Origin of the sequence: Erythrobacter sp. SDW2 (assembly GCF_021431965.1) — a bacterium.
In the GTDB taxonomy this organism is placed as follows: domain Bacteria; phylum Pseudomonadota; class Alphaproteobacteria; order Sphingomonadales; family Sphingomonadaceae; genus Parerythrobacter.
Genome location: NZ_CP090370.1, coordinates 1,522,661 through 1,637,657 on the forward strand (window position 1 = coordinate 1,522,661; position 114,997 = coordinate 1,637,657).

A 114,997-nucleotide genomic window follows, 5' to 3' on the forward strand; every position below is an offset into this window, starting at 1 on the left:
CTGCGGCCTCACCCGATTGGCGCGCTGCGCTTTGGGTGTTAGGTCGTGCACAAAGGGAGATCGGCATGACCAACCAAGTCCACGTCAAGAAAGACGAACTGACCACCACGCAGATCGTCCATGCATCCGACGCGCCACTCGCTGACAGCGCTGTTCGCCTTGCCATCGAGAGCTTCTCGGTCACCGCGAACAATGTCACTTACGCGGTGATTGGCGACATGTTCGGGTACTGGAACTTCTTCCCCGCACCCGATGGCATGGGCATCGTCCCGATGTGGGGCCATGCGCGGGTGGTGGAGAGCAATTGCCCTGACATTGCCGTGGGCGAGCGGGTCTATGGCTACCTGCCGATGGCCGACACGCTCGACGTGATCCCGGGGAACATCTCGAAGAGCGGTTTCATCGACACGGCGGCGCATCGCCAGCCGATGAGCCCGATCTACAACCAGTATGCGCGCCTCGCCGCCGATCCGGAGCATGATCCCGCGCGCGAGGCCGAGCGGATGATCTATGGCCCGCTGTTCAAGACCGGCTTCCTGATCGAATACTTCATGCGCGGCGAGGGCTGGTTCGGGGCGGAGCAGGTGGTGCTGACCAGCGCTTCGTCCAAGACCGCGATGGGGCTGGCTGCCGTGGCGAAGCAGAACTCGCCGCAGGTGAAGCGGATCGGGCTGACCTCGGCCGGCAACGTCGCCTTCGTCGAGGGGACCGGGCTCTACGACGCGGTGCTCGCCTATGACGATATCGGCTCGCTGGAAGTGGTGACGACGGTGTCCGTCGATTTTGCCGGCAGCGCGCAGATTTTGGCGCGGCTTCACCACCACTTCTCCGACCAGCTCAAATACTCCTGCATGGTCGGCGTAACCCATGTCGGCGAGCGCGGTGGGATGGGCGATCCGGGACTGCCTGGCACCAAGCCGACGCTGTTCTTCGCGCCCGACCACGCGCAGGCGTTGTTCAAGGAACTCGGCCCGCAAGGAGCGGGCGCGGCGATCGGCGCGAGCTGGGGCTATTTCCTCGGCGCGGTCGACGGCGCGATCGCCATCGACCGCCGAAAGGGGCTGGAAGCAGCGCGCGAGGCCTACCTTGCTACACTGGCGGGTAAGGCCGACCCCGCGGTCGGGATCGTTATCGAGCCCTAGATATCGACGCAGATCTTGCCGAAGTGCTTGTTCGCCGCCTGATGGCGGAAGGCATCGGCCAGGTCGGCGAGCGCGAAGTGGTCGGAGATTTCCGGCACGATGCCATTGGCCTCGATCGCGGCGATCATGTCGAGCTGCTGCTTGCGGCTGCCGACCGTAAGCCCCTGCACCCGCAGGTTCTTGGCCATCAGCAGCGCGGTCTGGACCGGTCCGGCAAAGCCCGTCAGCACGCCGATCAGTGCCACATGCCCGCCAACGCGGGTGGCGATCATCGACTGGTCGAGCGTGCCCGCGCCGCCTATCTCGACCACGCAATCGACACCCTTGCCGCCGGTGATGCCGAGCGCCGCAGCGCCCCAGGCCTGGACTTCCTTGTAATTGATCAGATGATCCGCGCCGAGCGCCTTCAATCGCTCCAGCTTCTCGCCGCTCGAACTGGTGGCAATGACCTGCGCGCCTGCCATCTTGGCGAATTGCAGCGCGAAGATCGACACACCGCCGCTGCCTTGCACCAGCACGGTGTCGCCCGGCTTGATGGCGTTGTCGACGAACAGCGCGCGCCACGCGGTGAGGCCGGCGCAGGTCAGCGTTGCCGCCTGTGCCGCGCTGTAACCCTTGGGCACGCGGGTAAACCAGTGGGTCGGTGCGGTCACGCTTTCGCGGGCGTAGCCGTCGATCCCGTCGCCCGGCACGCGGGTGAAGGCGCTCTGCGGCGGTGTGCCGTCGAGCCAGTCGGGGAAGAAGGTCGAGACGACCAGGTCGCCAACGACATACTCGGTCACGCCTTCGCCAATGGCAATGACTTCGCCCGCGCCGTCCGACATCGGGATGCGCCCCGCCGCCGCCGGGATCATCCCGGCGACCACGGCGAAGTCGTGGTAGTTGAGCGAGCTCGCCCGCACCCGCACTGTGATTTCGCCCGGACCAGGGGCGGGGGCCTCGTCGATGTCGACATATTCAAGTGTGTCGAGGGTGGACGGCTGGCCTCCCGTACGGATCGCCTTCATTCGGCTGCCTCCAGCATCTCGACCCGCTGCGGGCCACGGATCAGGCCGCCGGGGGCTTCACCGGTCCATTGCCCTTCGCGGAAAGTGACCACGCCGGTCTTGACGGTGCAGACATAGCCCTCGGCCTTCTGCAGCAGGCGTTTGCCGCCTGCCGGCAGATCGAACGCCAGCCACGGCTTGCCGAGCTTGAGCCGTTCCATGTCGATTACGTTGAGGTCGGCCAGATAGCCTGGCGCGAGGATACCGCGATCTTCCAGCCCATAGAGCCGCGCGGTGTCGTTGCACTGGCGCTTTATCGCGTTCTCCAGTGTGATGGTCCCGCGCGCGCGGTCACGCACCCAATGCTGCAGCATGAAGGTGGGCGAGGCAGCATCGCAGATGGTGCCGCAATGCGCGCCGCCATCGCTGAGCGAGTTCACCGTGTCGTCCGACTGCTGCAGGTCCATCAGGAAGTCGAGGTTGCCGTCGGCATAGTTGAGGATCGGCAGGTAGATGAAGCCCTTGCCGTTATCGCGGCACAGCAGGTCATACGCGTATTCGTCGCCCGAGACGCCCGCAGCCTTTGCCCGTTCGAGGATGCTTTCCGCCGCGGTCGGTTCGTAGTTGAAGTCCGGGTCCATCTCGAACTGCATGTTCCAGCCGCCGCACACCACCATGATGAGGCCGATGATGTCCTGGTTGACCTCGGAAAAATCGTGCTGCTCGGCCAGCATCCGGGCCTTGAATGCGGGATCGAGCAGTTTTGCCCGCTGTTCCTCCCACGGCAGCCCTTCGACTTCCTGCCAGCTCGGCTTGAGGCGGAAGGGATGGACGGTGCCCTGCCATGCCATGACGATGCCATTGCCGCGCAGCGCAATCTGGGCGACGATATTGGCGCCGTTGTCGTTCTCGGCCCGCATCGAGGCAATCTGCTCCTCCAGCGGCAGTTCCTTGGCAATGGACTGGAGCGCGGCAAAGGTGACGGGCAGGCCGGTCTCGCGGCTCATCTTGCCCATCCAGCCGAATTCGTCCCATTCGCGCATCATGTCGCTGGCCATCTCGAAAACGCCGTGGCCGACGCGCCCCATAGCGCGGCCGATCTCGACCAGCTCCTCCGCCGTGGCGGTAGTGCCGGGGACGACTTCGCCGTCGATATCGCGGTGCAGAACGGTGCGGCTGGTCGAGAAGCCAAGCGCGCCGGCGCGGACGCCTTCCTCGACGATGGCGGCCATCTTGGCGATATCCTCCTCTGTCGGGATCGCGCCCGGGCGCTCGCGGTCACCCAGCACATAGGCGCGCACCGCGCCGTGGGGCACATGGGTGCCGACATCGACAGTGCGCGGCAGTTCCTCGAGTGCGTCGAGATATTCGGGGAAGGTCTCCCAGTTCCACTTCAGCCCTTCGGAGAGCGCGGTGCCGGGAATGTCCTCGACGCCTTCCATCAGGCCGATCAGCCATTCGTGCTTGTCGGGCGCGGCCGGGGCGAAGCCGACGCCGCAATTGCCCATGACCACCGTGGTGACGCCATGCCAGCTCGACGGGGCCATTTCCCGGTCCCAGGTTGCCTGCCCGTCGTAATGGGTGTGGACGTCGACGAAGCCGGGAGTGACGATCTTGCCGCTGGCGTCGATTTCCTCCGCGCCGGTGCCGGTGACTTCGCCGACCTTGGCGATCAGCCCGTCCTTGATGGCAACATCGCCTGTGAAGCGCGCTGCCCCGGTGCCGTCGACGATGGTTCCGCCCCGGATGACGAGATCGTATTGCGCCCCAGAACTCGGCATGGTCCTCTCCTCCCATTTCACTTTGCAACCGACGTAGCACAGAGTCTCGCTCGGTGATAAGCCCTCAATTATGACACGACAGGCAAGCTGGACGCCCGACGCGGCGAGCGGGATTTCGATCGACTGGGTCGAGGCCAACGGACTGACTTTCGAGGTGGCGCAAGCCGGTGAAGGGGACCATCTCGCGCTTTGCGTGCACGGCTTTCCGGAACTGCATTTCAGCTGGCGCGCCCAGATGCAGCACCTTGCCGGCATGGGCTACCGCGTCTGGGCACCGAACCTGCGCGGCTATGGCGGGACCACCCGGCCCGAAGGCGTGCGGAACTATGCACTCGACCATCTGACGCAGGATATCGCAGCGCTGATCGATGCCAGCGGCTGTTCCAAGGTCACGCTGATCGCGCATGACTGGGGCGCAGTGATCGCCTGGACCTTCGCCATCCTCAAGCTCCGTGCGCTCGAGCGGCTCGTGATCATGAACGTGCCGCACCCTATGGTCGGACGACGCGAGATCCGCCATTGGCGGCAGCTGAAGAAGAGCTGGTACATCTTCTTCTTCCAGCTGCCGTGGCTGCCGGAGAAGCTACTGGGGCGCGGTGGCGGCAAGGCCATCGGCAAGATCTTCGAGCGGACCAGTAGCAATCCGCAGAACTTCGGGCCCGATGTGCAGGCGGTCTATAACGCCGCCTCAAGCCGCCCCGGGGCCTATACCGCCATGGTCAATTACTATCGCGCATTGCTGCGCCATGGCGATAGTGTCGATCTGGGCGACCACCGCATCGATGTGCCAACGCTGCTGGTGTGGGGCGAGGAGGATGTCGCGCTCAATATCCACTGCACCGAGGGGACCGAGGAGTGGGTGCCCGACATCACCGTGCGCCGCCTGCCGGGGGTATCGCACTGGGTGCAGCAGGACGCGCCGGACCAGGTCAACGCAATCCTCGGCGACTGGCTGCCTAACTACGCTCCGGCATCCTGACCGAGAACAGCACAGCGAGGCCGATCAGGAATAACACCGAGATCGACGCCATGCCGATCCGCTGGCTGGTGAACCACAGCGTGAAATACTCGACCAGCAGCGGGCCCATCCACACGGTGATGGTTCCGGCGATGGCATAGAGCCCGAAGAACTCGCCGCTCCGGCCAGCTGGCGCGAGCGTAACCAGCATCGAGCGGCTAGACGAAATGCTAGCCGTGGCAGTGACCGCGACGACGCTTATGAGCGCAAGATACACCAGGTCCGAAAGCGACTGGAATACCAGGCCATTCCACACCTCATAGTTCTGCACCAGGCCGAAGCCGAGACTTTCCTGCGTGATCGAAAGCTGCGCCACGAGCGTCAGGACCATTGCGGTGATCTCGATGATCAGAGCATTCTTCACACCGACCTTGCCATCCAGCCAGCCGCCGAACAGGCCCCCAAGGAAGGCCCAGGCCGAGGCGAAAATGGCGTAGCACAGCATCTCGAGGAAGCCCCATTCGAGCAGCAACGCGACATAGACCGCGCCCAGCGCCAGCAGCGCCGCCATGGCATCGGCATAGAACATGCGGGCGACGAGGTATTTGAGCAATTCCCGGTATTTGGTCGCCTCGCGCAGCGTCTGCAGCACGCTCTGCGCCCCGCTGACCACCGCCTTGCGCCAGCTCGCGCCGCGCACTCCAGGGTCTTTGGAATTGAGAAAGAATGGTATCGAGAAAGCTGCCAGCCAAACCGCGCAGATCGGTCCGGCGAGCCGCGCATGTTCGAAGCGGGCGAGGTCCACACCGAATTGCGGCGCGGCGAAGGGCCATTGGATGGTTCCGGGCAGGATGAACAGGAAAACCATGGCGACGAAGATCAGCACTGCGGCCAGATTGCCGAGCCCTAGCCCGAGGCCGGAAATCATCGACAGCTTGCTCGGCTCGCCGGCGACGCTCAGCATCGCGTTGTGAGTGACTTCGGAATAGGTGTAGCTGACATAGGCAATGACCAGCAGCGCCATGATGGCCCAAACCGGCAAGCCCTCTCCGCCCGGCATGGCAAACCATAGCAGCGCAGAGCAGACCGTGATCGAGCCGAGGAACACCGCCAGGATCGGCTTGAGCCTCCCGCCCCGATCGAGCGCGGCACCGAGGAAGGGTGCGGTGAGCGCCGCGATCAAACCGGCCCATTTGGTGACCGAGGCGATAGTCGCCTGCCCCTGGGCATTGGCGGCGGCGCGGGCCGCTTCCGGCTCCATACCGCTCAGCGTTCGGCCCGCCAGCAGGTCCGCTCCGATGATATCGCGCGCGAAATAGGGCGCGAAAATGTAGATGACGATCAGGATGTAGTAGGGGTTGCGGGCCCATTCGAAGACCGCCCAGGCGAAGCCGGTTTTGTCCATCGCCCCGCCGGTGCCATGCGTTGGGCGGGCCAGTTGTTCGGGATGATGGGTGTCGACGTAGCTGTCGTCATGATGCGCAGGGGTGGTGACCGTCACAGGCGTCGCGTGCTCCCGTATGCGAGCGCGCGGCGGCGGCTTTGTGCCGTCCGTTTCGCTGCTCCTCTCCGGAAACAGGGGTGTCACATGCGTAGAAAGCTGTCCAGCAAATAGGTTTCAACGCACTACCGAGCCCGACGTGCGTTGATGTCTCAGGCGGCCTCTGCTTCCTCGCCTGCGTCCTCATCCAGGAACGAACGCAGCTGCGCGATGCTCTCGTCCGGGTGCGTCAGCAGGAACAGGTGGCCGCCGCCCTTCACAGTGTAGAGGCGGCTGTTGGGGATCAGCGTGGCGAGGAACTTGCCGTTGATGGGGAGCACGATCTGGTCATCGTCGCCCATCATGATCAGCGTTTCCTTCTTCAGGAACGGCAGCGCCGGGGCGCTGGTCCAGCCCAGCATGCACAGCAGCTGATAGACATAGCCGCGCGGGCTTGGCGGCTTGAGGCGGCCGATATGGCTGTCCTTCCGGTGCGCCGCGCCATCGGCATCGAGTCCGCCATAAAGGGTGGCGAAATGCTCGTTCATGAACTCCGGGTCGATATAGCGGCGCGGATCGGCCATCTTGGTGAAGGAGGCCGGATTGCCAGGCACCATCAGCATCCCCGCAGTTGTAGCGATCAGGACCAGCTTGCGGACCCGGTTCGCATGCTGCAGCGTGAAGTGCTGCGCCATAGCGCCGCCCCAGCTGATGCCGACGCAATCGACCTCTTCCAGGCCGTAGCGATCGAGCAGCTTGGCCGTCGTCCAGCTCATGGTGAAGGGGTTGTACGGCACCACCGGGTCGGGCGATTCCCCGACACCGGGCATGTCGAACATGATGAAGCCGCGGTCGCTCAGCGCTTCGGCCAGCGGCGCGACCGCTTCGATATTGGCGCCGATGCCGTTGAAGAACAGGATCGGCGGGTGTTCCGAAGGCTGGTCAAGCCGCCAGGTGGCCACCCGCAGAGTGCGCCCGCCAACCTCTTCCATCGAGATATCGGCGGTCAGTTCCTGTTTCTTTTTCAAATTCGATCCCTCCGAAGGCGTCGTCCGAAGGGAGCGACGGCTCAGACTTCCTCCACTACGTAGAGACCGGGGGCCGGGTCCAGCGGTTTGTAGTCGGCATTCCCCAATTCCTTGGGCGCTGCATGCTGCTTGCCGCTGCGGGCCTGGACCCATTCCATCCAGTAAGGCCACCAGCTGCCGACCACTTCCTCGGCGCCCGCCTGCCATTCGTCGGCGGTCTCGGGCAGCTTCTTGGCGCTATTGAGATAGTACTTCGCCTTGGGATTGCCCGGCGGGTTGAGGATCGCCTGCATATGGCCCGAATGGCTCAGCACATAGGTCACGTCCTTGGAGCCGAACAGCCGGGTCGACCGGTAGGTCGCTTTCCACGGGGTGATGTGGTCGGTGACCCCGCCGAGGATGAACAGGTCGCTGGTCACCTTGCCGAGATCGATCTTGTGATCGACCATCTCGACCTCGCCCTTCTTCGTGAAGGCGAGCGTTTCGAAGATCGTCAGGAAGTCGCCCATCAGCGCCGCCGACAGGTTGGTCGCATCGGCGTTCCAGAACAGCACGTCGAAGGCAGGCGGGTCATCGCCCAGCAGGTAGTTGTTGATGACGTAGTTCCAGATCAGATCATTGGGTCGCAGCCAGGCGAAGCCGCGCGACAAATCGTCGCCCTTGATGATACCTTTCTTCGCCGCGCGCTGGCGGGCGAGGGCGAGGCCGTTCTGGCTGATCAGCGAACCGGCCTCGATATCGTTCTGCTTGGGGTGGAGCACGCAGACCATCAAAGTCAACGCGCCGAGCAGTTCGTCCTTGTCGCTCGCCAGCTTGCTCGCGAGCATGGCGGCCGTTTGCCCGCCAGAGCATCCCGCGGAGACATTGACCTTCTTCGAGCCCGTGATTGCGCTGACCGCCTCCATCGCATCGCGGCAGGAGCGGACGTAGTCGGCCATGTCCCAGTGGCCCTGCTCTTTCGACGGGTTGCGCCAGCTGATGACGAAGGTCTGGATGCCGTTGTCGAGCTGGTACTTCACCACCGACTTCTCCGGCGAGAGGTCGTTGATGTACATCTTGTTGATCTGCGGCGGGATCGTCAGCTGCGGGATCTCGTACACTTCGTCCGTGGTCGGGGCGTAGTGGATCAGCTCCATCATCTCGGTCCGCAGCACGACGGAGCCCTTCGAGGTCGCGACATTCTCGCCCAGCTTGAACGGGCGCTTGTCCACCTGGCTGACCATGCCCTTGTTCTGGGTCATGTCGATATAGGCATTCTTGAGCCCCTTTATGAGGCTGAGGCCGCCGCTGTCGATCAGCCGCTTCTGCGCGGTCGGATTGCCGATCAGCGTGTTGGTGGGGGCGAGGCCGTCGATGATGATGTTGGAGATGAAGCGGGCGCGATCTTTCTCCAGATCATCCAGCTCGAGCTCTTCCAGCCAGCTTGCCATGCCCTTCTGTACCGCGAGGTAATACTGCATCCCGGCGCGCATGAAGGGGTTGTAGCGCCAGGCCGGGTCCATGAAGCGCTTGTCCTTGGGACTGGGCGCCAGCTCGCTCTTGCCGGTCATGATCTTGATCATGTCGTTGCCCATCTCTTGCGAATGGCGCATCAGCCGCTGCGGATCGGAAGCCGTTTCGCGCAGCAGCACTGCCACTGCGCCGAAGATATCCTCGCGCGTCAGGCCGACCAGCGGGCCGAGGGCGGTGGTGTACTGGGCGGCTTCGTCTTCGAATTCTACGGCCATTGGTGTGGCTCTCCCTGTTTGTGCAGGCGTGCACTAGGCGCGCCAAGTTACGCTATTGTTCCTTTGCCGCAATCATCGCGGCAATATCGACAAACTTTTCGCGCGGGGCACCTGCGCGGCCGGCGGCTTCTTCGGCTTCCTCGATCTTTTTCCAGTCGCGGAAAGTGACGATGTCGAGGCCTTTGGCGGCGGCAAACTCGTCGAACGCCTTGCGCCCCCGCTTGCCGCCGTTGCCGAGCGCGCCGCTCTCGATGTCCTCGGCGATTTTCTCGACTACGGAGTAGCCATCGGGGCGGTTGGTGCCGATGGTGCCCGAGGGTCCGCGCCGGGCCCAGCCGACGGCGTAGAGCCCGTTGAGGATGCGCCCTTCGTCATTGGCGAAACGCCCGGCCCGCTCGTCGAACGGGACATCGGGAATGGGTGATGTGCGATAGCCGATACAGCTGACGACCATATCGGCCTTGATGCGATAGGTCCGGCCCGTGCCGATCGCGCGTCCGGCTTCGACCCGGGTTTCCTCAAGCTCGATTTCCCGAACCACGCCGTCGCCATGGAAAACGATGGGGGAGGCGAACATGTCGAACTCGATCGTCACGGGTGTCTCGCCATGGATGCTGGCCGGAATGGCCGCGAAATCGCGCAGATGGCGGACCGATTTTCGCAGCCCCGGCTCCAGCAGCGCGTCCTCGGCCTCGTCCGGCAGGTCGGCCGGATCGACCATCGGGCTGGCACGCTCCAGATGCATCAGTTCGCCCAGTTCCTTGGGCGTCATCATGATCTGGTGCGGTCCGCGCCGGCCGACGATTGTGATGGTTTGGATATTGCTCGCGTCGAGCGCGTGCAGCGCATGCTGGACGATATCCGCCCCGTCGAACTCGCGCGGGGTCTTGGCCAGGATGCGCGCGACGTCGAGCGCGACATTGCCCATACCGATCACCACGGCGTGTCGACCGCTAAGGTCGGGAGCGAGCTTTGCAAAATGGGGATGGCCGTTGTACCAGCCGACGAAGGCAGCACTGCCGAAGATGTTGCCCAGTTCCTCGCCGGGCAGGCCCAGCTCGCGGTCACGCGGGGCGCCTGTGGCGAGCACGACCGCGTCGTACATTTCCTGTAGCTCGCTGACCGAGATGTCTTCGCCCACGGTTACATTGCCGACAAAGCGGACATTCTCCGTCAGATTGGTCTTCTCGAACCGCCTGGACACGCTCTTGATCGACTGGTGATCCGGCGCGACGCCGGTGCGGATCAGGCCGAAGGGTACCGGCAGCATGTCGAATATGTCGATCCGGGCATCGTCGCCCCAATGCTTCTGGGCTGCCTCGGCGGTGTAATATCCTGCCGGGCCGGACCCGATTATGGCGATGTGACGCAAGTCCGCATTCCTCCCCGATCGAAAGCAGGATGCACCCTTGTCCGGCAACTGGCAAGAGCCGCGAAAAGCGCGCAAATCCATGATCTTTTCATGGCTCGGTGAACGGCAATTAAGCCTGTTCGGTCAGCACGACCTTTAGCCTTTATAAACCGCTTCGGAGGCATAGCCCGCCCATGGGCGGACAGCGTGCGAGTCAACGGCATCCTGATGGAGGCGCACAAGCGGCGTCCCTTACGCCCCCCCGCGCGTCTGCCCAGACCCGCCACAACGGCCTCAGGGGCTCCAACCGCAACAGCGAAGACCGTCGCGACCCCGATTCCGCCCGGGGTTCTGGACGAGCAGCAAAATCCGTATCCCTGGCAGATACTTACTTCATTCCCGACAAATGGCACGTGGTGGCTATCGCACCCGTAGTCGGCCTGATCGGGGGGGCGCTTCTCAGTGGCGGAATGCCGACCGTCCTCTCGATATTCCTGTTTGCGCTTGCCAGCATGATGTTTTCTGCGGGCTTGATGGTGTCCAATTGGGAGCGCGCCTTTGCACGGGATACCAGGACCGCATTGGTCGCTGCGCTGGTGGTAACCGTCGTGCCTTCGATGCTGTTCGGGACCGGCTTCGCCCGTTGGGTGACGATAACCCATCTGCCGATTGCTTTCGGCATCGCCGGCCTTGTCAGCTTCAATGCTCTCGTCGCCACCATGATGAGCGGGCGTCCGCAATTGATGTACGCCTGTCTGGTCGCTTCGTGGGCACCGATCGCCTTGATGTCGGGCGACATGCGCAACCTCGGGGTGCTTGGCGTATTCACCGTGGCAATGGTGGTTCTGGCGCAATACCAGGCCAGGAAAGACCGTGAGCGGGACGAGCGCCGCCAAGCCGACGAGCGGATCCTCAATCGAGCGATCGACATCCTCAACGACTACGAGGAAACCGGCAACGGCTGGTTCTGGGAAACCGATCGCCGCGGGCTGCTGACCTATGTCTCCGCGCCGATCGCCAAGCGCCTCGGGACCCGCCCAGACCGCCTGATCGGTCGCCCGATCACGGAACTTTTCGACCTGTCGCATGAAAATCGCGAAGGCGAACGCACTATTGCCTTCCACCTATCGGCCCGTTCCGCTTTCCACGAGCTTGCGGTGAAGGCTGCTGGCAACAAGGAGGATCGCTGGTGGTCGATCACCGGCCGGCCTATTTTCGACAGTTTCCAGAATTTCTGCGGCTTCCGCGGTTCGGGGACAGACCTGACCGAGAAGAAACGCAGTCAGGAGCACGCCTCGCGCCTGGCACATTTCGACTCGCTGACCGGCCTCGCCAACCGGCACCAGATGTCGCAGACGCTGGAAAAGATCCTCACCGCGCCCAACCAGACTCACCGCGAATGCGCGGTGTTCCTGCTCGATCTCGACCGGTTCAAGCATGTCAACGATACGCTCGGCCACCCGGCAGGTGATGCGTTGCTCAAACAGGTTGCCCAGCGCATCGAAGTAGCCGTCGGCGAGATCGGCCGGGTCGGCCGTCTGGGCGGGGACGAGTTCGAGGTCATCCTGCCCGGCCGCGTGCCGCGCGACCGGCTGGCGCTGGTCGCAAGCGAGATCATTCGCTCGCTGTCACAGCCCTATTCGATCGAAGGCCAGCGGGTCATCATCGGAGCCTCTGTCGGGATCGCGATTTCGCCCGAACATGGCGAGACCAGCGAAGACGTGATCCGCAATGCCGACCTTGCACTCTATGCCGCTAAGGATGGCGGGCGCGGGCGCTATCACTTTTACTCGAGCGACTTGCATTCCGCCGCCGAAGCGCGCGCGCAGATGGAACAGGATCTGCGCGATGCAATCACCGAAGGCGCACTGGAACTGCACTACCAGCCAGTAGTCCACACCGCGACCGAACGGATCGCCGGCTTCGAGGCCCTGATGCGCTGGAACCACCCGGAGCATGGCTACATCAGCCCGGACAGGTTCATTCCCATTGCCGAAGACGCCGGCCTGATCCAGCCGATGGGGGAATGGGCGCTGCGCACCGCCTGCGCCGACCTCGCCAAGTGGCCCGAGGAAGTGCGCTGCGCGGTCAATGTCTCGCCGCTGCAGTTCGCCAACAGGCAACTGCCAGAGATCATTATCAGCGCGATTGGCGAAGCAGGCATCGCACCATCGCGGCTCGAGCTGGAGATCACCGAAAGCGTTTTCCTGAACGACGATGAGGGAACCGACGCCATGTTCGCCGCGCTAAGCAATATCGGTGTACGGCTGGCGCTGGACGATTTCGGGACCGGCTATTCGTCGCTCGGCTATCTCAAGACCGCCCCTTTCAACAAGATCAAGATCGACCAGAGTTTCGTGCGCGGCGCGACCCTGCCGGGCAGCCGCAATGGCGCCATTATCGCCTCGATCACCAGCCTGGCGCAGGAATTGGGAATGGACACCACTGCCGAGGGTGTCGAAACACTCGACGAACTCGACCTGGTGCGGATGCACGGATGCAGCCATGTGCAGGGTTACATCTACGAGAAGCCGCTGACGCGCGAGGATGCGACCGAGCGTCTTCGCACCGGCCTGACCGCCATCGCGCGCGGTCCGCAATCGGCCCGCGCACCTCGCCAGAGCATGCTGCGAAAGATCGTGCTGGAGCACAACAACCAGCATTATCACGGCACAATCCGCAACATATCGTCGAGCGGTGCCCTGATCGAAGGGCTGTGGAATGTCCCGCCCGGCACGATATTCCGCATCGCCGTGACGGAAAAGCTTATCGTTACCGGGACCACGCGCTGGAGCAAGGAAGACCGCATGGGGATCGAATTCGCGACCCCCTTGCCGCAGTCCGATGCGGGCAAGATCGATCTCCACGTGAGCGATACGACCTTTGCCCTGCGCAAGGCGAGCTAGGTTAACTGGATGGTAGTCATAAGCGGATAAGTGTGGACGCTACACAAAATAGCGCGTGTTACCGGGTCGCAACGAAGGGAATACGGGCAGCGAAGACTGGGCAGGATGGCAATAGGAAATTTCTTTTCCAAGCGCTCCGACAAGCGCGGCACCGAGGCCAACGCACTCGGTCGGGACGTGATTGGCAAGGCCGATCCGCGTCGCCTTGTCCTGCTCGATGACTTTGAGGCCGCAGACCTCGGATGGTTCTGGGCGACCGATAGCCAAGCCCGGCTGATTTATCTCTCGGACAACGCCGCAGCCCAGTTCGGCCATGACGCCGAGCAAATCATCGGCCGCCAGCTGTCAGAGCTCTTCATCCTCGATCGCAATGAGGACGAACAAGAGGGGCGCGTCCAGCGACCGCTGCCCTTCCTGCTCAGGGCCCGCAACTCGATCTCCGACCTCGAAGTGCGCATCGCCAATGGCGAACGGTACGACGACAGGGAAGTCTGGTGGTCGATTTCCGGCAAGCCCCAGTTCGATGATGAGGGGAATTTCTTCGGATATCGTGGCAGCGCCAAAGATATTACCGCCGTTCGCGAATCCCAGCGCGAAACAGGACGCCTCGCGCAGTATGATTCGCTCACGGGCCTGGCCAATCGCCACCGCATGACCAAGCGGCTGACATCGATCCTGACCGCGTACAAGGCGGCAAAACGTTCCTGTGCGCTGATGATGCTCGATCTGGATCGCTTCAAGCAGGTCAACGACACGCTCGGCCACCCGGCTGGCGACGAACTGCTCAAGCAGGTTGCGCAAAGGCTCCAGCGGATCATAGGCGGCACCGGCGAAATCGGTCGCCTTGGCGGCGATGAATTCCAGGTTATCCTTCCTGACATCGAGGACCGCGGTAGGCTGGGCGATCTGGCTGCACGCGTGATCCAGATGGTCTCGCAGCCTTACTCCATTGACGGGGCGCGTGCGATCATCGGGACTTCCGTCGGCGTTGCAGTGGCTCCTTTTGACGGGATCGAGACCGAAGAGTTGGTCAGCGCCGCCGACCTCGCGCTCTATGCTGCGAAGGGCGGCGGGCGCGGGCAGTATCGCTTCTATTCGAGCGAGCTGAAGGATGGTGCCAAGCTGCGTCGCCAGATCGAGGAAGACCTCCGCGATGCACTGTCGCAGGACCAGCTGGAACTCCATTACCAGCCCCTCATCGATGCTCGTTCCCATGAAGTGAAAAGCTTCGAATGTCTGGTGCGCTGGAACCATCCCGAACGCGGTTGGGTCAGTCCCGGCGACTTCATTCCCATCGCGGAAGAGGCCAACCTGATCAGCGCTCTGGGCGAATGGGTGCTGAAACAGGCGTGCAAGGAAGCGGCGAGCTGGCCGGTTGACCTTGGGGTTGCCGTCAATGTTTCCGCTGTGCAGTTCGGCAATGCGGACCTGCCGCTGGTGGTCAAGAACGCGTTGCAGGCTTCGGGGCTTGCGCCGTATCGGCTCGAACTCGAGCTGACCGAAAGCGTCTTTATCGGTGACCCGGCGACAACGAAGGACATGTTCCAAAGCCTCAAACGGCTGGGAATCAAGCTGGCGCTGGATGATTTCGGGACCGGCTATTCTTCGCTCGGCTACCTGAAGACCGCTCCGTTCGACAAGATCAAGATCGACCAGAGTTTCGTGCGCGGAGCGACCGAGCCGGACAACAATAACGCCGCCATCATCACCGCCATCGTCAGTCTCGCCAACGCGCTGGGCATGACCACCGTGGCCGAAGGTGTCGAGGCAGTGGATGAGCTTGAACTGGTGACCGGGCTGGGTGCCAAGCTTATCCAGGGCTGGATATTCTCCAAGGCAATGCCACAAGCCGAGGTCCTGGAGCGGCTCGACAGCGGGCAGCTCAAATACGAAGCCCATGGCCCGGCCAAGCACCGTGCTGATCGCATTTCCATGTTCCGACGCATCGGCGTGATCCATGAGGATCATCGTTACGAGGCGGTTATGCGTAACCTTTCCAAGACCGGCGCGCGCATCGAGGGCATCCTCGACGTGCCGCTTGGCACCGACCTCGTGCTCGATCTTGGCGGAGGGCAGCTCGCCGTTTGCAAGGTTCGCCGTTCTGAGGGACCTGAGCAGGGCGTGGAGTTCGAAGTGCCGTTGATCAGCGATGGTGCCGATGGCCTGTGTACCCGCCATCGCATATCGCCCTATATGCTTGCTGCGGCCGGCATGCCGCTCGCAGCCTTGCCGCCTGGCCACTACCAGATGCCGCATAGCGACCGGTCCAAGTCGCCACCGAGATTCCTCCAGATCGACCTGACCAGCGACAAGGCGCGCAAGGAGCGGTGACAAGCGGGCAGGGCGGGCGATAGTCCCTGCTGACAAGCCTCAATGGTGCGGCTAATGGGGCGGCGATGACCGACCTCTCCAAGATCCGCAATTTTTCGATCATAGCCCACATCGACCATGGCAAGTCGACGCTCGCCGACCGGCTGATCCAGGCCACGGGCGGGTTGACCGAGCGCGAGATGTCCGAGCAAGTGCTTGATAACATGGACATCGAGAGGGAGCGCGGGATCACGATCAAGGCCCAGACCGTGCGCCTCAGCTATACCGCGAAGGATGGCGAGACCTACGAGCTCAACCTGATGGACACCCCCGGCCACGTCGACTTCGCCTATGAGGTGTCGCGCTCGCTGGCCGCCTGCGAAGGCGCGCTGCTGGTGGTCGACGCGGCGCAGGGGGTCGAGGCGCAGACGCTCGCCAATGTCTACCAGTCGATCGAGCACGACCACGAGATCGTCCCCGTCATCAACAAGATCGACCTGCCCGCCGCCGAGCCCGAGATGGTCCGCAAGGAGATCGAGGACATCATCGGCATCGACGCCTCCGAAGCCGTCCTCACCAGCGCCAAATCGGGCATCGGCATCGAGGACGTGCTCGAGGCCGTCGTCGCCAAGATCCCCCCTCCGAAGGGCGACCGCGACGCCCCGCTCACCGCCAGCCTGGTCGACAGCTGGTACGATCCCTACCTCGGCGTGGTTATCCTCGTCCGGGTGATCGACGGGGTCCTGAAGAAGGGCCTCAACGTCAGGTTCATGCAGGGCGGCACGCAGCATCTGGTCGACCGCGTCGGCTGCTTCACCCCGAAACGCACCGACCTGCCCGAAATCGGCCCGGGCGAGATCGGCTTCATCACCGCGCAGATCAAGGAGGTCGAGCAGGCCCGCGTCGGTGACACCATCACCACGGTCAAGAACGGCGCCACCCAGGCGCTGCCCGGCTACAAGGAAGTGCAGCCGGTGGTGTTCTGCGGCCTGTTCCCGGTCGACGCCGCGGACTTCGAGAAGCTGCGCGAGAGCATCGGCAAGCTGCGGCTCAACGACGCCTCCTTCTCCTACGAGATGGAAAGCTCCGCCGCGCTGGGCTTCGGCTTCCGCTGCGGCTTCCTCGGCCTGCTGCACCTGGAGATCATCCAGGAACGGCTCAGCCGCGAATACGACCTCGACCTCATCACCACCGCGCCCAGCGTGGTTTACCGCGTGCACCTCGGCCATACCAAGAACGAGGATGCCAAGGTGATCGATATCCACAACCCGGCCGACTGGCCCGACGTCAACCGGATCGACACGATCGAGGAACCGTGGATCAAGGCCACGATCTACACGCCGGACGAATATCTCGGCAGCATCCTCAAGCTGTGCCAGGACCGGCGCGGCATCCAGACCAACCTCACCTATGTCGGCGGGCGCGCGCAGGTGACCTACGAGCTGCCGCTGAACGAGGTGGTGTTCGACTTCTATGACCGGCTGAAGAGCATCTCCCGCGGCTATGCCAGCTTCGACTACGAACAGATCGGCACGCGCGAGGGCGACCTCGTCAAGATGAACATCATGGTCAATGCCGAGCCGGTCGACGCGCTGAGCCTGATCGTCCACCGCAGCGTGGCGGAGGAGCGCGGCCGCGGCATGTGCGAGCGGCTGAAAGACCTCATCCCGCGCCACCTGTTCAAGATCCCGATCCAGGCGGCCATTGGAGGCAAGATCATCGCCCGCGAAACCATCGCCGCGCTGCGCAAGGACGTGACGGCGAAGTGTTACGGCGGGGATATTTCGCGCAAGAAGAAGCTGCTGGAGAAGCAGAAGAAGGGCAAGGCGCGGATGCGGGAGTATGGCAATGTGAGCATTCCGCAAGAAGCGTTTATTGCCGCGCTGCGGATGGGCGAGGAGTAGGCAGTTCGGGCAAAAGGCCAAGGGGGGACTCGAACCCCCGACCTATGGATTATGAATCCATTGCTCTATCCAGCTGAGCTACAAGGGCATAGGCCTTTCGGCCCGAACGTCACAACTGTAACTGTCAGATCGAGAATTGCAAAGGCGTATCGCTCAAGACCAATGAGAGACATCATAAAAATTATTCTCGCCTTTAGGGCACTCGTCGCGCAGCATGATGGCACCTCGTTTCGCAGATACTTCTTCGATTCCATATACTTGGACGGAATGACCACATCGCGTGCATTCTAAATCGAGGCAAGATACGTCTCCATAGTCGCTCTCAGTTGTGCTTTCAACAATTTCAACCGTGATCTTCACTTTTGCCTCCATCACTTCAAATTGACGACATCTGATGCATCGCGCCGAGCTTTGCGTTGTAGTGCGCGTTCAATTTCCTGATCCACTCTATGTCTGGCACGTCTCCTTAAGCGCCTAACTTGGCTGTGAATCTTTTTTCCTTTCGTTCCAAACTCTTCGACAGACCGCGCTACGTAGGTCCAAAAAGTCCATCTCTTGTTTGAAGAGGTTGGCTCGAACTTCTCAACCCGGCCGAATCGCTTTGTGAATTCCTCAAAATTGAACAGATCACAGAGTTCATCGTAAGTCTTTGTGGGGTAGCGCTTTATTGTCGCCTCCGCTTGATTGCGGGCTACCGATGCAACCTTGCGATAGAGGTTTGACATCGTTGAATCTCGGAGGAAAACGCTCTGCCCATCATAGCGGAAGCCAAGGTACTCGAGTCCATTTCTGCCCTTTCCAGCTATTAACGCTGGTTCTTGAGCATCACCATTTTGCGTGTAGCGCACTAGTGACGACTTCTCCGGCTTGATGACAAGCTGTTCGCCATGCTCTCGGATGCGGGTGGGCAGTTCATCCATGATCTCTTGGGCCTTTTCGACCGAGACCGGCAAGATTAAGAGAATATCGTCCGAATACCGGACATAGCTTCCGCCCAAGCCGACAGCGAGCTCGTTCATCTCAACATCGAAGTCTATTAGATATAGGTTGGCTAGTAGGTCTGAAATCGGCGCGCCCTGTGGGATGCCGAAGGGCTTCATGTTGGGTTCGACAAGGGAATCGTATTCGCCGTTTTCACCGAGAATCTTCTGCCGAAATTCGTGTGGCGAGCAAAGCTGGGTCGGAATTTCGTCATAGGGCGTGAGATAACCGTGGATCGGATCTCCGCGCGTCGTGGTGCTTTTCACGCCGTAGAAACCGAGCCGCTCATAAGCTTTTACCCTGTCCACAACACGATATTTAGTGATGTTCTTAAAAACGGCGAAGTGGTCCGCAGAAAGGCGCTCTTCGCCCAGCAAGCGACACCAAAGTGCCTTCAATCGTTCGTGATCTATGGATTCAAAATAGCTGCTGATGTCGACGGCAATTGCGCAGCAGTTGCCAAGCTCGTGGATTCGATCAAATGCCTCACGGGCAAACTGGATATTGCACTTACCTCGCCGTCTGCCAGCAGTTGTGGGGATACGCCTGTACGCGATTGGACAGTGGCTGATACCAAGGCGGCTAAGTTCAGCCTCGTATGGCCCACTAAGCAAATGCCGATAATATGCGAATATGTATGAGTCTCGACGCGATGCATAGCGAATAGGACGGTCCTTCGCCTTGGGTTTGGGAGCTTTGCTCCCCTTTTCCCGGCGGAAAGGCTGCCATTTTTTGGTGTAGCGCAGAAGGGGAAAGAAGCTGTTAGCAGCGACTCTCTTAGGATCAGTGACCAATGCAACGATTTCGTCTGGCTTTAATACTTGATCAAAATGTGGATAGCGTTTGAGATCGCTTTTCTTCAGAATCCATTCCGGCATCGGCCTCTCCTCAACGAGAGGGGGCGGCAGTAACCGGTCCCATCCGGTTAACACTACCGCCCCGCACCGTTGGCAACGAGCTGGGCGAACCCTGCTCTGTCTGGAATGTATTCGACGAAGTCGAGTATGCTGTCGCCGTCACGGCTATCGCGTGTATCGCGATGGTCGATTGGCGGAATTCGCTCTTCTCGGCATTCAACGGAGTTGCCTCTATGACTATCCGCTTTGCGCTTCGGTTCGCGTTCATCCTTTACAGTCACAACTACGTACTCTGCCCCCCAAGTGAGCAGATGTGACTAAGATGGCTGCACCAGCCTAACTTTTCAATAGCCGACGCAAGAGATCTTGCGTTTATCAACGGAATCCTGGCGCTTTTGGGCAGAAGCGTGCATTAGGTAAGGCTCACGCCGCTCGAACAAAGCGAACCTGAACGAATGACCTTCGGTGTTTTCATGCACAAAGATGGGTCGATCTACGACGACATCCCTGAGGCGCATTACCAGTTTCCGAAGATCTATCTCAGCCGCGCCCAGCAGATGGTCGGCGACTGGGTTGTCTATCGCGAGCCGGTGAAGCTGCCGCAATCGAAGGGTTTCTTCGCAGTAGCGAAGGTCGAGAAGATCATTCCCGATCCCGTCGAGCCAGACCGCTATCGTGCCTTGATCGAAGAGGGCAGCTTTCTGCCGTTCGAGCCGACCGTTCCGCACATGGTCGATGGCCAGCCGGTCGAACGCGATCTAGCCAATGCGCAAGCGGCGGTCCGTCCGCTTTCCAACTCCGATTTCCGCCGCATCATCTCGCTCGGGCTTCCCGAGGACGACACGCTGCCGCGCATTGGCGAACTCGAAACGCCGAACCGCGTGCAGGATAATCCGCAAATGCCGTTCGAGATCGAGCGGCCCATCGTGCAGACGCTGCTCAATCGTCCCTTCCGCGACCGCGCATTTCGCCGCGCGGTTCTGTACGCCTATGACGGGCGCTGTGCGGTGACAGGGTGGAAGCTGGTCAACGGTGGTGGCCGTCTGGAGGCGGAGGCGGCGCATATCCGCCCGGTCGAGCACGGCGGACCGGACAGTCTGCGCAACGGCTTGGCCCTGTCAGGCACCGCGCACTGGATGTTTGACCGCGGGCTGATCGGCCTGACCGATAGCCTCGACATCATGGTCTCTCGGCAGGTCAACGACCCATCCAGCGTGGAGGCGATCATCAACCCCACGCGCAAGGCCATCGTGCCCACAAGAGAATCCGAACGCCCGCACCCGCAATTTCTCGCATGGCACCGCGAGCATTGTTTCAAGCATTAGCTTCTCCCATCTTCGTCATCCCGGGCTTGACCCGGGATCCCGCTTTTCTTTGGTTCAGGGGCTGGGCTGCTTGGCGGGGAGGAAGGTAGCGGGACCCCGGATCAAGTCCGGGGTGACGGATAAAGGTTGATGGGAACGACGCTGGCGCGTCCGCACCACCCCCAACCCCCTCCTCTGAAGAAGAGGGGGCTTTGTGCTCCATCACCAAGAGCGATCCTTGAACGCTCTTCCCGCGGACACGCCTACTCCTCATCCAGCCACCGCCAGTCCTCTTCCGCGCCCTCGGGCAGGAAGGGCTCCAGCTCGTCCTCTTCCGACACGATCCCCTCCAGTTCGCCGCATTCCTTCCAGTCGCCGTCGCGGACCATGGCGAAGGCGGGGCCTTGGGCGCCTTCGGGCGGGCCATCCTCCTCGCGGCGGTGCATGGCGGCGAGTTCGGCCAGCTTGGCCTGCCAAAAGCGACTCTGGGCCTCGATCTCGGGCAGGGTCATCGTTACCGGGTCGAAATGTTCGATCATCGCGGCGTTGATGTCGTCCTTCTCGGCGCGGGTGGCGACGGGGACGGTGAGGGACATGCCCAGCCGTTCGAAGCGGCCCCCACCCCCAACCCCCTCCCCTGAAGGGGAGGGGGCTATGTCGCCGTCGCTGCCCGACAGTCGGAAGGCCCCCGGATCGAAATAGCTCGCGGAGAGGCGGCGGCCGTCTTCGGCGCGCATGTTCATCCTGAGGCAGAACATCAGCAGCCGGTCGTTCTTGACCCGGCGGAAGCCCTTGAGCTTGCCGCCGACGAACACGGGGGAGAGCTGGCCGTTGAGCGCGCGTTCGAACGCCTCGTCCTTCAGCCGCTGCACGCCGAAGTCGAGTGCGGCCTCCCATGCGCGGCGGAAGCCTTCCGCGCCGGGGCGGCGGCGCAGGTAATAGGCGCCTTCGGGGCTCATGTTGACATGCATCGCGGCGCGCTTGACGCTGCCGGTGTCGGCGAGCGCGCCGATGAAGGCGCGCTGGCGCTCGGGCGTCCAGCCGTCGTGGCGCGGCTTGACGGGGACGGGCGGGAAGGCGGGCAGGTGGTGGCCGGCGGCCTCCATCTCGGCCAGCGGGGTGCGCGTCTCGCGCGGGTCCTTGCGGCGGGTCATCGGGGGGAGTGTCTCCTGGTCGGTGGGCAACCGGCCAGGGTGAAGCAGAAAACGCGCGTGTAGGAAAATTGAGAGTCTTTGTGTGCGCACGGCCTCCGCCGTGCGATATCCTCGCTCAAGGGGCCTGCGGCCCAATCGCTGCGGGCGCCCGGTCGGGCTTGCGGTCGGCTAGTCGCCGACCGTGCTCCGCAGCCAGGCCGCGTACTTAGCTCCTTACCTGACCCGAGCCGTGCACCAGGTACTTGAAGCTGCACAGTTGCTCGAGCCCGACAGGGCCGCGGGCGTGCATCTTGCCCGTCGCAATGCCGATCTCCGCGCCCATGCCGAACTCGCCGCCGTCGGCGAACTGGGTGGAGGCGTTGTGCATCACGATGGCGCTGTCGATCGCGGCCATGAAGCGGCGGGCGGCCTCGGCGTCCTCGGTGATGATCGCGTCGGTGTGATGGCTGCTGTGCGTTTCGACCCAGTCGATCGCCTGGTCGAGCCCGTCGACCAGCTTCACGCTGGCGATGGGGCCGAGGTATTCGGTGCTCCAGTCCTCCTCGCTGGCCAAGGCGATGCGCCCGTCGAGCGCGACCGCCTCGGCATCGCCGCGCAGCTCGCAGTCGGCGCCCATGGCTTCGGCGAGGGCGGGGACGAAGGCGGGCGCGATGGCGCGGTCCACCACCACGCTCTCGGTCGCGCCGCAGATGCCGGTCCGGCGCAGCTTGGCGTTGCGTATGATCGCGACCGCCTTGGCGACATCGGCCGCTTCGTGGACGTAGGAATGGCAGTTGCCGTCGAGATGCAGGAGCGTGGGCACGCTGGCCTGGTCGCGCACCAGCGCGACCAGGCCGCGCCCGCCGCGCGGGATGACGAGGTCGACGAATTCGTCGGCCTTGAGCAGTTCGGCCACCGCCTCGCGGCTGGTGGTCTGGACGGTCTGCACCGCGTCCTCGGGCAGGCCCGCCGCGCGGAGCCCGGCCTGCATGGCGCGGACGATCTCGCGGGTCGAATGGCGGCTCTCGCTCCCCCCGCGCAGGATCACCGCATTGCCGCTCTTGAGGCACAGCGCGCTGGCATCGGCGCCGACATTGGGCCGGCTTTCGTAGATCATGCCGATCACGCCGATGGGCACCGCGACCCGCTCGATGACGAGGCCGTTGGGCCGCTCGAAGGTCGCCAGCACCCGGCCGACGGGATCGGGCAGGGCGGCGATGTCCTCCAGCGCGGTGGCCATGCCCTCGACGCGGTCTTCGGTCAGGCGCAGGCGGTCGATAAAGGCGGCGTCCTTGCTCCCTTCGACGCCGGCAACATCCCTGGCATTGGCCTCGAGCAGCGCCGGCGCCGCCGCCCGCAGCGCCTTGGCGGCTTCGAGCAGGGCGGCGTTCTTGGCCTCGGTCGAGGCGCTGGCGAGCACCCGCGCGGCCTTGCGCGCGGCGGTGCCCAGCTGGCGGACGTGGATAGACGGATCAAGGCTCTGGTCAGTCATGATGCGGTTCCCCTATCGGAAATTTCTCCGCGCGGCGAGTGCCATGCAGAGGCGCGGTGCGCGCAATCCGGCGCGCAGGCAGCAGGCGCGCGGAACCTTTCTCGGAACCCCGGCCTGTCTCGTTCCTTGATGCAACGAGCACGCGGCGCAAAGTTTCCGCGAAATTACTGAAGTTTTAAAAAGGAAGGCCAACTTGCCCGCTCCCCAAACCGCCAACCAGGCTTCAACACCAGCCCCCGGCCGCCCGGGGCGCATCGTCGTCAAGATCGGCTCGGCTCTGCTCGCCAACACATCGCGGCTGACCCCGCGCTATGGCTTCATCCAGCGCCTGCTGGAGGATATCGCGCGCCTGCGTTCGCAGGGGCATGACGTGATCCTGTGCTCCAGCGGGGCGGTGGCGCTGGGCATGCGCGTGGTCGGTGCCGAACCGGGCAGTGCCGGCCTCAGCGACAAGCAGGCCGCCGCCGCCTGCGGGATGCCGCAGCTGCTCAACGCCTACAAACAGGTCGGTTACGAATTCGACCTGGAGATCGCGCAGATCCTGCTGACGCTGGGCGATTTCGAGGATCACCGCCGCTTCCTCAACACCCGCAACACCGTGCACCGTTTGCTCGAATCGCGCATCATCCCGATCGTGAACGAGAACGACACCGTCACCACCGAGGAAATCCGCGTCGGCGACAATGACCGGCTGGCTGCCAAGATCGCGCAGATGGTGGAGGCGGACCATTTCGTCATCCTCACCACGGTCGATGGCCTGTACGATCGCAACCCGTCGGAGCCGGGGGCGCAGCTGGTCGAGGAAGTGAGCGACGTCAGCGCCTACCTGCAGGCGGCATCGGGCAAGACCACGCTCGGCACCGGTGGCATGCTGACCAAGCTGCAGGCCGCCAACATGGCACAGAACGCCGGTGTCACCGCCTGGATCGCGCACGGCGATGTCGACCGCCCGGTGTCCTCTGTTCTCAGCGGCGAGCGGCGCTGCACCAAGTGCCTGCCCAATCCGCAGCCGGCCTCGATGTGGAACAGCTGGCTGGCCGACCGGCTGCAGATGGCCGGGCACCTGGTCATCACCGACGAGGCGGTGGCGCGGCTATCGGGCAACCACCCGATCCATCGCGACGATGTGCTGTCGATGGACGGCGACTATTCGCGCGGCGACGTGCTGCACATCTACGACCGCGAAGGCGTGGAGCGCGCCCGCGGCCTGACCGACTTCACCAGCGAGGAAACGCGGGTGATGATCGCCAATCCGGACCTGCCGGCCGACCAGCTGCTGGGCTACCAGACCCATGCGGAGATCATCCGGGCGAACAATCTGGTGCGGCTGGAAGGGCATCACTTGCCGTGGGATGCGCCGGACGACGAAGCGCCGCAGCGGCGGGTGGTGCCAAGGGGTGGGGGGACGGCAGGCTGACGGGAAAACTTGGCCCTTGCGGCCTACCTTCTGCAGGCATGCAGAAGGTAGTTCGTCTTCGGCTGTTGCGCGCTCTTCAACCCGAAGCCCTCGCGCTAGCTTCATCCATCACTCGCCTTTCGGGCAATCGGGCTGCATGCGAAAACCGCGCTCGTCCGTCTCCATCTCGAATGGTTTGCCCACCGGGAAACAGACCCCGTATTGCTCGACAAGGAGCTTCTTGACCTCGCCCGCAGCAGCCGCGTGTTCCTTCTTCGCCCAATTCATCTCGCCGCTAAAATAGAATTCAAGGTCGCTAGCCAGTTCGACCGGGTCGCTCTCGAACTCGTCCCAGTGCCGGAGGATCAGGTCCCACCGTGTTTCATGCAGGCTCCATTGGTACCACATCGAGTCCCGGAATGTCGGGAAACTCAGCGTCGCCCCGCGTGCGCGCAGCAGGTTGAAAGCAGCCCTGGTGTCACCACGGAAGTTGATCGCATCGAGATCATCATTGGCCTCCACCAGGGCGGATTTCGTCCGTCCCATGGTGTCCGGGCTCACGCCTTCGTCAAGCAGCCGGCTGAGGAACCACAGCCGCTTTTCGCTGGCGGTCCTCACCAGCGGCGGGTCTTCATACAGCCCCGTCGCATCGAGATCGAACCCTGCCGCGATCAGCGCATCGAACGCGACGCGATCATTGCACTCGATCGCCCAATCGAGCAGCGACATACCCTCCTCGCCGCGCTGGTCAAGCGGAGCGCCCGTAAAGTCCGGCGCGGACTCTTCGCGGCACATAGCCTTGGCAAAGCGGACCAACCCGGTTCCCGCAAAAACCTTGGCGTAGGTGGCACCGCGATAGCGAAAGCCGGTCATGGTCTCGATATACTCGGGCGGCGGATCGCCGCTGACCCGGTCAATGCCCATATCGTCGAGCCTCTGGCCACACCGGATGGCGAGATTGGTCACCCAGCCGAACATGAGATCGTCGTCGGCTTGCACTGCGCCCGACTGGAGATCCTGTTCCAGCTGCGGGTCTCCCAACATGGAGAGCAGGACCATGGCCTGATTGCCCGTCGAGAGCGCACTCGCATAGCCGTCCTCGCCCAGCGCTTCGCGTGCCCGCGCCAGCGGCTCGGTCAGTCGTTGCTCGAAACGCCAGACATCGGCGAACTTGCCGATGCGCCGGTCATGATCGGTGTCTTCGGCGGCAACGGACGCATAGCCTTCGGCGATGGTCTGGCACAGGACGACAATCTCGTGCTGGTTCAGCCGCATCGTCACGACGCCGAAAGGACCGTGCTTTTCGAACGCCTCCTGCTGCGCGGCCTCGTAGACGGCCATCGCCTTGGGATCGGCGGGCATGGCGTACACCTGGACAGATGGACCGGGCGCGGGCCCGGGTTCGGACTCGGCCGGGTGCTGTGCCAGCGCGCCCGGTGGGAGCGCAAGGCTTGCGACCAGTAGTCCCAGCGTCAAAAGCCTCATCCTGCATCCTCTGTCCAATCCTGCCTGATCTGACATTCGAGGTAGTTGTCGGCAAGAACTGAAGTGCGGCGCATGGAGAAAAAGGATGGACACAGCGCCAGCAGGCGGATCCCGATGTTGTCACCTATCCCCCATCACACCCCCACACTTCACTTGGCGTTCAGCAGGGGCGGGGTTATAGCGCCTGCCATGTTCGCCAAGATCCCTGCCGCGCCGCGCCTGTCGCTGGTCCGCACTTTCGCCGTTTCCGTCCTTGCTGCCACTGCGCTGGCAGGTTGTGCCACCGGCGGCGGCGGGGCGAAGGACACCGCCTATGTCGCGCGTGACGTGGAAACGCTGTACGCCTCGGCCAAGACCCGGCTCGACCAGGGCAATGCCAAGCTGGCCGCCGCCCTGTTCGACGAGGTCGAGCGCCAGCATCCTTATTCGCCCTGGGCCCGCCGCGCGCAGTTGATGAGCGCCTTCAGCTATTACGTCGCGCGGGACTATACCAAGTCGATCCAGGCGGCGCAGCGCTTCCTGCAAATCCACCCGGGCAACAAGGACGCGCCCTATGCCTATTACCTGATCGCGCTGAGCTATTACGAGCAGATCAGCGACGTCACCCGCGACCAGAAGGTGACCGAGCAGGCACTGGTCGCGCTGCGCGAAGTCGATCGCCGTTTCCCGACCACCGAGTATGCCGCCGACGCGCGGCTCAAGATGGACCTGGTCAATGATCACCTCGCCGGCAAGGAGATGGAGATCGGGCGCTATTACCAGAAGGCCGCCAAGTGGTCGTCGGCGCTGATCCGGTTCCAGAACGTGGTCGATAGCTACCAGACCACCAGCCATACGCCCGAGGCGCTCTATCGCCTGGTCGAATGCTCGCTGGCGCTAGGGATCCCGGTCGAGGCCAAGAAATACGCCGCCGTGCTGGGGGCCAACTATCCCGGCAACGAGTGGTACGAGAAGGCCTATGAGCTGATCGAGGACAAGGCCCCCGCGCTCGCCGCGCGATAATCGCCGGAAGCCCGCAGCCAACGGGCGTAAACAGGGTTAACCAAATGTTCTAACTGCCATGCGAGAGACCTCTTATGAACGGGGGTATTCTCGGATGGCTGCTGGGCCTCGTGGCGGGGCTCGTCTGCGCGCTTGCCGCGGCGATCTGGCTCGACCCCTGGGGCGGTGCGGGCGACCGGGCGATGGCCGAAGCGCTCAAGGTCGAACTGGCCGGCGCACTCGACGGTGCGCGGGACGGCATCGCCTTCGACAGCGTCACCGTCACCGTCAACGGCAAACCCGCGAAGCTCGCCGCCGATGGCTCGTTCTCGGCACTGGTCCCGCTCGCGCCCTACTACCGCGTCGATATCGGCGGGAATGGGGTGTTCCCCATGGTCCAGACCTTCGGCAAGGCGGAATTGCGCGATCCGGCCTGCGATTGCCTGCGTATCCCGGCAATCGAGCTGGTGGCGAAGAAGCCGGGCCGGATCGAGCTGTTCTTCGGCGGCGACAGCATGGCCGCACGGCGCTATTTCCACATGGGACTGCGCGACGAGCCGGTGCTCGACCATGACACGCTCGATGCCGATCTCGACCGGCTGTTCGACCATATGGAACCCTATTTCGGGCCAAGCGACTTTGCCTCGGTCAACCTCGAATCGGTGGTGGCCGCCGTCACCCCCGGCGAGCCTGCGCCCAAACGCTACAAGTTCTTCTCGCCGCCCGAACTGCCGAAGGCGATGATGCGGGCCGGGATCGACCATGTTTCGCTCGGCAACAACCACACCGCCGACTATCGCGACATCGGCCTGGAAATGACGCTCGATGCCATTGCCAGGGCCGGCCTGCTGACCTCCGGCGCGGGGATGAACGTCACCGAGGCGGAGAAGGCGACCCGCGTTACTGTCGGCAGTACGAAGCTGGCGTTGTTCGGCCTCGTCGGCTGGCGCGGGGACTGGACGCCGAACCAGACCGCGACCGCGACCAAGGCCGGCGCCGCCTGGGGCACCAGGGAAGTGATCGACAGGGTCACCCTGCGCGAGCTGGCCGCGGGCTATGTCCCGATCATGGAATACCACGGCAACATGGAATACATGGACCGCCCGTCGCCCATGTCGCTGCCGCGCTTCCGCCGGGCGATCGATCTCGGCAGCCCGCTGGTGATCGGCCACCACCCGCATGTGACGCAAGGGCTGGAGATCTACAAGGGATCGCTGATCGCCCATTCGCTGGGCAATTTCCTGTTCGACCAGGACCACCCGCACACCCATTCGACCTTCGCCATCAAGGTGTGGCTGGAGAACGGCAGGTTTCTGCGTGCCGAGGTGCTGCCGATCAACATGCTCGATTATCGCCCGGTGCCCGCCGTCGGCGGGATGCGCGAAAGCGTGCTGCGCCGCGTGTTCTGGCTGTCGGCGGAGATGGGCACCAATCTGGCGCTGACCGGCGGCCATGCGGCGGTGTGGCGCGAGAACCGGCCGCAGGGGAACGGGCGATGCCGCCAGCCCGAAGGTTTCACGCTGGCGAACTTCGGTCCTTCCTGCGGTGACGGAGCAAGCGAATATGGCCGCAACCTGATCCCGCGCGGGGACTTTTCCAACGCCCAGACGGGCCCGGCGCAGGACCGCTTCTGGAAAGCGCTCAACGGCAAGCTGGCGTTGAAGCGCACGCCCATGGCCGAGGGCTATCTCGAGCTCTCGCCGCGCGCCGCGCACAAGAGCTTCTACCTCCATTCGGCGTCCTACATCCGCGATGTCTATGCCACGCGCTTTACGCTCAAGAGCCGGATCCGCCTGCCGCATGATGCGGAGATCGAGCTGATCATCCGCGACAAGCCGCCCGAAGGCGCCAAGCCGACGCCGTCCGTGCTGGGCGAATCGATGCAGACCAGGCGTTTGCGGGGCAGCGGCGAATGGCAGGATATCGCCTTCGACTTCTGGCTCCCACCGGGGCCGGTGCCGCGCTTGCCTCCGGGCCCCGATGGCGCAGCGCATCCGTTCCGCCCGATCCTGCGGATCAAGTACCTGGGCGAGCGCGAAGGCGACGATGACCGCGTGCTGCTCGACGATATCCGCCTGATCGAATGGCCGCCGGAGTATGCGCAGCGGGACGCGCCGCGGGCATGGTGGTTCACGGACCGGCGGCCGAAGCCGAAGGGCACCATGGCCGCGCGGTAGGCCCGGCGGAATTCCACACAGAGGTGCCGCACAGGCGGTGACGCGGCCTGCGCCTTGGGTTAGGGAAAGCGCGATGCTGACCCGCCTTGCCATCCGCAACATCGTGCTGATCGAAGCGCTCGACCTCGATTTCGGGCGCGGGCTCGGCGTGCTGACGGGCGAGACGGGCGCGGGCAAGTCGATCCTGCTCGATGCGCTGGGGCTGGTGCTGGGCAACCGCGCCGACAGCGGACTGGTCCGCGCCGGAGAGGACAAGGCCAGTGTCACCGCCAGCTTCGAATTCGCCCGCCTGCCCGCCACGATTGCCGAGGCGCTGGACGAGGCCGAGATCGAGATCGAACCGGGCGAGCCGCTGCTGATCCGCCGCCAGCTCAAGGCCGACGGGGGCAGCAAGGCTTTCATCAACGACCAGCCGGTCGGCGTCGCACTGCTGCGCGAGATCGGCGGGGCGCTGGTCGAACTGCACGGGCAGCATGACGATCGCGGGCTGGTCAATCCCAAGGGGCATCGCGCGCTGCTCGACCGCTATGCCGGGAGCGAGGGCGATGCGGTGGCTAATGCCTGGGCCGAGTGGCAGCGCACCCGCAATGCGCTCGCCCGCGCCCGCGTGGACATCGAGACCGCCAAGGCCGAGCAGGACCTGCTGCTCGCGCATCTGGCCGAACTCACCGCGCTCGAGCCGGTCGCGGGCGAGGAAGAGCGCCTCGCCAATGCCCGCGCCGACATGCAGAAGGGCGAGCGGCTTTCGGGCGATCTCGAGGAATTGCGCCACGTGTGGGACGGCAGCGACGCCCCGCTGGCGCAACTGCGCAGTGCCGCACGGCGGCTGGACCGGATCGCGGGCGAGCATCCGCTGCTCAGGGAAGCGCTCGAAGCGCTCGACCGCGCGGTGATCGAAGCGGGCGAGGCGGAGGAGAAGCTTGAGAAAGCCGCCGAGGCGCTGGTGCATGATCCAGCGGCGCTCGAAGCCGCGGAAACCCGGCTGTTCGACCTGCGCGCCATCGCCCGCAAGCATCGCTGCGAAGTCGACGAACTGCCGGAAAAAATGCGCGCCTTCCGCGCCGCGCTCGATGCCATCGAAGGCGGGGAGGCGCAGCTCGATGCGCTGGAGGCGGCAGAACGCGAGACGGGCGAGACCTACCGCCGCGCAGCCCGGGCACTGCACGAGGCGCGCGTCGCCGGCGCAGCAAGGCTCGATGCGGCGGTGGCGGCGGAACTCGCGCCGCTCAAGCTTGATGCCGCCCGCTTCCAGACCAGCGTCACCGAACTGCCGGAGGAGAGATGGGGCCCGGCCGGGATCGACGCGGTCGAATTCCTGATCGAGACCAACCCCGGTGCAGGCTTTGCCCCGCTGATGAAAATCGCCAGCGGCGGCGAATTGTCGCGCTTCATTCTCGCGCTCAAGGTCGCGCTGGCCGAGCAGGGCGGGGCGGCGACGGTGATCTTCGACGAGATCGACCGCGGCGTCGGTGGCGCGGTGGCGAGCGCCATCGGCGAGCGGCTCGCCCGGCTGGCCCGCGACGGCCAATTGCTGGCGGTCACCCACTCGCCGCAAGTCGCCGCGCGCGGCGGCACCCACTACCGCATTGCCAAGACCAGCGAAGGCACGGTGACGCGCACCTCGGTCGAACGGCTGGATGAGGCCGGGAGGCAGGAGGAAATCGCGCGGATGCTGAGCGGCGCGGAGATCACCGACGAGGCGCGGGCGCAGGCGGACCGGCTGCTGGAGGGGGTGTGAGCGACCAAGGCTCGCAGCACCACCCCCCGGCCCCCTCCTCTCAAGAGGAGGGGGAGAAAAGCGTGCGGCGAGGGAAAGCCCCCTCCTCTTCAGAGGAGGGGGTTGGGGGTGGTGGCGTCTCGCCAGAGACACTCCACAAGCGCGCCCGCCAGATGCGCAACAATATGACCGAGCCGGAACGCCGATTGTGGATGGCCCTCCGCTCCAGCCGGTTGTCGGGCCACAAGTTTCGCCGTCAGGATGTCATCGGTCAGCGCATCGTCGATTTCTTCTGTCCGGCAAAGGGATTGGTGATCGAAGTTGATGGCGATACGCATGACCCTGAGCTCGATCACAGGCGGGACTGGCGCATGCTGGAGCAATTCGGCTTCAAGACCCGGCGGTTTACCAATGCTCAAATCATGACCAACCCTGAGGGGGTGGTCGATGATTTGGCGGCCTTGCTCGAACAACTGACAGACCGCTGGCCGGGAGGGCGCACGCACCACCCCCCGGCCCCCTACTCTGAAGAGGAGGGGGCTTAAGTGCGTGGCGGTCGCCAGTTTCTGAGCCTTTGCCTCGGTGTTTTCGCGCTGACGCTGGCAAGTTGCGTCCACGGAGGCGAACCTATGAGCGACCATGTGCTGAGCGCAGGCGGGGCGGCTTGGGGCACTGATGCCAATCTTGCGGCCTCTCGCCCCGATGCCATCCTGCGCTTTGGCGACAAGCCCCGCGACTATGCCGAGCTGCGCCTGCCAGAAGGCAAGGGCCCGTTCCCACTGGCAGTGATCTGGCACGGCGGTTGCTGGAAGCAGGGGGTGGCCGACACCGCCTATATGGCCGCGCTGGCGACGAGGTGGCAGCAGCAGGGCGTCGCCACGCTCAATGTCGATTATCGCGAGGTGGGTGATGGCGGCGGCTGGCCGGGCAGTTTCGAGGACTGGCAAGCCGCCAGCGCGCTGATCGACCATGTGGCCAAGGACTATCGGACAGACCGCGAGCGGGTGACGCTGGTCGGCCATTCGGCTGGGGCCCTGCCGGCGCTGTGGCTGGCCCAAGAGCGCGGTGCCGACAGCCCCATCGGCGTGCTGCCCCCGGTCAAGGCGCGCGCGGCGATTGTGCTCGACGGGCCGGGCGATGTCGGGGCCGAACGCGAGGCGTTCGATGCGCTGTGCCAGTTCTCCTCGGTCGATCCGTTCATGGGCGGCACTCCGGAAGAGGCTGCGGCGCGTTATGCCGCTATTTCGCCGCGTATCAACGCGCCGCAGCTGGCCGAGGTGCTGTTTGTGCAGGCCAAGTTGCCGGTCCCGTCCGATGATGTGCTCGCGGCTATAGGCGAGGCGGGGGCGAAGGTGCAGACCATCGCCAACCCCGACGCCAGCCATTTCGACATCATCACACCGGGCCACCCCGCTTACGTGCGCAACGAGGCCGCGATGCTGGCGGTGCTCAAGGGGCTTTAGGGCGTGGATATCGACTCCGTCCTCGACCGGCAGGTGTGGAACATGCTCCACGGCCGGCTGGCGCACCTCGCACAGGGGACCGACGGGGCCAAGCGGATCGATCCGCGCTATGGCCCCTTCGCGGCGTCACGGGATCGTGGCGAGGAAGCGCAGGCGGCGCTCGCGGCTCTGTTCGATGGTCCGGATGACCGGCTGTGGCTGGTCGAACCCGAGGCTGCGCCCTGTCCCCCCGGTGCGCAGATCATGCGCACGGCAGAGCTGGTGCAGATGGTCGCCGACGGTGAACCCCCCGAAGATGATGTGATAGACCCTGCGGTCGTGGCGCTGGGCGAAGCGGACGCTGCCGAGATGGCCGAAATCGCCCTTGCGACCGAGCCGGGGCCATGGGGCACGCTGGCCCACCGCTACGGCCAGTTCTACGGTATCCGCATGGAAGGACGCCTGGCGGCCATGGCGGGAGAGCGGATGCTGCCCGCGCCGGGGCTTGCCGAAGTCAGCGGCGTGTGCACCTGGCCCGAGTATCGCGGGCAAGGGCTGGCCCGGCGGCTGATCCGGCGCGTCATGGCCGGACAAAGGGCGCGCGGCGATGTGCCCTACCTCCATTCCTACGCCCACAATGCCGGGGCAATCGAGCTCTACCAATCGCTCGGTTTCAGGCCTCGCCGAACGATGTGGGTGACGGTATTGGCACGAGCGTAATGAACGACCTCTCGATCCTCACCGAAGCCGAAGCGGCCAACGAACTGATGCGGTTGGCGAAGCAGATCGCCCATCACAACCGGCGCTATCATGCCGAGGACGATCCGGAGATCACCGATCAGGAATTCGACGCACTGGTGCGGCGCAATGAGGCGCTGGAAGCGGCATTCCCGCATCTGGTGCGCGAGGATTCGCCGTCCAAGGGTGTGGGCCATGCGGTGGCCTCCTCGCCGCTTGGCAAGGTGACGCACGAGGTTCGCATGATGAGCCTCGACAATGCTTTCTCGGACGAGGAAGTGGCCGAGTTCATCGCCCGCGTGCGGCGCTACCTCAACCTGGGCGAGGATGAACCGCTGGCCTTCACGGCCGAGGACAAGATCGACGGTCTGTCCTGCTCGCTGCGCTATGAAAACGGCGTGCTGGACCGCGCCGCGACGCGGGGTGACGGGCAGGTGGGCGAGGATGTGACGGCGAATGTCGCGCATATCGCCGACATCCCGCAGAAGCTTACTCCGCTCCCGCTTGCGGGAGGGGCCGGGGGTGGGCCAGTCGGCGGTGGTGGCTCCGCGCCCACCCCTGACCCCTCCCGCAAGCGGGAGGGCGAGGTCCCCGAAGTGTTCGAAGTGCGCGGCGAAGTTTATATGGCAAAACAGGACTTTGCCGCACTCAATGCGGCGCAGCATGAAGCCGGCGGAAAGCTGTTCGCCAACCCCCGCAATGCCGCCGCCGGATCGCTGCGGCAGAAGGATGCGAGCGTCACGGCGAAACGCCCGTTACGGTTCTGGGCGCATGGCTGGGGCGCGGCGAGCGAGGTGCCTGGCACGACCCAGTCCGACGTGGTGCGGCAACTGGCGGCGTGGGGCTTCCCGGTCTCGCCGCATTTCCGCCGCTGCGACACGCTGGAGGAAATGCTCGCCGCCTATGCCGCCATCGGCGCGTCACGGCCCGATCTGCCCTATGAAATCGACGGCGTGGTCTACAAGGTCGACCGGCTGGATTACCAGCAGCGGCTCGGCTTCGTCGCCAAGGCGCCGCGCTGGGCCATCGCGCGCAAGTTCCCGGCCGAGCAGGCAGAGACCACGTTGGAAAGCATCGACATCCAGGTCGGCCGGACCGGCAAGCTGACGCCTGTGGGTCGGCTCGCCCCGGTGCTGGTCGGCGGGGTGACGGTGACCAATGTCACGCTCCACAACCGCGACGAGATCGCCCGGCTGAGGGTTCGCCCGGGCGACCGCGTACTGGTCCAGCGCGCCGGGGACGTGATCCCGCAGGTGGTGAAGAATCTGACTCCGGAAGTTGAACGCGCGCCGTTCGTCTTCCCCGACCATTGCCCCGAATGCGGCAGCGAGGCGGTCAATGAAGAGGGCGAAGTCGATGTCCGCTGCACCGGCGGGCTGATCTGCCCGGCCCAGCGGACCGAACGGCTCAAGCATTTCGTCAGCCGCGCCGCGCTCGATATCGAGGGGCTGGGCGAGAAGACCATCGACCAGTTCTTCGCGCTCGGCTGGCTGGAAAGCCCGGCCGATATCTTCCGCCTGCGTAAGCGACGCGATCAGATCCTTGCGCTCGAAGGGTGGAAGGACAAGTCTGTCGATAACCTGTTGGCTTCTGTGGAAAACAAGCGCCAGCCCGACGCTGCGCGGCTGCTGTTCGGGCTCGGCATCCGCCACGTCGGCGCGGTCACAGCGCGCGACCTGATGAAGAATTTCCACGAACTTCCGGCGCTGCGTAACGCTGCAGAGAAGGCCCATGCGGGTGACCAAGACGCGCTGGCCGCGCTCACCGGCATCGATGGCATCGGCGGCGCGGTGGTCGAGGCGCTGGGTGATTTCTTCCACGAGGAACACAACCGCGCGGTGTGGGACGATATCCTCTCCGAAGTCAGCCCGCCGCCCTACATCGTCGAAACGCTCGACAGCCCCGTCGCGGGCAAGACGGTGGTCTTCACAGGCAAGCTCGAAACCATGAGCCGCGACGAAGCCAAGGCACAGGCCGAACGGCTGGGGGCCAAGGCCGCCGGCTCGGTCAGCGCCAAGACCGACCTGCTGGTCGCGGGGCCGGGGGCGGGTAGCAAGCTCAAGAAGGCCGCCGAACTCGGCATAGAAGTGATAGACGAGGCGGGCTGGGCTGCCATCGTTGCCGCTGCGGGCTAGTTTTCGGCTTGACCGCGAAATGGCCAAGTTTAGTTCTTGCGTGAACTCACCGATCCTATGGATTCTGCACATGCGCCGTTTCGCAGTCATCGCCGCCTTGGTGTCCATCCATCTCGCTGGTCTACCCGTCCGGGCACTGGAAGCGAAGAGCACCGATCGCGACCAGTGTCATAACCCTCTAACTCCAGCGCAAACTCAGATAGATGTTTGCACGCGCTATCTGGCATCAAATCCTGATCCCATGGATTATGCCCGGGCCTTGTACATGCGCGCCAGGGCTCGTACCGTGATCACGGATGATCCTCAGTCCGACCAATTGTCGCTTGACGACTATACCCTGGCGTTGCGTGTGTTAGACCGTCATTATGACAGAACTGAGCGGGACAAGTTTAAGGGCAAGATTTTGCTTTATCGCTCTAGGATGCACCAGCGACTGGGCGATGTCGAAGCGGCCGAACGCGACCGTGCAGATGGCCTCGCACTGTTGCGAAAGTAACACTTGAACGAGACGCATTTGCTAGAGTTCTGAGGACGTCCCGAACGAGACTAGCGGTAAGGGCTGCCATCGTTGCCGCTGCGGGCTAGTGCGGCGGGGATAAGTCCGCCTGCTAAGCCAAGGCTAACCCACTTCGCGCTATACTCCTCTCATGTTCCTGCGCCCGCTCCTTGCGATTCTTGTCGCCTGCCTGCTCGTCGCCTGTGGCGAAGCGGAAGGCGGAACGCCCGAGGCAGCTGCTTACCAGCAGCGGATCGAGGAAGGATCGGGCGTCAAGTTGACCGGTGGCCCCTCAGCGGAGGAAAAGGCGCTCGAAGCCGAGTTGTTCGCTAACCTCAACGAGTTCGACGGTTACGTTGGCGTGGCGGTGCACGATATCGACCGCCGCCGCACGGTCGATTTCAACGGCAAGGAGCTGTTCCCGCAGCAGAGCGTCAGCAAGCTGTGGGTCACGCTCACCGCGCTGCGCATGGTCGATGAGGGTGAACTGGACCTGCTGGAGCCTGCGCAGATCGGCTTTCGCGACCTGACCCTGTTCCACCAGCCCGTCCTCCAATTCGTGCTGGCGCAGGGCATGTGGCGCACGACCTATGCCGACCTTATGACCCGCGCGATCACCCAGAGCGACAACACCGCCAACGACATGCTGCTCAAGCGTGTCGGCGGGCCGGATGCCGTGCGGGCGATGATCGACAAGGCCGGGCTGGGCGCGATCCGCTTCGGCCCCGGCGAGCGCGAGATGCAGAGCGAGATTGCGGGCGTCCAATGGCACCAGTCCTATGCCGTGGGGCAAAGCTTCTTCAAGGCGCGGGCGCAGGTGCCCGACCTGCAGCGGCGGATCGCCTTCGATGCCTATGTCCAGGATCCCGTCGACGGGGCCAGCCCGCGCGCTATTGCCCTGGCACTGGGCCGGGTGGTGCGCGGGGAATTGCTGGAGAAGCCGACGGCGGAGCACTTGCTGGCGCTGCTCGGCCAGGTGAAGAGCGGGCCCAACCGCCTCAAGGGCGGGGTGCCGGAAGGCTGGAGCATCGGCCACAAGACCGGCACCGGGCAAGTGCTGCGCTATGAACAGGCCGGCTACAACGACGTCGGCATCCTCACCGCGCCGGACGGACGCCGCTATTCCATTGCGGTTATGATCGGGCGGACAGCGTTGCCGATCCCTCAGCGAATGGAGATGATGCACGCCATCGTGCGCGCTGTGGTGAGCTATCACTATGCTGCCTTGGGCCAGCCGGTCCCGGCCGGAACCTTCCCGGAACCGGAAGTACCGGAGGAGTCCGGGGGCCAAGGCCCGGTGGAGGCAGGCTGATGCTGGCGGAACTCCACCCGCAAGCATTGCGCATCGCCGGCCTGCTTCGCCTGCGGGGCGAGAAGGTCGCCGTGGCCGATGGCGCGACCGGCGGATTGATCGCGGCGAGCCTGCTGACCGTGCCGGGCGCCCTCGATTTCTTCGTCGGCGGCGGGGTGGTCTATTCCTTCCGCGCCCGCGACGTGCTGTTCGCCCTGCCGCGCGATGCCTATGAAGGGATGCGCGGGGCAAGCGAGGATTATGCCCTGCTCCAGGCCCGCGCCATCCGCGACAACTTCGGCGCCGATTGGGGCATTGCGGAAAGCGGCTCGGTCGGCGGATCGCGCCACCCGAGCGGCGCGCCGGCCGGGCGCAGTTGCGTCGCGGTCGTCGGCCCGGGGGGAGAATTCGTGGAGGTCACCGAGACCGGCAGCGGCCAGCGGATCGCCAACATGGAAGCCTTCACCCGCGCGGCGCTGACGCACCTCGAACGGGTGCTCGACGCTTATTCGGGCTTGTAGTTGGGCCGCCGCTTGTCGAGGAACGCCGCCATGCCTTCGCGGAAGTTCGAACTGCCGCTCGTCATGATCTGGTTGCGGTTCTCGATCGCCATGGCGGCCTCGAGGCTGCCCGCATCGGTGGCGATCTGCAGGCCCTCCTTGGTCATGCGCAGGCCCATGGGGGAGGCGGCGAGGAGTTCGTCTGCCCAGCGGATTCCCGCCGCTTCCAGATCGTCGTCGGGCACGATCTCGCTCACCAGGTTTGCCGTCAGAGCGCGTTCTGCGTGGATGAAACGCCCGGTCAGCATCAGCTCGCTCGCCAGCGAATGGCCGACGAGGCGGGGGAGGAAATAGCTCACCCCCATGTCGCAGGATGACAGCCCCAGCCGGATGAAAGCCGCATTCATGCGCGCGCTTTCCCCGGCCACGCGGATATCGCTGGCGAGCGCGAAGGCGAACCCGCCGCCGCAGGCCGGGCCGTGGACCAGCGAGACGATCACCTGCGGGCAGCGGCGCATCTTGATGTAGACATCGGCCAGATAGCCCTGGAAGCCGAACCCGCCGCCGAAGGGGATTTCGCTGCCGTTGTCCCCGGCGCGTTCCTTGATGTCGAGTCCGGCGCAGAAAGCCGTGCCCGCTCCGCGCATCACCACCACGCGGACGCTGCCGTCGTTGTAGAGCCCGCCGAAGTAGTCGTTGAGTTCGGCCACCATTTGCAGCGTGATGGCGTTCATCGCCTCCGGACGGTTGAGCGTCAGCCAGTCGACCTCGCCGCGCTTCTCGACCGTGATGGTGGTGTAGGTCATCGCTCTCTCCCCCGATGAGATGTGTCTAAGGCATCCTCCGCTTGCGCAGCCACAGGATCGACCAGTCGCCATTGACCAGCCGCCGCGCGAGCCGGAAGCCCGCCTTGCGGCAGGCGCGCCTCACATCCGCTTCCTGCGTTTCCAGCAGCCCCGCAAGCAGCATGTGCCCGCCCGGCGGGACATGCTCGGCAAAGTCGCTGGCAAGCCCGATCAGCGGCCCGGCGAGGATATTGGCGATCAGCAGGTCATAGGGCCCGCGCGCGTGGATCAGCGGATCATCCATCCCGTCGGCCACGATCATGGTCAATGTGCCAGCGCCGCTGCCCATGGAAATCCCGTTGCCGGCGGCATTGTCCTCGATCACCGGCACGCAGACCGCGTCGATATCGGTCGCGGTGGCGAAAGCGCGCGGCCACAGCGCCAATGCGGCAAAGGCGAGCAGGCCGGTGCCGGTGCCGATATCGGCGATGTTGCGCGCCACCACGCCCTCGCGCTTCATCAGGTCGAGCATGGCAAGGCAACCGGCGGTAGTGGCGTGCTGGCCGGTGCCGAACGCCTGGCTGGCGGGGATGGCGAAGTTGACGATTCCGGGCGTGGGGTCCGGTGGGAAGTCCGGCGTATGGACATGGAACCGCGCCGCTCGGATCGGCTGCGCGCCTTGCTGGCTCAGCGTGACCCAGTCCTCGTCGGGCAGTTCCTCGACCGTCAGGTCGGGTGCGCCGTCCACGAACAGCGCGGCGAGCGCCGCCTTGTCGGCCTTGCCCGGCCTACGCGGGTACCAGCCTTCCAGCACCCACTCCTCGGGCTGGTCCTTGTCGACCTCACGGCCCGAAACGATGACTTCCCAGTCCCAGTCGTCGATCTCGTCATGCGCCAGCAGGGCAGCCTGCACTTTCGGTTTGGGCGCGTGGGCGGCGATTTTCCAGCTGGTCACTTGGCTTCGGCTTCCTTGGCCAGCCGATCAGCAAGACGCATGCTCCCGCTCGCCGAATAGGCAACACAGGCATTCGGTGCCGCGAGAGGCGCGGTTCCGGACAGTCGCTCGAGTAAGTCGCTTTGCCCCGGATGCGGCGTCAACATAAGGTCGCATGGCAGTCGTTCCATAACCCGCAAGCCTTCGCGCGCGGCCTCGACCCGTTCGGGGTGATCGCTGAAATGGTAGTCGCCGGTCGAAATCGTGCTGTTGGAATCGGCCAGTGCAATCGTCAGGCACCGGCCCGCCTCGCAACTCCGCCAGCTCCAGCTCGTCGAACCCGGCGAGTGTGTGGCGTTCTGGTAGATCGTGAAGCGCGTGTCGCCCACAGAGAGCTTTCCGCGATGCGGGAGGATACGGCTGACCTTGACCGGTTCCATCGGGCTGTCAGCCAGCCAGCTGCCTTGCGGATCGTCGGCAGCGGGCTTGCCGGTGCGCATAACCTCGGCTGCTCCGGCGCCAGTCAGGAGTTTTGCGCCTGTCGCCCGCAGTACTTCCGCCATGCCCCCGACGTGGTCGAAATGCTCGTGCGTCATCAGAACCCACTTGACCTGCCGGGGATCGAACCCGAGCGCCTTGATGTTCGCAAGCACATGCGGCGCGGCCTCCACCGGTCCGGTGTCGATCAACACCAGCCCGTCCGAGGTTTCGACCAGCACGACCGTAATACCGCAGGTGCCGACATACCAGCTGCGCCCGTGGATGAAGGCGGGAGGGGCGGGGTCCGACCATCCGTCACGCTCGCCGCAGGCCGCGGCGATGTCCTTGCTTGCGGCAGCACGCTCCGCCGGTGCGGGCGGCGCTGCACCCAGGAGCGAAAGGGCAAGGAGGGCAGGGAGGGAATTACCGAACATAGCTGGCTCCATTGGCATCGAGGGTCGCGCCGGTCAGGCTGGGCGGGGCCTCGAGCGCCAACCACGCCGCGATATTGGCGATCTCCTCCGGCTCGGCGACGCGGCCCAGCGGGATGTCGGCGAGGAGGCCCGGCCCGCCCCGGCTGGCGAGATAGTCGCCCGCCATCGCCGTGTCGGTGAAGCCGGGGGTGACCGCGAAGCTGAGGATGCCGTGGGCGGCATATTGCCGGGCGATGGTCTTGTGCATTGCCAGCATCCCGCCCTTGGCCGCCGCATAGTGCCAGTGTGCCGGGGAATCGCCGCGGTGCCCGGCGCGGCTGGCAATGTGGACGATACGGCCTTCAACTCCCCGTTCAAGCCAGTGCTGTACCGCGAAACGGCTCAGCTGCGCGGCGCTGGTCAGGTTGATCCGCAGCGTATCTTCCCAATTGTCGAGCCAGGTGATGTCCGACCCGTCGAGTGGATTGGCGGCGAACAGCCCGGCGTTGTTGATCAGCACGTCGATGGCACCGCCGGCCAGTTCCAGCGCCTCTTCCCACAACTCGGCGGGAGCCCCGGGATCCGCGAAGTCGGCCGCAACTTCCGACTCGCCGTCGCCGCGGGTCGAATGGCCGATCACGGTCGCCCCGCGTGCTTCCAGCAATTCGCGGGTGGCCGCGCCGATTCCCCGGCTCGAACCGGTCAGGAGGATGGTTGTCATGGCCGGACTATTTGCACCGCCTGCCGGTGTTGTCGAGCGTTGACCTCACCCCCTGCAATGGTGCACGGCCCTTAGCCCGTCCTTGCACCAGCGGCGCGTTTCGCTAAGTGGGGCGCAAGAATTCGACCCTGACCTTCGGGAAAGCAAATCCATGGCGAACCGCCCACTCTCACCGCACCTTTCGATCTGGAAATGGGGACCGCACATGGCGGTCTCGATCCTCCACCGCATCACCGGCGACGGAATGGCGCTGGTCGGCCTTGCGGTCGGGATATGGTGGCTGGGCGCGCTGGCGAGCGGGCCGGATGCTTACGGCCTGTTCTATGCGGTGGCCTCGTCATGGGTGGGGCAGATCGTTCTGGTCGGCCTCAGCTGGGCCTTCTTCAGCCATTTGCTGAGCGGCCTCAGGCACTTCGTGCTCGATATCGGTGCGGGCTACGAACTCCGCACGAACAAGATGTGGTCAATCGCCGTGCCGGCGATCGCCATCGTCCTTACCGTGGCCTTCTGGGCCTTCATCTATCTCAAGTGAGGCAATGACCCATGGGTAACGGAACTTCCATCGGCCGCGTACGCGGTCTCGGCTCGGCCCACGAAGGTGCGCATCACTGGCTCGTGCAGCGCTTCACCGCGATCGGCAATCTGATCCTGCTGCTGTGGCTGATCACCAGCTTCGCGCTGTTGCCGGGCTTCGAATACGAGACGATCAAGAGCTGGTTGTCGCAGCCGGTTCCTGCGGCGGCGATGGTCCTGCTGATCGTCAGCACCTTCTGGCACGCCCGCCTGGGCCTGCAGGTGCTGGTCGAGGACTATGTCCACGAGGCCGGGACCAAGTTCGGGGTGCTCGCCCTGCTCAATCTCGCCACCATCGGCGGCGGCGTGTTCGGCGTCTTCTGCGTCGTCCGCCTGGCGCTTGCCACTGCCGCCCCTGATGCCGCCGCTGCCCTTCCTGCTGGAGCACCGATGTAATGGCCACCGAAGCCAAAGCCACCCCCGCTTACACCATCATCGACCACACTTACGACGTCGTCGTCGTCGGCGCGGGCGGATCGGGCCTGCGCGCCACCATGGGCGCGGCCGAGGCAGGGCTGAAGACCGCCAACATAACCAAGGTCTTCCCGACGCGTTCGCACACCGTCGCGGCGCAGGGCGGGATTGCTGCCTCGCTCGGCAACAACAGCCCGGACCACTGGACCTGGCACATGTATGACACCGTCAAGGGTTCGGACTGGCTGGGTGACCAGGACGCAATCGAATATCTTGCACGCGAAGCCCCGGCAGCCGTTTACGAGCTGGAGCATGCGGGCGTGCCCTTCAGCCGCAACGAGGACGGCACGATCTACCAGCGCCCGTTCGGCGGCCACATGCAGAATATGGGCGAAGGCCCCCCCGTGCAGCGTACCTGCGCCGCTGCCGACCGCACGGGCCACGCGATGCTCCACGCGCTCTACCAGCAGAGCCTGAAGTACGACGCGGACTTCTTCATCGAGTATTTCGCGCTCGACCTGATCATGAAGGACGGCAAGTGCGTCGGCGTGATGGCCATGTGCCTCGACGATGGCACGATCCACCGCTTCAAGGCGCATGCCGTGGTGCTGGCGACGGGCGGCTATGGCCGCTGCTACTACACCGCGACTTCGGCCCACACCTGCACCGGTGACGGCGGCGGCATGGTGCTGCGCGCAGGCCTGCCGCTGCAGGACATGGAGTTCGTCCAGTTCCACCCGACCGGCATCTACGGCGCGGGCGTGCTCATCACTGAAGGCGCGCGCGGGGAGGGGGGCTACCTGACCAATTCCGAAGGCGAGCGCTTCATGGAACGCTATGCCCCGAGCGCCAAGGACCTCGCCAGCCGCGATGTCGTGTCGCGCTCGATGGCGCTGGAAATGCGCGAAGGGCGCGGGGTCGGGCCGGAAGGCGACCACATCTACCTGCATCTCGACCACATCCCCGCCGAAACGCTGGCCCAGCGCCTGCCGGGCATTACCGAGAGCGGCAAGATCTTCGCCGGCGTCGACCTGACCCGCCAGCCGCTGCCTGTCACCCCGACGGTGCACTACAACATGGGCGGCATCCCCTGTAACTATCACGGCCAGGTGGTGACCATCGGCGCGGATGGGAACCCGGATACGGTGGTGCCCGGGCTCTATGCTGTGGGCGAGGCGGCCTGCGTCTCGGTCCACGGCGCGAACCGCCTCGGCTCGAACTCGCTGATCGACCTGGTGGTGTTCGGCCGCGCGACCGGCCTGCACCTCAAGGAAAATCTCAAGCCCGGCACCGCGCACAATCCGCTGCCCGCCGACAGCGCCGAGCTGGCGCTGGCCCGCGTCGACCATTTCCGCCATGCCAAGGGCGGCTCGCCCACCGCGCGTATCCGCGAGGAAATGCAGAAGGGCATGCAGAAGCACGCCGCCGTGTTCCGCGACAGCAAGCTGCTGGCCGACGGGGTCGAACTGCTCAAGAACGTCAACAAGCGGATGGAGGACATCCATGTCTCCGACCGCTCACTGATCTGGAACAGCGACCTCATCGAAACGCTCGAGCTCGACAACCTGATGAGCCAGGCCAATGTCACCATCGCCAGCGCCGAAAACCGCAAGGAATCGCGCGGCGCCCACGCCCACGAGGACTTCCCCGAGCGCGACGACAAGGAGTGGATGAAGCACACCGTCACCTGGTTCGATGGCTGGGGCGGCAAGGGCGGCGCGATGAAGATCGACTACCGCCCGGTGCATGAGTACACGCTGACGGATGACATCGAGTACATCAAGCCGAAGAAGCGGGTGTATTGAGGGAGCTATTCGAACTTTGGGGCGGCATCGTCGTTTCAGACTCTGAGGACGATGTTCGACGCAAGTATCCGGCGGCTACTGGGTAGAAACCCTCGAGCTTGGCGTTTTCGACTTTGCTGGCCTAGAAGTCTCAGCTTTCTGGTACCGTTGGCGAGATGCTGATCCCAAGGTTAAAATTCTTCATCGATGCTCTTGCTCAAGCGCCAACGAGCACAGTCGTACGCTCAGGCAGCAGATCTCAAAGGATTTTGGCTTAGGCAAAGCCATTGTCAGATTTGAGGGCTCAGAGCGAAAGGTTTGGGATGCGCGCTTCGTCAGGTGCCAGTTGAGAACCACTACTGGAAGTCGGCCTTGCCTCATTGAGGTCGACTACTTCCGACCACTCTATCTTGGCGAAAACTGGTGGGCTGACGACAGTCGTACGATACTGCGGTAACGTCTTGCAGCATCGAGTTACGATCGCGATTTCTCATGATGAACCGCACTCTTGTCGCGTCCCCAAACAATTTTCATACATCTCCCCACCCTGCTAACCCCGCGACGATCTTTCTCATCGTCCGTCCCGGCTGTCCGCAGCCGCAAAAGCGCACAGTGCTTTTTCGGCCCTTTCCGCCACGGGCGGTGTTGGGTTTTGTTGTAACTTTTGTGTGACTTTGTAAAATCTGCGGGTCGATTTTAGGCAACGCCAATAGCGTTCCAAAACCAAAACGTTATGCCAGTGCTTCCTCGACATCCATTCGGTTGTGCAGCGCCCGGACCACCACAACCGTGGTCTCATTCACGAGCAAAAAGACAAGATGCTCTCCGCTCGACATCTTGCGGAAACTCCCGTGGCGACTTTCATAGGCTGGATGCATCCGCGGAAAGCGTGCCAGGCCGGTTATGTCGGATCGCATCGTCGCCAAGTAGCGTCGTGCCTGGTCCCGACCCCATTGTTCCTTGGTGTAGATGGCGATGTCATCGAGGTCGGCCTGTGCTGACGGCAGCACCAGGACATCATGCATCTTCGCCGGGTCCGAAATGCCGGCCCATGAAGGCATCCCAGTCGAACGGACGCGCCGGGCCGCTGTCGAGCCCTTCCTTCAGTGCCCGGTCCAAGGCCTCGCGCTTCGCGTCCTGCGCGATGTACTGCCGCATCGCTTCGCGCACGACTTCGCTGGTGGTGGCGAATTCGCCGCTTTCGACCTTGCGGCGGGCAAAATCGGTATAGGGTTTGCCGAGGGCGATAGAGGTATTCTTGGCTGTCATATCGGTATCGATACCAAAATTTGGTAACACCCGCAATCGCATTGACTCGGCGCCTGCGCCAGCCCCACATCGCTCCATGCGTTTTCTTATTTCCCTTGCGGCCCTGACCGCCGCTTTCGCCACGCCCGCAGCCGCTCAGCTTTCCGAGCCCGAGCAGGTCATCATGGACACTGTCGTGGCGGGATACGAGGATGACGCAGTGCTGCTCGAGCGGCTGGTCATGCAGAACTCCGGCACCCACAACCACGCAGGCGTGAAGGCAGTGGCCGACATGCTGGTGCCGGAATTCGAAGCGCTCGGCTTCACGGTCGAATGGATCGACCAGTCGGCGGCGGGCCGGGCGGGGCACCTGTTTGCGCGCAAGACCGGCAAGCCGGGCACCACGCGGATGCTGCTGATCGCGCATCTCGATACCGTGTTCGAGGCCAACTCGCCGTTCCAGGGCTTCACCCGCGAGGGTGATACCGCCACCGGTCCCGGCGTCGGCGACGACAAGGGCGGGATCGTGGTGATCCTTGCTGCGCTCAAGGCAATGCAGGCGGCGGGCACGCTGGAAGATGCCAATATCGTTGTCGCGCTCACCGGCGATGAAGAGGACGCCGGCGATCCGCTCGATGTGTCGCGCAAGGATCTGCGCGAGGCCGCCGGATGGGCCGATGTCGCGCTCGATTTCGAAGGGCTGTCGGTGATGGACGGCAAGGACATGGGTGTCGTCGCCCGACGTTCGTCGAACGACTGGACGCTGACCGTTACCGCGAAGAGCGGGCACAGCTCGGGCATCTTCGGCGAAGGCGTGTCCTACGGCGCGATCTACGAGCTGGCGCGGATCCTCGACCGGTTCCGCCAGGAATTGCCCGAGGAGAACCTGACCTTCAATGTCGGCGTGATGGCAGGCGGCACCCCGGCGAGCATCACTGCGGACGGGCTGGCGACCGAGGCGGTCGGCAAGGGCAACATCATCCCCACCACCGCCATCGCCCGGGGCGACCTGCGGACGATCTCGCAGGAGCAGAGCGACCGCACGGTGGCCGCCATGCAGGCGATCGTGGCGGAAAGCCTGCCGGGGACGTCGGCGAAGATCGAATTCCAGTTCCGCTATCCGCCGATGGCGCCGACCGAAGGCAATTACGCGCTGCTGGCGCGGCTCAACGGGGTCAACGCCGATATGGGGCTGGAAGAGATGGGTGTTTACCCGCCCTCCATGCGCGGCGCGGGCGATATCAACTTCGTGGCCGATCTGGTCGATGGTATCGCCGGCATGGGAACCGATGGCAGCGGGTCGCATGCCCCGGGCGAAAGCGTCGACCTCAAGAGCATCACGCGGCAAGCCCAGCGCGCGGCGATCCTTATCTCCCGCCTGTCGCAAGAGGCCTGGCCGGCGCAATAGGCCCGCGCCCGGACGTCGTTCGTCCGACCCGGGACGCTGTTAAACGAACATAGCCCTTTCTGAATGCTTGTTCATACGGGCTTCAGGTTTACAAACGTAGTCGGTTTGCCTACAGGTGTAATCGAAGCCCAGCGAGGGAGGTTGGTGTCGTGTCGGAAAGCCCGCAAATCAGCGAAGCCGAACATGCCGTGATGGAGGCGTTGTGGGCGCAGAGCCCGCTCACCGCCACCGAGGTGTGCGAGGCCGTGTGCGAGACCCGCGACTGGAGCCTGCCCACGGTCAAGACCCTGCTCTCGCGCCTTGTTGCCAAGGATGCCGTGCTGACCGAGCCCGATGGCCGCCGATTTCTTTATTCGCCCGCCATCGCCCGCGATGACTATGTCGGGGGCGAGAGCCGCCGTCTGGTCGATCGCCTGTTCGGGGGACGCGCCGCATCGCTGGTGGCGCATCTGGCCGAGCAGGAAGCGCTGAGCGAAGCCGACATCAGCGAAATCGAGGCGCTGTTGAAGGAGCTCAAGCCATGAGCGACTGGCTCCTCGACACGCTCCTGTGGACCGGCGTGCTGCTCGCCGCGGTCCTGCTCTTGCGCCGCCCGGTCGCGCGGCACTTCGGGCCGCAGGCGGCCTATGCACTATGGGCACTGCCGTTCCTGCGGCTTCTCACCCCGGCAATCACGTTGCCGGCATGGATGAACCCTGCGCCTGAATCCGCGACGGCACCGTTGACTGCCCCGGTGGCCGATCCGGTTGCTCTGTGGCTGCCGCTTGAGGGGCAGCCGCTGGGCGCGACGGTCGCCGAACCCGGCTCGAACCTGCCGCTCGATCTCGCCGCGCTTGGCCTCGCCGCCTGGCTGGTCGGCGCGCTGGTGTTCCTTGTGTTCAGGTTCCGGGCTTACTTCGACATGCGGCGCGAGTTGCTCGCCGATGCGCGCGAAGTGGGCCAAGCCCCCGGCGGACTGCTCGGACCCATCCGGCTGGTCGAGACGCCTGCGACCAATACCCCGCTGGCATTCGGTGTGCTCGACCGCGTTATCGCCCTGCCGCCGCGCTTCCTGGCGCTGGCCGAGCGGCCGATGCGCGATCTGGCGCTGGCGCACGAGCTGGCGCACCATCGCGGGGGAGACCTGATTGCGAATTTCGCCGTGCAGCCGCTGTTCGCGCTGCACTGGTTCAACCCGCTCGGCTGGGTTGGCTGGCGTGCCATGCGGCGCGACCAGGAGGCGGCGTGCGATGCGCGCGTCGTGCGGACTGCGGACGCCGGGCTGCGCGCGACCTACGCGCAGACCATCGCCAGCTTTGCGGCGGGACCAAAGGTGGCGCTGGCCGCTCCGATGGCCTGCCCGGTGCTTGGTGACAAATCGATCATCCATCGTTTGAGGAGCCTGACCATGTCCGATATTTCCGCCCGCCGCCGCTGGGGCTTCCGCTCCCTGCTGCTGGCAGGGGCGCTGGCGCTACCGCTGACCGCATCGATTTCCTATGCCGAAGATCGGCAGCAAGCGCCCCAGGCGCCAGAGCCACCCGAAGCTCCTGAAGCGCCTGCCTGGCCCGAAGCGCCCGCCGCGCCCGATGCCCCGGGATGGAGCGAGAGCGACGATGTCGGGGTCGAGATCACCGAGAGCGCCGATGGCAAGCGGATCGAGCGCCGGATCGCCCGCAAGCTCGAACGCCTGGGCGATGAAGGCGAGCGGGTTATCGTGATCAAGACCAGGGACAAGGACGGCAAGGTCAAAGTCGAGGAACGCCGGGTCAGGGGCTTCGCTTTCACCGACGAAAACGGCAATCGCCTGTCCGAGGAAGAGTTCGAGAAGCGCATCGAGGAGAAGATGCGGCACAAAAAAAAGGAACTCGAGGCGCTGGGCGAACGGCTGGAGCAGCAGATGAAGATCAGCTTCGGTGATGGCGCGCAGGCACGGATCTTCGGATCCGGCTGCGACGGCGAGCGCGGAAACCGCACCGCCATCGCCAGCGCCGACGGCGCATTCGCCATGGCGGTCTGTGCCGAAGGTGTCGCCCGTCAGGCCAAGGCGGTCGCAATCGAAAGCCTCGGCGCTGCTCGCAAGGCGGTCGAGATGGACCGCAATCTGAGCGAGGAACAGTGCAAGGAAGCGCTCAAGGCCATCGATGCGGAAATCAACCGGCTGACGATCGAAAGCTGATATGTCTCGGCCGCCTCACCCTGCGAGGGAGGGGCGGGCCGGAGGCGGGAACGAACATCACCCCTGCTGGAAATAGGCGTCGCACACACTGTCGTCGCCGCTCCGCATCCCGTCGCGCAAGGCCTTCATCCGCTGTTCGCTGGTGCCGTGGGTGAAGCGTTCAGGATCCACCCGCTGACCGGCATTGCGCATCAGCTCGTCGTCGCCGATCGAACTCGCCGCCTGCATCCCTTCCTCCAGGTCGCCCGGTTCGATCAGGTTGCGGTTCTTGCCTGCCCAAGCCCCTGCATAGCAGTCCGCCTGCAGCTCCATGAGCACTTGCAACCGGTTCGCCTGGCGCGGGTTCTGCTGTTGAGCGCTGCGAACCTGGTTCGAGATGCCCGTCAGCGTCTGGATATGGTGGCCATATTCGTGCGCGATAACGTAGAGGCGGGCAAAGTCGCCGCGCGTGCCGGACATCTTGGCCAGTTGGTCATAGAAGCTGGTATCGATGTAGATGGTCTGGTCGGCCGGGCAATAGAACGGTCCGGACGCAGAGGTCGCGCCGCCGCAGCCACCGGTCTGGACGCGGCCGTCGCGGAACAGGTCGAGCTGCGGGTCCTGGAAGGCGATGCCCGCCCGCTGGAACTCGGCTGACCAGGTCTTGTTGAGCGACGCGAGCGCACCGCAGGCTTCCTGCGCATAATCGCTGCTGCTGCAGATCTCTTGTTCGGACAGCTCGCCCTGTTGCTGCGTGGTTGGTGCGCCTTGCTGCATCCCGCCGACCATGCCGATCATTTGGCCGGGATCGACGCCGAATACCAGCGCGCCGATAATCACCACCAGCAAGCCGCCGCAGCCGAGGCCGCCAGCCCCGCCGGGCAAGCCGCCACCGCCGCCGCTGCTCGAGCGGACCCTGATGTCGGACGTGTTGAACGGATTAAGCCGCATGCGTGCTCCCCGAATGCTGCACTTGCGCGGATTGCGCTGGACAGAAGCCACTTTGCCCGCAAAACGGCGCATTCGTCCACCGCTTTAACGAAAGGCTCCCGACCATGTTCCTGACCGGCAAACGCGCGCTTGTCACCGGCTCGACGTCGGGCATCGGCCTGGCCACCGCTCGCGCCCTGCGTGCGGAAGGTGCGGAGGTGATCCTCAATGGCTTCGGAGACGCTGGCGAGATCGCAAAACTGCAGGAAGAGCTCGACGGGGCGGAGTATTTCGGGACCGATTTGACCGATGTTGCAGCCATCGAGGCGATGATGGCCGAGGCAGGCCAGATCGACATCCTCGTCAACAACGCGGGAATGCAGCACGTCAGCCCGGTCGAGGATTTTCCGGTCGACAAGTGGGACCTGATTATGGCGCTGAACCTCAGCGCGGCGTTCCATTGCACGCGGCTGGCGGTGCCGGGCATGAAGGCGAAGGGCTGGGGCCGGATCATCAATACCGCCAGCGCCCATTCCAAGGTCGCGAGCCCGTTCAAAAGCGCCTATAACGCGGCCAAACATGGTCTCGACGGGTTTACCAAGACTATCGCGCTCGAGCTGGCCGAATTCGGCATCACCGCCAATTGCGTCAGCCCCGGCTATGTCTGGACACCGCTGGTGGAAAACCAGATCCCGGACACGATGAAGGCGCGCGGCCTGAGCCGCGAGGAAGTGATCAACGATGTCCTGCTGGTGAAGCAGGCGACCAAGAAGTTCGTCCAGCCGGCAGAGATCGGCGCGGTGGTTACCTTCCTGTGCCGGGATGAGGCGCAGAACGTCAACGGCGCCAACTGGAGCGTCGACGGCGGCTGGACTGCGGAATAGGGCGACGCGGATGATCGAAGCGGGGCGCATGAAGAACGGCATCAGGGGTATTTTCACGGCACTGCTGGCGGGGCTTGCGCTTGCCGCCTGTGCAACCGTTCCGGGCAGCAAGCGTGACTACAAGGCAGCTGAAGCTGCGCTCTCCATGCATATCCGGACGCTGGCGAGCGAGGCGTATGGCGGTCGCAAGCCCGGCACCGAAGGCGGTGCCAAAACCGAGCAATACCTGGTCGATGCACTGACCGGCTATGGCTTCCAGCCCGGCGCCGCCGAAGGCCAATGGCGCCAGCCGGTGAAGCTGGTGCGCAGCCTGCCGGGCGAGGCGATGATAGATTTCCGCACTGGGAAGACGATATCCGGCGAAGAGGTGATTGCCCGGATACCCGGTGAAAACATTGCCCTTGAGGAAAGCCGCGTCACCGTCTTCGCGCCGGGTGCTCAGCAGCTTCCGGCAGGTTCGCAGAAGGGCCGTTCGGCAGTCCTGTTCCAGGAAGCCCTGTTTGCCGGCGAAGGACAGGCGATGGCCGAGGCGGGCTTCGATGCGATCTACGTCCTGTTCGAGGACGAGGAAATGTTCGAGCGCGCAGCGGGTTTTTTCCGCAATGGTCGCTGGTCGCTCCAGGGCACCGCTCCAGTATCGGACACGCCCTATGTGTTGCTCTCGCCCGATGCTTCGATCGAGTTTGCCGGGGCCATCGGCAACAGCATTTCCGATCTGCGCGAACTTTCGGGCAAGCAGGAAGGGGGCGAATTCCAACGCCGCAACCCGGTTTGGCTCAGCGCCACCGCGCGGGTCGAAGCAGTGGAGACCGCGAACGTGATCGGCAAGCTGCCCGGAAAGGTGCATGACAGCGGAGCGGTGATGATCCTGGCTCATTGGGACCATCTCGGAACGTGCGGTCCGCAGGATGCGCCAGACCGGCTTTGCAATGGCGCTGTCGACAACGCATCAGGCATCGGCGTGATGCTGGAAGTAGCCCGTCGTATCGCGGCGCAGGGTGGGCTCGATCGCGATTTTTACGTCATGGGTACGACGGCGGAGGAAATAGGCCTGCTCGGCGCCGAGGCCTTCGCTGCAGACCCGCCTTTCCCGCTGCCCACCATCGTGGCTGCCTTCAACATGGATACCGTGGCCATCGCTCCCAAGGGCTCGCCCGTCACCGTGGTTGGCTGGGGCCGGACCCCGCTCGACGAAGGCATTCGCAAGGTCGTCGAGGGGATGGGCACCAGGTTCATGGTGGTCGAATCGACCGAGCAGTTCGTGCGGCGACAGGACGGCTGGGCCTTGCTAAGCCGTGACGTACCGACCGTGCTCGTCAGCACATCCTTCGGTGACGAGGAAAAGTTCAACGCATTCCTTGATGGCCCCTACCACCGCGCGGATGACGAGTGGTCGGAGGATATGGAACTGGGCGGGGCAACCGACGACATTTTCATCCATGTTGCCTTGCTCAGGCACTTCGGCAGCGTGGCCGAATACCAGCCAGGCATGATGGAAAAGGTTGAAGCTAGCGCACAGTAGCGATCACCCCCTAGCGGGGAGAGAAGTTTCCGGTTACGGGGCGGCGCACGATTCCAACCGCCAGTTCCTGGCCGTCCAACCGGAAAGCCTGCTCGTGCCCATCAAAGATATCCCCCTCGGCCTCACCTTCGACGACGTGCTGCTGCGTCCTGCCGAAAGCGAGGTTCTGCCATCGATGGCCGACACCCGCACCATGCTGACGCGCGGGATCGCGCTCAACATCCCGGTGATTTCCTCGGCGATGGACACGGTGACCGAGGCCGACATGGCGATTGTCATGGCGCAGCTGGGCGGGATCGGGGTGCTCCACCGCAATCTCGAAGTGGCCGAGCAGTGCGCCGCGGTGCGGGCGGTCAAGCGGTTCGAGAGTGGCATGGTGGTGAACCCCATCACCATTTCGCCCGACGCGACTTTGGGTGAAGCGCAGGCGATCATGCAGCAGAACCGCATCAGCGGTATTCCGGTGACCGACCGCGCCGGCAAGCTCGTCGGCATCCTGACCAACCGCGACGTGCGCTTTGCCGAGAATCCGCTCCAGCCGGTGCGCGAGCTGATGACGACGGAAAACCTCGCCACCGTGCCGCTCGGTACCGGCCAGGACGAAGCGCGCCGCTTGCTCCATGCCCGCCGGATCGAGAAGCTGCTGGTGGTGGATGATAGCGGCCGTTGCGTCGGCCTGATCACGGTCAAGGATATCGAAAAGGCCGTGACCTATCCCGATGCCACCAAGGACGAAAGCGGCCGCCTGCGGGTCGCCGCCGCGACCACGGTCGGCGACAAGGGTTTCGAGCGGACCGAGGCGCTGGTCGATGCCGAAGTCGACGTCATCATCATCGACACCGCGCATGGCCACAACAAGGACGTCTCGCGCGCGGTCGAGCGGGCCAAGAAGCTTAGCAATTCGGTTCAGATCGTCGCCGGCAATGTCGCAACCGCCGAGGCGACACGGGCGCTGATCGACGCCGGGGCCGACGCGGTCAAGGTCGGCATCGGGCCGGGCTCGATCTGCACCACCCGCGTTGTCGCCGGGGTCGGCGTGCCGCAATTGACCGCGATCATGGAAAGCGCCGAGGAAGCCGCCAAGTCGGGCGTGCCGGTGATCGGCGACGGCGGCCTGCGCACCAGCGGCGATGCGGCCAAGGCGCTCGCGGCGGGGGCTTCGAGCGTGATGATCGGTTCGATGCTGGCAGGGACCGAGGAAGCGCCCGGCGAAACCTTCATCTACCAGGGCCGCAGCTACAAGAGTTATCGCGGCATGGGCAGCGTCGGGGCGATGGCGCGCGGCTCGGCTGACCGCTATTTCCAGCAGGACGTTTCCGCGCTCAAGCTGGTGCCCGAAGGGATCGAAGGCCAGGTGCCTTACAAGGGCCCGGCCAAGGATGTGATCCACCAGCTCGTCGGCGGGATCAAGGCGGCGATGGGCTATACCGGCAGCAGGACCATCGAGGACTTGCGCACCAATGCGCAGTTCGTGAGGATCACCGGCGCGGGACTGGCGGAAAGCCACGTCCACGATGTCGCGATCACGCGTGAGGCACCGAACTATCCGACGCGCTAGATCATGACCCCCGCAGCGCGGGTGCAGGCCGCTATCGAAGTTCTCGACCGCGTGATCGAGGCCGCACGCAGTGAAGGCGCGCCGGCCGACCGGATCATTGCCGACTGGGCCCGTAGCAACCGATACGCCGGGAGCAAGGACCGCCGCGCGGTGCGCGCGCTGGTCTATGGCGCTGTCCGCGTGTGCGGTGAAGTGCCCGCCAGCGGCCGTGCGGCGATGCTGCGGCTGGCCGAGAGCGATGCGGCGCTGCGCGATTGCTTCGACGGTTCGCAATACGGTCCGGCACTGCTGGCTGGCGATGAGCCGGTCGCTGCGGCAGGCGCGGTGCCGGCATGGCTGGTCGAGGCCCTCGCCGCATCGGGACTAGAAGCCGCCGAACAAGCGTCGCTGATGGACCGCGCCCCGCTCGATGTGCGGGTCAACACGCTCAAGGCCGACCGTGCGACCATTGCCTTGCCGGAACCGGGCGAGGCGCTGGAGGCGCCGCAGGCGCTGCGTTTCCCCTCCGGCACTGCGGTCGAGCAATGGTCTGCTTACAATGACGGGCTGATCGAAGTGCAGGACCATGGCAGCCAGCTCGCTTGCCTCGCCGCAGCTGTGCAGCCCGGTGAGACTGTCATCGACCTGTGCGCCGGCGCCGGGGGCAAGACCCTCGCGCTGGCGGCGGCGATGGAGAACCGGGGCACGCTGCTCGCCTGCGACACCGACAAGCGGCGGCTGGGCAACCTCCCGCCACGTGCCGCTCGGGCGGGGGCCGGGATAGTCGAGCCGCTGCTGCTCGATCCGGGCCGGGAGCTGGATGCGCTCGCCGCGTATCAGGGCAAGGCCGATTGCGTCCTGATCGACGCGCCATGTTCGGGCACCGGCACCTGGCGCCGCAAGCCCGAGGCCAAGTGGCGGCTGACGCCCGAGCGGCTGGAACGCTATGCCAGAGTGCAGGATTCCCTGCTCGATATTGCTGCACAATTGGTTCAACCAGGGGGTAGGCTGGTGTTCGTCACCTGCTCGCCGCTCGATGCCGAGGGGTCTGATCGTTTCGCGGCTTTCCTCGCCCGCCACCCGCAATGGTACGCCGATCCGCTGCAACTGCCGCTCGGTCGGGCACGCGGCGAAGGAGTTCGCCTCTCGCCGTTCCATGACGGCACGGACGGGTTTTTCATCGCCCGGGCCGTGTTGCCATGTTAGGCAAGGGCGATATGGTTTCGACCACGCCCCCAGCGAGTCCCACCTGGAAGGACCAGATTATGCGTTTTGCCCCTGTTGCTGCTGCCCTTTCGCTGCTGTTGGCTGTGCAGGCGAGCGTCGGCACGGCGGAGGAACTGACGCCTGACCCGCGCGCGGCAATGCTTATTGCCGATGGCCGTGCAGCCCTGGCCGACGGGCAACCGCAAAAGGCGATCGACGCGTTCGAAGCGGCGCTGGCGGTCGATCCTGCCTATACCCCGATTTTCCTCGAATTGGCCGAAGCCGCCCGCCGCGAGGGGCTTCAGGGCAAGGCGATCAAGTACTACCGCGAAACGCTGAGCCGCGATCCGGACAACTTCGCCGCGATATCGGGCGAGGGTGCCGCACTGGTCGAGAAGGGCGCGATCGAGAAGGCCAAGATCAATCTCTCGCGGCTGGAATCGCTGTGCGGTGCCGAGTGCGAAGAGACGAGGCAACTGGCCGGTGCCATCGCGCGCGGGCCGCAGCCCAAGGTCCTGCGCGCCGAGGCGGTGATGCCTGAAGCGGTGGTTTCGCAGAACTGATCGCCGATCGCTGTTCGAGCCGGCGCATCGAGGTAATCACACCAAGTCGCGGAATTCCTTGACCACACGGCGATAGACCTCGCGCTTGAAGGGCACGATCAGGTCGGGCAGCTCGTCGGGCACGACCCATTTCCACTCGCTGAACTCGGGCGGGTCATGCGCCGCGATGTCGATGTCGCTGTCCTCGCCCTTGAACCGTCCGAGGAACCAGTGCTGTTCCTGCCCGCGATACTTGCCGCCCCACAGCTGGCCGACCAGTTCGTCCGGCAGGTCGTACCGGACGGGCTCCGGCATGGCGGCAATGATATCGACCAGGTCGGAAGTGACACCGGTTTCTTCCTCCAGCTCGCGCAAGGCGGCCTCGCGCTCGCTTTCGCCGGGGTCGATCCCGCCCTGTGGCATCTGCCAGGTCCCCAGCACCTGGGAATCGATCCGCTGCGCTGCAAATACCAGCCCGTCGCGATTGGCCAGCATGAAGCCGGCACAGCGCCGGTAACCCAGTTCCATCTCTATCCTATCCTTCGCCATTCAGCCGTGCCTCGCGAGCAGCAGTTTCATCGCCGCGAAAACATTCTCGAGGTCGGTCTGGTAGCTCGGCACCGCCTGCCGCAGATTGGTGAAGCTGTGGGTGCCGCCGCGGACCTCGATGAAGATGTGGTCGACCCCCGCGAGGCTCAGCGCCGCGCCATAGTCGCGTCCGGAATCGCGGATCGGGTCGAGGCTGGCGGTGACCAGCACGGTTGGCGGCGTGCCCTCATGCGCGGCATGGATCGGCATCGCGCGCCAGTCGCTCTTGTCGGGCAGATAGGCGGCCTCGAAGAACTCCATCGCCTGGCGGGTCAGCACATAGCCTTCCGCGAAATCGGCCACGCTCTTCGACTTGGCCCAGTCGCTGGCGAGCGGGAAGATCGGCACTTGCAGCACCACCGGCACCGCCGCCGCTTCGCGCATCAGCGCTTGGGTCACGACGATGGTGGCGTTGCCTCCGGCGCTGTCGCCGATAGGGATGAGGCCGGTTGCGCTGCGGCCAAGTTCGGCGGGCGAGCCTGCCACCCAGCGGGTTGCCGCGACGCAATCCTCGATCGCGGCGGGGAAGGGCGCCTCGGGCGCGCAGCGATAATCGACCGCCACCACCGGCAGGTCCATCTGGTGGGCGATCTCGGTGCAGAGATTATGGTGGGTGTCGAGATCCCCGATCACGAAACCGCCGCCGTGGTAGAACACGATCACCGGCCCCGGACCGCGGCTCTCGCGCGTGTCATAGAGCCGCAGCGGAATGTCGCCCGCGGGCCCCGGACACGACAGGTCCCTGATCACCGCCAGTTCGCGGGCCGGGCGGTCGGCCATGTCGTGCAGCGCCTGGTAGCCCATCCGTGCCTCGGCCGGGCTCAGCTCGGTGATCGCCGGGCCTGGCGCCGCCGCCAGCATGTCGAGCAGCACGCGCACATCGGGGCGCACATATGGGGTCTGGTCGGTCATGGCGAATCTCTCCCTCTCGCGCCAATGGATAGCGGCGGGGGGAAGCCTGTCCATATCGCTTTCGCGACGAAGCGGTAGCAAGTAGCACAGAAAAACTTGATTGCCCGGTTCGGGTGGCGCACCTAGGTCGCCAGCCTCGAATACAGGGGCACGCGGGAACAGGCGTGTCAAAAGGAACGACTATGGCTACCCAGGCGGCTGATCGCCCTACTTCTCCCAGGACCCCCGAAGCAGTCGTCGTCCGGTTTGCGGGCGACTCCGGCGACGGGATGCAGCTGACCGGCGGGCAGTTCACGCTTTCCAGCGCGCTGTCGGGCAACGACTTCGCGACCTTCCCCGATTTCCCGGCCGAAATCCGCGCACCGCAGGGCACCCTTTTCGGGGTGTCGGCGTTCCAGATCAATTTCGGCGCGACCGATATCGATACCGCCGGTGACGCGCCCGACGTGCTGGTGGCGATGAACCCGGCGGCGCTCAAGACCAACCTGCCCTCGCTCAAGCCCGGCGGGCTGGTGATCGTCGACGAAGGCGAGTTCGGCAAGCGCAACCTCGAGAAGGCCAAGTACGAGAGCAACCCGCTCGATGACGATACGCTGGCCAAATACGACGTGCTGCGGCTCGACATCTCGGCGCGCACGATCGAGGCGGTCAAGCCCTTCGGCCTCGGCAACAAGGAGGCGCTGCGCTGCAAGAATATGTGGACGCTGGGGCTGGCGCTGTGGATGTTCGACCGCCGCCGCGCCCCGATCCACGACTGGCTCAAGGCCAAGTTCAAGAGCAAGCCCGAACTGGCCGAGGCCAATATCGCCGCGCTCGACGCTGGCCATGCTTACGGCGAGACGGCGGAACTCGCCGGGCCGCTGCGGCAGGTCCATGTCGATCCGGTGCCGACCGCGCCGGGTCTCTATCGCACGCTGACCGGGGCGGAGGGCATTGCCCTCGGCCTCGTGGCCGGGGCGCGGCTGCTGCGCCTGCCGATGTTCTTCGGCGGCTATCCCATCACCCCGGCCTCGGCGATCCTGCATCATCTGGTGCGGATGAAGGAATTCAACGTCACCACCTTCCAGGCGGAAGACGAGATCGCCGCGATCTGCGCCGCCATCGGGGCGAGCTATGCCGGCTCGCTGGGCGTGACCTCGTCCTCCGGCCCGGGCATTGCGCTCAAGACCGAGGCGATCGGGCTCGGCATCATGACCGAACTGCCGCTGGTGATCGTCAATTCGCAGCGCGGTGGCCCGTCGACCGGCCTGCCGACCAAGACCGAGCAGAGCGACCTCTATCAGGCGGTCTATGGCCGCAACGGCGATGCGCCGATGCCGGTGATCGCCGCGCGTAGCCCGGCCGACGCCTTCGAATGCGCGATCGAGGCCTGCCGCATCGCGGTGCAGTACATGACCCCGGTGATGCTGCTGACCGACGGCTATATCGCCAATGCGGCCGAGCCGTGGAAGGTGCCCGATCCCGAGGCGTTCGAGCGCTTCCCGGCCGAGTTCCTCGAGCAGCCCAACGGCCCCCCCGACGAAAACGGAAACGCCAAGCTGCTGCCCTACAAGCGCGACGAGAAGGGCGCGCGTCCGTGGATCAAGCCCGGCACGCCCGGCCTGATGCACCGCATCGGCGGGATCGAGAAAGCGGTCGACACCGGCCACATCGACTATTCGCCCGCCAACCACCAGGCGATGACCGACGCCCGCAAGGCCAAGATCGAAGGCATCCGCGTACGCGACCAGCAGGTCTCGGTCGGGACCAAGGGCGGCAGACTGGCGGTGGTCGGTTGGGGCTCGACCTACGGCCCGATCCATCAGGCGGTGAACCGCGCGCGGCGCAAGGGTATGGATGCCAGCCACATCCACCTGCGCCACATCTGGCCGTTGCCCGCCAATCTCGGCGAGCTGCTGAAGAGCTATGACAAGGTGCTGGTGCCGGAAATGAATACCGGCCAGCTCAAGACGCTGCTGCGTGACCAGTACCTGATTGACGCCCAGCCGCTGACCAAGACCAGCGGCCAGCCGTTCCAGATCGCCGAGCTGGAAGCGGCGATCGCGACCTACTTCGACGGCGTGCCCGGCAATGCGGGCGGGAACGAAGTGCCGCCGAACGAGCAGCAACTGCCCAACCCGGTGGGAGTCGAAAAATGATCTCCATCCGTCATCCCAGCGAAAGCTGGGATCGCTCTCCTAACCGTCCCACATTGCCGCACGAGATCCCAGCTTTCGCTGGGATGACGAGGTCATCATGAACGCACCCGCTAACATCACCACCACCCTCAAGGATTGGGAAACCGACCAGGAGGTCCGCTGGTGCCCGGGTTGCGGGGACTATGCGATCCTGAAGGCTGTGCAGCGCACCCTGCCGGCGCTGGGCGCGGACCCCAAGAACACGGTGTTCATCAGCGGCATCGGCTGTTCCAGCCGCTTCCCGTATTACGTCGAGAGCTACGGCTTCCACACCATCCACGGCCGCGCGCCGGCGGTGGCGACGGGGGTGAAGCTGGCCAATCCGGACTTGGACGTCTGGATCGTCACCGGTGACGGCGACGGGATGAGCATCGGCGGCAACCACACCATGCATATCCTGCGGCGCAACCTGAACTGCCAGATCCTGCTGTTCAACAACGAGATCTACGGCCTAACCAAGGGCCAGGCCTCGCCGACCAGCCGCCTCGGCACGCGTTCGCCCACGACGCCCGCGGGCAGCTACGACCGCCCCGCCAAGGCTTGCGCCTTCGCCATCGGCGCGGGTGCGCGCTTTGTCGCGCGCGGTTTCGACGTGTCGAAGAAGCTGCCCGAAGTGCTCGAGGCCGCCTATCGCCACAAGGGCGCGGCTTTCGTCGAAATCTTCCAGAACTGCATCGTCTACAACAAGGACGTGTTCGACGGCTTCGCCGCGCCCAAGGGGGCGGAGGATCACCAGCTGTGGCTGGAAGACGGCCAGCCGATGCTGTTCGCCAACGGGACCAAGGGTATCACGCTCGATCACAACACCCTGCAACTGGCGATCGTCGATGTGGTCGCCAAAGAAGACGGAACACCCGACTGGGAAGCGGCGGGCGTGATCGTCCACAACGTCAAGAACCGCTCGATCGCGCATATGCTGGTCGAAATCCCGTTCCCCGAATTCCCCAAGGCGCTCGGCGTCCTCTACGACGATCCGCGCCCGAGCTTCGAAGGTGAAGTGATGGAGGAAAAGGCGCGGATGAGCGAAGGCAAGGAACCCAACCTCGCCGCGCTGCTCGGCAAGGGCCAGAGCTGGACCGTTGCCGACGACGAGGGGCATCCGGCGGAGTAGGTTTTGTTTTTCGCGCACTAAGGCACTAAGACACCAAAATGTCGCGCGATGATCAGCTCGAACACTTTGCCCGCGAAGTAGTCGATTGCGGCTTTCAATTGCATCGGGATATTGGCCCGAGATTGCTTGAGAGCGTTTATGAAGTGCTTCTGTTTCGACTACTGGAAGGTCGAGGATTGCGCATCGCCCGCCAGGTGCCGATTGCCATTTCCTATCAAGGCGTTGTCATAGACAACGCATTCAAGGCCGATTTGCTAGTCGAAGACCGACTCCTGATCGAATTGAAATCGACCGAGAAACATGAACCCGTGCATGCAAAGCAGGTGACGACTTACTTGCGGCTCATGAAGCTTCCGCTGGGCCTGCTGATCAACTTCGGCATGCCTACTTTCAAGGAAGGTATTCGCCGCATCGCCAATGACTATCACAGCGGTTGGACCCATGAATGACCCCCTTTGTGCCTTAGTGCCTTAGTGCCTTAGTGCGAGAAACCTGATGGACAATCTCACCCACTCGCTTGTCGGCGCGCTGATCGGGCAGGCGGGGCTCAAGCGAAAGACGGGGCTGGCCATGCCCGCGCTGATCATCGGGGCGAACCTGCCCGATGTCGATGCGGCGTGTTTCTTCTGGCTGGAGGGGGTGGAGCATCTCGGCTTCCGCCGCGGGATCACCCACGGCCCGCCCGCGCTGGTGCTGTTGCCGCTGATCCTGGCCGGGCTGCTCTATGGCTTCGACCGCTGGCAGGCCAGGCGCGGAAAGCGGCCGGAGGGGCGGCTGCCGGTCAGCTTTAAATGGCTGTTCCTGCTGAGCTTCATCGGCTGCCTGACCCACCCCGCGCTCGACTGGCTCAATGTCTACGGCATCCGCCTGCTGGAGCCATTCTCGAGCCGGTGGTTCTACGGCGATACGCTGTTCATCATCGACGTGTGGCTGTGGGCGCTGATGGGCTTCGCCGTGTGGTTCTCGCTGCGGCGCGAGAAGCTAGGCGGGGAATGGATGCGGCCTGCGCGTTTGGCGATAGTGGTGGCATTGGGGTATATTGGGCTGAATGGGGCGATTAGCACCAATGCCGCCAGAACTGAAAGTATCGGAGATTGGCAAGACGTTGGAGCTGAAGTCATCAGCAGCCCCGTGCCCCTCGTCTTCTGGCAGAGAGAGGTAATTTGGGGGGCGCCTGGCTACGGCTACGCAACGAAATTGTATTCGCCCATAAGCGGCTCGTCCGACGAGCGCTACATTCGGAATTCGTGCTTCCTTCAAAACTGGGACATTCAGGATGCGATGGAATCAAACTCGGAACTCAAAGCATATGTGTATTGGACACGTACACCGGTTTTTGAACAGGCACATGACGGATCGCTCGTCCTACGCGATGCGCGCTTCTACGATCCGCTAGCACGGGACCGCTTCTCGCTCGCGCTGCCCGATGTTCAGTGCGAGGAACTTCCTAAGCCTTAGGTCCACTTGCGCTTCGTTCCCCCCTCCTCTTTAGAGGAGGGGCCGGGGTGGTGGCGCGGCGCGGCAGCGGCGCGCTCTGCCCTTAGCACCACCCCACTGCGACTAGGCAGCAAGCTGCCAAGTCTCGTTGCCCCTCCTCTGAAGAGGAGGGGGAGAGGAACGAATGAGCAAACCCCAGATCGTATGGCTGCGGCGCGATTTGCGCATGGCGGACAACCCTGCGCTGCATCATGCCGCCCAGGCCGGGCCGGTGGTGGCGGTCTATGTGCTCGATGACGAGCGGGCCAAGGGGCATGCCTATGGCGGGGCCAGCCGCTGGTGGCTGCACCATTCGCTGGAGAGCCTCGGCAAGAGTTTCGGCAAGCGCAACGCGCGGATCATCCTTCGGCGCGGCGATGCGGTGGAGGAACTGTGCAGACTCGCGCAGGAGGTCGGGGCGGATACCGTCCATGCCAACCGCCACTACGAACCCTGGTGGCGCAAGGCGCAGAGCGAGCTGAAGGAGCGGCTCGATCTCCAGCTCTACGATGGCAACTACCTGCTCCCGCCCGGTGCGGTGACGACGGGGTCGGGCACACCCTACAAGATCTACACCCCCTTCTCGAAGGCGACGCTCGAGCAACTCCCGCCGCGCGACGAACTGCCGGAGCCGGAGACGCTCTCCTCGCCCGACACCTGGCCCGCCAGCGATGCGCTGGAGGACTGGCACCTGCTTCCGACCAAGCCTGATTGGGCCGGCGGCATGCGCGATTTCTGGACCGTTGGCGAGGACGCGGCGCACGAACGGCTCGCATGGTGGACTGACCGCGTGGAGGTCTATGACGAGGGCCGCAATTTCCCCTCGGTCGACGAGACGAGCCAGCTTTCGCCCCACCTTCATTTCGGTGAAATCAGCCCGGTGCAGGTGTGGCACGCACTGAAGGACCGCCGCTCAGCGGGGTGGAAAACGTTCGAGAAAGAGCTGATCTGGCGCGACTATGCCCAGAACGCGATCTGCCAGTTCCCGGCCTATGCCACGCAGAGCTACCGCGACGAGTTCGATCGGATCGAATGGCGAGATCACACCGATGAGGCGGCGGCCGACCTCGAGGCCTGGCAACAAGGCCTTACCGGCTATCCCATCGTCGATGCCGGGATGCGCCAGCTGTGGCAGACCGGCTGGATGCACAACCGCGTCCGCATGATCGCGGCAAGCTTCCTCATCAAGCACCTGCTGATCGACTGGCGCGTGGGCGAGCAGTGGTTCTGGGACACGCTGGTCGATGCCGATTATGCCAGCAACGCCTGCAACTGGCAGTGGGTTGCCGGCAGCGGGGTGGACAGCAACATGTTCGTCCGCATCATGGCTCCGCTCACGCAAAGCGAGAAGTTCGACGCGGCAGGTTATATCCGCGAGTATGTGCCCGAGCTGAAGCACCTGCCCGACAGCGAAATCCACGATCCGGCCGATGGCCGCCGCGGGCGCTATCCCGACAAGATCGTCGGCCATAAGGAAGGCCGCGAGCGCGCGCTGGCGGCCTACAAGGCGGCTAAGAGCTGAGACGCGCGGCGAGCAGCCGGTCTGCCAGCAGCTTCGCCACTATCGGCAGCGCCACCGCGCAGACCACCATCCACACCGGATGCGGGAACATCTGCGTGGTGTACATCCCGCCAAGGACGAGAAACCCGGCCACGATCCAGCCCGGCTTGATCGAACGTGACAGCCAAGCCGCCACGGCGCAGCCTGCCAGCGCACCGAGGAACCACGCCGCCACCACGGCGATTTTCGCGCCGAGGGGAATAACGTCCATCAACCGCGCCTGATCCGCAGGGTTGGTTACATCGAGCCCCCCGGGCGGCGGGAAGATCGTGTGGCCCGTCATTTCGACGATTCCCACCGTCGCGATTGCCGCCACCAGCCCGGCCAGCGTCGCGAGCACAGCTCTTACAATCGGAACTTGCATATCCCTCGCTCCCTTGAGACGAGTGTATCAAACTCGGGACAGCGGGCCAAATCCCATCCGCTCCGGCTTGCCCGCGCGCCCTTGGCGAGTCATAGCGAGCGGCATGAACGCTGAAAGCGGCACGCGCGGGACGGGTTTGCTGGAGGGAGCGGCGCGGTTTGAAAGCGCGCCGGGCCTGCTGGCACGGATGCTTGCGCCCGGTTTCGGCAAGGTCCTCGACCAGATCGACCGCGGATTGGCGCAGGGCTCGATCACCGGGCATCTGCCTGACGGGACGACGCGGCTGCTCGGTGGGCGCGCCCCCGGCTTCGATGCGGTGATCCACCTGCACAGCTGGCGCGCGCTGGTAAGGCTCGCGACCAATGGCTCGGTCGGCTGGTACCAGGCGTGGGAAGCGGGCGAATGGGACAGTCCCGATCTGATCAAGGTCTTCGCGGTGTTCGGCCAGAACGCGCAGTCGCTCGGCAGCGCGGGGCGGGCCAAGAGCCTGTGGCGGCTGGCGCTCAAGCAGGCGCACTGGCTCAACCGGAACACGAAGGCCGGGTCGGAGCGCAATATCCAGGCGCATTACGATCTCGGCAACGATTTCTACGCCGCGTGGCTGGGCGAGACGATGACCTATTCCAGCGCGCTGTTCGAGCGTCCGGATATGGGTCTCGACGCGGCGCAGCGGGCCAAGATCGCCGCCTTGCTCGACCGGACGGGGATCGGTGAAGGGCAAAGTCTGCTGGAGATCGGCTGCGGCTGGGGCACGCTGGCGCTGGCAGCGGCAGAGCGCGGCGCGCGGGTCGATGCGATCAGCTTGTCGGACGAGCAACTCGCCTTCGCGCGGCAGCAGGCGGGCGAGCAGGTGCAGTTCCTCAAGCAGGACTATCGCGACACCTCTGGTCAGTTCGATGCGGTTGCCAGCTGCGAAATGGTCGAGGCGCTGGGCCGCGAATATTGGCCGACTTTCATGGACTGTGTTGCGCGCAATCTGAAGCCGGGGGGCAAGGCGGCGATCCAGTATATCTCGATGCGCGACGAGACCTTCGATGCCTATGCCGCCAGTGCCGATTTCATCCAGGCCTATATCTTCCCCGGCGGGCTGCTGATCCGCACCAGCGAATTCCGCCGCCTGGCCGAAGAGCGCGGACTGCAGTGGCGCGACCAGGCCGATTTGGGGCTCGACTATGCCGAAACGCTCAAGGCCTGGCGCGAGAATTTCGACAGGGCGGCGCAGCGAGGCTCCTTGCCGCATGGCTTCGACGAACGGTTCCAGCGGCTGTGGCGGTTCTACCTGCAATATTGCGAGGGCGGCTTTCGCAGCGGCAGCATAGACGTGCACCAGGTGACGCTGGTCAAACAATAACGGGACTTGGAGGGGGACAGCTGATGAAGAAATGGATTCTGGGCGGGATTGCCGCTGTCGCGGTCGCGGCGGGCGTCGGCTTCGCCACGCTCGACCAGGACCAGCGCGATCTGCTGGCCAACCTGCCGACCGATCGCAATGTGCTGTTCTGGTCGGTCGAGCAGCGCGACGCCGCCTTCCGCGCGATGGACGCGCTGCCGGTGCTGGCCAGGACCAACACCATCGCCGCGGGCGGCAATGCCTATCCACTGCCCGATGGTCTCCCCCTGCAGATCGATACCGATGTCGATGCCTATATGAAGGCGCAGCGCACCTCTGCGCTGATCGTCGTGCTCGATGGCAAGGTGGTGCTGGAGAAATACGGCCTCGGCTTCACCCCGGAAGGCAAGTGGACCAGCTTCTCCGTCGCCAAGAGCCTGACCTCGACGCTGGTCGGCGCGGCGATCCAGGACGGCGCGATCGACAGCATCGATGACCCCGTGACCAAATATATCGAGGGCCTCAAGGGCTCGGCCTATGACGACGTTTCGGTGGGGCAGCTGCTCACCATGACCTCGGGCGTGAAATGGAACGAGGATTACACCGATCCCAAGTCCGACGTGGCACTGTTCAACGAGCACGAGGCCGAGGACGGGCTCGATGTCACCGTCAGCTATATGCGCAAACTACCGCGCGAGGCCCCGGCAGGCGAGAAGTGGGTGTACAAGACGGGCGAGACCAACCTGATCGGCGTCCTCGTCAGCGAGGCCACCGGCAAGACGCTGGCGGAATATCTGTCGGAGAAAGTCTGGAAGCCCTTCGGCATGCAGCAGGATGCGACCTGGCTGCTCGGTTCGACCGGACACGAGATTGCCGGCTGCTGCATCCAGGCGGCGACCCGCGACATGGCACGGTTCGGGCTGTTCGTGATGGGCGGCGGCATGGCGGGCGGCAAGCAGGTCGTGCCCGATGGCTGGTTCGCCGCGGCGACGGCAAAGCAGGCCGATATCGGCGCGCCGGGCAAGGGCTACGGCTACCAGTGGTGGACCTATGACAGCGGCGCCTTTGCCGCGCAGGGCATCTTCGGCCAGGGCATATTTATCGACCCGGCACGCAAGCTGGTGATCGCCTCGAACTCGAACTGGCCGACAGCGACCGATCCCGATGGGGTGGGGGCGCAGCGCGAGGAATTCTACCGCGCGGTGCAAGCGGCGGTCGACAAGCGTGGACCACCGATCATGGATGAGGGCAGGGCGGCAACCAACTAGATCGCCAATGCCGCCTCACATCAGCGGGCGGTAATGCATCCCGCCGCGACCCGAATAACGGGTCAGGATATCGTCATGCACGATGGGGCTGAGCAGGTCGGCGAAAGCGCAGCCGACGATGCAGTTGTCCCACCACACCACATGGGCCATCTGCGATTCGAGACCGGGCAGGGTGAGCCACACCACCTGGCCTTCGTGCATGCGGTTGATGGCGGCGGCGCTGAAGCCGGAAATCGACAGGTCGTGGACCACCGTCTGGAACCGACGGCCACCCGAGGCGCGCATTTGCGCCGGGATCGAGAGCTTGGTGCGCGGCGCGCAGCGATCTTCCTGCGCGGCGAGGCTATAGCGATCTTCGGTTGCGTACATGGCGATCATTCTCGTTCTTGCCGCACGCATCATCGCGCGCGGTAGGGGGAGAATGGGCCGAAGAATTTACCTGCAGGTAATAATCGAGAGTTAAGCGATATTAACCAAGCCGCACGCGATGGGCGGTTTCGAAGTCGTCCTGCAGCAATTTGACGATGCTTTCTGCGACCTCATCGGCGGGTTTCACCGTCTGTGGATCCTCGCCCGGATAGGCCTTTGCGCGCATGGCTGTGCGGGTTGCGCCCGGGTCGACGATGGCGACGCGGACATTGCCGATCTTCTCGACTTCGGCAGCATAGCTTTCCAGCAAATTGTCGAACGCCGCCTTGCTCGAGCCATAGGCCGACCAATAGGCGCGCGGCGCGGCGCCCACGCTGCTGGTCAGGCCGATGACGCGTCCTGCCTCGGCGCGCTTGAGCATGGCATCGAAATTGGCCAGCAGCGCCTGGGTGGCGAGGACGTTGATGGTCAGCGCCTGGTTGAACTGCTTGGGTTCGATCTGGGTGACGGGGGTCAGGGTCGGCAGGTAGGCCGCGGAAATGACCAGGAAGTCGAGCGCATCCCACCGGCCCCTCAGCGCCGTCGCCAGGCGAGCGACGCCGTCGGCTTCGGTCAGGTCGACCGGCGCGATAGTGGACGTGCCGCCAGCGGCATGGATCGCATCCTCGACCTCTTCCAGCCCCTTCACGTCGCGCGCGGTGAGCACGACATGTGCGCCCGCAGCGGCGAGCGCCCTGGCAGTGGCCGCACCGATCCCCTTGGACGCGCCGGTAACAAGGGCAAGCTTGCCCGCAAACGGTTTGGTTTCGGTCATGTCAGGCGACTTTGTTGACGGGGAAGGAGAGCTGCGCTGCGCCGTCCCGCTTCTGGGCGAGGTCGGTCAGCGAAGTGGGGTAGTCCCCGGTGAAGCAGGCATCGCAGAACTTGGGGCACGCCGCATTGCGCGGCTTTTCACCCACGGCGCGATAGAGACCGTCGATGGAAACGAAGGCCAGGCTGTCGGCCTTGATGAACTCGCGCATCGGCTCGAGATCCATCCGGGCGGCCAGCAGCTTGCTGCGTTCCGGCGTATCGACACCATAGAAACAGCTGTGCGCCGTCGGCGGGCTGGCGACGCGGAAGTGCACTTCCTTGGCCCCGGCATCGCGCATCATTTCGACGATCTGAAGCGAAGTGGTGCCGCGTACGATCGAATCGTCGATCAGCACGATCCGCTTGCCTTCGACCATGGCCCGGTTGGCGTTGTGCTTGCGTTTGACGCCCGAATGGCGCGCACCGTCGCTCGGCTGGATGAAGGTCCGCCCGACATAGTGCGAACGGATGATGCCGAGCTCGAACGGAATACCCGATTCCTGTGCGTAACCAATGGCGGCTGGCACGCCGCTGTCGGGAACAGGCACCACAAGGTCGGCCTCGCACGGGCTTTCGATGGCGAGCTGCTGGCCGATGGCCTTGCGGGCTTCGTAGATGCTCCGCCCGGCAAAGATCGAATCTGGGCGGCTGAAATAGACATGCTCGAAGATGCACGGGCGGGCGTCGTTCTGGCCGAACGGGTGGAAGCTGGAGATACGTCCGTCTTGCCGGACTTCGACGATCTCGCCCGGCTCGACTTCGCGTTCGAAAGTTGCACCGACCACATCCAGCGCCACGGTTTCGCTGGCGAAGACCACGGCCCCCCTGCCTTCCGGGCCGATCCGGCCCATCACCAGCGGCCGGATGCCCAGCGGATCGCGACAGGCAATCATTCGCTTGGGCGTCATGCAGATCAGCGAATAGGCGCCTTCGAGCAAGCGCAGGGCATCGACGAAGCGGTCCAGCAGGGTCGGATAGCGGCTCGTTGCCACGAGATGGATGATCACTTCCGTATCGGACGATGACTGGAAGATCGCGCCTTTCTCGACCAATTCCTGCCGCAGGTGCATCGCGTTGGAAATATTGCCGTTGTGCGCGACAGAGAACCCGCCCCGCGCCAGGTCGGCGAACAGCGGCTGGACGTTGCGCAAGCCGGCACCGCCGGTGGTCGAATAGCGGACATGGCCCGATGCCATGTGCCCGGGCAGTTCTGCCAGCAGGGACTGTTCCGAGAACACCTGCGCCACATGGCCAAGGCCGCGCCGGACGAAGAATTCGCTGCCGTCCCAGCTGACAAGGCCGCAGGCTTCCTGCCCGCGGTGCTGCAGTGCATGCAGGCCGAGCGCGGTCGTAGCGGCCGCCTCGGGCGAACCGATCACGCCGAAAATGCCGCACTCTTCGCGCAGCTTGTCGCCGTGCTCGTCAGAAAAAGGATGGGTCGTGATCATTGAGACGCGCCTGCTGCCTCCCCGCCGCGCGCCCCCAATGGCGATGTTGCCGTTCGATTACAACCCAGTTTCGGGGGTCAATGGGAGGAATCCGAAGACGGTTATAACCATTGCCAATTTCATTGCGCAGCAAGGTGGGCGACTCTAGGAGGCTGGCACAGCCAACCATGCCGGATAGCCTCTTGCTGCTCAGCCCCTTCGAATGGACCATCGCCAAACGCTACCTGCTCCCGGGCAGGGGCGAGGCATTTATCGCGCTCGTCGCCGGGATCAGCGTCGGCGTGGTCATGCTCTCCGTCGCGTTGCTGGTGGTGGTGATGAGCGTGATGAACGGCTTCCGCGCCGAGCTGTTCGACAAGATAGTCGGCGTCAACGGCCACGCCATCGTGCAGGCCTACGGCGGCCGGCTCGACAACTGGCAGGCGGTGCTGGCGGAAGTCGAGAAGACCCCCGGCGTGACCGATGCCAGCCCGCTGATCGAACAGCCGCTGCTCGCCACTTTCAACGGCCGGGTCGAAGCGATTTTCGTACGCGGAAACACCCAGGGCGATATCGGCGAACTGGCCGACAAGGTGGTGATGGGCGATATCCGCCGCCTGCAGCCCGACGCGGGGGTGGTCGCCATCGGCGCGCGGCTGGCGGAGAATATCGGCGTCCGGGTCGGCGACACGATCACCATTATCAATCCGGCCGGGCGCAGCACCCCGTTCGGCACCGTGCCGCGCCAGATCGGCTACGAAGTGGCGGCGATTTTCGAGGTCGGGCTGTATGATTACGACCAGGCTTTCGTCGTCATGCCGATCCCCGATGCGCAGACGCTGCTGCTGACCGGCGACACCATCGGCATGATCGAGGTCAAGACCACCGACCCCGACGACGCCGCCGAAATCATGGCTCCGGTGGCCGAGCGCCTGTCGGGCCGCGCCGAGGTGCGCACCTGGCAGCAGATCAACAGCGCGATCTTCGAGGCGCTGGAGGTCGAGCGGGTGGCGATGTTCTTCGCGCTCAGCTTCATGGTGCTGGTGGCGGCGTTCAATATCCTCTCCAGCCTGGTCATGCTGGTGCGCGCCAAGACCCGAGACATTGCGATCATGCGCACGATGGGCGCGACGCGGAAGTCGCTGCTCAAGATATTCGTCACGACCGGTTTTACCGTCGGAGCGATCGGAACGATGGCCGGGCTGATCCTGGGCGCACTGATCCTCTATTTCCGCGAGCCCATCGTGAAAGCCATTTCCTTTGTCACAGGACAGGACCTGTGGGACCCGCAGGTGCGGTTCCTGTCGACCTTGCCGGCACGGGCCGATCCGGTCGAAATCGTCGGAATCGTTATCCTGGCCTTGGTGCTGAGTTTCCTTGCCACGCTCTATCCGGCGATGAAGGCTTCGGGGACGGATCCTGTGCAGGTACTGCGATATGAGTAATCCGCCCATGCAACCAGTCGTGGAACTGCGCGGGGTGACCCGCAGCTTCGAGCAGGGCGGGGTCCGTATCGACGTCCTGCGCGGGGTAGACCTGGCGGTCCAGCCCGGTGAAATCGTGGCGCTGCTCGGCCCCTCCGGCTCCGGCAAGTCGACGATGCTCCAAGCTGTCGGCCTGCTCGAAGGCGGCTTTGGCGGCGAGATCATCATCGCCGGAACCCCGGCAGAAAAATCGGACTCCGGCGCGCGGACGACGCTGCGGCGCGAGCACATCGGGTTCGTCTACCAGTTCCACCACCTGCTGCCCGATTTCAACGCGCTGGAAAACGTCGTCCTGCCGCAGATGATTGCCGGCAAGGACCGCGCAGAGGCGGAGGTCCGGGCCGAGGAATTGCTCACGCGGTTGGGCCTCGGTGAACGGCTCGACCACCGGCCGAGCCAGCTTTCAGGCGGTGAGCAGCAGCGCGTTGCGGTTGCACGTGGGCTCGCCAACAAGCCGGATCTGGTGCTGGCCGATGAACCAACCGGGAACCTTGACGAACAGACCTCCGACCGGGTGCTGGAAGCCTTCCTGCGGCTTGTGCGGGGCGAGGGCAGCGCGGCCCTGATCGCTACCCATAACGAGCGGTTGGCGGCGAAGATGGATCGCGTCGTGCGGCTGCATGACGGCTTGCTGCGATAGTCGGACCTTTCCTTCTGCCGGTGCGTTGGTTCCGGAAAGGAGAACGACAATGTCTGATCATCCCACAGCCTTCGGTGACGCCCCCGTCTCGACCGATGCCATTGAATGGAATGATGGCGCCTCGCTTCACACGGTCGATGACGGGCAAGGTGTGCTGGACGGAGCAAAAGCGCTCCGCCGAGGAACCTTTGCCGAGATGATCCGTCACCTAATGCAGTTGCCGGTCGATACGCGCGGCCGTTACCAGATCCAGAAGGCGGGTGATCGCGCCTATTCTGCTGCCGAAGCAGAGGCATTGGCGAAGCACAGCGATTTTCCAGTGACCTAGCATCGCGGACCAGTCTCGACGAGACAGGGGCCTTTATGGCAAACGCCGTACGAACTACCCTATCGCGTCAAGGAATTGCCCGGATGACCACGATCGCCGACTTCACCGTCAACACCAACCGCGGCGAGCCGCTCGACCTGTCGGACAAGAAGGGCAAGGTGCTGCTGGTTGTCAACACCGCCAGCAAGTGTGGCTTCACCCCGCAATACGACGGGCTGGAAGAACTCTACCAGAAGTACAAGGACCGGGGTTTCGAGGTGCTGGGCTTCCCGTGCAACCAGTTCGGCGGCCAGGAACCGGGCGATGCCGACGAGATTGCGCAGTTCTGCAAGATCAATTTCGGCGTGACTTTTCCTCTTATGGAGAAGGTCGACGTCAACGGTCCCGATGCTTCGCCGGTGTTCGACTGGATGAAGGGCGAGGCCAAGGGGCTGATGGGCTCGACCAGCATCAAGTGGAACTTCACCAAGTTTCTGATCGACCGCGAAGGCAACGTGGTGAAGCGCTTTGCCCCGCAGGATTCGCCGGCTAGCCTCGAGATGCATATCGAAAAGTTGCTGTAACCGCGGCACCCCGCCGGTCGAAAGCCAAGCCATGTTAGCCGATCTCAACCAATGGTTCCTGTCGCTCGGCGCCGAATATGGCGTGAACCCCTATATTTTCGGGGCGATCTATGTCGGGGCGATCCCGTTCTTCCTTGCCTCGATCGCCTGGCTCGTGCGGCGGGCCCGGGCGGGGCGCTCGACGGTGGTGCCGACGCTGTGCGCAGGGTTCTGCTTCGTTTCGGCCTATCTCTACCTGGCGGTGGCAGGGCGCAACATTCCGGTCTGGGTGTGGATTTTCCTCGCCCTGCTGGTGATCTACGGTGCCTGGTCGACCATCCGCGACACGCGCAGGAAGATCGCGGCGGCGAAGGCGGAAGAGAAGTACCTCTAGCCCACACCTTATCCCCAACACCCGCGCAGGCGGCTTTGCGAATCCGCGCGCGATACCCATAGTGTCGCCATGGCCTTCGCTCCCTTCGTCCCGCTGCGCGTGCTGTCGAGTTTCTCGATGCTCGAAGGGGCGATCGATCCCAAGGCGCTGGCCAAGCTGGCCAAGGATCGCGGCTATCCCGCTATCGCCGTTTGCGACCGCAACGGCCTCTATGGCTCGGTTGCCTTCGCCGGGGCGTGCAAGGATGAAGGGGTCCAGCCGATCATCGGCGCGCTGGTGGGGGTAGCACGGCCGGGCTCAGACCAGATCGACAGCCTGCCTCTCTATGCCCAGGACGACGCCGGTTATCTCAACCTGTGCCACCTCGTCAGCAAGGCGCATCTCGACCGTCCGGTCGAGCTATCGCCGCACGTCCGGTTCGAGCACTTCGCGGGGCATACCGACGGATTGATCGCGCTCACCGGCGCCAGCGAGGGCGGGCTGACGCGACTGTTGGCCGATGGGCAGCACGATCACGCTGCGCGCTATGCGGACCGGATGGAGGCACTGTTTCCGGGGCGGCTCTATGTCGAGCTGGCGCGACGCGGCAACGCGGTCGAGGCCGATGCGGAAGAGGCGCTGATCGAACTCGCCTATGCGCGCAATTTGCCGTTGGTGGCGACCAACCCCGCCAATTTCGCCGAGCCCCATTTCCACAAGGCGCATGACGCGATGCTGTGCATCGCCGGTGGCTACAAACTCGACGAGGACGAGCGCCCGCGCACCGACCGCGAGGCATGGGTCAAGTCGGCGCGGATGATGGAGGAAATCTTCTCCGACCTGCCGGAAGCGACCGCCAACTCGCTCGTCATTGCTCAGCGCTGCGCCTACGCGCCGCCCTATCGCAAGCCAATCCTGCCGAGTCTCGCCGGCGATCTCGAAGGCGAGGAACGGATGCTGCGCGAGCAGGCGACCGCCGGGCTGGAGAAGCGGCTGGAGCCTTACGAAAACCTGGCCGAAGCGGATCGCGAAGCCTATTTCCAGCGGCTCGACTACGAAATCGGCATCATCAACCGGATGGGCTTTCCGGGCTACTTCCTGATCGTGGCTGACTTCATCCAGTGGGCCAAGGACAATGGCATACCGGTGGGGCCGGGGCGCGGGTCCGGGGCAGGCTCGCTGGTCGCATGGGCGCTGACCATCACCGATCTCGATCCGATCCGGCTGGGGCTGCTGTTCGAACGCTTCCTCAACCCGGAACGCGTGTCCATGCCGGACTTCGATATCGACTTCTGCGAAACGCGGCGCGGCGAGGTGATCCGCTACGTCCAGCAGCGCTATGGCCATGACAAGGTCGCGCAGATCATCACCTTCGGCAAGCTCAAGGCGCGCGCGGTGCTGCGCGATGTCGGGCGCATTGCCGACTATGGCTACAACCGCACCGATCGCCTGTGCAAGATGGTGCCTAACCATCCGACCGATCCGTGGACGCTGCCGCGCGCGCTCAACGGTTCGGCCGAGTTCAAGGCCGAATACGACAACGACAACGACACCAAGGCGCTGATCGACCTCGCGATGCAGCTGGAAGGGCTGCCGCGTAACAGCTCGACCCATGCCGCGGGTGTGGTGATCGGCGACCGGCCGCTGAGCGAGCTGGTCCCGCTCTACCGCGATCCGCGCTCCGACATGCCGGTGACCCAGTTCGACATGAAATATGTCGAAAGCTCGGGCCTGGTGAAGTTCGACTTCCTCGGCCTGAAAACGCTGTCGGTGCTGCAGAAGGCGGTCGATTTGCTGGGCAGGCGCGGCATCGGCGTCGATCTCGGCGCGCTCGCGTGGGACGATCCGGCGGTCTACGAACTGCTCAAATCGGGCAACACCGTGGGCGTTTTCCAGCTGGAATCGGAAGGGATGCGCCGCACGCTGACGGCGGTGAAGCCGACCAAGTTCGAAGACATCATCGCGCTTGTCTCGCTCTATCGCCCGGGCCCGATGGACAACATCCCGCTGTTCGGCAAGCGCAAGGCCGGTGTGGAACCGATCGTCTATCCGCATCCCAAGCTGGAGGAAATCCTCGCCGAGACCTACGGCATCTTCGTCTACCAGGAACAGGTGATGCAGGCTGCGCAGATCCTCGCCGGCTATTCGCTCGGCGATGCGGACCTGTTGCGCCGCGCCATGGGCAAGAAGAACCAGGCGGAAATGGACCAGCAGCGTGCCCGGTTCATCGAAGGCTGCGGCACGGTGTCCGGCATCGATGCGGTGAAGGCGAGTGAGCTGTTCGACTTGATCGACAAGTTTGCCGGTTACGGCTTCAACAAGTCGCACGCCGCCGCCTATGCGCTGCTTGCCTATCAGACCGCGTGGCTCAAGGCGCATTATCCGGAAGAATTCTACGCCGCTTCGATGTGCTTCGATATGCACCAGTCGGAAAAGCTCAGCGTGTTCGTCGACGATGCGCGCCGCTATCCCCTGGTCGAAGGGGGAGTGGTGGTCGCGCCGCCCGATATCAATGCATCCGAAGCGGAGTTCACGGTCGAGCGGACCGAGGATGGCTATGCCGTGCGTTATGCGCTCGCGGGCATTCGCAATGTCGGGGAGAAGGCGATGGCGGCGATCGTTTCCGAGCGCGAAGCGGCGGGCCCTTTCGCCAGCCTCGCCGACCTGTTCGAGCGCTTGCCGCAAGGGGCGATGAATTCGCGCCAGCTCGAAGCGCTGATCGCGGCAGGCGCGCTCGATAGCCTCGAGCCCAATCGCGGGCTGCTCGCCGCCAATGTCGATCTGCTGCTCGCCACCGCCGATGCCGCCTTGCGCGAGCGGACCAGCGGGCAGGAGGCGCTGTTCGGTGCAGAGGACCTCGGCACCGGCGACGCGTTGCGGCTCAAGGAGGCCGACGACTGGGACCGCGCCACCCGCATGGCCAAGGAGCGCGAGAACTTCGGCTTCTATTTCTCCGCTCACCCCGTCGAAAGCTATCGCGAAATCGCCAGCGCCAATGGCGCGCGCTCCTATGCCTCGGTGATGGAGAGCGGGGCCCCGGCCGGCGGGCGCGGCAAGGCGATCATGGCGGCGATGGTCGAGAAGGTGAATGTGGGCACCACACGGCGCGGGGCGCAGTTCGTGCGGGCCGATTTCTCCGACAGTTCCGGCCAGTTCAGCGCCGCCTGTTTCGAGGATTCGCTGGTCGAGAACTTCCGCAAATGGGCCGAGGACGGCACCTGCGTGCTGCTCACGGTCGAACTCGATTCGCCGTCGCCGGACGAGCCACCGCGCATCACCGTGCGCGGGGCGCGCCCGCTCGATGCGGTGGCGGGTAGCCAACGGATGCTGCTGACGCTCGATGTCGAGAGCCAGTTGGCACTGGGCGAGCTGCAACTGGCGCTTCGGCCGGGTGAGGAAGGGCATGGCGAGGTGCAGGTGCGATTGCAACTGGGAGAGGGCGAGCACTGCCTGATGCGGCTGGGCCACGACTTCCGGCTCGACGGCAAGCTGGCCGAGCAGTTGCAGGCGGTCGAGGGCATCAGCAACGTCAATCTGATTCCGAAGACCGGGCCGCAAGGGCGTCGCTTCAGCCGCGCGGCCTGAAACCGCTCAATTCCGCAATTTTCTGGCTTGCAGGGGGCGGGTTTCGCTCACATTCTGCGTCCAAACACCACTTAGAGAGGAGAGAGCATGCTCGGGGCCATGCAAGACTGGACCATGCGCGTCACCAATGTGATCGATCACGCGGCGCGCGAGGCGGGAACCCGCGAGATCGTTACCCGCTGGGCCGACGGGAGCGAGACCCGCACCAACTGGGCCGGTATTCGCGGTGACGCGCTGAAGATGGCGCAGGCGCTGCAGGCGCTGGGCCTCAAGAAAGGCGACAAGGTTGCCAGCATGGCGATGAACCATTCGCGCCACCTGGTCAGCTGGTACGGCGTCGCCGGGATGGGCGGGGTGCTGCACACCGTCAACCCGCGCCTGTTCGACGACCAGCTCGAGTACATCGTCAATCACGCCGAGGACAAGGTGATGATCTACGACGCGGCGTTCCAGCCCATTGTCGACCGGATGAAGAGCCGCTGGACCACGGTGGAGCATTACATCTGCTTCGATTCCGGGGAACATGCGCCGCATTTCGAGGACTGGATCGGAGCGCAGGATGGCGACTTCGAATGGGTCAGGGGCGACGAGCGCGACCCGTGCATGATCTGCTATACCAGCGGCACCACCGGCAATCCCAAGGGCGTGCAGTACGAACACCGCTCGACACTGCTTCATGCCATGGCGGGCTTGCAGACCACCGCTTTCAACTTCGCCCCGTCCAGCGTCATGCTGCCGGTGGTGCCGATGTTCCACGCCGCGAGCTGGGGCCTGCCCTATTCGGGCGGCATGGCGGGCATCAAGTTCGTCTTCAGCGCGGTCAACGACCCTGCGGTGCTGCATGAGCTGATGATGAAGGAAGGCGTGACCGACAGCGCCGGGGTGCCGACCGTGTGGCTGGCGCATTTCCAGTATTGCGACGCACAGGGCATCGATCTGCCACCGCTCAAGGCCGCGACCATCGGCGGATCGGCCGCGCCCCGCTTCATGATCGAGCGTCTGATGAAGAACGGCACCCGCGTCCAGCACGCCTGGGGCATGACCGAGACTTCGCCCATCGGCACCGTCGGCGGACCGACCGCCGATTGGGACAGCCTCAGCTTCGAAGAGAAAGTCACCAAGACGATGAAGCAGGGCCGCCCGATCTTCGGGGTCGAGCTGCGCATCGTCAGCCTCGACGACATGCTGACCGAGCTGCCGCGCGATGGGGAGACTTCGGGCGCCTTGCAGATCCGCGGGCCGTGGGTGGTGAAACGCTATTTCAAGGCCGAGCGGGACGCGACCAACAACGAAGGCTGGTTCGACACCGGCGATGTCGGCATGATCCACCCGGACGGGACGCTGCAACTGACCGACCGGACCAAGGACGTCATCAAGTCTGGCGGCGAATGGATCAGTTCGGTCGAGCTGGAGAATGCAGCGGTGGGCCATCCGGCCGTGGCCGAGGCCGCCTGCATCGGCATGCCGCATCCCAAATGGGACGAGCGTCCGGTCCTGTTCGTGGTGAGGAAGCAGGGCATGGACTGCTGCGCCGACGACATCATCGAACACCTGACCCCGCTTGTCGCCAAGTGGTGGCTGCCCGATGCAGTCGAGTTCGTCGACGACATCCCGCACACCGCCACCGGCAAGATCAGCAAGAAGGATCTGCGCGACCGCTTTGCGGACTACACGCTTGGCTGAGCTGCACATCCGGCCCGCGCGTCCCGATGATGCGCGGGCCGTTTGCGCGATCTACGACTACCACGTCGCCCACGGTACAGCCTCCTTCGATAGCGAAGGCCCGAGCGAGGGCGAATGGGTAGCCAAGATCGCCGATATCAGAGGGCAGGGCTGGCCCTTCCTTGTCGCCGAGCGCGACGGTGATGTGCAGGGATATGCTTATGCCACCCAATTCCGCCCGCGTGCGGCCTATGCCCGGACCTGCGAGAACAGCATCTATGTCGCCGACATGGCGCGAGCCACCGGCGTAGGATCGCAGCTGCTTATGCGGCTCATCGATGATGCACGGTCGGCCGGTTTCGAGCAGATGATTGCTGTGATCGGTGGTGGTGAACCCGCCTCGGTTGCGCTGCATGGCAAGCTCGGTTTTGTCCTTGCGGGCCGGATGCGTAATGTCGGCTTCAAATTTGGGCGCAGGCTCGATACGGTCTATATGCAGCGCAGCCTCATTGAAGGCGAACAATATGACGACTTCAATCCGGACAAACTGACATGAACATATCTCCTCGCCTCGCTAGCTTCTTCGCTCCGATTGCCCTGATTGCGTGCGCCCAGGCCGTTTCCGCCAGCGTGCTGGAAGTGGCCAAGACCCCCTGGTGTGGCTGCTGCACCGCCTGGATCGAACGGATGCAGCAGGCGGGCTTCACGACGAAGGTGCGCGAAGTCGAGGATACCGGCCCCGTCGCAACTGCGGCAGGCGTCCCGGCCAACCTGCGCTCGTGCCATACAACCATGGTCGAGGGTTATGTGATCGAGGGGCATGTACCGGCAGAGGATATCCGTCGCCTGCTGGCTGAACGGCCCGATGCCGTGGGACTCAGTGTTCCGGGCATGCCGCTCGGTTCGCCGGGAATGGAAGCAGGGAACAGCAAGGAGCGGTTCCAGACCATCCTCATCATGCGCAATGGCAAGCACGAGGTCTGGGCCACACACGGCCCGGTATCGCCGGCCCGATAGCACGCGAAGGAGCACTGCGTTGAGCGACGTTTTCATCGATCCGAGTCCGGCGAATTTCGCGGCCTTCAAGGCCCTGCCGCGAGATGAGCCGATCCATATGCTCAACCTGCTGCGTTACCGCGACCTGGCGGAATATCCCGACGGGCACGAGCACCACGGCAGCGGCTGGAGCGGGCGTCGCGCTTACGAAGAGTACGGCAAGACCAGCGGGCCGATCTTCCGCCGGGTCGGTGGCAGTATCGTATGGCGGGGCGTGTTCCAGACCATGGTCACCGGGCCGGAGGACATGCGCTGGGATGACGCTTTCGTCGCGCAATATCCCAACAGCGCGGCCTTCTTCGAGATGATCAAGGACCCGGATTACCAGCTCGCCGTGGTCAATCGCACCGCTGCGCTGGTCGATAGCCGCCTGGTGCGGTTCAAGCCCGGCGAGGCAGGGGAGGGGTTTGGTTAGCCCTCCTGACGACTTCAGCCGTTGGTATAGATTTTCTCGCGCATGATTTGCAGCGCGTCTTCCAACACCGCCAGCTGCATGCGGTAGTTCTCCATCGTCAGCCCACCATCGGCGATAATGTACATGCTGACTGTCGAGCGGCCCTCGCCCGTGCTGTAGCTCTTGACGGTGCGAATATCCTTGTTGAACTCTGCCACCAGGCGCTCGGTTTCGGCAACGCTCTTGTCGCTCGGCTTCCCGAAGGTCGCCCTGAGGTGCGTCCCATAGCATTTGCCCGATCCGCACACCGTGAACTCGACACCTGAAACCGTGCCATTGGCGAACTGGATTTCGTAGTCGCCATTGTCCTTGGTTCTCACCGAGCCGCCCATGTCGGAAACCACCGCCCGCAAGGTGTCGAGATCGAAATTGTAGATCAGTTTCGACGCCGAATAGCTTTGCGCATTGGCCGAAGTCGGCGTGATGGCTGCAGTTGTCGTACCAATGGCGAGCAGAGCCGAAAGTATCAGATGGCGCATCGTGTCCCCCTTGTATGCTACTGATGACAAAGCTAACATCATGAACCCGCCCGGCGCAACCCGCTACGGCTCGCAAGAATGCGATTGCCTAGAACAGCCTTAACTGCCCTCCAGTCTCCGGCTTCCTGAACCGCGTTGCATCCAGTTCGAACTTGGCCTTGCCGATGCCGGCGCGCTTGCAGGCGAGGGCAAAGCGGGCCCGGAACAGGTCGGCCCACACGCCAGTCGGTTTGAGGCGGGTGAAGAAGTCCGGATCGTTATCCTTGCCGCCGCGGATCGAGCGGACGATGCTCATGACCTTGCCGGCCCGGTCCGGGTAGTGAACCTGTAGCCATTCGCGGAACAGCGGAGCGACTTCGTGCGGCAGGCGCAGCGGGATCCAGCCGACGGACTGCACGCCCAAGGCAGCGGCGCGCTGGACGATTTCCTCCATGAACTGATCGGTGATGGCCGGGATGATCGGCGCGACAGAGCAATGGACCGGTACCCTGGCTTCTACGAGTTTCCCGAGCGCCGCCAGTCGCTTGGCCGGAGCAGCGGCGCGGGGTTCGAGCTTTCCCGAGAGCACCGGGTCGAGCGAGGTGACCGAGATCGCCACCGCCACCAGTCGAAGCCTGGCCATTTCCGCCAGCAGGTCGAGATCGGCCAGAATCCGGTCGGATTTGGTCGTGATCGTGACCGGATGGCGGGCGTCGAGGCACACTTCGAGCACTTCGCGGGTGATGCGATAGCGGCCCTCGATTGGCTGGTAGGGATCGGTGTTGGTCCCCATCGCGATGGGCCTGGGCGTGTAGTTTGGCTTGGCTAGCGTCTTGCGGAGCAATTCCGCCGCGTTGGGTTTGGCGAACAGCTTGGTCTCGAAATCGAGACCGGGCGAGAGGTCGTGGTACGCATGGGTTGGGCGGGCGAAGCAATAGACACAGCCGTGCTCGCAACCGCGATAGGCGTTGACCGAACGATCGAAGAAAATGTCGGGGGACCGGTTGAAGCTGAGGATCGACTTGGGGTGTTCCTCGGTCACTTCCGTCCGCAGCTTGGGCGGCGAGCCGTCCAGCAGTTCCATGTGATCGCGCCAGTCACCATCCACCTCGCGCGTGGCCAGGCCGAAACGGGTCGACACATTGTCCGATTGCGCGCCGCGCCCGGCGACAGGTTTCTCGCGAGTCTGCTCCACCTGCACATGGTAGAACAAAAAGAGAACTAATGAAAGGTGTCAGCGTTCCCGCAAGCGCGGCATCAGTTCGACGAAGTTGCAGGGTCGATGCCGACTGTCGAGCTGGTAGTGCAGGATCTCGTCCCAGCCGTCCTTCACCGCGCCGTTCGAGCCGGGCAGAGCGAAGATATAGGTGCCCCGGGCCACAACCGCGCAGGCGCGCGATTGCAGTGTGCTGGTACCGATCTTGTCGAAGCTGATCATCCGGAACAGTTCGCCGAAACCGGGGATGTCCTTGCTTTTGACACGGTCAAGCGCCTCGGGCGTCACGTCGCGGCCGGTCAGGCCGGTGCCGCCGGTGGTAATGACGACGTCGATCTCTTCATCCTCGATCCAGCGGTGCAGATGGGCGGCGATTTCCTCGACGCTGTCATGGCTGATCTCTCGGCTGACGAGCTCGTGGCCCTTACCGGTGATCCGCTCGGCCAGGATATCGCCCGAGCTGTCATCCGCCAGCGTGCGGGTGTCGGAAATTGTCAGCAGCGCTATGCGGACCTGCTTGAACGGGCGGGTCTCGTCGATCCCCATTATTGGGCCCGCGCCAGCAGCACGCCGGCGCTGCCTTCAAGTCCCGGAAAGGTCGGCCATTTGCCTTCGGCCAGCGCCTTGCGGCTGGAGCTGTCGGCATCGGCCTGCCGCTCGTACATCCAGTAGTTGCGCATCACGATGGCGACATAGCCGCGCGTTTCCCAATAGGGGATGCTTTCCATGTAGAGCAGCGCGTCACCCTGGTCGTTGACCTCGGTATTCCAGCGCCCGATCGGGCTGAGGCCCGCGTTATAGGCGGCCATGATCTTGGGCAGCAGGCCCTGTGTCTGGTTGCTGTCGCGCAGCATCTTGAGATGCGCCTGGCCGAAGGCGAGGTTGACTTCGGGCTTCGACAAATCGCTCGCCGTGCCGCGCACGCCCAGTTTGGCGGCATGGTCCTTGGCCGCAGCCGGCATGATCTGCATCAGCCCGCGCGCGCCGGCGGGGCTGACCACCTTGGTCTGGAACACCGATTCCTGCAGCGTGTGGGCATAGGCAAGCGCCGGGTCGACCTGCCAGCCGTCGATCGGCTTCCACTTGGGTGCCGGGAAGCGCAGCGCCGGTTCCTGCCGCCCGCCGCGCGGCACATTGTGCGCCATCCATAGCTGGGTCGACGGCAGGCCGAGCTCTCGCGCAAGGCGAGACAGGGCATCGAAGTTCGAAGGATCGCCGATCCGCGCTTCATAGCGCAGGATCTCGTCGGAGAGGTCGTCATGCCCGATCTCGGCCAGCGCCACGGCAGCGCGGACGTTGTCATTGCTGCGCAGGCGCTGCCAGTCGTCGGGCGAGAGGTCCGGCGTACCGCCAGCTTCGGGCACCTTCTGGCCGAGCTGCTCGCGCGCCAGCATGCCGTAGAGCGTTTCGTCCATCATTGCCGCGCCGCGCAATTGCTCTGCGGCCTTCTCCGGCTCGCGGCAACGGATCAGCGCACGGCTGGCCCAGTAATAGGATGCGGCCCCCAACTCCGGGTTCATCGCCAGCGAGGCCGCGCGGCGGAAACTGTCGGCCGCTTCACGGCAATCCCCCAGACGCCAGGCGGCGAGCCCTGCGACCCATTCTCCTTCGGCCACCCAGGCACCGGCACCGCCATCACTGACAGTCCTGGCCATGGCCAGTGCAGCGGCATCCTGGTTCTCGATGTAGTAGCTCCAGGCCACCCGCTTGCGCCATTCGGCGCGGGCCTCGCCGCTGAGCGACGCGTCGATCCCGTCGAGCAGCAGGCGCGCCCCATCCGGATCGTCGTTCTTGATCTTGTCGAGGATCGCGCTGCGGATCGAGCTCGGCATGGTGCCGTCCTGCACCGTGGATGGCGCAATCCGCTTGGTAATGTAGGGCTGGCGCACGAAGCTCTGCTCAGGCGGCATATAGGGCGCCGACATCAGCCCGCGCTTGAGGCCGAGATTGGCGATCTGTTCGGCCATCGGCAGGCGCGAGCCCTTGGCCAGCCAGGCCTGGATCTGCGGCAATTCGACCTTGGGACTGCTAGAGGCGAGGTAATACTCGGCCAGCGCCACCTGGTGCAGCGGGCCGTCCGCTTGCTCCGCCAGCATCTTTTGAACGACGTCCCACTTCTCATCGCCGATCGCGCCGAAAAGGTCGCGGTAATAGGCTTTCTCGGCCGCCGTCAGCAGGTCGGGAATGTTGTTGCGTTCGGCGCGGGCGCGGAAATACTCGGCGGCGGTGGAATTGGCGTGGGCAGGTGTGGCGGGCATGCCGGTGGCAAACAGCGCGGCAACTGCTGCGAGCGAGGCAAACTTGCGTACCATGTGTGTCTCACCCATCCGAAAATTCGAGCCACTGCTGCCAGAACCGGGCCCTGAACCCCGCGCGCCGCGCCAGGTTGGCAAGGTCGCGCGCCGGCAGCAGTGGAATGTGTCGACCGTCATGGTTAAATCTTCGTAAAGTTGCAGAGCCCTGCGCCGGTTCGTGCGGGAAAAGCGCCAGAATGCCGGCTCCGAACACGATCACCCGCTCTGGCGCGACCAAACCGATATGGTGCGCCAACAATTGACCATAGCCGGCCGTGCCGACCTCGGCCCAATCGGGGCGCAAGGTGTGGCGGGGCAGGGCCGAGGCGAGATAGATCCGGTCCTCGGCAATCCCGGCGGCGCGCAGGAAGCCGGACAGCACCTTCCCCAGCGGGCCGGAGAGCAAGGTGACGCTGTCGCTTTCTTCGGGCTGGCCGACCACCAGCATCAGCTTTGCGCCCGCCGCACCGCGTGGTGGAACACGGGGGAAGGCACCGGCTGGCGAAAATTTTTCCTCCTCCAGCCACCATTGCCGGAAAGCGGCGAGATCGGCAGGCCAGGTGGCGTGATCGCCGGGCACCTTGGCCAGTCCCTCCAGCTCGATCCCGGGCATGCGCGGAGGCGATGCGGCCGGCAACTGGTGGGGTGGGGGCGAGGGCTTTGCCGTAGCGGCAGCGGGTGCCTCGCTGGCGGGTGCATCGGGCTCGATATCGAGCCATCCGCTCGCCTCGTCCAGCGCATCGACCTCGACCCCGGCCAGCCGCCACCAGTCGAGCGCGGCGGCGATTTCGGCAGCGGAAACGAGAGGAGCTTGTGCGGTCATGGCCTTGCGCGGGTCTTGACCTGTGGAGCCCCAGCAATCAAGGCTTCCTCCGCAAATTCACCCGATCAAATAGGGGCCAGGACAAAGACCATGAGCGAACGTGAATCCATGCCGTGCGATGTCGTGATTGTCGGCGGGGGCCCGGCCGGCCTCGCCGCGGCGATCCGCCTGAAGCAGATCAACGACAGCCTCGAAGTCGTGGTGCTGGAAAAAGGCTCCGAGATCGGCGCGCATATCCTCTCGGGCGCCGTGGTCGATCCCAAGGCACTGGACGAGCTGCTGCCCGAATGGCGCGAGAGCTGCCCGCTGGCGCAGACGCCCGTCACCGATAACTGGCACTGGGCGCTGAGCAAGACCGGCAAGTTCTCCATGCCGCACATCATGATGCCGCCGTTCATGTCGAACGACGGTTGCTACACCGGCTCGCTCGGCAATCTGTGCCGCTGGCTGGCCGAACAGACCGAGGCACTGGGCGTGATGGTGTTCCCCGGCTTCCCCGCTTCCGAAGTAATCGTGGGCGATGACGGCGCGGTGAAGGGCGTCATCACGCAGGATATGGGCATCGCCGCCGACGGCAGCCACAAGGGCGACTACCAACCGGGCATGGAAATCCACGCCAAGTACACATTCTTCGCCGAGGGGGCGCGTGGCCATCTGACCAAGCAGATGAAGGCCCGCTACGACCTCGAAGCGAATTGCCAGCCGCAGGTTTACGGCCTCGGCATCAAGGAACTGTGGGACATCGATCCGGCCAAGCACGAGCCGGGCCGGGTGATCCACACCCAGGGCTGGCCGCTGTCGGAAAGCGATAGCTGGGGCGGGGGCTTCCTCTACCACCAGGCCAATGGCCAGGTGGCGCTCGGCTTCGTCACCGCGCTCGATTACCAGAACCCGTGGGTCTCGCCCTACCAGGAGTTCCAGCGCTGGAAGCAGCACCCGGCGATCCGCGAATATCTCGAAGGCGGCAAGCGTGTCGCCTATGGCGCGCGCGCAATCAACGAAGGCGGTTGGCAATCGGTGCCCAAGCTCGCCTTCCCCGGCGGCGCGCTGATCGGCTGCGCGGCAGGCTTCGTCAATGTGCCCCGCATCAAGGGCAGCCACACGGCGATGAAGAGCGGCATGCTCGCCGCCGAAGCTGCCGCCGCCGCCATCGCGGCCGAACGCGCCAATGACGAGCTGGCCGATTACGAGGCGAACCTGCGCGACAGCTGGATCGCCAAGGAACTGAAGCTGGTCCAGAATGCCCAGCCGGCGGTCGCCAAGTTCGGCGGCGATATCGGCACCGTGCTGGCCGGCATCGACATGTGGATGCGCACGCTGAAGATCGGCCTGCCGATCGCGATGAAGCACAAGCCGGACTACAGCTACACCGGCCGCGCCGACCTGTTCCGCAAGATCGACTATCCCAAGCCCGACGGCGAGATCACCTTCGACCGCCTTACCAACGTCGCTTACAGCTACACCAACCATGCCGAGGACCAGCCGGTCCATCTTCAGGTGAAGGACATGGAACTGCAGAAGGCGAGCGAGCTGGGCGTCTACGGCGGCCCCTCGGCCCGCTATTGCCCCGCCGGCGTCTACGAATGGCTGACCGACGAGGATACGGGTGAGACCCGCTACCAGATCAACAGCCAGAACTGCGTCCACTGCAAGACCTGCGACATCAAGGACCCCAACCAGAACATCAACTGGGTGACGCCGGAAGGCGGCGGCGGGCCGAACTATCCGAATATGTGAGGTTTCCTCCCCGAAACGGGGAGGGGGACCACGAAGTGGTGGAGGGGCGAGCCATGATCACAGGTTCGAGAGAAACCGTGAAACTCGCCCGCAAGCTCCGCAGCAAAATGACTTTGCCGGAAGGCAAGTTGTGGATCGAACTGCGCAAGCGACCGGGCGGCTACGAGTTTCGGCGCCAACATCCTGCCGGACAGTTTGTGCTCGATTTCTATTGCGCTGCGGCTCGGTTGTCAGTCGAGGTCGATGGGATGGCGCATGATGGAGCGAAGGCCGTATCGCGTGACCAGCGCCGGTCCGCCTGGTTGCGCGAGCGGGGGATTGCGACGACGCGGATCCCTGCCCGCGAGATTGTCAGGGATATCGAGACGGTTGTGACGAGGTTGGTCGAGATTTGTGATTGCAGGAGAGCACCGATGGGTGGCTCGCCCCTCCACCATCCTGCGGATGGTCCCCCTCCCCGGATCGGGAAGGAATGATGCGCGAAACCGCCTATGCCAAGATCAACCTGGCGCTGCATGTGCGGCGGCGGCGGGAGGATGGGTATCACGAGCTCGAGACCCTTTTTGCTTTTGTCGACCAAGGCGATCAGCTGACGGCGCAAGCGGCTGGGCACGACACGCAGGAAACCGTGGGCGAATTCGGCGGGGCGCTTACCGATCCGTTCGACAATATCGTGATGCGCGCACTCGGCGCACTACCTCGACCTGACGGGCTCGCAATCACACTCGAAAAAAACCTTCCCGTTGCCGCTGGGCTTGGCGGGGGATCGGCCGATGCGGGGGCTATCTTCCGGATGGTCGAGCGGGCGCATGGCCTGCCCGGTGACTGGCGTGAACGCGCGGCGAAGCTGGGGGCCGACGTGCCCGCCTGCGTCGACAGCCGGGCCTGCATCGGGCGCGGGACGGGGACCGAGCTGGAGCCCATCGACAATGACCTCGCGGGAATGGCGGTGCTGCTCGTCAATCCGCGTGTGCCACTCAGCACTGCGCCGGTGTTCAAGGCATGGGACGGGTTGGATCGCGGGCCGATGCCTTCGGGCAGCGTGCGCGACATCGCATTGGGCGGGCGCAACGACCTCGAAGCCCCTGCCATCGCACAATGTCCGGTGATCGCCGATGTGCTGGCGGCCCTGTTGGAAGCAAACCCGCTACTCGCCCGTATGTCTGGCTCGGGGGCGACGTGTTTTGCACTCTTTGAAAACGACAATGCCATGCGCGCGGCGGCCGAGCGGATTTCTACCGCGCAGCCCGGCTGGTGGCAGATGCAAGGGAAGCTGCGATGATCGACGAGAAACCGTTCCGCCAGGTGGGTGATCCCATCCCCGGCCGGATCGTGTGCGTTGCCGATCATGCCTCCAATTTCGTGCCCGACGATATCGAGCTGGGCATCGATCCCGCGTTGCTGGGCAATCACATCGCCATCGATATCGGGACCGAGGGCATCGCCGACAGGCTCGCCCGCCGTCACGGCATCCCCGCGCATATCGCCACCATCAGCCGTCTCGTCTGCGACCTGCACCGCGACGAGGATCACGCTGGCATCATGCCCACTTCAAGCGACGGGCACCTGATCCCGGGGAACATCGGCGCGGATCTCGAAGAGCGGCTGGAGCGGTTCCACCGGCCGTATCATGCGGCGCTGGCGGAATGGCTCGACGCCGCGCGGCCCGAGTTGATCGTGGCACTGCACAGCTTCACGCCCAGCCTTGCGACTAGCGACGAGATGCGTCCGTGGCAGGTCGCGCTGCTCTATAACGAGGACGATCGCGCCGCACGCCACGCCATCCGGCTGTTCGGCGACGAGGGCCTCACGGTCGGCGACAACCAGCCCTATTCGGGCAAGGCGCTCAACGCCACGATGAATCGCCATGCGGAGGCGCATGGGCGGCCCTACCTCACCATCGAGATCCGCCAGGACCTGATCGGGACCGAGGCCGAGCAGGCCCGCTGGGCCAAATTGGTGGCCGATGTAGCGCAGCGGACGGCGCTGGCGCTCAAGGGCGGCTAACGGCGCGGCCAAGAATTTCTCCTTCGCGCTCGCGCGCCCAAGGGGTAGGTTCCGCCATCGCGCAACCGGAGTGACCCATGCCCGCCTATCGTTCCCGCACCACCACCCATGGCCGCAACATGGCCGGCGCGCGCGGCCTGTGGCGCGCGACGGGGATGAAGGACGAGGATTTCGGCAAGCCGATTATCGCCATTGCCAACAGTTTTACCCAGTTTGTCCCCGGACATGTCCACCTGAAGGACCTGGGCCAGCTGGTCGCCCGCGAGGTCGAGGCCGCCGGCGGCGTGGCCAAGGAATTCAACACCATCGCGGTCGATGACGGGATCGCCATGGGGCATGACGGGATGCTCTATTCGCTCCCCAGCCGCGACCTGATTGCCGACAGTGTCGAATACATGACCAATGCCCACTGCGCCGATGCGCTGGTGTGCATTTCCAATTGCGACAAGATCACGCCGGGGATGCTGATGGCGGCACTGCGCCTCAATATCCCCGTGGTGTTCGTCAGCGGCGGACCGATGGAAGCGGGAAAGGTGGTGGTCAAGGGCAAGACCGTCGCGCTCGACCTGGTCGATGCCATGGTCGCCGCTGCGGACGACAGCTATTCCGACGAGGACGTTCTCGCGATCGAACAAGCCGCTTGCCCCACCTGCGGATCGTGCAGCGGCATGTTCACCGCCAATTCGATGAACTGCCTGACCGAGGCATTGGGACTATCGCTTCCCGGCAATGGCTCGACATTGGCGACCCATGCCGACCGCGAGGCGCTGTTCAAGCGGGCCGGGCGCCTGGTGGTGACGCTGGCCAAGCGCTACTACGAGGAGGACGACGAGAGCGTCCTGCCGCGCAGAATCGCCAGCTTCGAGGCGTTCGAGAACGCCATGAGCCTCGATATCGCCATGGGCGGTTCGACCAACACCGTGCTCCACCTGCTCGCCGCCGCGCACGAGGCGGGGGTCGATTTCACCATGCAGGATATCGACCGGCTGAGCCGCAAGGTGCCGTGCCTCTCCAAGGTCGCCCCGGCCAAGAGCGACGTCCACATGGAGGACGTCCACCGCGCCGGCGGGATCATGGCGATCCTCGGCCAGCTCGAGCGTGCCGGACTGCTCCACACCGCTCTGCCGACGGTGCACAGCCCGACGATGGGCGATGCGCTGGACGATTGGGACATCAGCCGCACGCAGAACAACAAGGTCCACGAATTTTTCGCCGCTGCCCCCGGAGGCGTGCCAACACAGGTTGCCTTCAGCCAGTCGGCCCGGTGGGAGAGCCTCGATCTCGATCGCGAGAACGGCGTCATTCGCAGCGCCGAGCATGCCTTCAGCAAGGATGGCGGGCTGGCGGTGCTCTATGGCAATATCGCCGAGGACGGCTGCATCGTGAAAACCGCCGGGGTGGACGAAAGCATCCTCACCTTCAGCGGCCCGGCCAGGGTCTATGAGAGCCAGGACGATGCCGTCACTGCGATTCTGACCGGGCAAGTGACCGAGGGCGACGTGGTGGTGATCCGTTACGAGGGGCCGAAGGGCGGGCCGGGGATGCAGGAAATGCTCTACCCGACGAGCTACCTCAAATCGAAGGGACTGGGCGCGGCCTGTGCGCTGCTGACCGACGGGCGCTTTTCCGGTGGTACCTCGGGCCTTTCCATCGGCCATGTCTCGCCCGAAGCGGCGGAGGGCGGAACAATCGGGCTGGTCGAGGACGGCGATGTGATCGAGATCTCGATTCCCAACCGGACCATCCACCTTGCCGTCTCCGACGATGTGCTGGCGCAGCGCCGGGCCGTGCAGGAGGCCAAGGGCTGGCACCCCGCCAAGGCGCGTCCGCGAAAGGTCAGCCAGGCATTGCAGGCCTATGCCATGATGACGACCAGCGCAGCACGCGGTGCGATCCGCGATATTGCACAGCTGAAGCGGAGCTAGAATGAGAAGGTGGCTTGTCCTCACCCTGTCGGCACTGCTCGCCACGGCATGTTCGGAGGAACAGGCAACACCGCCACCGCCACCACCGCAGAGCGAGCAAATGCTCGCCTGCGCCATCGGGCCGGGATCGAACTTCAGCGAGAGCTGCACGCTCCAGAAGTTCGAGCGCGAGGGCGAGACGATCTACCGCGTCAACCACCCGGGCGGCGGCTTCCGCATGTTCAACGTTGCAGCGGATGGCAGCGGGATGGTGCCGCATGACGGGGCCGATGGCGCGGTCAACGAGCTGGCCGGGGAGCTGCTCGAAGTGACCGTGGGCGATGAACGCTACCGTTTCCCGATCAAACCCCCGAAACAGGCCAATGCCGAGTAGCGAGTGCCTGCGGCAGGTCCTCACCGTCGCGCAGATGCAGGCGGCGGAGCAGGCGCTGGTCGATGCCGGGACTTCGGTCGACGAGCTTATGCTGCGCGCCGGGAAAGGTGCGGCGGAGTGGGTCTGGCGCATCGGCGGTGGGCGGCCTGTCACCGTGCTCTGCGGCCCCGGCAACAATGGTGGCGACGGTTATGTCATCGCTGCGGAAATCGCGCGGCGCGGCGGCGCGGTGCGGGTTGTCGCACCGGTTCCGCCGAAAACCGACGCGGCACGCAAGGCTGCCGAGGCCTTCCGCGGCAAGACCATTGCCGAAGCGGACAAGGCCGACGGCGAAGTGCTGGTCGATTGCCTGTTCGGCAGCGGTCTTTCGCGGCCCCTCTCGGCCGAGCATCGCGCCTTGCTGCGCAGGCTTCGGATGGAACACACGCATAGCGTGGCGATCGATGTGCCGAGCGGGGTCGGTGCCGATACCGGCGCGTGGCCCGACGGCATGGCGGCGTGGGATTGCACGCTGGCGCTCGGCGCGTGGAAGCGCGCGCACTGGAGCGGCGAAGCAGCGGTGAAATGCGGAACGCTGAAGCTGATCGATATCGGTATTGGAGACACCGGGACCGCCGAGCGCGTTTCCGGCAAGCCAAAGCTGGCTCGCCCCGCCTGGAATGCCCACAAGTACCGGCGCGGTCTCGTCGGTATAGTTCCGGGCGCCATGCCAGGGGCGAGTGTGCTCGCCGCGCATGCCGCGATGGGCGCGGGGGCAGGTTATGTGAAGCTGCTGGCCGATGGGCCGACCGCTGCGCCGCCGCCCGATCTTGTGCTCGAGACAGGGGATCTGGTGCGGCTCCTGGCGGACGACCGGCTGGGCGCTGTGCTGATCGGCCCGGGGCTGGGTCGGGACGAAGCGGCCCGCTTGCGGCTGGCTGCGGTTCTCGGTTCCGGCAAGCGGCTGGTCATCGATGCCGATGCCTTGCACTTGCTCGATGACGACTTGCTCGAAGGTGCGGACACCTCGCGGATCGTTGTAACGCCGCATGAGGGTGAACTGGCCAAGCTCTGCAACAGCTTCGGCATCCAGGCGGGAAGCAAGGGCGACCGTTCCGTCGCACTTAACCAGAGCACCGGGCTTACGGTGCTCGCCAAGGGCCCGGACACGCTGCTCGCCCACGCCGGCGGCGTGCATTATTTTCCGCAAGGATCGAGCTGGCTGTCGGTCGCGGGCAGCGGTGATGTGCTGGCGGGCATTATCGCAGCGCGGCTGGCTGGCGGGGCGGACCCGGCGACCGCCGCGAGCGAAGGGGTATGGCTGCACCACGAGGCGGCCCGGGCTGCAGGCGTGGCTTTCTCTGCTTCGGCTCTGGCGCAAGCAGTGACAGAAGCCCTTGAACATTTCCTCTAACCAAGCTCCGTTCGCCCTGGGCTTGTCCAAGGGCAGCCCTGCACAGCCGATGGCGCGCACAGAATGGAGAGCAGGGTTTCGACAAGCTCAGCCCGAACGGTTAAGGGGCAGGGGTGAGCGAACCCAACGAAATCATCCGTATTGCTGCGAAGGGCGACGGCGTCACTGCCGCTGGACAGCATGTGCCCGGCGCTGTTCCGGGCGACCGGATTGCTGCAGATGGCCAGTTGATCCCGGGTCCGCACCACGTCACGCCGCCCTGCCGCCACTTCTCCACTTGCGGCGGGTGCCAACTCCAGCACGCTGATGAGGCGGCGCTGGCGCAGTTCATCACCGAACGCGTGGTCCACGCCGCCGAAGGGCAGGGAATCGTCGCCGACATGGTGGCTCCGGCGCACCTCTCTCCTCCGCACGCGCGTCGGCGCGCAACGCTCCATGCCCAGCGGCGGGGCGGTTCCGTCCTGCTCGGCTATCGCGAGGCGCGCTCGCACCAGGTCGTCGACCTTGCCGAGTGCCCGGTGCTGCGGCCCGAATTGTTCGCGCTGGTCGCCACTTTGCGCACAATGCTGGCGCAATGGAGCGGCAAGTTCGCCGCCGATATCGAGCTGGCGCTGGTCGACCAGGGTGTCGTCTGCGGCATCAAGGGCCTCCGGGCCGAGGGGCTGGCGCAGACCGAGGCATTGCTTGACTTCGCCCGCGACAACGCGCTGGCCCGACTGACGGTCGATGACGGCTATGGCCCCGAGACCGTGTGGGAGCCGGAACCCGCGACGATTATGCTGGGCGGGGTGGCAGTAAGCTTCCCTGTTGGCGCGTTCCTGCAAGCGACCGAGGACGGCGAAGCGGCTCTGGTGGCGGCAGCGAGGGAATGGCTCGCCGGTATCACCCCGATTGCCGACCTGTTCTCCGGCCTCGGCACCTTTGCGCTGGCTTTGGCCGGGCCGGAGAAGGTCCTCGCCGCAGAGGCCGCGCGCGATGCCCATCTCGCCTGCCAACAGGCTGCGCGCCGGTCAGGCAAGCCGGTGTTCGCCCAGCACCGCGACCTGTTCCGCAATCCGCTGCTGGCAGAGGAGGTGAGCAAGTTCGGAGCGATCCTGCTCGATCCGCCGCGGGCGGGCGCGCGTGAGCAAGTCGAACAGATTGCCCAGAGCAGTGTGGCGCGTGTCGTCTATGTCAGTTGCAACCCGGCCAGCTGGGCCAAGGATGCCAAGCGACTGGTGGACGCCGGGTTCATGCTGAAGGGAGTGCGCCCGGTGGGGCAGTTCCGCTGGTCGACCCATGTCGAACTGGCGAGCCTTTTCACCCGCTGATCAGGCGCGCAGGACCTCGAGGATCTGCCTCTCCAGCCAAGCCCCCGCTTCGGGTTCGACCCAGGCATGGCTTGCGCCTTCGCAGCGCTGGACGCGCCCGTCGTCGGCTGGCCAGACGCTGTCGAACACCTGCGCGGTGCGGTCGGACTGCGCGAGGACGAATTTCACCGGCCCTTCGAAGCCTTCGATCCCGGCCGCCATGCGTTCGGCAAGGCCGCTGGGGGCAGGGTCTTCCGTCTTGGAAGCCTGCTTCAAGCCTCTGAATAATTTGAAGATATTGACCCCGCCCGTCAGCAACCGCTTGACCTCCTTGGGATCCTTCAGCTTCTGCACATAGCGCGCGCGGACGGCGGCCGGGGGCGGGGTGTCGTCGCCGTCATGCTCGATGGTCCACGGGTTGGACAGCACCAGTCCGTCACATCCCGCACCGCCCGCCAGCATCAGCGCGCTTGCCGCATCGCAATTGCCGAAGGCGATTACCCGGGCGACCGAAGGAGCCATGGCCTTGAAGGCCTCGACCGCAGAACGAATGTCGCGTTCGCTGTGTTCGAATCCGCGGTTTTCGCCGGTGCTGTCGCCGATGCCACGCCGGTCATAGCGGAACACCGGGAAACCGGCGCGGGCTATCTTCGCAGCCAGCGCTGCCTGCCCGGCAAACGCGCCCGAGCGCAATTCGTTGCCGCCGCTGACGATCAGCAGACCTGTGGTCGACGGCGCAGTGTCGAGCGTGCCCGCCAGCGTGTCATTGCGGCACGCGAAGCTGAGATGCAGGCGGTTCACACGACGCCTCCCGCGCTGTCGATCGAAATCGCGATGATCGCCGCGATGGCGTCGGCCTGTTCGGGATCCTCGTCCGGCTCCGCGCGCAGCCACAGCGGCTTGCCGCCAACCGTGCCCTGGTCGATCTTGCTGCGGATCGGGCTCTCGCCGGGCTCGGCGACTTCCAGCTGCGTGACGAGATCGGGTCCGAGCTTCCATCCGGCCAGCTCGATCCCGACATTGCGCGCCATCGCCATCAGCTCGTCGCTGGTTTCCTCGCGGCCCGCCTCCTTCGATGCGATAATGTGCGCCCGCACCATGCCCCGCAGCACCTGCTTGCCGCTGACCGCTGCATAATCCCATCCCGGCAGGCCGATCGGCACCAACAGCGTGCCCGCGCGCACGGCGAGGTAACGGGTCGGCTTGAAATACGCGACCGCCGCCTTGATCGCGGCGCGCCAGCTGTCGAGGGTCTGTTCGTTGAGCGGGGCGAGGCTTTCGTTCCAGCCGGGCAAGTCGGGCAGCACGCAATCGATGCCCGACAGGTCGAGCCGGTGCATGACTTCGACCAGCTGGCGGCGCAGCTTGTTATGCTCGTCGAACAGCGGCGGGATGACCAGCAGGCGGTGCCGCCGATCCTTGCCAGTGAACAAGCGCGCCATTTCGTCCTGCGTCTCGCCTGACGGCAGCGGGCAGGGCCATTCGGCGAACATGCTCAGCCCGCGATAACTTTGGCTTCGGCAAAGGCGAGCAGGCCGCCATAGGTCTCCAGCATCTCGCCGTCGACATCGTCGTCCTCGATCAGGATCTCGAGCCGGTCCTCCAGCTCGGTCAGCAGACCGGCGACCGCCATGGAATCGAGTTCGGGCAGATGGCCGAACAGGCCGGTGTCGTTGTCGAATTCCTCGACATCTTCGGGATCGAGGCCCAGCACGTCGCAGAGCACCGATCGCAGCGCCGCGTCGATCTTGGCCCGGCTCATGCCGAGCGCGCTGTCTGCATCATTGTTGACCCGATCGGATGCCATGGTGTTTCCCGACTGCCCCTGAAAGTGGGCCAGCCCCTAGCTTTGCGAGGCTTTGCGCGCAAGCCGGGTAAGGATCCGCTTGCTGAGGGCAGGAAGCGCCTTGGGCTGGACCGGGTCGAGGCAGTCGATCAGGAAGCGCGGGCGCACCTGCTCCATCCAGTCGGCCTTGTAGCGATCGTTGCCGGTGCCGAAGTCGACCAGCTCGACCTTGTCGATGTCGATCACATGCTCGAACAATGCGGCGCTCAACGTGGTACCAGCCGATAGGTGCTTCATTTCCTCCAGATGCGCGAGTTTATGGATATAGGCCGTGCCGTTCTCCACGGTCCAGAATTGTGCGGCAACGGGTTGCCCAGCGTGCCGTGCGATGGCGAGGCGGATGCGGCCCGCTTCGCCTTCCGCCTCCGCAAAGCGGCGCAGGATGTCCGGCGTGTCCTCGGCCGGTTTCCAGCTGTGGCTGTAGATTTCCTCATAGGCCGCCCAGGCTGGCGGATCGAAACGGGTCAGAAGCTCGACTTCGACCTTCTTGGCTTTGCGCTTCAGCGTCGTGCGCATGCGCCCGTCGCGGCTGTTCCAATACTCGGCGAAGCTGCGACCGTTGACCGGAAGCACATGGTTGAAGTCGCATTGCTCGCGATGGACCAACCATCCTGCCTCACGGAACGCGGTCTCGAGCCTCGTGGCCGAGCCATCCTCGTCCGGCACGGGCGAGAGCGTCACCCGGTGCGACTGGCGGCGCAGGTCGCGGGCGATCGCGGCGAGCAGGCGGTCACCGTCCGGACCCTCGGGCGCGAGCTGGCGCCAGGTGAAGCTGTACCAGTGCCGCAGCGGCTCGATCCGGCCATTGGCGCGGGTCAGCGCAAGCGCGGCGCTGTGCTGCCCGTCGCTCGCCAGCGCGACCAGCGGCGGCGACTGCTCGGCGAGCAGCGCGAACCACTCGGGCCGGTCGAAAGGCGATGCGGCCAGCGCATTCGTCCCTTGCAAGACGTTAACCCTGTCGTGATAGCTGGCAGCAATCGCAGTCACGAAAATCCCTCGGAACACTGATGTCTCACACGCCCGACCCGACGCCCAGGCCGCTCGATCACCTTGCCGAATGCGGCAAGGGCGATGCCCCGGCGCTGGTCCTGCGCGGGGAGACTCTTAGCTACGAGGACTTAAGAACCCGTGTCGCTGAACTGGCTTCATGGCTGAAGGCTCAGGCTCCTGACGAAGGTGCGCGAATCGCCAGCTGGTCGGCCAAGGGCGCGCTGACCTGCCTGCTGCCGCTCGCCTGCGCCCGGGCCGGGCTGGTCCATGTGCCGGTCAACCCGCTGCTCAAGCGGGCCCAGGTGGCGCATATTCTGGCCGACAGCGGATCGGTGATGTTGCTGGGAACGGCGGCGCGGCTCAAGACGCTGGAAGACGGCGATGTTCCCGCGGACTGCGCGATGCTGGACGAAGCGACGGTATGGCAGGCGGTCACTGCCCAGGACGGGGCGCTTGGCCCCTCGCGGCAGAATCCCGATAATCTCGCAGCGATTCTCTACACCAGCGGCTCGACGGGACGGCCCAAGGGGGTGATGCTGAGCCACGCCAACATGTGGCTCGGCGCGGTTTCCGTGAGCAATTACCTTGGGTTGGAGGCCGACGACGTGACGCTGGCGGTGCTGCCGCTCAGCTTCGACTATGGCCAGAACCAGCTATTTTCGACCTGGTATGCGGGCGGCAGCGTGGTCCCGCTCGATTACCTGTTTCCGAAAGATGTGGTGAAGGCCTGTGCCACCCACGGGATCACCACATTGGCTGCGGTTCCGCCGCTGTGGGTCCAGTTGACCGAGATCGAATGGCCTGCCGAAGCGGTCTCACCGATGCGGCGGCTGACCAATTCCGGCGGCGCGCTGACCGAAGAACTGGTGCGAGAGTTGCGTTCTATCTTCGCGCAAGCAAAGCTTTTTCCGATGTATGGACTGACCGAGGCGTTCCGTTCGACCTATCTCGACCCGTCACTGGTCGACAGCCACCCGACCTCGATGGGCAAGGCCATTCCCTTCGCGGAAATCCTTGTCATCGACGATCAGGGTGAGGTCGCCGAAGTCGGCGAGGAAGGCGAACTGGTCCACTGCGGCCCACTGGTGGCGCAAGGCTATTGGCGGGATCCGGTGCGGACTGGCGAACGCTTCAAACCCGCACCCGAGGTGTCCGAATATGGCGGCATGGCAGTGTGGTCCGGTGACCGGGTAAAGCGCGATATCAATGGTTTGCTGTACTTTGTCGGCCGTCGCGATGCGATGATCAAGAGCGCCGGCAACCGCATCAGTCCGCAGGAAATCGAGGATGCGGCCCGCGCCACGGGGCTGGTCGCGGAAGCAGTCGCGCTCGGGGTCAAGGACGAGCGGCTCGGCCATGCGGTGCACCTGGTGGTGCGGGCCCTGGCTGGCGCAGTCGATCCGAAAGACAATCTTCCCAAGGCTTTGGCGAAGGAACTTCCGAATTTCATGCAACCGCATGTGATCCATTGGCGAACGGTTCTGCCGCTCAATCCGAACGGCAAACTTGACCGTACCGCTATCGCACGCGAGATCGGGGCATGAGCGACAAGGCCCCTGGCAAGCCTCTTGGACCCATCCCCGCAGGCTTCGATACCATAGGCGGGCAGCTCGCCATCGGAGGAAAAACCGCCGCACAATTGGTTCAACAGGCCGGCGGCACTCCCCTGTTCGTCTATTCGCGCGAGATCATCGCCGCGACCATGGCGCGGCTGCGCGCGGCCATGCCGGCGCGGCTCCATATCAACTATGCGATCAAGGCCAATTCGCATCCTGATGTGCTGCGCTTCATGGCCGACCTGGTCGATGGCTATGACATCGCATCGGGCGGCGAGCTCGAGAAGATCATGGCCGCCGGGATCGATGCCTCGCGGGTCAGCTTTGCCGGACCCGGGAAGCGCGACTGGGAACTGGGATCCGCCATTTCAGCGGGTGTCACGCTGAACCTCGAATCCGAAGGCGAGGCGGAGCGTGCTTTGGCAATCGGCGAGCGGCTGGGCGTCACTCCGCACCTCGCGATCCGCGTCAATCCGAGCTTCGACATGAAGGGTTCGGGCATGAAGATGGGCGGCGGGGCCAAACCCTTCGGCGTCGATGCCGAACGGGTCCCGGCGCTGGGCCGCCGGATCATCGCAGCCGGGGCCGACTGGCGCGGCCTGCATATTTACACCGGCAGCCAGGCTCTGTCGGCCGATGCGATCGTCGAGACGCAGGCCAATGTGCTCGACCTGGCGGACCAGATCGCCAGCGAGATCGGGCAGCCACTGCCCAAGCTCAACATGGGCGGCGGCTTCGGCATTCCCTATTTCCACGGCGACGAACCGCTCGATATCGCTGCCATCGGCGCAGCGCTGGAGGAACGGTTTGGCGACCTTCCGGCCTCGCTCAAGGATGCGCATCTGTGCATCGAGCTTGGCCGCTATCTCGTCGGCCTCGCTGGCGTTTACCTGTGCCGGATCGTCGATCGCAAGGTCAGCCATGACGAGGTATTCCTGGTCACCGATGGCGGTCTGCACCACCAGCTGGCTGCTTCGGGCAACTTCGGCACGGTGGTCCGTCGCAACTATCCGGCAGCCATAGCAACCCGATTCGATACGCCCGCCGACGAGGTCCAGAACGTCGTCGGATGCCTTTGCACCCCGCTCGACAAGCTTTCGGACAAGGGTTTTCTTCCGCATGCAGAAGTGGGCGATCTCGTGGCCATTTTCTGCGCCGGGGCCTACGGGGCGAGCGCATCGCCTGCACAATTCCTCGGCCAGGGACCGGCGCTGGAAGTGCTGGTTTAAGCTAACGGCCGCTTAACCTTTACGGCTGCCCTGTCCCGTTTCGGGAACGCCCGGCACAAGGCGGCCAAGGCTAACAGGATATTCACCTTTTTTGGCGAGAAACGCAGCCAAATCGCAGCGACCCGTCTGTCCGTAGCTCGTCGGATGGCAGGGTTCATGCACTTGGCCAAGGACGCGTTTCGATGTCGATCAACCGGTTTTCCAGGCTCATGGCAAGCAGTGCCATGGCGGCGCTCGCGCTCAGCGGCTGCGTCGGTGGCGGCGGCGGACAGGAACTGCCGCCTGCCAACTTCGTCGCGCTACAGGAAGGCCCGAGCCAGGAATATGTCATCGGCCCGCTCGACGAACTGTCGATCAACGTCTGGCGCAATCCCGAACTGAGCGCCGACAAGATCCAGGTTCGCCCCGATGGGCGCATCTCCATCCCGCTGGTCACCGACATGCCCGCCGTAGGCAAGACCCCGGCGATGTTGCAGGAGGATATCCGCCTGCACCTCAGCCAGTATATCGAGCAGCCGATCGTCTCGGTCATCGTGACCAAGTTTGCCGGCACCTTCAGCCAGCAGGTCCGCGTCATCGGGGCGACTGCACAGCCGGCCTCGATCAACTACCGCGCCAACATGACCGTGCTCGACGCGATGATCGCGGTCGGCGGCCTCAGCGAATTCGCCGCCGGCAACCGGGCCAAGCTGATCCGCCGCGATCCGCGCAGCGGGCGCCAGGTCGAGTATTCGCTCCGCCTCAGCGACCTGCTGAAAAAGGGCGACAGCAAGGCGAACGTCCTGCTCGCTCCGGGCGACGTGATCATCATTCCCGAGAGCCAATTCTAAGGGCGGGCACAGACGCATGAACGAAGTCTTCGAGGAAGTCCGCGCAGCGCTCTATTCGGCATGGGCCCGCAAGTGGCTCGTGCTGGGCGTGGCGTGGGGCATGTGCCTTGCCGGGTGGCTGGTGGTGGCGATGATCCCCAACAGCTACGAATCCAAGGCCAAGATCTTCGTCCAGCTGGACGATATCCTGACCAAGCAGACCGGTATTGCCGGCAGCGACAAATCCGACATCCAGCGCGTGCGCCAGACGCTCGCCAGCGCGGCGACGCTGGAGAAAGTCATCCGTTCGACCAAGCTGGGCGAGGGGGTCACCACCCCCCAGCAGATGGAACGCGAGATCACGAGTCTATCCGAGGCGGTCTCGGTCAAGAGCGAGGAGGACAACCTCTTCGAAATCAACGCCAAGATCGGCAAGGGCCATTTCTCCGATGCGGAGAACGCCCGCCTGTCGCAGGAAGTCGTGCAGAAGCTGCTCGACATCTTCCGGGAGGAAAACATCGCCGGCAATCGCGGCGAAGTCGCCGATGCCGTCGCCGTGCTCGACCAGCAATTGCAGGACCGCGCCAAGGACCTCGAAGCCGCCGAAGCCAAGCTGACAGCCTTCGAGGCGGAACACCCGGAACTGGCCGGCGGCACCGATGCCATTTCGACCCGCTTGCAGGCCACCCGCGCCGAATTGCGCGGGGTCGAGGCCGATATTGCGGCGGCGCAGAGCGCGCTCGCGGCCATCAACGGCCAGATCGCGGGCACCCCGGCTTCGCTGCCAGGTGGTGCCTCGGCCAATCCATCCTCGGCAGCGGCAGCTTACTCGCAGGCGCAGAGCCAGGTCGCCCAGCTGCGCGCCCGCGGCCTGACCAACAGTCACCCCGATATGCAGTCGGCGCTCAAGCAGATGGAATTGCTGCGCCAGCAGGCGGCGCGCGAACCGGGCGGCAGTGCGGGCGGCATTCCCAATCCGGCCTATAGCTCGCTGGTTTCGATCCGGGCCGAACGGCAGGCAAACCTGCAGGCACTGCTCGCCCGCAAGGCTGCGATACAGGCGGAAGTCTCGATGGGGCTTGCCGACCAGGCAAGCTCGCCCACGCTCGCCGCCGAAGCGCAGCGGATCGGGCGCGACTATGAAGTGCTCAAGAAGAAGTATGACGAGCTGTTGCAGGACCGCGAGGAACTCCAGCTTCGCTCCAATCTCGAGACCGAGCGCAGCTCGTTCCGTTTCGACATTATCGATGCGCCGGCGCTGCCGCTGAAGCCGGCCGCGCCCAACCGCCCGCTGCTGCTGTTCGGCGTGCTGCTGGCCGGGCTGGGTGCGGGTGTCGGCACGGCCTTTGCGCTCACCCAGCTCAAGTCGACCTTTGCCACCACCGCCGGGCTGGAGCGCGCGCTCGGCCTGCCGGTGCTGGGCGCGATTTCGGTCAGCCTGACGCCGGACCAGCGCAGCATCGAAGCCAAGCGGACGAAGATGTTCTTCGCCGGCAGCGCCGCGCTCGTCGGGGTGCTCGCCATCCTGATGGTGATCGAAATCATCCAGGTCGGCAGCGTGGCCTGAGGAGAGGGACAATGACCGAACACAAGAAAATCCCGCTCCCCGGCGAATGCTCGAAGGAAAGTTCGCTGCTCGAACGTGCCAACGGTGCCTTCGGGCTCGACAGCTTTTCCGCCCCGGCCGTGCCCAAGGGGCTGGCCGAACGGCCGATGAAGCGGGCCAGGAAGGTCGAGCGCAAGGTCGACGTGGCTCCTGCTGTTGCCACTGCGGTTCCCCAGACCGTCGAAGCCGCGCCGGTGCGGGAACATTTCCCCGTTCCCGCTGCAGCGGCCCCGGTTCCCGACGTCGTCGAGGCGGCACCGCTGGCCCCGCAGTTCGAAGGCCAGAAGCACAAGATCGACCGCAAGCACCTGCGCGATCAGGGCCTGATCGATCCGGACGGCCACGTCAGCGAGCTGCTCGAAGAATTCCGCATCGTGAAGCGGCAGCTCCTGACCACGGCGGAGGAGCGCGGTACGGCCGCCTCGCGCCGGATCATGGTCTGCTCGCCGCATCCCGAAGAAGGCAAGACCTTCTGCGCCGTCAACCTTGCCATCGCCATGGCGGCGGAGCGCGACATGGAGGTGCTGCTGGTCGATGCCGATGTGGCCAAGCCTTCGCTTCTCGCGACCCTCGGCCTGCCCAAGGGGCCGGGCTTCATGGGTGCGCTGTCCAACCCGGATGTCCCGGTCGAAGACCTCGTGCTCGGGACCGATATCGCCAATCTGTGGGTGCTCCCGGCAGGTAGCACGACCAAGCAGGATGCCGAGTATCTCGCCAGCGGCGCAACCGCAGATGTACTCGACCGGCTGACCGTCGGCGTGCCCAACCGCATCGTGATCTTCGACACCCCGCCTGCGCTCGCCGCTGCGCCGGCCGCCGAACTGGCCAAACATGTCGGCCAGGTCGTGCTGGTCGCGCGGGCCGACCAGACCGGGCGCAGCGCGCTGGAGGATGCCTGCCAGCTGCTCAGCGCCTGCGACGATATCAAGTTGCTGCTCAATGCAGCCAATTTCAGCCCCAGCGGGCGCCGTTTCGGCACCTACGGGTAAGGGAGGACGTCCGGATGAAACGGGTCCAGTACTTGGCTTCGATTGCTGCGGTGGCGCTGGTGCTGCCGGTTTCGGCGCAGGCCCAGTCGTGGGGCGACGACGACTATGTCAGCGGCGGAGGCGGCGGCCAGCCGGCATCGTCGCGCGACAGCCGCGATTCGCGCAGCGACCAGCCGCTGCGCAAGCGGATCGACGTCCAGCCCTATATCGAAGTCAGCCAGGTCGGGCTGTTCGAGCTTTCGCCCGACAGCGATGCGGTCACCTATACGCAGATCGCCGCAGGGATCGATGCCAGTGTGCAGGGCCGCAACAACGGCGGCTCGGTTTCGCTGCGCTACGAACGCAACATCGGCTACGGCGATGCCGCGCTCGACAGCAATACGGTGACGGGCGTCGCGCGCGGATATGCCTCGATCGTGCCGCAGGCGCTGACGCTGGAAGCCGGCGCGCTGGCCGCACGGACGCAGGTCGACAACGCCGGTGGCTCGCGCCTCGGCGCTGTCGAGGGCAATGGCACCGACAGCGAGAGCCGGGTCTATTCGGCCTATGTCGGCCCGAATTTCTCCAGCCGCGTCGGCGAGGCCGATGTCAGTGCCAACTATCGCTTCGGCTATACCCGCGTGGAAGCGCCCGATGCACTGGTGACCACGCCGGGCACCGCACCGGTCGATGTGTTCAATGACAGCACGGTGCACAGCGCCAGTGCCCGCGTCGGGGTCCGTCCCGACGGAGTGCTGCCGGTCGGCGTCGGTGTCGGCGGCGGGTTCTACCAGGAAGATATCTCCAACCTCGACCAGCGGGTGCGCGACATGTACGCACGGGCCGATGTGACCGTGCCGCTCGGTCGTACGGTCCAGCTGGTCGGCGGGATCGGTTACGAGGACGTATCTGTCTCCAGTCGCGACGCGCTGATCGATGCCGGCACCGGGCTGCCGCAGATCGACAGCAATGGCCGCTATGTCACCGATACCAGCCAGCCGCGCCGGATCGCCTTCGAGACCGACGGCCTGATCTGGGACGTCGGCGTCGTCTGGCGTCCCTCCAGCCGCACCGCGTTCGAGGCGCATTATGGCCGCCGCTACGACAGCGACACCTATTACGGCAGCTTCGCCTATGCGCCGACCAGCCGCAGCTCGGTCAACATCTCGGTCTATGACGGGATTTCCGGCTTCGGCGGTGCACTCAACCAGGCTCTGGTGGCTCTTCCGACCCAGTTCGAGGCCAACCGCAACGCGGTGACGGGCGACATCAACGGCTGCGTCAGCAGCCTGCAGAGCGGCAGTTGCTTCGGCGGCGCGCTGGCTTCGGTCCGCAGCTCGATCTTCCGCAGCCGCGGCGGAGTGCTCAGCTATGCCCAGCAAGTGGGCCGGATGAGCACCGGCTTTGGTATCGGTTACGACCGGCGCACCTTTATCGCTGCGCCGGGCACGGTACTCGCCGCTGCCGATGGGCTGACCGAGGAAAGCTTCTATGGCAGCGTGTTCCTCTCCGGCCAGGTCGGCCAGGGCGGGGGCTTCACGCTTAACGGCTACGGCAATTACCTCACCAGCGACTTTACCGACAGTTCGGCATGGGTGCTGGGTACCTCGGCGTCGTACAACCAGCAGCTCTACATGGGTCTCTCGGCTCGTGCCGCCGTTTCGCTCGATTACCTCGACAGCGATGTGTCGGGTGAAGACCTCAAGACCGCATCGGCCCTGGTCGGCCTGCGGTACGACTTCTGAGCCCGCGAAAGGACGAATGATGTTCGATGATTTCTATGGCCTGACGGGGCGCCCCTTCCAACTGACGCCGGACCCCGATTTCTATTTCGAGAGCGCGACGCATCGCAAGGCGTTGTCGTATCTCGGCTATGGCCTGGCGCAGGGTGAGGGCTTCATCGTCATCACCGGCGAGATCGGCTCGGGCAAGTCGACCCTCGTCGCGCATCTGATGAAGAAGATCGACCCGGCGCAGATGACGGTCGGCCAGATCGTCACCAGCAATCTCGACGGGGCCGAACTGGTGCATGTGGTGGCGCAGAGCTTCGGGCTCGACATCGACGGGCACGACAAGGCCAGCGCGCTGGGCGCGATCGAGGACTTCCTGCACGAGGAAGCCCGCGCCGGTCGCCGCTGCCTGCTGGTGGTCGACGAATCGCAGAATCTCAGCATCGACGCGCTCGAAGAGCTGCGGATGATGTCGAACTTCCAGCTCGGCTCGCATCCGCTGCTGCAGCAATTGCTGCTGGGTCAGCCGGAGTTCAAGGAAGTCCTGGCGACCAGCCAGAGCCTCGAACAGCTGCGCCAGCGGGTGATCGCGGCGCATCATCTCGGGCCGATGGAGTCGGACGAGCTCCAGCCTTACATCGAACACCGTCTGGCCTGTGTCGGCTGGCAGGGCAATCCGGCGTGGGACCAGCGGGTCTTTGCCGAAATGTACCAGGCCACCGGCGGCATTCCGCGCCGGGTCAACCAGGTTGCGACGCGCCTGCTGCTGCTCGGCGCGGTCGAACAGCGCACCCGCATCGACAGCGCCATGCTTTCGTCCGTCCTGCGCGAAATGGAAAGCGACAACACCTTCCCCGAAGCCGCGCCCAGGCCGATGGTCACGCTCGAGCGCGGCCCCGCTCCCGGCCCGATCAAGCATGCGCTAGCTGATACCCCTGCGGACCCGGTGCAGCAGGCCAGCCAGTTCGAAGCGATGCAGGCCGAGCGCGATGCCCAGATTGCCGAACTCAAGGCTGCCATTGCCCAGCTGGCGCAAGGCGCTGAGGCGGCTCCCGGCGGCATGCCGCAGGATTTCATCGCCCGCCTCGATGCGCTGGAAAGCAAGGTCGGCGAGCAGGAACAGAGCGTGCGGCAGGTGCTGGGCATGATGATCGAATGGATCGAAAGCCAGGGCCGCCGCGCCGCTTAACCGAAGGATCGAGGCGCGATGTCATCGCCCGTCATTACGAATGGCCTGTCGGTCGATGTCGAGGACTGGTTCCAGGTCGGCGCGTTCGAGAATGTGATCGACCGCGGCGAGTGGGATTCGATGGCCCTGCGGGTCGAGGACAACGTCCTGCGCATCCTCGACCTGTTCGATGCGGCGGACGTCAAGGCGACCTTCTTCACCCTCGGTTGGGTGGCGAAGAAGAACGGCCCGCTCATGCGCAGGATCGTCGAGCGCGGCCACGAGCTGGCCAGCCACGGTTACGACCACGCCCGCGTATTCACTTTCGACCGCAAGCAGTTCGCGGGCGACATCAAGCTGGCGCGGATGATCCTCGAGGATGCCGCCGGGGTGCCGATCACCGGCTATCGCGCGCCGAGTTTCTCGATCGATCACCGCACGCCCTGGGCCTATATGGAGCTGGCCGAGCAGGGCTATGCCTATTCCTCCAGCGTCGCCCCGGTCACGCATGACCATTACGGCTGGCCCGAAGCGCCGCGCTTCGCCTTCAAGCCGCTGCCGTGGGCCGACCTGATCGAGATCCCGGTGACTACCGCGATCCTCGGCGGCAAGCGTGTTGCGGCAGGCGGGGGCGGGTTCTTCCGCGTGCTGCCCTACGCCTTCAGCCGTTGGGCGATCCGGCAGGTCAACCGGCGCGAACAGCGCCCGGCGGTGTTCTATTTCCATCCGTGGGAGATCGACCCCGACCAGCCGCGCGTCGGCCATGCGCCGATGCGTTCCAAGCTGCGGCACTACACCAATCTCGACAGGATGGCCGAGAAGCTGTCCGATCTGGTCCACGAATTCGCCTGGGGGCGGATGGACATGATCGCCTGCCGCGAGGCGCTGCGGGCGGAGGAAATGGCCGCGTGAACGCGCCGTTCGCCCTGTGCGAAGAGGTCGTCAGCCAGGCCGACCTGCATGATCCGGGCGAAGCCGCGCGGATTACCGATTTCGTCTATGCCGCCCATGGCTCGCCGTTCCACCTGCCGCGCTGGCTGCTGGCGGTGGAGCAGGGCACCGGCCAGCGCGCCACCGGGCTGGTGGCGGAGAAGGGCGGGCAGGTGACCGGCTGGTTGCCGCTGACCGTCGCCCATTCGCTGCTGTTCCCGCGCGCGCTCGTCTCCAGCGGCTTTGCGGTCGAGGGCGGGGCGCTGGCGATCCATGATCGCACCGCCCGCCGCCTGTGCCGCGCCGCAACCGAACTCGCTGTGCGCCAAAGCTGCGCCTCGGTCGAATTGCGCGGTGGCGTGGTGCCGGAAGGATGGGACGTCCAGTCCGACAGTCACTGCGGCTTTGCCGGACCGCTTGCCGATGATGACGAGGCGCAATTGCTCGCCATCCCGCGCAAGCAGCGCGCCGAAGTGCGCAAGGGCCTCGACAAGGACCTGCGCGTGACCGTGGGCACTGCTGAGAGCGACCGCGCCGCACACTACGCCTGTTACGCGGAAAGCGTGCGCAACCTTGGCACGCCGGTGTTCCCGCGAGCGCTGTTCGACAGCGTGCTCGATGCCTTTGGCGACGAGGCCGATATCCTGACCGTTTGGGAGGCGGATCGCCCGGTCGCCAGCGTCCTCTCGCTTTACCACATGGGTGCGGTGATGCCCTATTGGGGCGGCGGAGTGTGGGATGCGCGGCACCTTCGCGCCAACGAGCTGATGTACTACAGGCTGATGTGCCACGCCCGCACGAAGGGCTGCATCCGCTTCGATTTCGGCCGCTCCAAGACCGGTAGCGGGCCGTACAACTTCAAGAAGAACTGGGGCTTCGCGCCGACTCCGCTGACCTATGCCAGCTGGACTGCGCCGGGTGCGGCGAAACGCGATGTCGATCCGACCAGCGACGCCTACCAGCGCAAGATCGCGCTATGGAAGAAGCTGCCACTGGGCCTCGCCAACTTCATCGGCCCGGTGATCGCCCGCGGGCTCGCCTGATGGGCGAGATCCTGTTCCTCGGCCACCGCATCCCGTTCCCGCCGGACCGGGGCGACAAGATCCGTTCGCACCATTTGCTCAAGGCACTGGCGCAGCTGGCGCCCGTGCATGTCGGCACTTTCGGCGAGACCGAGGCCGATATGGCGGCAGAGGCCGATCTGGCGCAGGTCGGGGCGAGCCACTGCCTGGTCCGCCGGACCAAGCCGCTGCCGCTAGCGGGCCTGGAGGCTCTGGGCTCAGGCAAGCCGGTCAGCCTGACTGCGTGGGACAGCGCGGCGCTGCGGGTCTGGGTGGCCAGGACGCTGGCCGAACGTCCTATCGACACCATTTTCGTCTTCAGCGGCCAGATGGGGCAATATGTGCCAGATAGTTTCAGCGGCCGCGTCGTCATCGACCTGTGCGATGTCGATAGCGCCAAGTTCGAAGCCTATGGCCGCGGTGGCAGCTTCCCGCGCTCGATCATCGACCGGCGCGAGGGGCGCGTGCTGGCGCGCGAGGAGGAACGGCTGGCTCACCGCGCCGACGTCACCCTGCTGATCAGCGATAACGAGGCCAACCTGTTCAGATCAAGGCTGAAGAATGCGGCGGGCACCGATATCCGGGCGATCCGCAACGGCATCGACGCCGAACTGTTCGATCCCGCTCAGGTCCAGCTGCATCCTGAACTGTCGGGCGCGAGTGGCCCGCAGATGGTCTTCACCGGGCAGATGGATTACCAGCCCAATATCGTCGCGGCGGAACGCGTCATTCATGCGATCCTGCCGGGTATTCGTGCCCAGCATCCGGGTGCAACCTTCCACATTGTCGGCCGCGCTCCGGCCCCCAAGTTGCTGTTGCATGACGGCAAGGACAATATCCGCGTCTGGGGCGAAGTGCCTGATGTGAAGCCGTTCCTCGCGGCTGCCGACCTCGTCATCGCCCCTTTGACCATCGCGCGGGGAATCCAGAACAAGGTGCTCGAAGCCATGGCCATGGCGCGGCCTGTGCTGGTCTCGCCCGAGGCGGCCACCGGGATCGATGCCGAGGATGGCAAGCATTTCGCCATCGCCGCCGACGACCGCATGATGATCGGCCGGGCGCTGGCCCTGATCGAAGAGCGCGACGAAGCGGCGGCGATGGGCCGCTCGGCGCGCGAATATGTCCTGCGCAACCAGAGCTGGCCTGCGATGCTGACCCCGCTCAGGGACATTGTTTCACCCGGAGGCAAGGCACGCGATGCCGCCTGAGGCGACTCTCGCAGCCCCGCGCCCCTCTTGGCGTGACCGGATCGCCCCGGCGTGGCGGCAACCGCTGCTGCGGCTGGCGCTGCTGTGGTCGGCGATCCTGCTCGTCACCCTGCGCGACTGGTTCGCCATGGCGGAGCAGTGGTGGAACATTTCGACCTACAACCACGTGCTGCTGGTGCCGCCGATCATTGCGCTGCTGGTGTGGTTCCGCCGCGAGGAACTGGCGAAGCTTGCCCCCCGCGCGGGGTGGCCGGGGCTGCTGGCATTGGCCGGGGCGTTGGCGCTGTGGTTCCTCGGCACCATCGGCGAGGTCAACAGCTTCAGCCAACTGGGCGCGGTCGCGGCGCTGCAGGCCTCGGTTGTCACCCTGCTGGGCCCGCGCGTGGCGGTGGGGCTGCTGTTCCCGCTCGGTTACATGCTGTTCCTCGTGCCCTTCGGTGACGAACTGGTCCCGGCGCTGCAGATGATCACCGCCAAGATCACCATCGCGCTCACCCACTGGAGCGGCATCCCGGCCGAGATCGACGGGGTCTTCATCGACACGCCCGCCGGGCTGTTCGAAGTGGCCGAGGCGTGCTCGGGCGTGAAGTTCCTGATCGCCATGATCGCGCTCGGCGTGCTGGTGGCGCAGAGCTGCTTCCGGAGCTGGCAACGCCGGGCGCTGTTCCTCGCCGTCTGCGTCATCGTCCCGATCATCGCCAATGGCATCCGCGCCTGGGGGACGATCTATATCGCCCAGTCGCAGGGCGTGGAGTTTGCCGCGGGGTTCGATCACATCTTCTACGGCTGGGTCTTCTTCGGCATCGTCATCGCCATTGTGCTGGCCGCGGGTTGGCGCTGGTTCGACCGTTCGCCCGAGGATCCGGGCATCGACGGCGAAGCGCTGGCCCGGATGCCGGGTCTGGACGCACTCGAACGTCTGTCGATCTGCGGCAATCGCGCGCTGTTGGGCGGGGCCGCGCTGATTGCACTGTTTGCGGTCTGGGCCATGCTCGCTTCGCGGCTGGAGGCCAGGCTTCCCGAGACGGTCAGCCTGCCGCAGGTGCCGGGCTGGCAATTGTCGGAAAGCCGCCCCGAGTTGGCCTGGCTGCCGCGCGCCGCCGGGGCCGATCACCGCCTCTTGGGCACCTATCGCAACGCGGCGGGACAGGAGGTCGAGGTGTTCCTTGCGCTCTATTCTGCGCAAGGGGAAGGGCGCGAGCCGAGCGCGCCCAACGAAGGCGCGCTGGTGCCGGAGACCGATTGGCGCTGGCTCAGCGGCGAAACGGGACCGGATGGGGCCAAGGTCGACCGGCTGTTCGCGCTGGGACGGATCAGGCGGACGGCTGAAACCCGCTATCGCCAGGGCGATCTGCTGACCGGTAGCGCCACTGACCTCAAGCTCGCCACCATTGCCGACCGGCTGGCGCTACGGGCCGAGCCCGCCGCCATGCTGATCCTCTCGGCGGTCGAGCAAAAGGGCCAGCCAGCGCCCGAAGTTATCGTTACCTTTCGCCGCTCCACAGGCCCGCTCGGCCCGTGGATAGACCGCATCGCGCAAAGCAGGTAACGGCCCGGCCCATGTGCGGGATCGCCGGTATCTTCCATTGCGGGACGCCCAAGCCGGTCGATCCGCGCCGCGTCGAGCGGATGACCGATGCCTTGCTGCATCGCGGCCCCGATGGCGGCGATGTCTGGACCGAGCACGGGGTGGGGCTGGGCCACCGCCGCCTCTCGATCATCGATATCGCCGGATCGCCGCAGCCGATGCATTCGATCGACGGGCGCTGCGTGCTCGTTTTCAACGGTGAAATCTACAATTACCGCGAGTTGCGCCGCGAACTTAAGGAACTGGGGGCACAGTTCCGCACCGAAGGCGATAGCGAGGCTATACTCGCCGCGTGGCAGCAATGGGGGCCGGCTTGCCTCTCGCGGCTGGACGGGATGTTCGCCTTCGCGATCTATGACCGGGCCGACAGGACGCTGTTCCTCGCCCGTGACCGGTTCGGGGTGAAGCCGCTGTTCATGGTTCATCTGAGCGACGGCAGCCTGGCCTTCGCTTCGGAGCTGAAGGGCCTGCTGGCGCATCCGCTGCTGCGCCGCGAGGTTGATCCGCTGGCGGTCGAGGACTACCTCACCTGGGGCTATGTGCCCGATCACCGATCGATCCTGAAGGGGGTCGAGAAGCTACCCGCCGGGCACTACCGCCTGCTGCGCCATGACCAGCAGCCAGCCCCGCCGGTGCAGTGGTGGGACGTGGATTTCAGCAAGCGCCACAAGGGCAGCACCGCCGACTTGTCGGCGCAATTGCTCCACCTGCTGCGCGAAGGCGTGGAATCGCGCACGGTGGCGGATGTGCCGCTGGGGGCGTTCCTGTCCGGCGGGGTGGACAGCTCCAGCGTGGTCGCGCTGATGGCGGAGGCAAGCCGCGAACCGGTCAACACCTGCTCGATCGGCTTCGATGTCGCGGCGCTCGACGAGACCGGTTACGCCCGCCGCATCGCGCAGCAGTTCGGCACCAACCACCGCGAGCGGATCGTCGATCCCGATGATTTCGGCGCGGTCGACATGCTCGCGGGTATGTTCGACGAACCCTTTGCCGATGGCTCCGCGCTGCCGACCTGGCGGGTGTGCCAGCTCGCGCGCGAGAACGTAACCGTGGCGCTTTCGGGCGACGGGGCGGACGAGGCCTTCGCCGGCTACCGCCGCCAGGTGTTCCATGCACGCGAGGAGCAGGTCCGCGCGATCTTCCCCCGCGCCTTGCGCCAGCCGGTGTTCGGAACGCTGGGCAAGCTGTGGCCCAAGGCCGACTGGGCTCCGCAGGCGTTGCGCGCCAAGTCCACCTTCCAGGCGCTGGGCGCAAGCGGGGAGGAGGGCTATGCCCGAGGGCTGAGCGTCACTCCGCCCGAACTGCGCGCTTTGCTTTACACAGAAGCGATGCAGCGCCAGCTGGGCGATTATCGTGCCGAGCAGCCGCTGATTGCCATGATGCAGGGCGCGCCGGCCCGATCCGGGCTCGACCGGGCGCAATATGCCGATCTCAAGTTCTGGCTGCCGGGCGATATTTTGACCAAGGTCGACCGCACCAGCATGGCGGTCAGCCTCGAAGCCCGCGAACCGCTGCTAGACCACCGGCTGGTCGAGTTTGCCGCCGCTTTGCCCCATTCTGAACGCATCAAGGGGCATCAAGGCAAGTGGCTTTTGAAACACACTATGGAGCGGATGCTGCCGCATGATGTGCTCTATCGGCCCAAACAGGGGTTCGTGACCCCTATCTCGGAATGGCTGCGCGGCCCGTTGCAATCGGAAGCCCTCGGCATTGCTGCCAGCGGTGCGTTGAGCGAGACCGGATGGTTCTCAACTTCGCATCTCAAACATCTGGCACAACAGCATATTTTTGGCCGAAGCGATCATGCACGCCTGCTCTGGCAGCTGATCATGCTGGACCGATCGCTGCGCCACCTCGGTGCTTCTGCCTGATCCGACTGACCCGAAACGGGACTCGTTTCGTCGCCATTTCCGATAAATCGTTTGCATCGGCGACTCCGTATACTTTACATTCTCCGCAGGGACAGGAACTTGCGCTTCGGCGCGGAGAAAGTTTCGGGGGCCGAATGGACCGTGTAGGTACCGAATTCGAGGACAGCGTTACGAGCGCGCACGAGGGGTCGCAATCTCATGCCGCAGCAGAGGGAAGCTATGGCATGGCCGACTTGGCGATGGGGCATCCGGGTATCCCGGCGCATCTGCTCCAGTTGAATGAACTCGATGTCCTCTACCAGCCGGAAACGCAGGCGCTGTGGACCTTTATGCGTCCGGAAGGGCGGCCCAGTTTTACTCCGCCGATGCTGGGTGATTTCGAGGACTGGCAGAGGCTTATCTCGGAAAGCTTCGGTCCGGACCAGGTTCCGCTCAAGTATCTTATCCTCGGCAGCCGGGCCCCGGGCGTGTTCTGCTATGGCGGCGACCTGGCGCTGTTCCGTCAGCTGATCTTCGATCACAATCGCGACGGACTGGTCCGCTATGGCCACCGCTGCTGCCAGATTTTGCACCGCAACATCCACACCCTGCATCTGCCGATCCTGACCATCGGGCTGGTGCAGGGCGCGGCGCTGGGCGGCGGCTTCGAGGCATTGCTTTCGTTCGACTACATCATTGCCGAGCGAAGTGCGACTTTCGGCCTGCCCGAGATCATGTTCGGCCTGTTCCCCGGCATGGGCGCGCATGCCCTGCTCAGCCGCAAGCTCGGCAGCGCGATGGCGGACCGGATCATCACCTCGAACCGCAGCTACACGGCAGAGGAAATGTTCGATCTCGGGATCGTCCACCAGCTGGCCGACGATGGCGAGGGGCTGGAAGCCACTCGCGACTTCATCCGCAGGAACGATCGTCGTCACTCGGGCCTCGTGGCCGCAAGGCGGGCGACGAAGGTTTCCTGGGCGCTCGAGCTGTCCGAATTGACCCGGATTACAGAGATCTGGGCTGACGCAGCGCTGTCGCTCGGCGAACAGGATCTCAAGCTGATGGAGCGACTGGCCTCGGCTCAGCAGCGCGGAGTGCGCAAGGCGGCGTGAGATCAGCCGCCAGTGTCCGAAGCACCATGGCCAAGCGCCATGTATTCTGCACTGCGCATTTCCATCAAGCGGCTTGCCGTCCGTTCAAATTCGAAGCTGCCATCGCCTGACGGATAGAGGGCATCCGGTTCCGCCGCGGCGGTGGCGAACAGCTTGACCCGGTATTCGTAAAGCGTGTCGATCAGGGTCACGAACCGCGCGGCCTCATTGCGGTTTTCCGGCCCCATCACCGGGATGCCGACCAGGATCACGGTGTGATAGGCGCGGGCGATGGCGAGGTAGTCGGGTGCCCCGCGTGCCTCGCCGCACAGCTTCTTGAAACTGAACACACCCACCCCCTTGAGGCTCTTGGGCACATGCAGCTTGCGTCCGCCGCCGACATCGAGCTCCGCGCTTGGCACATTGGCGGCGTTTTCGGGCTTGTAATCGGTGAGGCGGAAGAAGGCTTCACGCACTTTCGCGGTTGCCGCATCGCCAATGGGCGTGTGCCATGTGCCGAGATCACCGATCCGGTCGAGCCGGTAGTCGGTCGGCCCGTTGAGCGGCAGCACGTCGAGCTTGTCCTCGATCAGAGCAATGAAGGGCAGGAAATGCTCGCGGTTGAGCCCGTCCTTGTAGAGATCGTGCGGTGGCCGGTTGCTGGTCGTGACGACGGTCACGCCGTGGTCCAGCATCAGCGCGCGGAACAACCGGCCCATGATCGCGGCGTCGGGCGAGTTGTTGACCACCATTTCGTCGAAGGCGAGACAGCGGACATCGGCGGCGATCTGCGCCGCCACCGGCGGGATCGGGTCGCCGCTCTCGCTCTTGCGCGCCTCGTGCAAACGGGCGTGGACTTCCTGCATGAAGGCATGGAAATGCACCCGCCGCTTGCGCGATATGTCAAGCGTCGTATGGAACAGGTCCATCAGCATCGATTTGCCGCGCCCGACGCCGCCCCACATGTAAACGCCGCGCACGGCCTCGGGCTTGCCTTTCAGCGCTCGCCACAGGATCGAGCCGCGCTTGGGTGTGGCTTCCAGTTCCTGTTGTAGCCGATCGAGCCGTTCGGCGACCGCTGCCTGATCGGGATCGGCGCGCAATTCGCCAGCCTCGACCAGTTGGCGATAGCGCTGGAGCAGGCCGCTCACCCTTCGGTCGGTCCCGACTGCAATCCCGGCAAATCACGGTGGGGGAGCTTGCGGATGATGCCCGAATAGCTGGCGACGATATCCTCATCCTGTACCACGATCCCGCGCACAAACACCAGCTTGCCGGTTTCGCGCATGATCTCGGTCACCGCATCGAGCGGCCGCCTGGGATCGCCGCCGCCGACGAACTGGGTGGAAAGCTCCAGCGTTACCGAAGGGCCGGCATTGCCGCTGCCGACCACATGCATGGTGGTGAACAGCGAGATGTCGATCAGCGCCAGCGTCACTGCGCCGTGGATGATGCCCTGCAGGTTCTCGTGCCTGCGCTCCGGGAACATCCGCAGGCGGCACTTGTCATCCTCACGCCGGGTGATGAGCTTGCCCATCACCGCGCCGTTGAACAGCGTGTCATCCTTGAGGTTCCAGTGCCGCCAGCCGGGATTGTCCGGGTCCGGCCCGTGTTCGAAGATCTCGTCGCGCAGGCCCATCGGTTCAGATGGCGCGTTCGGCCATCATCTTCTTGGTTTCGGCAATCGCCTTGGCCGGGCTCAGGCCCTTGGGGCAGACGTTGGCGCAGTTCATGATGGTGTGGCAGCGATAGAGCCGGAACGGATCCTCGAGTTGGTCGAGCCGTTCGCCGGTCATCTCGTCGCGGCTGTCGGCCAGCCAGCGATAGGCCTGGAGCAGGATTGCCGGGCCGAGGAACTTGTCGCTGTTCCACCAATAGCTCGGGCAGGAGGTCGAGCAGCAGGCGCACAGGATGCACTCGTAGAGGCCGTCCAGTTTCTCGCGCTGTTCGGGCGATTGCAGGCGCTCCTTGCCCGACGGGGTGGGGGTGACGGTTTGTAGCCAGGGTCGGATGCTGGCGTACTGGGCGTAGAAGTGGGTGAAATCGGGGACGAGGTCCTTGATCACTTCCATATGCGGCAGCGGGGTGATCCGCACTTCGCCCTGCAGGTCCTCGATCGCCGTGGTGCAGGCGAGGCCATTCTTGCCGTTCATGTTCATCGCGCAGGACCCGCAGATCCCCTCTCGGCACGAACGGCGAAAGGTCAGCGTCGGATCGACGTCGTTCTTGATCTTGAACAGCGCATCGAGGACCATCGGCCCGCAATCGTCGAGGTCGATCTCGAAAGTGTCGTAACGCGGGTTCTCGCCGCTGTCGGGATCGTAGCGGTAGATCTTGAACTTGCGGACCCGGTTCCCGCTCCCTGACTCTTTGGCAACCTTGTGCTCACGGGCCTTGCCCGTGATCTTCGAGTTCTTGGGGAGCGTGAAAGTGGCCATGGGTCTCGACTGTCCTGCGTTCTAGCGTGCCGCCTCTCTAACGAAAATGACCGGCGACACAAGGTAGCCAAAAGGGCGGATTGTGGCCAAATTTGCAAGTGCTATTCGGGCAATCGATGGTCGATCCCATGCAGCAATTCGGAACGGCGGCGGTGTTCGGCGCCAGCGGCGGGATCGGCGCGGCGCTGGTGCGGGCGCTGGCGGCGGCGGATTTCCAGCGTGTCTACGCGGGATCACGCAGCGGAGTGGTACCAGAGGGCGAGGCGATCGTACCCTTCCGCTTCGACTATGACGATCCGGCAAGCCTTTCTGCGGCGGCGGAGACGATGGCAGGCCATCCGCCAGAGTTGGTGATCGTCGCCACAGGGGTGCTCAGCCTGCCCGATGGGCCCGGGCCGGAGCGCAGCTACAAACAGCTCGAGGCCGCGACGATGGAGCGGGTGCTGCGGCTGAACACAATCGGCCCTGCGCTGGTCGCTCGGCACCTGCTGCCGCTGTTCCCGCGCGATCGCCGCTGCGTGTTTGCTGCGCTCTCGGCGCGGGTCGGTTCGATCGGCGACAACCGCATCGGCGGTTGGCACAGCTATCGCGCGTCCAAAGCGGCGCTCAACATGCTGATGAAGAACTTTGCCATCG

General features: G+C 64.7%; 102 protein-coding genes (1 of these 102 only partly in view). 67 read left to right on the forward strand and 35 right to left on the reverse strand.

Annotated features, from left to right (window positions below; translation table 11 throughout):
- Positions 1-65 precede the first annotated feature (65 nt).
- Positions 66-1,142, forward strand: a complete 1,077-nt coding sequence (locus LY632_RS07500; RefSeq protein WP_234090527.1) for a DUF2855 family protein — start codon at positions 66-68, stop codon at positions 1,140-1,142.
- Here LY632_RS07500 and LY632_RS07505 read toward each other — a convergent pair.
- Positions 1,139-2,149 carry an NAD(P)-dependent alcohol dehydrogenase gene (locus LY632_RS07505; RefSeq protein ID WP_234090528.1) on the reverse strand — a complete coding sequence of 337 codons (1,011 nt, stop codon included), beginning with the start codon at positions 2,147-2,149 and terminating at the stop codon, positions 1,139-1,141. The two genes, LY632_RS07500 and LY632_RS07505, sit on opposite strands and share 4 nt — an antisense overlap.
- On the reverse strand, positions 2,146-3,909 hold the full coding sequence (locus LY632_RS07510; RefSeq protein WP_234090529.1) for an amidohydrolase family protein: 1,764 nt from the start codon (positions 3,907-3,909) through the stop codon (positions 2,146-2,148). The genes LY632_RS07505 and LY632_RS07510 overlap by 4 nt, the downstream gene beginning before the upstream one ends.
- A 70-nt stretch (positions 3,910-3,979) precedes the next feature.
- Here LY632_RS07510 and LY632_RS07515 point away from each other — a divergent pair, with 70 nt between their 5' ends.
- The gene (locus tag LY632_RS07515; protein WP_234090530.1) at positions 3,980-4,888 is read left to right on the forward strand and encodes an alpha/beta fold hydrolase; all 909 of its coding nucleotides are present in this window, start codon (positions 3,980-3,982) and stop codon (positions 4,886-4,888) included.
- On the opposite strand, the gene LY632_RS07520 is transcribed toward LY632_RS07515, so the two are convergent.
- From LY632_RS07520 to LY632_RS07535, 4 genes are all read right to left on the reverse strand, one after another.
- Entirely contained in the window at positions 4,866-6,368 is a 1,503-nt protein-coding gene (locus LY632_RS07520; protein WP_234090531.1) for an MFS transporter, read from the reverse strand. The two genes, LY632_RS07515 and LY632_RS07520, sit on opposite strands and share 23 nt — an antisense overlap.
- A 152-nt stretch (positions 6,369-6,520) precedes the next feature.
- Positions 6,521-7,375, reverse strand: coding sequence for an alpha/beta fold hydrolase (locus LY632_RS07525; protein WP_234090532.1), 855 nt, complete (start codon positions 7,373-7,375; stop codon positions 6,521-6,523).
- A gap of 41 nt (positions 7,376-7,416) precedes the next feature.
- Positions 7,417-9,102 (reverse strand): alpha/beta hydrolase, encoded by a 1,686-nt coding sequence (locus tag LY632_RS07530; protein ID WP_234090533.1) that lies wholly within the window; start codon positions 9,100-9,102, stop codon positions 7,417-7,419.
- Positions 9,103-9,154: 52 nt separating this feature from the next.
- Positions 9,155-10,474, reverse strand: coding sequence for an FAD-dependent oxidoreductase (locus LY632_RS07535; RefSeq protein WP_234090534.1), 1,320 nt, complete (start codon positions 10,472-10,474; stop codon positions 9,155-9,157).
- Between the two features lie 395 nt (positions 10,475-10,869).
- Between LY632_RS07535 and LY632_RS07540 the strand changes: the two genes are divergently transcribed.
- The 3 genes from LY632_RS07540 (at position 10,870) to lepA (ending at position 17,573) form a co-directional block, all read left to right on the forward strand.
- On the forward strand, positions 10,870-13,359 hold the full coding sequence (locus LY632_RS07540; RefSeq protein WP_234090535.1) for an EAL domain-containing protein: 2,490 nt from the start codon (positions 10,870-10,872) through the stop codon (positions 13,357-13,359).
- Between the two features lie 105 nt (positions 13,360-13,464).
- Complete coding sequence (locus LY632_RS07545; RefSeq protein WP_234090536.1) at positions 13,465-15,690, forward strand: EAL domain-containing protein; 2,226 nt, start codon at positions 13,465-13,467, stop codon at positions 15,688-15,690.
- Between the two features lie 65 nt (positions 15,691-15,755).
- Entirely contained in the window at positions 15,756-17,573 is a 1,818-nt protein-coding gene (gene lepA, locus LY632_RS07550; RefSeq protein WP_234090537.1) for a translation elongation factor 4, read from the forward strand.
- Positions 17,574-17,944: 371 nt separating this feature from the next.
- Here lepA and LY632_RS07555 read toward each other — a convergent pair whose 3' ends face one another.
- Entirely contained in the window at positions 17,945-19,432 is a 1,488-nt protein-coding gene (locus tag LY632_RS07555; protein WP_234090538.1) for a reverse transcriptase/maturase family protein, read from the reverse strand.
- Between the two features lie 434 nt (positions 19,433-19,866).
- Between LY632_RS07555 and LY632_RS07560 the strand changes: the two genes are divergently transcribed.
- A complete protein-coding gene (locus tag LY632_RS07560) occupies positions 19,867-20,736 on the forward strand; it encodes an HNH endonuclease (protein ID WP_234090539.1) in 870 nt (289 codons plus the stop codon).
- Between the two features lie 242 nt (positions 20,737-20,978).
- Here LY632_RS07560 and LY632_RS07565 read toward each other — a convergent pair whose 3' ends face one another.
- Positions 20,979-21,869 carry a hypothetical protein gene (locus tag LY632_RS07565; protein WP_234090540.1) on the reverse strand — a complete coding sequence of 297 codons (891 nt, stop codon included), beginning with the start codon at positions 21,867-21,869 and terminating at the stop codon, positions 20,979-20,981.
- Positions 21,870-22,074: 205 nt separating this feature from the next.
- A complete protein-coding gene (locus LY632_RS07570; protein WP_234090541.1) occupies positions 22,075-23,340 on the reverse strand; it encodes a glutamate-5-semialdehyde dehydrogenase in 1,266 nt (421 codons plus the stop codon).
- A gap of 193 nt (positions 23,341-23,533) precedes the next feature.
- Here LY632_RS07570 and proB point away from each other — a divergent pair, with 193 nt between their 5' ends.
- Entirely contained in the window at positions 23,534-24,757 is a 1,224-nt protein-coding gene (gene proB / locus LY632_RS07575) for a glutamate 5-kinase (RefSeq protein ID WP_234090542.1), read from the forward strand.
- A 108-nt stretch (positions 24,758-24,865) separates the two neighbouring features.
- On the opposite strand, the gene LY632_RS07580 is transcribed toward proB, so the two are convergent.
- The gene (locus LY632_RS07580; RefSeq protein WP_234090543.1) at positions 24,866-26,221 is read right to left on the reverse strand and encodes a hypothetical protein; all 1,356 of its coding nucleotides are present in this window, start codon (positions 26,219-26,221) and stop codon (positions 24,866-24,868) included.
- Between the two features lie 189 nt (positions 26,222-26,410).
- On the opposite strand from LY632_RS07580, the gene LY632_RS07585 reads away from it, so the two are divergent.
- From LY632_RS07585 to LY632_RS07630, 10 genes are all read left to right on the forward strand, one after another.
- Complete coding sequence (locus LY632_RS07585) at positions 26,411-27,223, forward strand: outer membrane protein assembly factor BamD (RefSeq protein ID WP_234090544.1); 813 nt, start codon at positions 26,411-26,413, stop codon at positions 27,221-27,223.
- A gap of 74 nt (positions 27,224-27,297) precedes the next feature.
- Positions 27,298-29,379, forward strand: coding sequence for a CapA family protein (locus LY632_RS07590; protein WP_234090545.1), 2,082 nt, complete (start codon positions 27,298-27,300; stop codon positions 29,377-29,379).
- A gap of 73 nt (positions 29,380-29,452) precedes the next feature.
- Positions 29,453-31,117, forward strand: coding sequence for a DNA repair protein RecN (recN, locus tag LY632_RS07595; protein ID WP_234090546.1), 1,665 nt, complete (start codon positions 29,453-29,455; stop codon positions 31,115-31,117).
- 152 nt (positions 31,118-31,269) lie between these two features.
- Positions 31,270-31,641: an endonuclease domain-containing protein gene (locus LY632_RS07600; protein WP_234090547.1), complete on the forward strand. Its 372-nt coding sequence runs from the start codon at positions 31,270-31,272 to the stop codon at positions 31,639-31,641.
- Between the two features lie 84 nt (positions 31,642-31,725).
- Complete coding sequence (locus tag LY632_RS07605; RefSeq protein WP_234090548.1) at positions 31,726-32,559, forward strand: S9 family peptidase; 834 nt, start codon at positions 31,726-31,728, stop codon at positions 32,557-32,559.
- A gap of 3 nt (positions 32,560-32,562) precedes the next feature.
- The gene (locus LY632_RS07610; RefSeq protein ID WP_370636475.1) at positions 32,563-33,258 is read left to right on the forward strand and encodes a GNAT family N-acetyltransferase; all 696 of its coding nucleotides are present in this window, start codon (positions 32,563-32,565) and stop codon (positions 33,256-33,258) included.
- Positions 33,258-35,411, forward strand: coding sequence for an NAD-dependent DNA ligase LigA (gene ligA / locus LY632_RS07615; RefSeq protein ID WP_234090549.1), 2,154 nt, complete (start codon positions 33,258-33,260; stop codon positions 35,409-35,411). Before LY632_RS07610 ends, ligA begins: the two co-directional genes overlap by 1 nt.
- Before the next feature lie 19 nt (positions 35,412-35,430).
- On the forward strand, positions 35,431-35,907 hold the full coding sequence (locus LY632_RS07620; RefSeq protein ID WP_234090550.1) for a hypothetical protein: 477 nt from the start codon (positions 35,431-35,433) through the stop codon (positions 35,905-35,907).
- Positions 35,908-36,058: 151 nt separating this feature from the next.
- Positions 36,059-37,219: a serine hydrolase gene (locus LY632_RS07625; protein ID WP_234090551.1), complete on the forward strand. Its 1,161-nt coding sequence runs from the start codon at positions 36,059-36,061 to the stop codon at positions 37,217-37,219.
- Positions 37,219-37,719 (forward strand): CinA family protein, encoded by a 501-nt coding sequence (locus LY632_RS07630; protein ID WP_234090552.1) that lies wholly within the window; start codon positions 37,219-37,221, stop codon positions 37,717-37,719. Before LY632_RS07625 ends, LY632_RS07630 begins: the two co-directional genes overlap by 1 nt.
- Here the strand turns inward: LY632_RS07630 and LY632_RS07635 are convergent.
- The 4 genes from LY632_RS07635 to LY632_RS07650 are packed head-to-tail and all read right to left on the reverse strand — an operon-like array spanning position 37,704 to position 41,031.
- On the reverse strand, positions 37,704-38,504 hold the full coding sequence (locus tag LY632_RS07635; RefSeq protein WP_234090553.1) for an enoyl-CoA hydratase/isomerase family protein: 801 nt from the start codon (positions 38,502-38,504) through the stop codon (positions 37,704-37,706). The genes LY632_RS07630 and LY632_RS07635 overlap by 16 nt on opposite strands.
- 25 nt (positions 38,505-38,529) lie before the next feature.
- Positions 38,530-39,438 carry a 50S ribosomal protein L11 methyltransferase gene (locus LY632_RS07640; RefSeq protein WP_234090554.1) on the reverse strand — a complete coding sequence of 303 codons (909 nt, stop codon included), beginning with the start codon at positions 39,436-39,438 and terminating at the stop codon, positions 38,530-38,532.
- Complete coding sequence (gene bla, locus LY632_RS07645) at positions 39,435-40,331, reverse strand: subclass B3 metallo-beta-lactamase (RefSeq protein ID WP_234090555.1); 897 nt, start codon at positions 40,329-40,331, stop codon at positions 39,435-39,437. The genes LY632_RS07640 and bla overlap by 4 nt, the downstream gene beginning before the upstream one ends.
- Positions 40,321-41,031, reverse strand: a complete 711-nt coding sequence (locus tag LY632_RS07650) for an SDR family NAD(P)-dependent oxidoreductase (protein ID WP_234090556.1) — start codon at positions 41,029-41,031, stop codon at positions 40,321-40,323. Before LY632_RS07650 ends, bla begins: the two co-directional genes overlap by 11 nt.
- 151 nt (positions 41,032-41,182) lie before the next feature.
- Here LY632_RS07650 and sdhC point away from each other — a divergent pair, with 151 nt between their 5' ends.
- Genes sdhC through sdhA form a run of 3 tightly spaced genes read left to right on the forward strand, consistent with a single transcriptional unit; the run spans position 41,183 to position 43,823 of the window.
- Positions 41,183-41,563, forward strand: coding sequence for a succinate dehydrogenase, cytochrome b556 subunit (gene sdhC, locus LY632_RS07655; RefSeq protein WP_234090557.1), 381 nt, complete (start codon positions 41,183-41,185; stop codon positions 41,561-41,563).
- A gap of 11 nt (positions 41,564-41,574) precedes the next feature.
- Complete coding sequence (gene sdhD, locus LY632_RS07660) at positions 41,575-42,000, forward strand: succinate dehydrogenase, hydrophobic membrane anchor protein (protein WP_234090558.1); 426 nt, start codon at positions 41,575-41,577, stop codon at positions 41,998-42,000.
- Positions 42,000-43,823, forward strand: a complete 1,824-nt coding sequence (gene sdhA / locus LY632_RS07665; protein ID WP_234090559.1) for a succinate dehydrogenase flavoprotein subunit — start codon at positions 42,000-42,002, stop codon at positions 43,821-43,823. The genes sdhD and sdhA overlap by 1 nt, the downstream gene beginning before the upstream one ends.
- 710 nt (positions 43,824-44,533) lie before the next feature.
- Here sdhA and LY632_RS07670 read toward each other — a convergent pair.
- Entirely contained in the window at positions 44,534-44,827 is a 294-nt protein-coding gene (locus LY632_RS07670; protein WP_234090560.1) for a type II toxin-antitoxin system RelE/ParE family toxin, read from the reverse strand.
- Entirely contained in the window at positions 44,820-45,071 is a 252-nt protein-coding gene (locus LY632_RS07675) for a type II toxin-antitoxin system ParD family antitoxin (protein ID WP_234090561.1), read from the reverse strand. Before LY632_RS07675 ends, LY632_RS07670 begins: the two co-directional genes overlap by 8 nt.
- A 76-nt stretch (positions 45,072-45,147) precedes the next feature.
- Here LY632_RS07675 and LY632_RS07680 point away from each other — a divergent pair, with 76 nt between their 5' ends.
- The 3 genes from LY632_RS07680 (at position 45,148) to LY632_RS07690 (ending at position 48,616) form a co-directional block, all read left to right on the forward strand.
- Positions 45,148-46,458 carry a M20/M25/M40 family metallo-hydrolase gene (locus tag LY632_RS07680; RefSeq protein ID WP_234090562.1) on the forward strand — a complete coding sequence of 437 codons (1,311 nt, stop codon included), beginning with the start codon at positions 45,148-45,150 and terminating at the stop codon, positions 46,456-46,458.
- Between the two features lie 149 nt (positions 46,459-46,607).
- Positions 46,608-46,982, forward strand: a complete 375-nt coding sequence (locus LY632_RS07685) for a BlaI/MecI/CopY family transcriptional regulator (protein WP_255695714.1) — start codon at positions 46,608-46,610, stop codon at positions 46,980-46,982.
- Complete coding sequence (locus tag LY632_RS07690; protein WP_234090563.1) at positions 46,979-48,616, forward strand: M56 family metallopeptidase; 1,638 nt, start codon at positions 46,979-46,981, stop codon at positions 48,614-48,616. The genes LY632_RS07685 and LY632_RS07690 overlap by 4 nt, the downstream gene beginning before the upstream one ends.
- A 57-nt stretch (positions 48,617-48,673) precedes the next feature.
- On the opposite strand, the gene LY632_RS07695 is transcribed toward LY632_RS07690, so the two are convergent.
- Complete coding sequence (locus LY632_RS07695; protein WP_234090564.1) at positions 48,674-49,546, reverse strand: neutral zinc metallopeptidase; 873 nt, start codon at positions 49,544-49,546, stop codon at positions 48,674-48,676.
- A 104-nt stretch (positions 49,547-49,650) separates the two neighbouring features.
- Between LY632_RS07695 and LY632_RS07700 the strand changes: the two genes are divergently transcribed.
- The 5 genes from LY632_RS07700 (at position 49,651) to LY632_RS07720 (ending at position 55,237) form a co-directional block, all read left to right on the forward strand.
- Positions 49,651-50,409 carry a 3-hydroxybutyrate dehydrogenase gene (locus LY632_RS07700; RefSeq protein WP_234090565.1) on the forward strand — a complete coding sequence of 253 codons (759 nt, stop codon included), beginning with the start codon at positions 49,651-49,653 and terminating at the stop codon, positions 50,407-50,409.
- Between the two features lie 10 nt (positions 50,410-50,419).
- Positions 50,420-51,931, forward strand: a complete 1,512-nt coding sequence (locus LY632_RS07705; protein WP_234090566.1) for a M28 family peptidase — start codon at positions 50,420-50,422, stop codon at positions 51,929-51,931.
- Positions 51,932-52,025: 94 nt separating this feature from the next.
- Positions 52,026-53,489, forward strand: coding sequence for an IMP dehydrogenase (gene guaB / locus LY632_RS07710; protein WP_234090567.1), 1,464 nt, complete (start codon positions 52,026-52,028; stop codon positions 53,487-53,489).
- A gap of 3 nt (positions 53,490-53,492) precedes the next feature.
- The gene (locus tag LY632_RS07715) at positions 53,493-54,674 is read left to right on the forward strand and encodes an RsmB/NOP family class I SAM-dependent RNA methyltransferase (protein WP_234090568.1); all 1,182 of its coding nucleotides are present in this window, start codon (positions 53,493-53,495) and stop codon (positions 54,672-54,674) included.
- A 59-nt stretch (positions 54,675-54,733) separates the two neighbouring features.
- On the forward strand, positions 54,734-55,237 hold the full coding sequence (locus tag LY632_RS07720; RefSeq protein WP_234090569.1) for a lipopolysaccharide assembly protein LapB: 504 nt from the start codon (positions 54,734-54,736) through the stop codon (positions 55,235-55,237).
- A gap of 36 nt (positions 55,238-55,273) precedes the next feature.
- On the opposite strand, the gene LY632_RS07725 is transcribed toward LY632_RS07720, so the two are convergent.
- A complete protein-coding gene (locus LY632_RS07725; RefSeq protein ID WP_234090570.1) occupies positions 55,274-55,765 on the reverse strand; it encodes an RNA pyrophosphohydrolase in 492 nt (163 codons plus the stop codon).
- Positions 55,766-56,716, reverse strand: a complete 951-nt coding sequence (locus tag LY632_RS07730) for an alpha/beta hydrolase (protein WP_234090571.1) — start codon at positions 56,714-56,716, stop codon at positions 55,766-55,768.
- A gap of 182 nt (positions 56,717-56,898) precedes the next feature.
- On the opposite strand from LY632_RS07730, the gene LY632_RS07735 reads away from it, so the two are divergent.
- The 5 genes from LY632_RS07735 to LY632_RS07755 all read left to right on the forward strand — a co-directional run bounded on the left by LY632_RS07735 (position 56,899) and on the right by LY632_RS07755 (position 63,002).
- Entirely contained in the window at positions 56,899-58,854 is a 1,956-nt protein-coding gene (locus tag LY632_RS07735) for a 2-oxoacid:acceptor oxidoreductase subunit alpha (protein ID WP_234090572.1), read from the forward strand.
- A gap of 97 nt (positions 58,855-58,951) precedes the next feature.
- On the forward strand, positions 58,952-60,004 hold the full coding sequence (locus tag LY632_RS07740; protein ID WP_234090573.1) for a 2-oxoacid:ferredoxin oxidoreductase subunit beta: 1,053 nt from the start codon (positions 58,952-58,954) through the stop codon (positions 60,002-60,004).
- 38 nt (positions 60,005-60,042) lie between these two features.
- A complete protein-coding gene (locus tag LY632_RS07745) occupies positions 60,043-60,453 on the forward strand; it encodes a GxxExxY protein (RefSeq protein ID WP_234090574.1) in 411 nt (136 codons plus the stop codon).
- Positions 60,454-60,499: 46 nt separating this feature from the next.
- Positions 60,500-61,462, forward strand: a complete 963-nt coding sequence (locus tag LY632_RS07750) for a metal-dependent hydrolase (protein ID WP_234090575.1) — start codon at positions 60,500-60,502, stop codon at positions 61,460-61,462.
- A gap of 163 nt (positions 61,463-61,625) precedes the next feature.
- Positions 61,626-63,002, forward strand: a complete 1,377-nt coding sequence (locus LY632_RS07755) for a deoxyribodipyrimidine photo-lyase (protein WP_234090576.1) — start codon at positions 61,626-61,628, stop codon at positions 63,000-63,002.
- Here LY632_RS07755 and LY632_RS07760 read toward each other — a convergent pair.
- On the reverse strand, positions 62,992-63,405 hold the full coding sequence (locus tag LY632_RS07760; RefSeq protein WP_234090577.1) for a hypothetical protein: 414 nt from the start codon (positions 63,403-63,405) through the stop codon (positions 62,992-62,994). The genes LY632_RS07755 and LY632_RS07760 overlap by 11 nt on opposite strands.
- 103 nt (positions 63,406-63,508) lie before the next feature.
- On the opposite strand from LY632_RS07760, the gene LY632_RS07765 reads away from it, so the two are divergent.
- On the forward strand, positions 63,509-64,756 hold the full coding sequence (locus tag LY632_RS07765; protein WP_234090578.1) for a cyclopropane-fatty-acyl-phospholipid synthase family protein: 1,248 nt from the start codon (positions 63,509-63,511) through the stop codon (positions 64,754-64,756).
- A gap of 23 nt (positions 64,757-64,779) precedes the next feature.
- Complete coding sequence (locus tag LY632_RS07770) at positions 64,780-66,003, forward strand: serine hydrolase (RefSeq protein WP_234090579.1); 1,224 nt, start codon at positions 64,780-64,782, stop codon at positions 66,001-66,003.
- Positions 66,004-66,018: 15 nt separating this feature from the next.
- Here LY632_RS07770 and LY632_RS07775 read toward each other — a convergent pair whose 3' ends face one another.
- The 3 genes from LY632_RS07775 to purF all read right to left on the reverse strand — a co-directional run bounded on the left by LY632_RS07775 (position 66,019) and on the right by purF (position 68,672).
- Positions 66,019-66,372, reverse strand: a complete 354-nt coding sequence (locus LY632_RS07775) for a PilZ domain-containing protein (protein ID WP_234090580.1) — start codon at positions 66,370-66,372, stop codon at positions 66,019-66,021.
- 100 nt (positions 66,373-66,472) lie between these two features.
- Positions 66,473-67,186, reverse strand: coding sequence for an SDR family NAD(P)-dependent oxidoreductase (locus tag LY632_RS07780; RefSeq protein WP_234090581.1), 714 nt, complete (start codon positions 67,184-67,186; stop codon positions 66,473-66,475).
- 1 nt (position 67,187) lies between these two features.
- Positions 67,188-68,672 carry an amidophosphoribosyltransferase gene (purF, locus tag LY632_RS07785; protein ID WP_234090582.1) on the reverse strand — a complete coding sequence of 495 codons (1,485 nt, stop codon included), beginning with the start codon at positions 68,670-68,672 and terminating at the stop codon, positions 67,188-67,190.
- Positions 68,673-68,854: 182 nt separating this feature from the next.
- Between purF and LY632_RS07790 the strand changes: the two genes are divergently transcribed.
- The 10 genes from LY632_RS07790 (at position 68,855) to LY632_RS07835 (ending at position 78,736) form a co-directional block, all read left to right on the forward strand.
- Positions 68,855-70,096 carry a lipoprotein-releasing ABC transporter permease subunit gene (locus LY632_RS07790; RefSeq protein ID WP_234093184.1) on the forward strand — a complete coding sequence of 414 codons (1,242 nt, stop codon included), beginning with the start codon at positions 68,855-68,857 and terminating at the stop codon, positions 70,094-70,096.
- Positions 70,089-70,775, forward strand: a complete 687-nt coding sequence (locus LY632_RS07795; RefSeq protein WP_234090583.1) for an ABC transporter ATP-binding protein — start codon at positions 70,089-70,091, stop codon at positions 70,773-70,775. Before LY632_RS07790 ends, LY632_RS07795 begins: the two co-directional genes overlap by 8 nt.
- Before the next feature lie 49 nt (positions 70,776-70,824).
- Positions 70,825-71,103, forward strand: a complete 279-nt coding sequence (locus LY632_RS07800; protein ID WP_234090584.1) for a hypothetical protein — start codon at positions 70,825-70,827, stop codon at positions 71,101-71,103.
- An 83-nt stretch (positions 71,104-71,186) separates the two neighbouring features.
- The gene (locus LY632_RS07805; protein WP_234090585.1) at positions 71,187-71,666 is read left to right on the forward strand and encodes a glutathione peroxidase; all 480 of its coding nucleotides are present in this window, start codon (positions 71,187-71,189) and stop codon (positions 71,664-71,666) included.
- Positions 71,667-71,697: 31 nt separating this feature from the next.
- Entirely contained in the window at positions 71,698-72,039 is a 342-nt protein-coding gene (locus LY632_RS07810) for a hypothetical protein (protein WP_234090586.1), read from the forward strand.
- 69 nt (positions 72,040-72,108) lie between these two features.
- Positions 72,109-75,603 carry a DNA polymerase III subunit alpha gene (dnaE, locus tag LY632_RS07815; protein ID WP_234090587.1) on the forward strand — a complete coding sequence of 1,165 codons (3,495 nt, stop codon included), beginning with the start codon at positions 72,109-72,111 and terminating at the stop codon, positions 75,601-75,603.
- Between the two features lie 87 nt (positions 75,604-75,690).
- On the forward strand, positions 75,691-77,286 hold the full coding sequence (locus tag LY632_RS07820; protein WP_234090588.1) for a long-chain fatty acid--CoA ligase: 1,596 nt from the start codon (positions 75,691-75,693) through the stop codon (positions 77,284-77,286).
- Positions 77,279-77,821, forward strand: coding sequence for a GNAT family N-acetyltransferase (locus tag LY632_RS07825; RefSeq protein ID WP_234090589.1), 543 nt, complete (start codon positions 77,279-77,281; stop codon positions 77,819-77,821). The genes LY632_RS07820 and LY632_RS07825 overlap by 8 nt, the downstream gene beginning before the upstream one ends.
- Positions 77,818-78,282 carry a DUF411 domain-containing protein gene (locus tag LY632_RS07830; RefSeq protein WP_234090590.1) on the forward strand — a complete coding sequence of 155 codons (465 nt, stop codon included), beginning with the start codon at positions 77,818-77,820 and terminating at the stop codon, positions 78,280-78,282. Before LY632_RS07825 ends, LY632_RS07830 begins: the two co-directional genes overlap by 4 nt.
- A gap of 19 nt (positions 78,283-78,301) precedes the next feature.
- Entirely contained in the window at positions 78,302-78,736 is a 435-nt protein-coding gene (locus tag LY632_RS07835) for a DUF1330 domain-containing protein (RefSeq protein ID WP_234090591.1), read from the forward strand.
- Between the two features lie 14 nt (positions 78,737-78,750).
- On the opposite strand, the gene LY632_RS07840 is transcribed toward LY632_RS07835, so the two are convergent.
- The 5 genes from LY632_RS07840 to LY632_RS07860 form a co-directional block, all read right to left on the reverse strand.
- Positions 78,751-79,254, reverse strand: a complete 504-nt coding sequence (locus tag LY632_RS07840; protein ID WP_234090592.1) for a YbjN domain-containing protein — start codon at positions 79,252-79,254, stop codon at positions 78,751-78,753.
- An 88-nt stretch (positions 79,255-79,342) separates the two neighbouring features.
- Entirely contained in the window at positions 79,343-80,446 is a 1,104-nt protein-coding gene (locus LY632_RS07845) for a PA0069 family radical SAM protein (RefSeq protein ID WP_370636479.1), read from the reverse strand.
- Between the two features lie 21 nt (positions 80,447-80,467).
- Positions 80,468-80,995, reverse strand: coding sequence for a molybdenum cofactor biosynthesis protein B (gene moaB, locus LY632_RS07850; protein ID WP_234090593.1), 528 nt, complete (start codon positions 80,993-80,995; stop codon positions 80,468-80,470).
- Positions 80,995-82,761, reverse strand: coding sequence for a lytic transglycosylase domain-containing protein (locus LY632_RS07855; protein ID WP_234090594.1), 1,767 nt, complete (start codon positions 82,759-82,761; stop codon positions 80,995-80,997). The genes moaB and LY632_RS07855 overlap by 1 nt, the downstream gene beginning before the upstream one ends.
- A 7-nt stretch (positions 82,762-82,768) precedes the next feature.
- The gene (locus LY632_RS07860; protein ID WP_234090595.1) at positions 82,769-83,566 is read right to left on the reverse strand and encodes a uracil-DNA glycosylase family protein; all 798 of its coding nucleotides are present in this window, start codon (positions 83,564-83,566) and stop codon (positions 82,769-82,771) included.
- A 90-nt stretch (positions 83,567-83,656) separates the two neighbouring features.
- Here LY632_RS07860 and LY632_RS07865 point away from each other — a divergent pair, with 90 nt between their 5' ends.
- From LY632_RS07865 to LY632_RS07900, 8 genes are all read left to right on the forward strand, one after another.
- Positions 83,657-85,303 (forward strand): electron transfer flavoprotein-ubiquinone oxidoreductase, encoded by a 1,647-nt coding sequence (locus LY632_RS07865; protein WP_234090596.1) that lies wholly within the window; start codon positions 83,657-83,659, stop codon positions 85,301-85,303.
- A gap of 53 nt (positions 85,304-85,356) precedes the next feature.
- Complete coding sequence (locus LY632_RS07870; RefSeq protein ID WP_234090597.1) at positions 85,357-85,779, forward strand: endonuclease domain-containing protein; 423 nt, start codon at positions 85,357-85,359, stop codon at positions 85,777-85,779.
- Positions 85,779-86,585, forward strand: coding sequence for a 4-(cytidine 5'-diphospho)-2-C-methyl-D-erythritol kinase (locus LY632_RS07875; protein WP_234093186.1), 807 nt, complete (start codon positions 85,779-85,781; stop codon positions 86,583-86,585). Before LY632_RS07870 ends, LY632_RS07875 begins: the two co-directional genes overlap by 1 nt.
- Positions 86,582-87,310 carry an N-formylglutamate amidohydrolase gene (locus tag LY632_RS07880; RefSeq protein ID WP_234090598.1) on the forward strand — a complete coding sequence of 243 codons (729 nt, stop codon included), beginning with the start codon at positions 86,582-86,584 and terminating at the stop codon, positions 87,308-87,310. Before LY632_RS07875 ends, LY632_RS07880 begins: the two co-directional genes overlap by 4 nt.
- A gap of 77 nt (positions 87,311-87,387) precedes the next feature.
- Positions 87,388-89,235 carry a dihydroxy-acid dehydratase gene (gene ilvD, locus LY632_RS07885; RefSeq protein WP_234090599.1) on the forward strand — a complete coding sequence of 616 codons (1,848 nt, stop codon included), beginning with the start codon at positions 87,388-87,390 and terminating at the stop codon, positions 89,233-89,235.
- A gap of 1 nt (position 89,236) precedes the next feature.
- Entirely contained in the window at positions 89,237-89,608 is a 372-nt protein-coding gene (locus LY632_RS07890; protein ID WP_234090600.1) for a hypothetical protein, read from the forward strand.
- Complete coding sequence (locus LY632_RS07895; RefSeq protein ID WP_234090601.1) at positions 89,598-91,001, forward strand: NAD(P)H-hydrate epimerase; 1,404 nt, start codon at positions 89,598-89,600, stop codon at positions 90,999-91,001. Before LY632_RS07890 ends, LY632_RS07895 begins: the two co-directional genes overlap by 11 nt.
- A 113-nt stretch (positions 91,002-91,114) precedes the next feature.
- Positions 91,115-92,311 (forward strand): class I SAM-dependent RNA methyltransferase, encoded by a 1,197-nt coding sequence (locus LY632_RS07900; RefSeq protein WP_234090602.1) that lies wholly within the window; start codon positions 91,115-91,117, stop codon positions 92,309-92,311.
- Here LY632_RS07900 and LY632_RS07905 read toward each other — a convergent pair whose 3' ends face one another.
- From LY632_RS07905 to LY632_RS07920, 4 genes are all read right to left on the reverse strand, one after another.
- Positions 92,312-93,091 carry a hydrolase 1, exosortase A system-associated gene (locus LY632_RS07905; RefSeq protein WP_234090603.1) on the reverse strand — a complete coding sequence of 260 codons (780 nt, stop codon included), beginning with the start codon at positions 93,089-93,091 and terminating at the stop codon, positions 92,312-92,314. It abuts the gene before it with no gap.
- Entirely contained in the window at positions 93,088-93,783 is a 696-nt protein-coding gene (locus LY632_RS07910; RefSeq protein ID WP_234090604.1) for a hypothetical protein, read from the reverse strand. The genes LY632_RS07905 and LY632_RS07910 overlap by 4 nt, the downstream gene beginning before the upstream one ends.
- Positions 93,784-93,785: 2 nt before the next feature.
- Positions 93,786-94,052: an acyl carrier protein gene (locus LY632_RS07915; RefSeq protein WP_234093187.1), complete on the reverse strand. Its 267-nt coding sequence runs from the start codon at positions 94,050-94,052 to the stop codon at positions 93,786-93,788.
- Between the two features lie 81 nt (positions 94,053-94,133).
- Positions 94,134-95,123 carry a GNAT family N-acetyltransferase gene (locus LY632_RS07920; protein WP_234090605.1) on the reverse strand — a complete coding sequence of 330 codons (990 nt, stop codon included), beginning with the start codon at positions 95,121-95,123 and terminating at the stop codon, positions 94,134-94,136.
- Between the two features lie 20 nt (positions 95,124-95,143).
- Between LY632_RS07920 and LY632_RS07925 the strand changes: the two genes are divergently transcribed.
- From LY632_RS07925 to LY632_RS07985, 13 genes are all read left to right on the forward strand, one after another.
- Complete coding sequence (locus LY632_RS07925) at positions 95,144-96,670, forward strand: acyl-CoA ligase (AMP-forming), exosortase A system-associated (protein ID WP_234090606.1); 1,527 nt, start codon at positions 95,144-95,146, stop codon at positions 96,668-96,670.
- The gene (locus LY632_RS07930) at positions 96,667-97,911 is read left to right on the forward strand and encodes a pyridoxal-dependent decarboxylase, exosortase A system-associated (protein ID WP_234090607.1); all 1,245 of its coding nucleotides are present in this window, start codon (positions 96,667-96,669) and stop codon (positions 97,909-97,911) included. Before LY632_RS07925 ends, LY632_RS07930 begins: the two co-directional genes overlap by 4 nt.
- Positions 97,912-98,120: 209 nt before the next feature.
- Complete coding sequence (locus tag LY632_RS07935) at positions 98,121-98,741, forward strand: XrtA/PEP-CTERM system exopolysaccharide export protein (protein ID WP_370636480.1); 621 nt, start codon at positions 98,121-98,123, stop codon at positions 98,739-98,741.
- Positions 98,742-98,757: 16 nt separating this feature from the next.
- The gene (locus tag LY632_RS07940) at positions 98,758-100,287 is read left to right on the forward strand and encodes an XrtA system polysaccharide chain length determinant (RefSeq protein ID WP_234090609.1); all 1,530 of its coding nucleotides are present in this window, start codon (positions 98,758-98,760) and stop codon (positions 100,285-100,287) included.
- Between the two features lie 11 nt (positions 100,288-100,298).
- A complete protein-coding gene (locus tag LY632_RS07945) occupies positions 100,299-101,315 on the forward strand; it encodes a capsular biosynthesis protein (RefSeq protein ID WP_234090610.1) in 1,017 nt (338 codons plus the stop codon).
- A gap of 14 nt (positions 101,316-101,329) precedes the next feature.
- Positions 101,330-103,039, forward strand: coding sequence for a preprotein translocase subunit YajC (locus LY632_RS07950; RefSeq protein ID WP_234090611.1), 1,710 nt, complete (start codon positions 101,330-101,332; stop codon positions 103,037-103,039).
- A gap of 19 nt (positions 103,040-103,058) precedes the next feature.
- Entirely contained in the window at positions 103,059-104,213 is a 1,155-nt protein-coding gene (locus tag LY632_RS07955) for an XrtA/PEP-CTERM system-associated ATPase (protein WP_234093188.1), read from the forward strand.
- An 18-nt stretch (positions 104,214-104,231) separates the two neighbouring features.
- Positions 104,232-105,104, forward strand: a complete 873-nt coding sequence (locus tag LY632_RS07960; protein WP_234090612.1) for an XrtA system polysaccharide deacetylase — start codon at positions 104,232-104,234, stop codon at positions 105,102-105,104.
- Positions 105,101-106,165 (forward strand): FemAB family XrtA/PEP-CTERM system-associated protein, encoded by a 1,065-nt coding sequence (locus LY632_RS07965; protein ID WP_234090613.1) that lies wholly within the window; start codon positions 105,101-105,103, stop codon positions 106,163-106,165. The genes LY632_RS07960 and LY632_RS07965 overlap by 4 nt, the downstream gene beginning before the upstream one ends.
- A complete protein-coding gene (locus LY632_RS07970) occupies positions 106,165-107,391 on the forward strand; it encodes a TIGR03087 family PEP-CTERM/XrtA system glycosyltransferase (RefSeq protein WP_234090614.1) in 1,227 nt (408 codons plus the stop codon). The genes LY632_RS07965 and LY632_RS07970 overlap by 1 nt, the downstream gene beginning before the upstream one ends.
- Positions 107,381-108,940 (forward strand): exosortase A, encoded by a 1,560-nt coding sequence (gene xrtA / locus LY632_RS07975; RefSeq protein WP_234090615.1) that lies wholly within the window; start codon positions 107,381-107,383, stop codon positions 108,938-108,940. Before LY632_RS07970 ends, xrtA begins: the two co-directional genes overlap by 11 nt.
- A gap of 11 nt (positions 108,941-108,951) precedes the next feature.
- The gene (locus LY632_RS07980) at positions 108,952-110,850 is read left to right on the forward strand and encodes an XrtA/PEP-CTERM system amidotransferase (RefSeq protein ID WP_234090616.1); all 1,899 of its coding nucleotides are present in this window, start codon (positions 108,952-108,954) and stop codon (positions 110,848-110,850) included.
- A gap of 134 nt (positions 110,851-110,984) precedes the next feature.
- A complete protein-coding gene (locus LY632_RS07985) occupies positions 110,985-111,944 on the forward strand; it encodes a crotonase/enoyl-CoA hydratase family protein (protein ID WP_234090617.1) in 960 nt (319 codons plus the stop codon).
- A gap of 2 nt (positions 111,945-111,946) precedes the next feature.
- Here the strand turns inward: LY632_RS07985 and zapE are convergent, their stop codons facing one another.
- The 3 genes from zapE to LY632_RS08000 are packed head-to-tail and all read right to left on the reverse strand — an operon-like array spanning position 111,947 to position 114,361.
- Positions 111,947-113,074 carry a cell division protein ZapE gene (gene zapE / locus LY632_RS07990; RefSeq protein WP_234090618.1) on the reverse strand — a complete coding sequence of 376 codons (1,128 nt, stop codon included), beginning with the start codon at positions 113,072-113,074 and terminating at the stop codon, positions 111,947-111,949.
- The gene (locus LY632_RS07995) at positions 113,071-113,562 is read right to left on the reverse strand and encodes a PaaI family thioesterase (RefSeq protein ID WP_234090619.1); all 492 of its coding nucleotides are present in this window, start codon (positions 113,560-113,562) and stop codon (positions 113,071-113,073) included. Before LY632_RS07995 ends, zapE begins: the two co-directional genes overlap by 4 nt.
- Before the next feature lie 4 nt (positions 113,563-113,566).
- Positions 113,567-114,361: a succinate dehydrogenase iron-sulfur subunit gene (locus tag LY632_RS08000; RefSeq protein WP_234090620.1), complete on the reverse strand. Its 795-nt coding sequence runs from the start codon at positions 114,359-114,361 to the stop codon at positions 113,567-113,569.
- A gap of 116 nt (positions 114,362-114,477) precedes the next feature.
- On the opposite strand from LY632_RS08000, the gene LY632_RS08005 reads away from it, so the two are divergent.
- On the forward strand, positions 114,478-114,997 hold the 5' portion of the coding sequence (locus LY632_RS08005; RefSeq protein WP_234090621.1) for an SDR family NAD(P)-dependent oxidoreductase. The gene runs 215 nt beyond the window's last position; only the first 520 of its 735 coding nucleotides appear in the window; the start codon lies at positions 114,478-114,480; the stop codon falls past the right edge of the window.

Excerpts from the sequence above, each read along its gene's own strand:
- LY632_RS07820 (WP_234090588.1), top strand. The coding sequence starts at position 75,691 with ATGCTCGGGGCCATGCAAGACTGGACCATGCGCGTCACCAATGTGATC.
- recN (WP_234090546.1), top strand. The coding sequence starts at position 29,453 with ATGCTGACCCGCCTTGCCATCCGCAACATCGTGCTGATCGAAGCGCTC.
- LY632_RS07780 (WP_234090581.1), bottom strand. The coding sequence starts at position 67,186 with ATGACCGAAACCAAACCGTTTGCGGGCAAGCTTGCCCTTGTTACCGGC.
- LY632_RS07500 (WP_234090527.1), top strand. The coding sequence starts at position 66 with ATGACCAACCAAGTCCACGTCAAGAAAGACGAACTGACCACCACGCAG.
- xrtA (WP_234090615.1), top strand. The coding sequence starts at position 107,381 with ATGCCGCCTGAGGCGACTCTCGCAGCCCCGCGCCCCTCTTGGCGTGAC.
- LY632_RS07565 (WP_234090540.1), bottom strand. The coding sequence starts at position 21,869 with ATGACCCGCCGCAAGGACCCGCGCGAGACGCGCACCCCGCTGGCCGAG.
- LY632_RS07620 (WP_234090550.1), top strand. The coding sequence starts at position 35,431 with ATGGCCAAGTTTAGTTCTTGCGTGAACTCACCGATCCTATGGATTCTG.
- LY632_RS07970 (WP_234090614.1), top strand. The coding sequence starts at position 106,165 with ATGGGCGAGATCCTGTTCCTCGGCCACCGCATCCCGTTCCCGCCGGAC.
- LY632_RS07730 (WP_234090571.1), bottom strand. The coding sequence starts at position 56,716 with ATGACCGACCAGACCCCATATGTGCGCCCCGATGTGCGCGTGCTGCTC.
- LY632_RS07680 (WP_234090562.1), top strand. The coding sequence starts at position 45,148 with ATGCGTTTTCTTATTTCCCTTGCGGCCCTGACCGCCGCTTTCGCCACG.
- LY632_RS07715 (WP_234090568.1), top strand. The coding sequence starts at position 53,493 with ATGACCCCCGCAGCGCGGGTGCAGGCCGCTATCGAAGTTCTCGACCGC.
- LY632_RS07735 (WP_234090572.1), top strand. The coding sequence starts at position 56,899 with ATGGCTACCCAGGCGGCTGATCGCCCTACTTCTCCCAGGACCCCCGAA.
- LY632_RS07955 (WP_234093188.1), top strand. The coding sequence starts at position 103,059 with ATGTTCGATGATTTCTATGGCCTGACGGGGCGCCCCTTCCAACTGACG.
- LY632_RS07600 (WP_234090547.1), top strand. The coding sequence starts at position 31,270 with ATGCGCAACAATATGACCGAGCCGGAACGCCGATTGTGGATGGCCCTC.
- LY632_RS07935 (WP_370636480.1), top strand. The coding sequence starts at position 98,121 with ATGGCAAGCAGTGCCATGGCGGCGCTCGCGCTCAGCGGCTGCGTCGGT.
- LY632_RS07650 (WP_234090556.1), bottom strand. The coding sequence starts at position 41,031 with ATGACAACCATCCTCCTGACCGGTTCGAGCCGGGGAATCGGCGCGGCC.
- LY632_RS08000 (WP_234090620.1), bottom strand. The coding sequence starts at position 114,361 with ATGGCCACTTTCACGCTCCCCAAGAACTCGAAGATCACGGGCAAGGCC.
- LY632_RS07690 (WP_234090563.1), top strand. The coding sequence starts at position 46,979 with ATGAGCGACTGGCTCCTCGACACGCTCCTGTGGACCGGCGTGCTGCTC.
- LY632_RS07770 (WP_234090579.1), top strand. The coding sequence starts at position 64,780 with ATGAAGAAATGGATTCTGGGCGGGATTGCCGCTGTCGCGGTCGCGGCG.
- LY632_RS07810 (WP_234090586.1), top strand. The coding sequence starts at position 71,698 with ATGTTAGCCGATCTCAACCAATGGTTCCTGTCGCTCGGCGCCGAATAT.
- LY632_RS07910 (WP_234090604.1), bottom strand. The coding sequence starts at position 93,783 with ATGTTCGCCGAATGGCCCTGCCCGCTGCCGTCAGGCGAGACGCAGGAC.
- LY632_RS07950 (WP_234090611.1), top strand. The coding sequence starts at position 101,330 with ATGAAACGGGTCCAGTACTTGGCTTCGATTGCTGCGGTGGCGCTGGTG.
- LY632_RS07635 (WP_234090553.1), bottom strand. The coding sequence starts at position 38,504 with ATGACCTACACCACCATCACGGTCGAGAAGCGCGGCGAGGTCGACTGG.
- LY632_RS07585 (WP_234090544.1), top strand. The coding sequence starts at position 26,411 with ATGTTCGCCAAGATCCCTGCCGCGCCGCGCCTGTCGCTGGTCCGCACT.
- LY632_RS07555 (WP_234090538.1), bottom strand. The coding sequence starts at position 19,432 with ATGCCGGAATGGATTCTGAAGAAAAGCGATCTCAAACGCTATCCACAT.
- sdhA (WP_234090559.1), top strand. The coding sequence starts at position 42,000 with ATGGCCACCGAAGCCAAAGCCACCCCCGCTTACACCATCATCGACCAC.
- LY632_RS07700 (WP_234090565.1), top strand. The coding sequence starts at position 49,651 with ATGTTCCTGACCGGCAAACGCGCGCTTGTCACCGGCTCGACGTCGGGC.
- LY632_RS07995 (WP_234090619.1), bottom strand. The coding sequence starts at position 113,562 with ATGGGCCTGCGCGACGAGATCTTCGAACACGGGCCGGACCCGGACAAT.
- LY632_RS07625 (WP_234090551.1), top strand. The coding sequence starts at position 36,059 with ATGTTCCTGCGCCCGCTCCTTGCGATTCTTGTCGCCTGCCTGCTCGTC.
- LY632_RS07925 (WP_234090606.1), top strand. The coding sequence starts at position 95,144 with ATGTCTCACACGCCCGACCCGACGCCCAGGCCGCTCGATCACCTTGCC.
- dnaE (WP_234090587.1), top strand. The coding sequence starts at position 72,109 with ATGGCCTTCGCTCCCTTCGTCCCGCTGCGCGTGCTGTCGAGTTTCTCG.
- LY632_RS07870 (WP_234090597.1), top strand. The coding sequence starts at position 85,357 with ATGATCACAGGTTCGAGAGAAACCGTGAAACTCGCCCGCAAGCTCCGC.
- LY632_RS07630 (WP_234090552.1), top strand. The coding sequence starts at position 37,219 with ATGCTGGCGGAACTCCACCCGCAAGCATTGCGCATCGCCGGCCTGCTT.
- LY632_RS07705 (WP_234090566.1), top strand. The coding sequence starts at position 50,420 with ATGATCGAAGCGGGGCGCATGAAGAACGGCATCAGGGGTATTTTCACG.
- purF (WP_234090582.1), bottom strand. The coding sequence starts at position 68,672 with ATGATCACGACCCATCCTTTTTCTGACGAGCACGGCGACAAGCTGCGC.
- LY632_RS07755 (WP_234090576.1), top strand. The coding sequence starts at position 61,626 with ATGAGCAAACCCCAGATCGTATGGCTGCGGCGCGATTTGCGCATGGCG.
- LY632_RS07675 (WP_234090561.1), bottom strand. The coding sequence starts at position 45,071 with ATGACAGCCAAGAATACCTCTATCGCCCTCGGCAAACCCTATACCGAT.
- LY632_RS07895 (WP_234090601.1), top strand. The coding sequence starts at position 89,598 with ATGCCGAGTAGCGAGTGCCTGCGGCAGGTCCTCACCGTCGCGCAGATG.
- LY632_RS07760 (WP_234090577.1), bottom strand. The coding sequence starts at position 63,405 with ATGCAAGTTCCGATTGTAAGAGCTGTGCTCGCGACGCTGGCCGGGCTG.
- LY632_RS07795 (WP_234090583.1), top strand. The coding sequence starts at position 70,089 with ATGAGTAATCCGCCCATGCAACCAGTCGTGGAACTGCGCGGGGTGACC.
- ligA (WP_234090549.1), top strand. The coding sequence starts at position 33,258 with ATGAACGACCTCTCGATCCTCACCGAAGCCGAAGCGGCCAACGAACTG.
- LY632_RS07860 (WP_234090595.1), bottom strand. The coding sequence starts at position 83,566 with ATGACCGCACAAGCTCCTCTCGTTTCCGCTGCCGAAATCGCCGCCGCG.
- LY632_RS07530 (WP_234090533.1), bottom strand. The coding sequence starts at position 9,102 with ATGGCCGTAGAATTCGAAGACGAAGCCGCCCAGTACACCACCGCCCTC.
- moaB (WP_234090593.1), bottom strand. The coding sequence starts at position 80,995 with ATGGGGATCGACGAGACCCGCCCGTTCAAGCAGGTCCGCATAGCGCTG.
- LY632_RS07960 (WP_234090612.1), top strand. The coding sequence starts at position 104,232 with ATGTCATCGCCCGTCATTACGAATGGCCTGTCGGTCGATGTCGAGGAC.
- LY632_RS07745 (WP_234090574.1), top strand. The coding sequence starts at position 60,043 with ATGTCGCGCGATGATCAGCTCGAACACTTTGCCCGCGAAGTAGTCGAT.
- LY632_RS07740 (WP_234090573.1), top strand. The coding sequence starts at position 58,952 with ATGAACGCACCCGCTAACATCACCACCACCCTCAAGGATTGGGAAACC.
- LY632_RS07515 (WP_234090530.1), top strand. The coding sequence starts at position 3,980 with ATGACACGACAGGCAAGCTGGACGCCCGACGCGGCGAGCGGGATTTCG.
- LY632_RS07605 (WP_234090548.1), top strand. The coding sequence starts at position 31,726 with ATGAGCGACCATGTGCTGAGCGCAGGCGGGGCGGCTTGGGGCACTGAT.
- LY632_RS07695 (WP_234090564.1), bottom strand. The coding sequence starts at position 49,546 with ATGCGGCTTAATCCGTTCAACACGTCCGACATCAGGGTCCGCTCGAGC.
- LY632_RS07805 (WP_234090585.1), top strand. The coding sequence starts at position 71,187 with ATGACCACGATCGCCGACTTCACCGTCAACACCAACCGCGGCGAGCCG.
- LY632_RS07670 (WP_234090560.1), bottom strand. The coding sequence starts at position 44,827 with ATGCATGATGTCCTGGTGCTGCCGTCAGCACAGGCCGACCTCGATGAC.
- sdhC (WP_234090557.1), top strand. The coding sequence starts at position 41,183 with ATGGCGAACCGCCCACTCTCACCGCACCTTTCGATCTGGAAATGGGGA.
- LY632_RS07775 (WP_234090580.1), bottom strand. The coding sequence starts at position 66,372 with ATGTACGCAACCGAAGATCGCTATAGCCTCGCCGCGCAGGAAGATCGC.
- LY632_RS07980 (WP_234090616.1), top strand. The coding sequence starts at position 108,952 with ATGTGCGGGATCGCCGGTATCTTCCATTGCGGGACGCCCAAGCCGGTC.
- LY632_RS07765 (WP_234090578.1), top strand. The coding sequence starts at position 63,509 with ATGAACGCTGAAAGCGGCACGCGCGGGACGGGTTTGCTGGAGGGAGCG.
- sdhD (WP_234090558.1), top strand. The coding sequence starts at position 41,575 with ATGGGTAACGGAACTTCCATCGGCCGCGTACGCGGTCTCGGCTCGGCC.
- LY632_RS07985 (WP_234090617.1), top strand. The coding sequence starts at position 110,985 with ATGGACCGTGTAGGTACCGAATTCGAGGACAGCGTTACGAGCGCGCAC.
- LY632_RS07510 (WP_234090529.1), bottom strand. The coding sequence starts at position 3,909 with ATGCCGAGTTCTGGGGCGCAATACGATCTCGTCATCCGGGGCGGAACC.
- LY632_RS07590 (WP_234090545.1), top strand. The coding sequence starts at position 27,298 with ATGAACGGGGGTATTCTCGGATGGCTGCTGGGCCTCGTGGCGGGGCTC.
- lepA (WP_234090537.1), top strand. The coding sequence starts at position 15,756 with ATGACCGACCTCTCCAAGATCCGCAATTTTTCGATCATAGCCCACATC.
- ilvD (WP_234090599.1), top strand. The coding sequence starts at position 87,388 with ATGCCCGCCTATCGTTCCCGCACCACCACCCATGGCCGCAACATGGCC.
- LY632_RS07865 (WP_234090596.1), top strand. The coding sequence starts at position 83,657 with ATGAGCGAACGTGAATCCATGCCGTGCGATGTCGTGATTGTCGGCGGG.
- LY632_RS07725 (WP_234090570.1), bottom strand. The coding sequence starts at position 55,765 with ATGGCGAAGGATAGGATAGAGATGGAACTGGGTTACCGGCGCTGTGCC.
- LY632_RS07545 (WP_234090536.1), top strand. The coding sequence starts at position 13,465 with ATGGCAATAGGAAATTTCTTTTCCAAGCGCTCCGACAAGCGCGGCACC.
- LY632_RS07855 (WP_234090594.1), bottom strand. The coding sequence starts at position 82,761 with ATGGTACGCAAGTTTGCCTCGCTCGCAGCAGTTGCCGCGCTGTTTGCC.
- LY632_RS07505 (WP_234090528.1), bottom strand. The coding sequence starts at position 2,149 with ATGAAGGCGATCCGTACGGGAGGCCAGCCGTCCACCCTCGACACACTT.
- LY632_RS07940 (WP_234090609.1), top strand. The coding sequence starts at position 98,758 with ATGAACGAAGTCTTCGAGGAAGTCCGCGCAGCGCTCTATTCGGCATGG.
- LY632_RS07840 (WP_234090592.1), bottom strand. The coding sequence starts at position 79,254 with ATGCGCCATCTGATACTTTCGGCTCTGCTCGCCATTGGTACGACAACT.
- LY632_RS07875 (WP_234093186.1), top strand. The coding sequence starts at position 85,779 with ATGCGCGAAACCGCCTATGCCAAGATCAACCTGGCGCTGCATGTGCGG.
- LY632_RS07880 (WP_234090598.1), top strand. The coding sequence starts at position 86,582 with ATGATCGACGAGAAACCGTTCCGCCAGGTGGGTGATCCCATCCCCGGC.
- LY632_RS07945 (WP_234090610.1), top strand. The coding sequence starts at position 100,299 with ATGACCGAACACAAGAAAATCCCGCTCCCCGGCGAATGCTCGAAGGAA.
- LY632_RS07750 (WP_234090575.1), top strand. The coding sequence starts at position 60,500 with ATGGACAATCTCACCCACTCGCTTGTCGGCGCGCTGATCGGGCAGGCG.
- LY632_RS07930 (WP_234090607.1), top strand. The coding sequence starts at position 96,667 with ATGAGCGACAAGGCCCCTGGCAAGCCTCTTGGACCCATCCCCGCAGGC.
- LY632_RS07560 (WP_234090539.1), top strand. The coding sequence starts at position 19,867 with ATGACCTTCGGTGTTTTCATGCACAAAGATGGGTCGATCTACGACGAC.
- LY632_RS07580 (WP_234090543.1), bottom strand. The coding sequence starts at position 26,221 with ATGAGGCTTTTGACGCTGGGACTACTGGTCGCAAGCCTTGCGCTCCCA.
- LY632_RS07800 (WP_234090584.1), top strand. The coding sequence starts at position 70,825 with ATGTCTGATCATCCCACAGCCTTCGGTGACGCCCCCGTCTCGACCGAT.
- LY632_RS07720 (WP_234090569.1), top strand. The coding sequence starts at position 54,734 with ATGCGTTTTGCCCCTGTTGCTGCTGCCCTTTCGCTGCTGTTGGCTGTG.
- LY632_RS07570 (WP_234090541.1), bottom strand. The coding sequence starts at position 23,340 with ATGACTGACCAGAGCCTTGATCCGTCTATCCACGTCCGCCAGCTGGGC.
- LY632_RS07830 (WP_234090590.1), top strand. The coding sequence starts at position 77,818 with ATGAACATATCTCCTCGCCTCGCTAGCTTCTTCGCTCCGATTGCCCTG.
- LY632_RS07890 (WP_234090600.1), top strand. The coding sequence starts at position 89,237 with ATGAGAAGGTGGCTTGTCCTCACCCTGTCGGCACTGCTCGCCACGGCA.
- LY632_RS07915 (WP_234093187.1), bottom strand. The coding sequence starts at position 94,052 with ATGAGCCGGGCCAAGATCGACGCGGCGCTGCGATCGGTGCTCTGCGAC.
- bla (WP_234090555.1), bottom strand. The coding sequence starts at position 40,331 with ATGTTCGGTAATTCCCTCCCTGCCCTCCTTGCCCTTTCGCTCCTGGGT.